The organism is Streptosporangium amethystogenes subsp. fukuiense, from assembly GCF_042665875.1.
GTDB classification, from domain to species: domain Bacteria; phylum Actinomycetota; class Actinomycetes; order Streptosporangiales; family Streptosporangiaceae; genus Streptosporangium; species Streptosporangium fukuiense.
Genome location: NZ_JBHTEE010000001.1, coordinates 4,639,054 through 4,752,815, shown reverse-complemented (window position 1 = coordinate 4,752,815; position 113,762 = coordinate 4,639,054). Strand labels below are relative to the sequence as shown.

Annotated in this window: 100 protein-coding genes, 2 tRNA genes and 1 riboswitch (1 of these 103 running past the window's edge); of the genes, 57 read left to right on the top strand and 45 right to left on the bottom strand. The window is 69.9% G+C overall.

Translation table 11 applies throughout. The features are described 5' to 3' along the window. The 6 genes in view from ACFQVD_RS20195 to ACFQVD_RS20170 are tightly spaced (each overlapping or abutting the next) and all read right to left on the bottom strand, a layout consistent with a single transcriptional unit that may run on beyond the window. Positions 1-746, bottom strand: the 5' end (the start) of a protein-coding gene (locus ACFQVD_RS20195; protein WP_343979912.1) for a fused response regulator/phosphatase. The gene continues 832 nt to the left of window position 1, outside the view; 746 of the gene's 1,578 nt are visible here — the first part of the coding sequence; it begins with the start codon at positions 744-746; its stop codon lies off the left edge, out of view. After that, positions 739-2,421: an ATP-binding response regulator gene (locus ACFQVD_RS20190; RefSeq protein WP_343979909.1), complete on the bottom strand. Its 1,683-nt coding sequence runs from the start codon at positions 2,419-2,421 to the stop codon at positions 739-741. Before ACFQVD_RS20190 ends, ACFQVD_RS20195 begins: the two co-directional genes overlap by 8 nt. Continuing rightward, on the bottom strand, positions 2,418-3,428 hold the full coding sequence (locus ACFQVD_RS20185; RefSeq protein ID WP_343979906.1) for an ATP-binding protein: 1,011 nt from the start codon (positions 3,426-3,428) through the stop codon (positions 2,418-2,420). The genes ACFQVD_RS20190 and ACFQVD_RS20185 overlap by 4 nt, the downstream gene beginning before the upstream one ends. Then, a complete protein-coding gene (locus ACFQVD_RS20180) occupies positions 3,416-3,817 on the bottom strand; it encodes an anti-sigma regulatory factor (RefSeq protein ID WP_343979903.1) in 402 nt (133 codons plus the stop codon). The genes ACFQVD_RS20185 and ACFQVD_RS20180 overlap by 13 nt, the downstream gene beginning before the upstream one ends. Continuing rightward, positions 3,814-4,194, bottom strand: coding sequence for an STAS domain-containing protein (locus ACFQVD_RS20175; RefSeq protein WP_343979899.1), 381 nt, complete (start codon positions 4,192-4,194; stop codon positions 3,814-3,816). The genes ACFQVD_RS20180 and ACFQVD_RS20175 overlap by 4 nt, the downstream gene beginning before the upstream one ends. Further along, complete coding sequence (locus tag ACFQVD_RS20170) at positions 4,194-5,057, bottom strand: STAS domain-containing protein (RefSeq protein WP_343979896.1); 864 nt, start codon at positions 5,055-5,057, stop codon at positions 4,194-4,196. Before ACFQVD_RS20170 ends, ACFQVD_RS20175 begins: the two co-directional genes overlap by 1 nt. A gap of 744 nt (positions 5,058-5,801) precedes the next feature. Here ACFQVD_RS20170 and hutI point away from each other — a divergent pair. From hutI to ACFQVD_RS20150, 4 genes are all read left to right on the top strand, one after another. Next, a complete protein-coding gene (gene hutI, locus ACFQVD_RS20165; protein WP_343979893.1) occupies positions 5,802-7,010 on the top strand; it encodes an imidazolonepropionase in 1,209 nt (402 codons plus the stop codon). 58 nt (positions 7,011-7,068) lie between these two features. Beyond that, positions 7,069-7,902, top strand: a complete 834-nt coding sequence (locus ACFQVD_RS20160; RefSeq protein ID WP_343979889.1) for a DegV family protein — start codon at positions 7,069-7,071, stop codon at positions 7,900-7,902. A 414-nt stretch (positions 7,903-8,316) separates the two neighbouring features. Next, entirely contained in the window at positions 8,317-8,988 is a 672-nt protein-coding gene (locus ACFQVD_RS20155) for a ComEA family DNA-binding protein (protein WP_343979886.1), read from the top strand. Between the two features lie 26 nt (positions 8,989-9,014). After that, the gene (locus ACFQVD_RS20150; protein ID WP_343979883.1) at positions 9,015-11,489 is read left to right on the top strand and encodes a ComEC/Rec2 family competence protein; all 2,475 of its coding nucleotides are present in this window, start codon (positions 9,015-9,017) and stop codon (positions 11,487-11,489) included. Here ACFQVD_RS20150 and ACFQVD_RS20145 read toward each other — a convergent pair. Then, positions 11,486-11,641 (bottom strand): hypothetical protein, encoded by a 156-nt coding sequence (locus ACFQVD_RS20145; RefSeq protein ID WP_343979879.1) that lies wholly within the window; start codon positions 11,639-11,641, stop codon positions 11,486-11,488. The genes ACFQVD_RS20150 and ACFQVD_RS20145 overlap by 4 nt on opposite strands. Positions 11,642-11,750: 109 nt before the next feature. On the opposite strand from ACFQVD_RS20145, the gene holA reads away from it, so the two are divergent. Continuing rightward, entirely contained in the window at positions 11,751-12,722 is a 972-nt protein-coding gene (gene holA, locus ACFQVD_RS20140) for a DNA polymerase III subunit delta (RefSeq protein WP_343979875.1), read from the top strand. Positions 12,723-12,812: 90 nt separating this feature from the next. Here holA and rpsT read toward each other — a convergent pair whose 3' ends face one another. Together rpsT and ACFQVD_RS20130 are read right to left on the bottom strand one after the other, a co-directional pair. Further along, positions 12,813-13,088, bottom strand: a complete 276-nt coding sequence (rpsT, locus tag ACFQVD_RS20135; protein WP_343979872.1) for a 30S ribosomal protein S20 — start codon at positions 13,086-13,088, stop codon at positions 12,813-12,815. A gap of 168 nt (positions 13,089-13,256) precedes the next feature. Next, on the bottom strand, positions 13,257-14,174 hold the full coding sequence (locus tag ACFQVD_RS20130) for a hypothetical protein (protein WP_343979869.1): 918 nt from the start codon (positions 14,172-14,174) through the stop codon (positions 13,257-13,259). Positions 14,175-14,332: 158 nt separating this feature from the next. Between ACFQVD_RS20130 and lepA the strand changes: the two genes are divergently transcribed. Then, positions 14,333-16,171, top strand: coding sequence for a translation elongation factor 4 (gene lepA / locus ACFQVD_RS20125; RefSeq protein WP_343980027.1), 1,839 nt, complete (start codon positions 14,333-14,335; stop codon positions 16,169-16,171). Positions 16,172-16,266: 95 nt separating this feature from the next. Continuing rightward, entirely contained in the window at positions 16,267-16,902 is a 636-nt protein-coding gene (locus ACFQVD_RS20120; protein WP_343979866.1) for an MOSC domain-containing protein, read from the top strand. Positions 16,903-16,978: 76 nt separating this feature from the next. On the opposite strand, the gene ACFQVD_RS20115 is transcribed toward ACFQVD_RS20120, so the two are convergent. Beyond that, the gene (locus ACFQVD_RS20115; RefSeq protein WP_343979863.1) at positions 16,979-18,256 is read right to left on the bottom strand and encodes a glycoside hydrolase family 18 protein; all 1,278 of its coding nucleotides are present in this window, start codon (positions 18,254-18,256) and stop codon (positions 16,979-16,981) included. A gap of 178 nt (positions 18,257-18,434) precedes the next feature. Here ACFQVD_RS20115 and hemW point away from each other — a divergent pair, with 178 nt between their 5' ends. Then, the gene (gene hemW / locus ACFQVD_RS20110) at positions 18,435-19,646 is read left to right on the top strand and encodes a radical SAM family heme chaperone HemW (RefSeq protein WP_343979861.1); all 1,212 of its coding nucleotides are present in this window, start codon (positions 18,435-18,437) and stop codon (positions 19,644-19,646) included. A gap of 13 nt (positions 19,647-19,659) precedes the next feature. Here hemW and ACFQVD_RS20105 read toward each other — a convergent pair whose 3' ends face one another. The 3 genes from ACFQVD_RS20105 to ACFQVD_RS20095 are packed head-to-tail and all read right to left on the bottom strand — an operon-like array spanning position 19,660 to position 21,898. Next, positions 19,660-20,259: a DUF4870 domain-containing protein gene (locus ACFQVD_RS20105; protein WP_343979858.1), complete on the bottom strand. Its 600-nt coding sequence runs from the start codon at positions 20,257-20,259 to the stop codon at positions 19,660-19,662. A 24-nt stretch (positions 20,260-20,283) separates the two neighbouring features. Next, on the bottom strand, positions 20,284-21,099 hold the full coding sequence (locus ACFQVD_RS20100; RefSeq protein ID WP_343979855.1) for a DUF3097 domain-containing protein: 816 nt from the start codon (positions 21,097-21,099) through the stop codon (positions 20,284-20,286). A 58-nt stretch (positions 21,100-21,157) separates the two neighbouring features. Next, positions 21,158-21,898, bottom strand: a complete 741-nt coding sequence (locus tag ACFQVD_RS20095; protein WP_343979851.1) for a hypothetical protein — start codon at positions 21,896-21,898, stop codon at positions 21,158-21,160. Positions 21,899-22,081: 183 nt separating this feature from the next. Here ACFQVD_RS20095 and hrcA point away from each other — a divergent pair, with 183 nt between their 5' ends. The 3 genes from hrcA (at position 22,082) to ACFQVD_RS20080 (ending at position 25,047) form a co-directional block, all read left to right on the top strand. Further along, positions 22,082-23,095 (top strand): heat-inducible transcriptional repressor HrcA, encoded by a 1,014-nt coding sequence (gene hrcA / locus ACFQVD_RS20090; protein WP_030903995.1) that lies wholly within the window; start codon positions 22,082-22,084, stop codon positions 23,093-23,095. Positions 23,096-23,109: 14 nt separating this feature from the next. Beyond that, complete coding sequence (gene dnaJ / locus ACFQVD_RS20085; RefSeq protein ID WP_343979848.1) at positions 23,110-24,249, top strand: molecular chaperone DnaJ; 1,140 nt, start codon at positions 23,110-23,112, stop codon at positions 24,247-24,249. A gap of 66 nt (positions 24,250-24,315) precedes the next feature. Next, positions 24,316-25,047 carry a 16S rRNA (uracil(1498)-N(3))-methyltransferase gene (locus ACFQVD_RS20080; protein ID WP_343979845.1) on the top strand — a complete coding sequence of 244 codons (732 nt, stop codon included), beginning with the start codon at positions 24,316-24,318 and terminating at the stop codon, positions 25,045-25,047. 131 nt (positions 25,048-25,178) lie between these two features. Here ACFQVD_RS20080 and ACFQVD_RS20075 read toward each other — a convergent pair whose 3' ends face one another. Beyond that, on the bottom strand, positions 25,179-25,874 hold the full coding sequence (locus ACFQVD_RS20075; protein ID WP_343979842.1) for a hypothetical protein: 696 nt from the start codon (positions 25,872-25,874) through the stop codon (positions 25,179-25,181). Next, a complete protein-coding gene (locus tag ACFQVD_RS20070; RefSeq protein ID WP_043655278.1) occupies positions 25,871-26,350 on the bottom strand; it encodes a SigE family RNA polymerase sigma factor in 480 nt (159 codons plus the stop codon). The genes ACFQVD_RS20075 and ACFQVD_RS20070 overlap by 4 nt, the downstream gene beginning before the upstream one ends. A 282-nt stretch (positions 26,351-26,632) precedes the next feature. Here ACFQVD_RS20070 and ACFQVD_RS20065 point away from each other — a divergent pair, with 282 nt between their 5' ends. From ACFQVD_RS20065 to era, 7 genes are all read left to right on the top strand, one after another. Beyond that, positions 26,633-26,983 carry a histidine triad nucleotide-binding protein gene (locus ACFQVD_RS20065; protein ID WP_343980021.1) on the top strand — a complete coding sequence of 117 codons (351 nt, stop codon included), beginning with the start codon at positions 26,633-26,635 and terminating at the stop codon, positions 26,981-26,983. A 92-nt stretch (positions 26,984-27,075) separates the two neighbouring features. Continuing rightward, positions 27,076-28,140 (top strand): PhoH family protein, encoded by a 1,065-nt coding sequence (locus ACFQVD_RS20060; protein WP_343979836.1) that lies wholly within the window; start codon positions 27,076-27,078, stop codon positions 28,138-28,140. Positions 28,141-28,207: 67 nt separating this feature from the next. Continuing rightward, positions 28,208-28,690 (top strand): rRNA maturation RNase YbeY, encoded by a 483-nt coding sequence (gene ybeY / locus ACFQVD_RS20055; RefSeq protein ID WP_343979833.1) that lies wholly within the window; start codon positions 28,208-28,210, stop codon positions 28,688-28,690. Further along, entirely contained in the window at positions 28,687-29,988 is a 1,302-nt protein-coding gene (locus ACFQVD_RS20050; protein WP_343979830.1) for a hemolysin family protein, read from the top strand. The genes ybeY and ACFQVD_RS20050 overlap by 4 nt, the downstream gene beginning before the upstream one ends. A 364-nt stretch (positions 29,989-30,352) precedes the next feature. After that, positions 30,353-30,979: a hypothetical protein gene (locus ACFQVD_RS20045; RefSeq protein WP_386271748.1), complete on the top strand. Its 627-nt coding sequence runs from the start codon at positions 30,353-30,355 to the stop codon at positions 30,977-30,979. Positions 30,980-31,060: 81 nt separating this feature from the next. After that, positions 31,061-31,393 (top strand): cytidine deaminase, encoded by a 333-nt coding sequence (locus tag ACFQVD_RS20040; protein ID WP_343979824.1) that lies wholly within the window; start codon positions 31,061-31,063, stop codon positions 31,391-31,393. 17 nt (positions 31,394-31,410) lie between these two features. Beyond that, positions 31,411-32,331, top strand: a complete 921-nt coding sequence (gene era, locus ACFQVD_RS20035; RefSeq protein ID WP_343979821.1) for a GTPase Era — start codon at positions 31,411-31,413, stop codon at positions 32,329-32,331. A 52-nt stretch (positions 32,332-32,383) separates the two neighbouring features. On the opposite strand, the gene ACFQVD_RS20030 is transcribed toward era, so the two are convergent. From ACFQVD_RS20030 to ACFQVD_RS20005, 6 genes are read right to left on the bottom strand one after another with little or no spacing between them, the layout of a single operon-like run. Then, positions 32,384-33,193: an urease accessory protein UreD gene (locus ACFQVD_RS20030; RefSeq protein WP_343979817.1), complete on the bottom strand. Its 810-nt coding sequence runs from the start codon at positions 33,191-33,193 to the stop codon at positions 32,384-32,386. A 3-nt stretch (positions 33,194-33,196) separates the two neighbouring features. Next, a complete protein-coding gene (ureG, locus tag ACFQVD_RS20025; protein WP_386368860.1) occupies positions 33,197-33,865 on the bottom strand; it encodes an urease accessory protein UreG in 669 nt (222 codons plus the stop codon). A 27-nt stretch (positions 33,866-33,892) separates the two neighbouring features. Continuing rightward, positions 33,893-34,606, bottom strand: coding sequence for an urease accessory protein UreF (locus tag ACFQVD_RS20020; RefSeq protein ID WP_386271745.1), 714 nt, complete (start codon positions 34,604-34,606; stop codon positions 33,893-33,895). A gap of 27 nt (positions 34,607-34,633) precedes the next feature. Further along, positions 34,634-36,349, bottom strand: coding sequence for an urease subunit alpha (locus ACFQVD_RS20015; protein ID WP_343978555.1), 1,716 nt, complete (start codon positions 36,347-36,349; stop codon positions 34,634-34,636). Beyond that, complete coding sequence (locus tag ACFQVD_RS20010) at positions 36,339-36,665, bottom strand: urease subunit beta (protein WP_030903960.1); 327 nt, start codon at positions 36,663-36,665, stop codon at positions 36,339-36,341. The genes ACFQVD_RS20015 and ACFQVD_RS20010 overlap by 11 nt, the downstream gene beginning before the upstream one ends. Before the next feature lie 22 nt (positions 36,666-36,687). Continuing rightward, positions 36,688-36,990, bottom strand: coding sequence for an urease subunit gamma (locus ACFQVD_RS20005; RefSeq protein ID WP_343978549.1), 303 nt, complete (start codon positions 36,988-36,990; stop codon positions 36,688-36,690). 330 nt (positions 36,991-37,320) lie between these two features. On the opposite strand from ACFQVD_RS20005, the gene urtA reads away from it, so the two are divergent. The 7 genes from urtA (at position 37,321) to ACFQVD_RS19970 (ending at position 44,589) form a co-directional block, all read left to right on the top strand. After that, positions 37,321-38,556 (top strand): urea ABC transporter substrate-binding protein, encoded by a 1,236-nt coding sequence (urtA, locus tag ACFQVD_RS20000; RefSeq protein ID WP_343978546.1) that lies wholly within the window; start codon positions 37,321-37,323, stop codon positions 38,554-38,556. Between the two features lie 117 nt (positions 38,557-38,673). After that, positions 38,674-39,540 (top strand): urea ABC transporter permease subunit UrtB, encoded by an 867-nt coding sequence (urtB, locus tag ACFQVD_RS19995; protein ID WP_343978543.1) that lies wholly within the window; start codon positions 38,674-38,676, stop codon positions 39,538-39,540. Next, the gene (urtC, locus tag ACFQVD_RS19990) at positions 39,537-40,646 is read left to right on the top strand and encodes an urea ABC transporter permease subunit UrtC (protein WP_343978540.1); all 1,110 of its coding nucleotides are present in this window, start codon (positions 39,537-39,539) and stop codon (positions 40,644-40,646) included. Before urtB ends, urtC begins: the two co-directional genes overlap by 4 nt. Continuing rightward, complete coding sequence (gene urtD, locus ACFQVD_RS19985; protein ID WP_343978537.1) at positions 40,643-41,401, top strand: urea ABC transporter ATP-binding protein UrtD; 759 nt, start codon at positions 40,643-40,645, stop codon at positions 41,399-41,401. The genes urtC and urtD overlap by 4 nt, the downstream gene beginning before the upstream one ends. Continuing rightward, positions 41,379-42,068: an urea ABC transporter ATP-binding subunit UrtE gene (gene urtE / locus ACFQVD_RS19980; protein WP_343978534.1), complete on the top strand. Its 690-nt coding sequence runs from the start codon at positions 41,379-41,381 to the stop codon at positions 42,066-42,068. The genes urtD and urtE overlap by 23 nt, the downstream gene beginning before the upstream one ends. 113 nt (positions 42,069-42,181) lie before the next feature. Beyond that, positions 42,182-43,534, top strand: a complete 1,353-nt coding sequence (locus tag ACFQVD_RS19975) for a transporter substrate-binding domain-containing protein (RefSeq protein WP_343978531.1) — start codon at positions 42,182-42,184, stop codon at positions 43,532-43,534. After that, positions 43,531-44,589, top strand: a complete 1,059-nt coding sequence (locus ACFQVD_RS19970; protein WP_343978527.1) for a hypothetical protein — start codon at positions 43,531-43,533, stop codon at positions 44,587-44,589. Before ACFQVD_RS19975 ends, ACFQVD_RS19970 begins: the two co-directional genes overlap by 4 nt. On the opposite strand, the gene ACFQVD_RS19965 is transcribed toward ACFQVD_RS19970, so the two are convergent. After that, entirely contained in the window at positions 44,583-44,828 is a 246-nt protein-coding gene (locus tag ACFQVD_RS19965; RefSeq protein WP_343978524.1) for a DUF2630 family protein, read from the bottom strand. The genes ACFQVD_RS19970 and ACFQVD_RS19965 overlap by 7 nt on opposite strands. A gap of 293 nt (positions 44,829-45,121) precedes the next feature. On the opposite strand from ACFQVD_RS19965, the gene leuA reads away from it, so the two are divergent. From leuA to ACFQVD_RS19940, 5 genes are all read left to right on the top strand, one after another. After that, positions 45,122-46,834 carry a 2-isopropylmalate synthase gene (gene leuA, locus ACFQVD_RS19960; RefSeq protein ID WP_343978521.1) on the top strand — a complete coding sequence of 571 codons (1,713 nt, stop codon included), beginning with the start codon at positions 45,122-45,124 and terminating at the stop codon, positions 46,832-46,834. 201 nt (positions 46,835-47,035) lie between these two features. Continuing rightward, a complete protein-coding gene (locus ACFQVD_RS19955; protein WP_343978518.1) occupies positions 47,036-48,691 on the top strand; it encodes an FUSC family protein in 1,656 nt (551 codons plus the stop codon). Between the two features lie 13 nt (positions 48,692-48,704). Further along, positions 48,705-49,208 (top strand): MarR family winged helix-turn-helix transcriptional regulator, encoded by a 504-nt coding sequence (locus ACFQVD_RS19950; RefSeq protein WP_343978515.1) that lies wholly within the window; start codon positions 48,705-48,707, stop codon positions 49,206-49,208. Positions 49,209-49,939: 731 nt separating this feature from the next. After that, the gene (locus ACFQVD_RS19945; protein ID WP_343978512.1) at positions 49,940-50,248 is read left to right on the top strand and encodes an SSI family serine proteinase inhibitor; all 309 of its coding nucleotides are present in this window, start codon (positions 49,940-49,942) and stop codon (positions 50,246-50,248) included. Positions 50,249-50,535: 287 nt separating this feature from the next. Next, the gene (locus ACFQVD_RS19940; protein WP_343978509.1) at positions 50,536-51,831 is read left to right on the top strand and encodes an FAD-binding protein; all 1,296 of its coding nucleotides are present in this window, start codon (positions 50,536-50,538) and stop codon (positions 51,829-51,831) included. A gap of 116 nt (positions 51,832-51,947) precedes the next feature. On the opposite strand, the gene ACFQVD_RS19935 is transcribed toward ACFQVD_RS19940, so the two are convergent. Continuing rightward, the gene (locus ACFQVD_RS19935; protein WP_343978506.1) at positions 51,948-54,128 is read right to left on the bottom strand and encodes a DUF262 domain-containing protein; all 2,181 of its coding nucleotides are present in this window, start codon (positions 54,126-54,128) and stop codon (positions 51,948-51,950) included. A gap of 204 nt (positions 54,129-54,332) precedes the next feature. Continuing rightward, positions 54,333-55,031, bottom strand: a complete 699-nt coding sequence (locus tag ACFQVD_RS19930; protein ID WP_343978503.1) for a TetR/AcrR family transcriptional regulator — start codon at positions 55,029-55,031, stop codon at positions 54,333-54,335. 113 nt (positions 55,032-55,144) lie between these two features. Between ACFQVD_RS19930 and ACFQVD_RS19925 the strand changes: the two genes are divergently transcribed. From ACFQVD_RS19925 to ACFQVD_RS19915, 3 genes are all read left to right on the top strand, one after another. Further along, positions 55,145-55,489, top strand: coding sequence for a YrdB family protein (locus ACFQVD_RS19925; protein WP_343978500.1), 345 nt, complete (start codon positions 55,145-55,147; stop codon positions 55,487-55,489). 13 nt (positions 55,490-55,502) lie between these two features. Beyond that, the gene (locus tag ACFQVD_RS19920) at positions 55,503-56,447 is read left to right on the top strand and encodes an NAD-dependent epimerase/dehydratase family protein (RefSeq protein ID WP_343978497.1); all 945 of its coding nucleotides are present in this window, start codon (positions 55,503-55,505) and stop codon (positions 56,445-56,447) included. Positions 56,448-56,520: 73 nt separating this feature from the next. Further along, positions 56,521-57,411: a Gfo/Idh/MocA family protein gene (locus tag ACFQVD_RS19915; RefSeq protein WP_343978494.1), complete on the top strand. Its 891-nt coding sequence runs from the start codon at positions 56,521-56,523 to the stop codon at positions 57,409-57,411. 25 nt (positions 57,412-57,436) lie between these two features. Here ACFQVD_RS19915 and ACFQVD_RS19910 read toward each other — a convergent pair whose 3' ends face one another. Continuing rightward, positions 57,437-58,720 carry a Glu/Leu/Phe/Val family dehydrogenase gene (locus ACFQVD_RS19910; RefSeq protein ID WP_343978491.1) on the bottom strand — a complete coding sequence of 428 codons (1,284 nt, stop codon included), beginning with the start codon at positions 58,718-58,720 and terminating at the stop codon, positions 57,437-57,439. A gap of 225 nt (positions 58,721-58,945) precedes the next feature. On the opposite strand from ACFQVD_RS19910, the gene ACFQVD_RS19905 reads away from it, so the two are divergent. Further along, the gene (locus ACFQVD_RS19905; RefSeq protein WP_449343696.1) at positions 58,946-60,511 is read left to right on the top strand and encodes an alkaline phosphatase D family protein; all 1,566 of its coding nucleotides are present in this window, start codon (positions 58,946-58,948) and stop codon (positions 60,509-60,511) included. A gap of 13 nt (positions 60,512-60,524) precedes the next feature. On the opposite strand, the gene rocD is transcribed toward ACFQVD_RS19905, so the two are convergent. From rocD to ACFQVD_RS19880, 5 genes are all read right to left on the bottom strand, one after another. Then, a complete protein-coding gene (gene rocD / locus ACFQVD_RS19900) occupies positions 60,525-61,736 on the bottom strand; it encodes an ornithine--oxo-acid transaminase (protein ID WP_343978485.1) in 1,212 nt (403 codons plus the stop codon). 43 nt (positions 61,737-61,779) lie between these two features. Beyond that, complete coding sequence (ddaH, locus tag ACFQVD_RS19895; RefSeq protein ID WP_343978482.1) at positions 61,780-62,574, bottom strand: dimethylargininase; 795 nt, start codon at positions 62,572-62,574, stop codon at positions 61,780-61,782. 125 nt (positions 62,575-62,699) lie between these two features. Continuing rightward, complete coding sequence (locus ACFQVD_RS19890; RefSeq protein WP_030903905.1) at positions 62,700-63,197, bottom strand: Lrp/AsnC family transcriptional regulator; 498 nt, start codon at positions 63,195-63,197, stop codon at positions 62,700-62,702. Between the two features lie 274 nt (positions 63,198-63,471). After that, positions 63,472-64,179 carry a DUF5941 domain-containing protein gene (locus ACFQVD_RS19885; RefSeq protein WP_343978477.1) on the bottom strand — a complete coding sequence of 236 codons (708 nt, stop codon included), beginning with the start codon at positions 64,177-64,179 and terminating at the stop codon, positions 63,472-63,474. Then, entirely contained in the window at positions 64,176-65,753 is a 1,578-nt protein-coding gene (locus ACFQVD_RS19880; RefSeq protein ID WP_343978474.1) for a CDP-alcohol phosphatidyltransferase family protein, read from the bottom strand. Before ACFQVD_RS19880 ends, ACFQVD_RS19885 begins: the two co-directional genes overlap by 4 nt. Before the next feature lie 188 nt (positions 65,754-65,941). Here ACFQVD_RS19880 and recO point away from each other — a divergent pair, with 188 nt between their 5' ends. Together recO and ACFQVD_RS19870 are read left to right on the top strand one after the other, a co-directional pair. Continuing rightward, on the top strand, positions 65,942-66,679 hold the full coding sequence (recO, locus tag ACFQVD_RS19875; RefSeq protein WP_343978471.1) for a DNA repair protein RecO: 738 nt from the start codon (positions 65,942-65,944) through the stop codon (positions 66,677-66,679). Beyond that, positions 66,676-67,455: an isoprenyl transferase gene (locus ACFQVD_RS19870; RefSeq protein WP_343978468.1), complete on the top strand. Its 780-nt coding sequence runs from the start codon at positions 66,676-66,678 to the stop codon at positions 67,453-67,455. Before recO ends, ACFQVD_RS19870 begins: the two co-directional genes overlap by 4 nt. Positions 67,456-67,517: 62 nt before the next feature. Here the strand turns inward: ACFQVD_RS19870 and ACFQVD_RS19865 are convergent, their stop codons facing one another. The 6 genes from ACFQVD_RS19865 to ACFQVD_RS19840 form a co-directional block, all read right to left on the bottom strand. Then, a complete protein-coding gene (locus ACFQVD_RS19865; protein WP_343978465.1) occupies positions 67,518-68,066 on the bottom strand; it encodes a CGNR zinc finger domain-containing protein in 549 nt (182 codons plus the stop codon). 258 nt (positions 68,067-68,324) lie between these two features. Next, entirely contained in the window at positions 68,325-68,732 is a 408-nt protein-coding gene (locus ACFQVD_RS19860) for a Fur family transcriptional regulator (RefSeq protein WP_386271733.1), read from the bottom strand. Further along, positions 68,729-69,562, bottom strand: a complete 834-nt coding sequence (locus tag ACFQVD_RS19855; protein WP_343976488.1) for a metal ABC transporter permease — start codon at positions 69,560-69,562, stop codon at positions 68,729-68,731. Before ACFQVD_RS19855 ends, ACFQVD_RS19860 begins: the two co-directional genes overlap by 4 nt. Next, positions 69,559-70,311 (bottom strand): metal ABC transporter ATP-binding protein, encoded by a 753-nt coding sequence (locus tag ACFQVD_RS19850; RefSeq protein ID WP_343976497.1) that lies wholly within the window; start codon positions 70,309-70,311, stop codon positions 69,559-69,561. Before ACFQVD_RS19850 ends, ACFQVD_RS19855 begins: the two co-directional genes overlap by 4 nt. Positions 70,312-70,347: 36 nt before the next feature. Continuing rightward, positions 70,348-71,331, bottom strand: coding sequence for a metal ABC transporter substrate-binding protein (locus ACFQVD_RS19845; RefSeq protein WP_343976485.1), 984 nt, complete (start codon positions 71,329-71,331; stop codon positions 70,348-70,350). Positions 71,332-71,524: 193 nt separating this feature from the next. Further along, positions 71,525-71,914: a DUF6703 family protein gene (locus ACFQVD_RS19840; RefSeq protein WP_343976482.1), complete on the bottom strand. Its 390-nt coding sequence runs from the start codon at positions 71,912-71,914 to the stop codon at positions 71,525-71,527. 116 nt (positions 71,915-72,030) lie between these two features. Here ACFQVD_RS19840 and ACFQVD_RS19835 point away from each other — a divergent pair, with 116 nt between their 5' ends. The 5 genes from ACFQVD_RS19835 to ACFQVD_RS19815 all read left to right on the top strand — a co-directional run bounded on the left by ACFQVD_RS19835 (position 72,031) and on the right by ACFQVD_RS19815 (position 78,990). Continuing rightward, entirely contained in the window at positions 72,031-72,309 is a 279-nt protein-coding gene (locus ACFQVD_RS19835) for an antibiotic biosynthesis monooxygenase family protein (protein ID WP_030903876.1), read from the top strand. A gap of 131 nt (positions 72,310-72,440) precedes the next feature. Then, on the top strand, positions 72,441-73,826 hold the full coding sequence (locus ACFQVD_RS19830; protein ID WP_343976475.1) for a glycine--tRNA ligase: 1,386 nt from the start codon (positions 72,441-72,443) through the stop codon (positions 73,824-73,826). Positions 73,827-73,920: 94 nt separating this feature from the next. Further along, the gene (locus ACFQVD_RS19825; protein WP_343976472.1) at positions 73,921-74,592 is read left to right on the top strand and encodes a response regulator transcription factor; all 672 of its coding nucleotides are present in this window, start codon (positions 73,921-73,923) and stop codon (positions 74,590-74,592) included. 314 nt (positions 74,593-74,906) lie between these two features. After that, positions 74,907-77,546, top strand: a complete 2,640-nt coding sequence (gene ppdK / locus ACFQVD_RS19820; protein ID WP_343976469.1) for a pyruvate, phosphate dikinase — start codon at positions 74,907-74,909, stop codon at positions 77,544-77,546. Positions 77,547-77,757: 211 nt separating this feature from the next. Beyond that, on the top strand, positions 77,758-78,990 hold the full coding sequence (locus tag ACFQVD_RS19815; RefSeq protein WP_343976466.1) for a deoxyguanosinetriphosphate triphosphohydrolase: 1,233 nt from the start codon (positions 77,758-77,760) through the stop codon (positions 78,988-78,990). Positions 78,991-79,003: 13 nt separating this feature from the next. On the opposite strand, the gene ACFQVD_RS19810 is transcribed toward ACFQVD_RS19815, so the two are convergent. Next, entirely contained in the window at positions 79,004-79,837 is an 834-nt protein-coding gene (locus ACFQVD_RS19810) for a M23 family metallopeptidase (protein ID WP_343976463.1), read from the bottom strand. Positions 79,838-80,061: 224 nt separating this feature from the next. On the opposite strand from ACFQVD_RS19810, the gene dnaG reads away from it, so the two are divergent. The 4 genes from dnaG to ACFQVD_RS19790 all read left to right on the top strand — a co-directional run bounded on the left by dnaG (position 80,062) and on the right by ACFQVD_RS19790 (position 85,159). Beyond that, complete coding sequence (dnaG, locus tag ACFQVD_RS19805) at positions 80,062-81,912, top strand: DNA primase (protein WP_343976460.1); 1,851 nt, start codon at positions 80,062-80,064, stop codon at positions 81,910-81,912. 185 nt (positions 81,913-82,097) lie between these two features. Next, positions 82,098-83,201 carry an RNA polymerase sigma factor RpoD gene (gene rpoD, locus ACFQVD_RS19800; protein WP_386271728.1) on the top strand — a complete coding sequence of 368 codons (1,104 nt, stop codon included), beginning with the start codon at positions 82,098-82,100 and terminating at the stop codon, positions 83,199-83,201. 123 nt (positions 83,202-83,324) lie between these two features. After that, positions 83,325-84,623: an MGH1-like glycoside hydrolase domain-containing protein gene (locus ACFQVD_RS19795; protein WP_343976457.1), complete on the top strand. Its 1,299-nt coding sequence runs from the start codon at positions 83,325-83,327 to the stop codon at positions 84,621-84,623. Positions 84,624-84,697: 74 nt separating this feature from the next. After that, on the top strand, positions 84,698-85,159 hold the full coding sequence (locus tag ACFQVD_RS19790; protein ID WP_343976454.1) for a hypothetical protein: 462 nt from the start codon (positions 84,698-84,700) through the stop codon (positions 85,157-85,159). A gap of 90 nt (positions 85,160-85,249) precedes the next feature. Here the strand turns inward: ACFQVD_RS19790 and ACFQVD_RS19785 are convergent, their stop codons facing one another. After that, positions 85,250-85,558, bottom strand: coding sequence for a YtxH domain-containing protein (locus ACFQVD_RS19785; RefSeq protein WP_343976451.1), 309 nt, complete (start codon positions 85,556-85,558; stop codon positions 85,250-85,252). Positions 85,559-85,730: 172 nt separating this feature from the next. Between ACFQVD_RS19785 and ACFQVD_RS19780 the strand changes: the two genes are divergently transcribed. From ACFQVD_RS19780 to ACFQVD_RS19770, 3 genes are all read left to right on the top strand, one after another. Beyond that, positions 85,731-85,803 (top strand) — tRNA-Asn (locus ACFQVD_RS19780). Positions 85,804-86,063: 260 nt separating this feature from the next. Continuing rightward, positions 86,064-87,269 carry a nitric oxide synthase oxygenase gene (locus tag ACFQVD_RS19775; RefSeq protein ID WP_343976449.1) on the top strand — a complete coding sequence of 402 codons (1,206 nt, stop codon included), beginning with the start codon at positions 86,064-86,066 and terminating at the stop codon, positions 87,267-87,269. Between the two features lie 208 nt (positions 87,270-87,477). After that, the gene (locus ACFQVD_RS19770) at positions 87,478-88,251 is read left to right on the top strand and encodes an enoyl-CoA hydratase-related protein (RefSeq protein WP_343976446.1); all 774 of its coding nucleotides are present in this window, start codon (positions 87,478-87,480) and stop codon (positions 88,249-88,251) included. 25 nt (positions 88,252-88,276) lie between these two features. Here the strand turns inward: ACFQVD_RS19770 and ACFQVD_RS19765 are convergent, their stop codons facing one another. Then, positions 88,277-88,798 carry a DUF402 domain-containing protein gene (locus ACFQVD_RS19765; protein WP_343976444.1) on the bottom strand — a complete coding sequence of 174 codons (522 nt, stop codon included), beginning with the start codon at positions 88,796-88,798 and terminating at the stop codon, positions 88,277-88,279. Between the two features lie 52 nt (positions 88,799-88,850). Next, positions 88,851-88,963: riboswitch (SAM riboswitch) on the top strand. A 125-nt stretch (positions 88,964-89,088) separates the two neighbouring features. Between ACFQVD_RS19765 and ACFQVD_RS19760 the strand changes: the two genes are divergently transcribed. Genes ACFQVD_RS19760 through ACFQVD_RS19740 form a run of 5 tightly spaced genes read left to right on the top strand, consistent with a single transcriptional unit; the run spans position 89,089 to position 96,052 of the window. Beyond that, complete coding sequence (locus ACFQVD_RS19760; RefSeq protein ID WP_343976441.1) at positions 89,089-90,846, top strand: FAD/NAD(P)-binding protein; 1,758 nt, start codon at positions 89,089-89,091, stop codon at positions 90,844-90,846. A gap of 26 nt (positions 90,847-90,872) precedes the next feature. After that, on the top strand, positions 90,873-92,498 hold the full coding sequence (locus tag ACFQVD_RS19755; RefSeq protein WP_343976438.1) for an ABC transporter substrate-binding protein: 1,626 nt from the start codon (positions 90,873-90,875) through the stop codon (positions 92,496-92,498). Next, positions 92,495-93,466, top strand: a complete 972-nt coding sequence (locus tag ACFQVD_RS19750; RefSeq protein WP_364149117.1) for an ABC transporter permease — start codon at positions 92,495-92,497, stop codon at positions 93,464-93,466. The genes ACFQVD_RS19755 and ACFQVD_RS19750 overlap by 4 nt, the downstream gene beginning before the upstream one ends. A gap of 46 nt (positions 93,467-93,512) precedes the next feature. After that, positions 93,513-94,382: an ABC transporter permease gene (locus ACFQVD_RS19745; protein ID WP_343976433.1), complete on the top strand. Its 870-nt coding sequence runs from the start codon at positions 93,513-93,515 to the stop codon at positions 94,380-94,382. Then, on the top strand, positions 94,379-96,052 hold the full coding sequence (locus ACFQVD_RS19740; protein WP_343976430.1) for an ABC transporter ATP-binding protein: 1,674 nt from the start codon (positions 94,379-94,381) through the stop codon (positions 96,050-96,052). Before ACFQVD_RS19745 ends, ACFQVD_RS19740 begins: the two co-directional genes overlap by 4 nt. Here the strand turns inward: ACFQVD_RS19740 and ACFQVD_RS19735 are convergent. Next, the gene (locus ACFQVD_RS19735) at positions 95,998-97,254 is read right to left on the bottom strand and encodes an MFS transporter (RefSeq protein WP_343976426.1); all 1,257 of its coding nucleotides are present in this window, start codon (positions 97,252-97,254) and stop codon (positions 95,998-96,000) included. The two genes, ACFQVD_RS19740 and ACFQVD_RS19735, sit on opposite strands and share 55 nt — an antisense overlap. Before the next feature lie 158 nt (positions 97,255-97,412). Here ACFQVD_RS19735 and ACFQVD_RS19730 point away from each other — a divergent pair, with 158 nt between their 5' ends. Then, positions 97,413-97,985 carry a MarR family winged helix-turn-helix transcriptional regulator gene (locus tag ACFQVD_RS19730; protein WP_343976423.1) on the top strand — a complete coding sequence of 191 codons (573 nt, stop codon included), beginning with the start codon at positions 97,413-97,415 and terminating at the stop codon, positions 97,983-97,985. Positions 97,986-98,100: 115 nt separating this feature from the next. Next, positions 98,101-99,684 (top strand): methionine--tRNA ligase, encoded by a 1,584-nt coding sequence (locus tag ACFQVD_RS19725; protein WP_343976419.1) that lies wholly within the window; start codon positions 98,101-98,103, stop codon positions 99,682-99,684. Between the two features lie 10 nt (positions 99,685-99,694). On the opposite strand, the gene galK is transcribed toward ACFQVD_RS19725, so the two are convergent. After that, complete coding sequence (gene galK / locus ACFQVD_RS19720) at positions 99,695-100,813, bottom strand: galactokinase (RefSeq protein WP_343976417.1); 1,119 nt, start codon at positions 100,811-100,813, stop codon at positions 99,695-99,697. Between the two features lie 150 nt (positions 100,814-100,963). Here galK and ACFQVD_RS19715 point away from each other — a divergent pair. Further along, positions 100,964-101,037, top strand: a tRNA-Ile gene (locus tag ACFQVD_RS19715). 256 nt (positions 101,038-101,293) lie between these two features. On the opposite strand, the gene ACFQVD_RS19710 is transcribed toward ACFQVD_RS19715, so the two are convergent. Further along, complete coding sequence (locus ACFQVD_RS19710; protein WP_386368596.1) at positions 101,294-108,094, bottom strand: PKD domain-containing protein; 6,801 nt, start codon at positions 108,092-108,094, stop codon at positions 101,294-101,296. A 1,090-nt stretch (positions 108,095-109,184) separates the two neighbouring features. On the opposite strand from ACFQVD_RS19710, the gene ACFQVD_RS19705 reads away from it, so the two are divergent. Then, the gene (locus ACFQVD_RS19705; protein ID WP_343976411.1) at positions 109,185-109,610 is read left to right on the top strand and encodes a cellulose binding domain-containing protein; all 426 of its coding nucleotides are present in this window, start codon (positions 109,185-109,187) and stop codon (positions 109,608-109,610) included. A 149-nt stretch (positions 109,611-109,759) separates the two neighbouring features. On the opposite strand, the gene ACFQVD_RS19700 is transcribed toward ACFQVD_RS19705, so the two are convergent. The 3 genes from ACFQVD_RS19700 to ACFQVD_RS19690 all read right to left on the bottom strand — a co-directional run bounded on the left by ACFQVD_RS19700 (position 109,760) and on the right by ACFQVD_RS19690 (position 113,632). Beyond that, complete coding sequence (locus ACFQVD_RS19700) at positions 109,760-112,489, bottom strand: outer membrane protein assembly factor BamB family protein (RefSeq protein ID WP_386368595.1); 2,730 nt, start codon at positions 112,487-112,489, stop codon at positions 109,760-109,762. Between the two features lie 2 nt (positions 112,490-112,491). Next, positions 112,492-113,238: a hypothetical protein gene (locus ACFQVD_RS19695; RefSeq protein ID WP_343976405.1), complete on the bottom strand. Its 747-nt coding sequence runs from the start codon at positions 113,236-113,238 to the stop codon at positions 112,492-112,494. Between the two features lie 199 nt (positions 113,239-113,437). Continuing rightward, complete coding sequence (locus ACFQVD_RS19690; protein ID WP_386274353.1) at positions 113,438-113,632, bottom strand: DNA alkylation repair protein; 195 nt, start codon at positions 113,630-113,632, stop codon at positions 113,438-113,440. Between the last annotated feature and the right edge of the window lie 130 nt (positions 113,633-113,762).

Sequence of the window (113,762 nt, the reverse complement as noted above, 5' to 3'; positions counted from 1 at the left end):
ACCACGACCGAGGCGTCGCCGCTGATCTTCGTGTCGGGCAGCATCCCCGTCCACTTGGCGGTGGGGACCGTGAAAACTTGGGTTCCCGCGGCATCGCCCAGGGACATCGCGCCCAGCCTGGTCAGCGTCTCCGGAGTCGCGATCTTGGCGACGGCGGCGTTCTCCAGAGGTACGACGGTGAACCTGCGGATCCGGCCATCGGGAAGCAGCGCGAGCGTGCTCCCCCGCCGCTCCAGGATTCGGGAGGCCCCCTCGACGGCCGTGCTGAGGAGCTCGTCGAAGGTCTCGGCGGAGTTCATCGAGAGCGTGACCTCGGTGAGAGCGGCAAGCCGCCGGGCCATCAGTTCGGCGCGCTGCCGGGCGCGGTAGTAGCGCAGCGTGGCCTCGACCGTCGCGGCGAACTCGTCAGGCTCGACCGGCTCGGCCAGGTAGGCGTCGGCTCCACGTTCGAGCCCCTGGGCGCGGTCGGCCGGGGTGATCGCCGCTCCGGAGATCTGGATGACCGGTATCGACGACGTCGCCGCATCGGCCTTGATCTGCTCGCAGACCTCGTAGCCGCTGATGTCGGGCAGTCGTACGTCGAGGACGACCAGGTCCGGCTGGAGCTCTCTGACCTTGGTGAGCGCCTCCAGGCCGCCGGTGGCCTGCACGACCTGGTGACCCGAGCGGCGCAGCCAGCTCGACAGGATGTACAGCTTGGTCGGGGTGTCGTCCACGACCAGCACCGTCGCTCCGCCGCTACCCATGGGCGTGTCCCAGAGCGCTTCCGATCGCCTCCAGCAGGGTGTCACGGCGGAGCCCCTGCTTGGAGATCACCATGTGTGCTCCTTCCGGGGCCTGCCGCGACGTGGCGACGGTCACGATGATCACCGGTATCCCGCGCAGCCGCTCGTCGTCGGCCATCCGCGACATCAGTGCGGTGCCGTCGAGACGGGGCATCAGCAGGTCCACCAACGCGAGGTCGGGCGGGTTCGCGGACATCGCCTCCAGCGCGCTCAGCCCGTCGGAGGCCTCGTCGATGTGTGTGGCGAAGCCGGTGAGCATCCGTCGTACCGTGGCGCGGAACTCCGTGTCGTCGTCCACGATCAGCAGCCGGTCGATCACCGGAGCCTCGTCGTTCCGGTAGGGCAGTCTCAAGGTGGCCGTGGTTCCGGATCCCACCGTGCTGGTCAGCTGCAGTCCGCCGCCCAGGGCCTCGGCCAGCCTGCGGGCGTACGGCAGGCCGAGGCCGGTCCCCTTGGTCCGCGCCTGGATCTTCCCCGGCACCTGGAAGAACTCCTCGAAGACGCGTTCCAGGTGCTCCTCGGGCACGCCTATCCCCGTGTCGGTCACGGTGAAGACCAGGTCGTGGGTGGCGGCGTCGATGCTCACCGCCAGCTTGACCTCGCCCCGCTCGGTGAACTTCAGCCCGTTGGAGAGCAGGTTCCGCAGGATCCGGGTGAGCATCACCTCGTCCACCATCATCTCCAGCGGTGTCTGCGGGATCTCCACCGTGAGCGTCACCTCGTCGTTGCCGCTGGTGGGGCGGAGCGTCAGGCGCAGTCGTTCCGCCAGCGCCACCAGGTCGACCATGGAGAGCTGCGGATCGAGCCGCCCGGCTTCGGCCTTCGCCATGTCGAGCAGCTCGCTCACCAGCGCCAGAAGCGTCTGCGCAGAGGAGCCGATGAGGTTCACCTGGTGGAGCTGCTCGGCGGCCAGGGGCTCCCCGCCGGGGCCCACCAGGAGGCGGACCAGGCCGATGATCGAGTTGAGCGGGGTGCGCAGCTCGTGGCTGACCGTGGCCCAGAACCTGTTCTTCGCGTCGCTCGCCGCCCGGAGCTGCGCGGACTTCTCATCCAGCTCGGCGTAGAGCGCCACGACGCCGCGGTTGGTCTCCTCCAGTTCCTCCGAGAGCTGGTTGTAGAGTGCCAGCACTCCCTGGTTGGTCTCCTGCAACTCGGTGTTGAGCTGCAGGACCTCCTCCAGGGTCTCGGCGAGCTCGCGGTTCTGCAGGCGCAACTCGTCGAGGGCGGTGGTGGGCGTCGCGGTGGCGAGTACGGCGCGTATCTCCTCTGCCGAGCGCCTCGGCTCGCGGCCCTGCGGGAGCCGTTTGACCATGCTTATTCTTCCCTCGGCGGGATCGAGCTCGATGAGGTCGACGAGACGCCCCGCCAGCATCACGCCGCCCGACGGGCTGAAACCGGTCTTCGCCGAGAAGTCAAAGGTGACGAGCAGGGCATCCCGCTCCAGCCGGAAGGCGACGGAGGCTTCGATCTCGGCGTCGAGAAGTTCTCTGCCGATCTCGCTCAGCGCGGTGGCCACCCGGATCTGGTCCTGGGCCTCCAACCCGACGCTCTCCGCCACCTCGCGGCCGAGCCTGCGCATGGCGAAGACGTCCTGGTCGCCCTGGACGTCGACCCTGATCAGCTCGTCCCCGGTCATGCGCCCGGCCTGACGGCGACCACGCAGGCGTCGTCCCTGCGGGTGCCGGCGTCGCGCAGCAGCGTGCCGGCGACGACGGAGGGGAGGCGCGTGACGAGCCCGGGGTAGGAGGTGATGTCCCAGCGCTCGGACAGTCCGTCGGAGTGGAGCAGGACGACGCTGTGCCGTGGCACGGTGTACTCGTACTGGCGCAGAGTTCTGGCCTTGTGGCCGGCGATGCCCGGCACCGAGATCATCCCCTGACGGCCGTCGCCGTGGGCGATCCACGCGGAGATGTTACCGAGGCCGGCGAAGCTCACCGTGCCCGCGGCACCGTCGATCCGGGCCACGGCGACGGCGCCGCCCCTGGTGTGGCTCAGGCCGGTGTGGATGCGCTCCAGGACGGTGACCGGTGCGAGGTCCGCGTGCCGCAGGAACAGGCGCACCGCCTCTCGGGAGGCGTGGGCGGCGGCGGGGCCGTGCCCGAGCCCGTCGCAGAGCATCACGGTCATCGCGGCGCCGGTCTCGGTGACCACGAAGGCGTCGCCGCAGACGGGTTCCTCACCGATCGGGCGGGTCAGGCCGCTCACCTGGGACCGAGGCAGCGGAGCGCCCTGCGCGACGAAGTACATGCCGAGCACGGTTCCCCGGCCGGGCACGGAGTGAACCTCGTATCCGCTGGCCATCCGGGCGATGCCCCCCAGCCCGATGCCGAGCGTGCCCGCCGTGGAGTAGCCGTCGCGCAGGGCGCGGGAGACATCGTGCATCCCCGGCCCCCGGTCGATCGCGAGGACCTCGACCGCCGAGTCCAGTTCGGGATGCGGCCGGATCAGCATGACCCCCTCGACCGCGTGCTTCACCAGGTTCGACGCGGCCTCGCTCACCGCCACGGCGACCCGCCCGGTGTCCTCCTCGCCGAATCCCCGGATCTCGGCGAGTGCCACGGCGGTACGGCGGAGCGCGCCGATCGCACTGGCGTCCTCGGCGCGCACCCAGACGTCGGGCTGCGAGCGGATCAGCGTGCCCATTTCGTCACCGTGATCAGCGTGCCCTCGCCAGGGGTCGATTCCAGGGCGAATTCGTCGACCAGACGGCGGGAGCCGCTGAGGCCGAGACCGAGGCCGTTACCCGTGGTCCACCCGTCGGTCAGCGCCTGCTCGATGTCCGGGATGCCGGGCCCGTTGTCGCTGAAGGTCATCCGCAGGCCCCGCCGTACACCCTTGTGCACGACCTCGACCCGCACCTGTCCTCCTCCGGCGTAGACCAGGGCGTTGCGGGCCAGCTCGCTGGCCGCGGTCACCACCTTGGTCTGGTCGACCAGGGACAGGCCCACGTTCACGGCGACGGTCCTGACGCGCTGGCGGACCAGCACGACGTCGCCGTTGACGTTGATGGGCAACTCCTCTGCGCTTGTCACCAGGCGGCCGCAGAGGTCTGGGAGCTTTCGATCTGGTTCAGCAGCGCGACGCCCTTCTCCAGATTGAGCGCCGTGCGCACGCCACCGAGGGAGAGGCCGAGCTCGACGAGGGTGATCGCCACCGCCGGGCGCATGCCGACGACGATCGTCTCGGCGTCGAGCATGCGGGAGATCGCCGCGATGGTGGCCAGCATCCGGCCGATGAAGGAGTCGACGATCTCCACGGCGGTGATGTCGATGATCACTCCTCGCGCGCCGGTCGCGACCACCTTCTCAGAGAGGTCCTCCTGGAGCGCGAGCACGCTCATGTCCTGCAGGTCGATCTGGATGGAGACGATCAGGATGTCGCCGAGTTTGAGGATGGGCACGCGTTCCATCAGGCCTCCACCGTCCGTACGGCGATACGGGACTGCCCGCCGTTGACGACCTTGACGCCGCTCGCCCGCAACGTGTGGGCCAGCGCGTCGGCGAGCGTGGCCTTGGTCACGATGTCGCCGAACTCGATGCCGAGGGTGACGATGGTGTGGGCGATCTGCGGGCGGATGCCGGAGATCACGCACTCGGCGCCCATCAGCCGGGCCGCCACCACGGTCTTGAGCAGGTGCTGCGCGACCTCGGTGTCCACGGCCGGCACCCCGGTGATGTCGATGACCGCGTGCTCGGAGCCGGTGTCGACGAGTGTCTGCAGCAGCTTCTCCATGACGACCTGTGTCCTGGCCGAGTCGAGCGTGCCGACCAGCGGCACCGCGACGATGCCTTCCCAGAGCTTGACCACCGGGGTGGACAGCTCCAGTAGCTGCTCCGCCTGGTCAATGATGATCTTCTCCCTGGCCGCCGCGTAGCTCTCCACGGTGAAGAGCCCGAGGTCGTCGATTACCCGGGAGAACCAGATGAAACCTCGCAGGGCATCGGGGGAGCCGTCCTCCTCGGCCATCTCGTAGAGCGCCTCCTTCAGGCCGAACACCACGATCGCGGTCTCAGTCGGGGTGAACCCTTGGCGGGCGCGGTCGCGGGACAGTTCGGCGAGGAGGCCGCGCAGGTCGCTGAGGTCGCCGGAGCCTTCGAACGACTGACGCAGCGCCTGGTAGAGATCACGTAGCTGGTCGGCCAACCCTCCGCGATCCACCTGGCTGCCGGTGGCGGAGAGGGCGATCTCAAGCCAGCGCTTGAGGATGCGGTCCTCGTGCTCCTGGAGAAGTGCTTCGATGCGACGCCGGCCGGCGTCCGCGGGGACAGACAAGGCAACTCCTATGCGTGTGACCTGGGGACAACTCGCAAGAAAGGCTACCCGGAGTGTCCTGCCCATGGCCTTTTCCGGGATTTGACGGGTGGATTACGGCCGGGAGCCGGGATGTCGAGCCGTCGCCCCCAGGCGCTCTCACGGTGACGCGACGGCCCGTCGCCGAGGTGGAGGCGGTCAAGGATCACGGTCCGAGCCTCCCGATTATCAGCCTAGGTTGATCGCGAATCGCGTTTCAACGACGGGGCTTGCGCTGGACGGCTCCCTGAGATGCACTGTGATTGCGAAAGCGTACAAAAGCCGCGAAAGCCGCAGTGGTCGGCCGGGGTTTAGATTGCTACCATAAGGCAAATCTAGCGAGATGTTATGACGCAAGTTGCTCTGGTGACTACTGTTACGGACGATGAAGAAGTAGTCTGAGCTGTGGAAAGGTGCTCAACGTCACGCGTGACCGCCGAGCCGGCGGGCGAGGTGCGGTCGCGGTGAGGCGGCGTTCTTCCCAATTAGCCTGTACAGCGGGCTGACTTGTGAAATAACGTAACTGAACTGAAATCGCCCGATCATGATCTCGGCGATACTGTCGCCGCACAACAGATACGCGGATGAGAGCAGGAGACCCCCGATGCCGTCCGGAGTCACAGCGGGCTTGAAGGGCACGGTGCCCGGCAGTGTCAGGGGCGACTCGTCCCGTCCGGGTGTGGTCCTCCTCCAAGCGTCTTCCCCTGAACACAAGGCGGTGATGCGATGACGGTCCGCCTTCTGACCAACATCGGCCGGCTCTGGACCGGAAACGATGTGTTCAGCAACGCGGCGATCCTCGTTCACAACGACAGGATCGCCTGGGTCGGCCGAGCCGCGGACCTGCCGCAGAGCGTGCCCGGCGTCGTCGACGACATCGTCGACGTCGACCACGTCGAGAACCTGGGCGGCGCGCTGGTCACCCCCGGCCTGATCGACGCGCACACCCACCCGGTCTACGCGGGCAACCGCTACGCCGAGATGGCGATGCGCTCCGGCGGTTCCACCCCCTCCGCGATCACCGCGGCGGGCGGCGGCATCGGTTCCACCGTGACGGTCACCCGGGGCACCGATCCCTGGACGCTCTGCAACGGTGTCCGTGAGCGGCTCCGGGACTGGCTGCTCAGCGGCACCACCACCATCGAGGCCAAGACCGGCTACCACCTCACCCGCGACGGCGAACTCGCCGACGTGCGGCTCCTGCGCGAGCTGGAGAAGGAGCCGATGATGCCGCGGGTGCACGTGACCTTCATGGCCGCGCACGTCGTCCCGCCCGAATACTTCGGCCGCCAGCGTGACTACGTCGAGGCCGTGGGCTCCTGGTGCGCCGACGCCGCGGCGGCGGGGGCCGACAGCGTCGACGTCTACTGCGACGAGGGGCACTTCACCGCGGAGGAGGCCCGCTGGGTCCTGGCCTCCGGGCGCAACGTCGGCCTGCAGCCCCGCGTGCACGCCGGCGCGTACACCCGCAGGGGCGCCGTCCAGCTCGCCGCCGAACTCGGCTGCGCCTCCGCCGACCTGCTTCACCACACCACCGACGAGGACATCGCGATCCTGGCCCGCTACGGAGTCCCCGCCGTGGTCTGCCCCGGAACCGCCCTCCAGCGTGGCAGCCTGCCTCCCGTCCGCCGGATGCTCGCCCAGGGGGTCACCGTGGCCCTCGGCAGCGATCACAACCCGGGCCACTGCGGCATCACCTCGATGTCACTGGTCATCAGCCTCGCGGTGGCGGCCTTCGGCATGAGCGTCGGCGACGCTCTTCGCGCCGCCACCCTCGGCGGTGCCACGGTCCTGGGGGCTTCCGACCGCGGTGTTCTCGCCCCGGGTCGCCTCGCCGACATCGTCCAGTGGGACGCTGACCACGAGGGTGCCTTCGCCTGGGCCTTCGGCCTCAAGCCCCGCCGGGTCTGGCGTGGAGGCACTCCGGTCCAGTAGGTCCGATGTCCGTGACTCCGGCCTTCTTCGTCTGATCTTCTCCGAGTAACCTCTGGACATGTCGCCATCGGTCGCCGTCGTCACCGACTCCACCGCCTACCTTCCGGGAGAGCGGGTCTCCCGCCTGGGCATCATCGTGGTACCGCTCCAGGTGGTCGTGGGAGGCAGGTCGCTCGACGACAGGGCGCTGGACGAGGTGCCCGGGGAGCGGGCTCCGGTGACGACCTCCAGGCCCACCCCGCGGCGTTTCGCGGATGCCTACGACCAGGCGGCGGCCCGGGGTGCGACCGGCATCGTCTCCGTCCACCTGTCGGCGGAGATGTCCGGCACGTTCGAGGCCGCCCGCGCGGGAGCCGAGGATTCACCGGTTCCGGTCGACGTCATCGACAGCAGGTCCATCGGCATGGGCCTGGGATTCCCGGTCCTCGCCGCCGCGGGTGCCGCCGCCGCGGGCGCGACCCGGACGGAGGTGGCGGATGCCGCCCGCCGCCGCGCGGAGTCGATCCGCAGCTTCTTCTATGTCGACACCCTGGAGTACCTGCGCAGGGGAGGCCGGATCGGTGCGGCTGCGACCCTCCTCGGCTCGGCATTGATGATCAAACCGATCCTGCACATTCGTGACGGCGCGATCGTTCCTCTGGAGAAGGTCCGTACGGCGAGCCGGGCCATCGCCCGTCTCGAGGATCTCGCGGTCGAGGCCGCGGGCACCGCCCCGGTGGAGGTCGCCGTCCAGCATCTCGGAGCCACGGCCCGTGCCGAGGCGCTGGCGGCGCGCCTGCCCCGGCGCATCCCCGCACTCGTCGAGGTCACAGTCGTCGAGGTCGGTTCGGTCATCGGCGCCCACGTCGGCCCCGGGATGCTCGGTATCACCGTCTCCTTCCCGCCCTCCTGACACCCGTGGCCGGGTCGCCGTCCACAACCTGACCGCGCGGCCGGCCGGATATCCACAGAACGGTGTTCGGCGAGGATGTTCCCGGTGCCGCCCCGTAGCGTCCTGCGGGTGCGGACCACAGGCCAGAACATCGAGCGGTTCCGGGCCGAGTCGCGGCTGCGGATCCTGACAGGGCGTGGATCACCTGCCGCCGTGCCCCTCCCGCGCGGGTCGGCCGACCTGCTCGCCCTGCCGCGGCCCAACGATCGGCTCTCACCGTTCCGGCCGGCAAGCCCTGCCGATCCGGGAGATCCGCTCCCTCACGGGGAGGACGAGGCCGCTCCGCCCTGTTCGGCGGGGGATGCGTGGGCCGGTGGGCGGGGTCGGCCGCAGGATGTCGCCTCCCTCGACGGTCCCGCCGCGCGTGTGCGTTCCATGCCGTCTCCCCCGGCCTTCGAGGCGCTGCGCAAGGTCGTGGCCGCACAGGGACAGGATCTCGGTCCGGGCAGGCCGGGGTTGCGCCTCCTGCTGCTCGTCGCCCTGACGGCCGCCGTCGCCGGCGGTGTGTACGCCTGGAGATCCCAGCCGGAGCCCGAGCCGCTGGCCCCGCCGGCGCCGATCTCCGGGACTCCGCTGCCGGAGCCTGGCAATGCCGCACGGCCCCGGCCCGTGCCGGCCACCGAGCTGACGGTTCACGTGACCGGAAAGGTCCGCCGCCCCGGGGTGATCACGTTGCCCGGAGGTTCCCGGGTCGCCGACGCGGTCCGGGCCGCCGGGGGCGTTCGGGGGGCGGCCGCCACGGGGTCTCTCAACCTGGCGCGCAGGCTCGTCGACGGCGAGCAGATCGTCGTCGGCTCGGCCGGCCCCGCCGTCGCGGTGGCACCCGCCCCGGTGGATCCGGCGGACCCCGCCACCGCCGTCGTCGACCTCAACACGGCCACGATCGAGCAGCTCGAAGGGCTGCCGGGCGTGGGTGAGGTGCTCGCCCGGCGCATCACCGAGTACCGCGCCGCCCATGGCGGCTTCCGCGCCGTTGAGCAACTCCGCGACGTGAGCGGCATAGGCGACCGTAAGTACGCCGAGATGCGCGACAGGGTCCGGGTGTGATCCGCAGGTCGGGGAGGGCGGTCGGGATGCGAGCCGGCTCGGTCGTCGAGGCCGGGCGCGCCGGGGCCACCGAGAGCCCTGATGGTTCCGGTGCTCCCGGGAAGGCCGGTGGTGTCAGGGATTCCGGAAAGGGGCGGGGCGCGCATGCCGCGCATCTGCTCCTGCCCGCGGCGGCATCGTGGGTGATCGCCCTGGTCCTGCTGGGCTGTCCGGCGGCGACGGGTGCCGTGGTGGCCGGTCTCACGGCCGTGGGTGCCCTGGCCGTGGCTGTTCTGGTCCGGGCGGGGAGGACGGCGGGCCGGCGTAACGCGGTGATCGCGGTCCTGGGGTGCGCGGCCGCGGTGGCCGGGTCGGTGGCCTTCCGGGTGCACGCGGCCGGTACGGGACCGGTCGCCGAGCTGGCCGGAAGGCATGCCTCGGCGGTTGCGGAGGCGGTGGTGACCGACGACCCCCGGGAGGTGGCCCGGCGTGGCGGGCCGTTCCGGCGGGAGAGCTTCGTGGTGCCCGCCCGGGTCGAATCGGTCGGGACGGGAGCGGACAGGGTGAGGCTGCGGGCTCCGGTGCTGCTTTTCGTCTCCGGCGCGGAGTGGCGTTCGCTGCTGCCCAGCCAGCGGGTCGAGGTCAGCGGGCGCTTCGGCCCGGCGGACCCCGGTGAGCTGCTCGCGGCGGTGGTGCTGGTCAGAGGGGCGCCGCGCGTCCTGAGCGGACCCTCCTGGGAGCAACGCGCGGCCGGAGCGCTCAGATCGGGGCTGAGGAAGGCGGCCGAGGTGTTGCCACCGGCGCAGCGCGGGCTGCTGCCCGGCCTGGTGGTCGGTGACGTGTCCCGGATGGACGACCAGGTCAGAGCCGATTTCAAGGCGGCCGGCCTCAGCCACCTGCTCGCCGTCTCCGGGGCCAACCTCGCCGTCGTGGCCGGTGCGGCGGTCGCGATGGCCAGGACGGCCGGTCTGCCACTCGCGGCGCGGGCGGTGCTGGCGATCTCGGCCATGGTCGCCTTCTCGATCGTCGCCCGTCCCTCGCCCAGTGTGCTCAGGGCTCTCCTGATGGGCGGGGTCGCCGCCGTGGCACTCGGTACGGGCCGCTCGCGCGACGGCGTCGCGGCTCTGTCTGCGACGGTTCTGGGACTGATCTTCTTTGTCCCCGACCTCGCCCGCTCCTACGGCTTCGCCCTGTCGGTCTTCGCCACCGCGGGCATTCTGGTCCTCGCACCGCGCTGGCGCGACCGGCTCTCGGCCCGGATGCCCCGATGGGCCGCGGAGGCGATCGCCGTGGCCGCCGCCGCCCAGGCCGCCGTCACCCCCGTCCTGGTCCTCATGTCCGGGCAGCTCGCACCGGTGGCGATCCCGGCCAACCTGCTCGCGGGCCCGGCCGTGGCCCCGGCCACCCTGCTCGGCTTCGTGGTGGCGCTGGTCGCCCCCCTGCACCTGGGGCTCGCTCAGCTGCTGGTCCGGCCGGCGGGTCTGGCCACCGGATGGATCATCGAGGTGGCCGGGCACACCGCCGGGCTCCCGTTGGGCGTGCTCCCGTGGCCGGGCGGCGTCACCGGGCTGCTCCTGCTGGCCGCTGCCGTCCCGCTCGCCGTGCTGGTGCTGCGGCACCGGAGGATACGCCTGATCGCCCTGGCGGCCGTCGCCGGCCTGGTTCTCGCCGTGACGGTGGCCGCGCCGATCGTGGCTCGCTGGCCGCCTCGCGGATGGTTGCTGGTGGCCTGCGATGTCGGCCAGGGAGACGCGCTGCTGGTCGCGGCAGGGCCCGGGCGAGCCGTGGTGGTGGACGCGGGGCCCGATCCTGTCCGGGTGGACCGCTGTCTGCGTTCCATGGGAGTCGGGGAGGTGCCGCTGGTCATCCTCACCCATCCGCACCTCGACCATGTGGGAGGGCTCGACGGTGTCTTCCGTGGGCGGGCGGTGGGAGCGGTGCTGGTGACCCCGCGCGGCACCGGAGACGACGCCGGGGAGCATGAGGGGGTGAGGCTGAGCGAGGATCTCGCCCGCCGCCGTGTGGTCGAGTGGGCGGCGAGTCCGGGGGCGAGCTGGCGGTTCGGGCCCTCCGAGCTGACGGTCATCGGCCCGGTGACCGAGGTGTCCCCGACCGGCGCGGGGAAGGGGGCGGCCGTCAACAACGCCAGCGTCGTGGTGCATGTTCGCTGGGCCGCGGGGTCGGCTCTGCTCAGCGGCGACATCGAGACCGAGGCCCAGGCGGAGCTGCTCCGCAGGGGCCTGCCGCGCGCCGAGATCCTCAAGGTTCCGCATCACGGATCCGGCAGGTACGACCCGGCCTTCTTCGCCGCGATGGGTGCTCGTGCCGCCCTCATCAGTGTGGGGGCGGACAACGACTACGGCCATCCCGCGCCGTCGACCCTGGCCACGCTGTACCGGCTCGGTGTGCGCGTCCACCGGACGGACCTGTCGGGAGACCTCGCCGTGGTGGACAGCGGGGGAGCCCTGTCCGTCATTCCCCGAAGGAGCGCCCCGGCCGGAGGGGCTCCGGTACGGGACTAGGACGTGACCTTGGCCGGGCGGCGGAACTCGGTGTCCACGTCGGCGGCGTAGACCGACCGGCTGCAGCGCGCGCAGCGGTACATGATCGGGCCCTCGTCGAGGGACGTTCCGCAGCGCGGGCAGGCGTGGCGGCGAATGGTGGAGTTCGTCATGGTTTTCACCTCCTGTGAGGTTCCCAGGGTGCCTCATGGCACCTGCATTCCGATTGCGAACGACTTGCCGATGCTCCTCCCGTCACCGGGACGTGGCATGCTGCTCGGCATGGCGGCAACCGATCCGGCACCTGTGATCCTGATACTCGGCGACGAGGAACTGCTGGCCGACCGCGCGGTGAGTGAGGTGACCTCGGCGGCCAGGGCGGCCGACCCGACCGCCGAGGTGCACGATCTCCCCGGCGCGAAGATGGAGCCCGGGGAGCTCACCCGTATGACGTCGCCCTCGCTGTTCGGCGACAGGTCCGTGGTGGTCGTCCGCTCGGCCCAGGACCTCGGCAAGGACGTCATCGCCGAAGTCGTCTCCTATGCGGCTCATCCGGCCGAGGAGACCGTGCTGATCCTCGTCCATCCGGGGGGCGTCAAGGGGAAGGCGCTGGTCGACGGGGTCAAGAAAGCCGGGGCGCAGGTGGTCTCGGTCACCAAAATGACCAAACCGGCCGAGCGGCTGGCGTTCGTCAAGGCAGAGCTGAAACGAGCCGGGCGCACCATCGGGGCGGACGCCGCCGCCGCGCTCCTCGACGCCGTGGGCAACGACCTGCGCGAGCTCGCCGCCGCCTGCAGCCAGCTCGCCTTCGACACCCCCGGCAAGGCGATCGACGAGGCCGCAGTGGCGCGCTACCACCGGGGCAGGGCGGAGGTCAGCGGGTTCACCGTGGCCGACTCGGCAGTCGAGGGGCGCCTGGGCGAAGCCCTGGAACAACTGCGCTGGGCCCTGGCGACCGGTACGGCACCGGTCCTGCTGGTGAGCGCGCTCGCCGGGGGCCTGCGCTCGCTGGCGAAGGTGGGCGGTGCGCCCCGCAACCTGAGGGGCGGTCAACTCGCCGGCCGGCTCGGCATGCCGCCCTGGAAGATCGAACGGGTTCAGCGGCAGCTGAACGGCTGGGGGCCCGACGGCCTCGCCCGCGCGATCCAGGCCGTCGCCACCGCCGACGCTCAGGTGAAGGGCGGCGGCGCCGACCCCGCGTACGCGCTGGAGCACATGGTCCAGACCGTGGTCGCCAGCCGCACCGGACGCTAGCTCGGCATCACGGTTGTCCCCAGCGGCACGTGCGGTTGAAACGCAAGAACGCCGCACCCCGTGCGGGGGCGGCGTCCGCGAAACCTGGAACTACTTGGCGACCGTCGACAGGGCGGCGGCGCGCTGGGCGATCGCCGACTTGCGGTTGGCGGCCTGGTTCTTGTGGATGACGCCCTTGCTGGCAGCCTTGTCCAGCTGACGGGCGGCGGCGCGCTGGAGCACAGCGGCCTGCTCGACGTCACCCTGGTCGGCGGCCTCGCGGAACTTGCGGATGGCCGTCTTCAGGGAAGACTTGACAGCCTTGTTACGCAGCCGGGCCTTCTCGTTCTGCCGGTTGCGCTTGATCTGGGACTTGATGTTCGCCACGAAGAAGCCTCGGTGAATGTCGTTGGATGGGGCGCGCGGGCAGAGAGGGCGCGCCACACGCAGTTGACTAGGCTACCAACTGCCGAGGTCGTCACTCAAATCGACAGGCCGGGCAGAGGGATGCCCGATCAGTTTAGCGTGTGATTTTGATCGCTCGGACCGTAATCCTCATGGCTTGAACCAGAACTTGTCGTACTCGGCCCAGTCCTCCTTGGTGGCGGCGAAGTCGACGTAGATCGCCAGCCCGAACCGCTCACGGCGCTTGCCGTACGAGGTCAGCGCCAGCCGGGCACCCCTGGCCGCGTTCTCGACGCTCTCGGCCTCGTCGGCCCAGGGGGCGGCGTGGTCGTGATAGGCCGGGGCGCCGATCAGCACCGTCTTCTCCTCGGGGACGAGTTCCAGCGCCAGCGTGCTCTGCCGCACGACGTGGCCGCCGTAGACGGCGGGGAAGGGGAGGTAGGAGTCGTAGGTCATGATCGCTACCTGGTCGGTAAGGTTCGCCACCTGGCGGAAGTAGTCGGACGACCAGTATTTGTCGTGACCGAGGGCGGCGCGTGCGGCCGGGCGGACGAGCGGGAACGGCTCGATCTGCGGGGTCGACGTGGAGAGCAGGCCGTCGCCCACGATCACGCGGGTCCGGGTCAGCAGGTCGAGGAACTCGGTGTCGCCGTCGCCGATCGGCTCGAAGTTGTAGTGCACGCCGTCGAAGCCGAGCGCCATGATCGCGCGTGCGCCGTCCAGCACACACTGCCTGGAGGCCGCGTCGTCGAGGTCGAGGGTGCCGTCGACCTTCTGGCCGAGCCAGGCCGAGATCCTGACCTTCGGCAACTCCTCGCGCCACCACTTCAGAAGATCGACAGCCCGGGGATATCTCTCGATGGGCAACGTCCCGTCGCGGTCGAACGGTCCCGAGTGGAGGTAGACGTCCTTGATGCCGGTCTTGCGGAGCCTGGCGGCGAGCGTCCGCACGTCGTCGTGGGTCTTCCTGCCGTCCACCCACGCGTGGCCGAGCCACAGGGCGTCGTGGCCGGTCGTCTTCGCCCACGGGGCGGGTGTCCCGGTAAACTGCAGGGTGAGGGTGGCCACGGCCAACCCTGGAAGCGCAAGGAGCAGGGCCGCCACCGCAGCGAGAAAACGCAGGCCGAGTCGTGTTCTGGTCCGGGCAATCACCCGGACATGTCACCATGGAAGGCGGCTGGCATGCCAGCCGTGTGATCGTCATCAATCTGTTGAAACGGACCCCGGTGCGCATTCAGCCTGGCCAGACCGACCCCGCGGTGCTCCGCAACTTCTGCATCATCGCGCATATCGACCATGGCAAGTCGACGTTGGCCGACCGCATGCTGCAGATCACCGGAGTGGTCGACGACCGTTCCATGCGCGCTCAGTATCTCGATCGGATGGACATCGAGCGCGAGCGCGGCATCACGATCAAGTCGCAGGCGGTCAGACTGCCGTGGCGGGTCGGCGAGACCGACTACGTCCTCAACATGATCGACACTCCCGGGCACGTCGACTTCACCTATGAGGTCTCCCGGTCGCTCCAGGCGTGTGAGGGCGCGATCCTGCTGGTCGACGCCGCGCAGGGGATCGAGGCGCAGACCCTGGCCAACCTCTACCTGGCCATGAACAACGACATGACGATCATCCCGGTGCTCAACAAGATCGACCTGCCCGCCGCCCAGCCGGAGAAGTACGCCGCGGAGATCGCCCACCTCATCGGCTGTGACCCGGAGGACGTGCTGAGGGTCTCCGGCAAGACCGGTGTGGGCGTTCGCGAGCTCCTGGACCACGTGGTCGAGAACATCCCGGCCCCGGTCGGCGACGCCGACGCGCCCGCCCGCGCGCTGATCTTCGACTCGGTCTACGACACCTACCGAGGTGTGATCACCTACGTCCGGGTCATGGACGGGCACCTGGGCAAGCGTGAGCGCATCCTGATGATGTCCACCGGCGCGGCCCACGAGACGCTGGAGATCGGCGTCATCTCGCCCGAGCCGAAGATCGCCGACCAGGGGCTGGGCGTCGGCGAGGTGGGCTATCTGATCACCGGTGTGAAGGACGTCCGCCAGTCGCGGGTCGGTGACACGGTGACCTCCGTGTCGAGGCCGGCCGCCGAGGCGCTCAGCGGATACCAGCACCCCAAGCCCATGGTCTTCTCGGGCCTGTACCCCATCGACGGTGACGACTACCCCGAGCTCCGCGAGGCGTTGGACAAGCTCCAGCTCAACGACGCGGCCCTGGTCTACGAGCCGGAGACCTCCGCCGCCCTGGGCTTCGGCTTCCGCTGCGGCTTCCTCGGCCTGCTCCACATGGAGATCGTCCGCGAGCGGCTGGAGCGCGAGTTCAACCTCTCGCTCATCTCCACCGCGCCCAACGTGGTCTATCGAGTGATCATGGAGGACGGCAAGGAGGTCGTCGTCACCAACCCCTCGGAGTTCCCCACCGGTAAGGTGGACAAGGTCTTCGAACCGATGGTGAAGTCGACGGTGCTCGTTCCGTCGGAGTTCATCGGCGCCATCATGGAGCTCTGCCAGAACCGCCGGGGCAACCTGCAGGGCATGGACTACCTGTCCGAGGACCGCGTCGAGATCCGCTACACGATGCCGCTCGGCGAGATCATCTTCGACTTCTTCGACCAGCTCAAGTCCCGTACGCGCGGCTACGCCTCGCTGGACTACGAGCCCTCGGGCGAGCAGGAGTCCGACCTGGTCAAGGTCGACATCCTGCTCCAGGGCGAGGCCGTGGACGCCTTCAGCGCCATCGTTCACCGGGAGAAGTCCTACGCCTACGGCGTCGAGATGGCCAAGAAACTGCGCGAGCTGATCCCCAGGCAGCAGTTCGAGGTGCCGATCCAGGCGGCCATCGGCGCCCGGGTCATCGCCCGTGAGAACATCCGTGCCATCCGCAAGGACGTCCTCGCCAAGTGCTACGGCGGCGACATCTCCCGCAAGCGCAAGCTGCTGGAGAAGCAGAAGGAGGGCAAGAAGCGGATGAAGATGGTCGGCCGCGTCGAGGTGCCCCAGGAGGCGTTCGTCGCCGCGCTGTCCACCGAGTCCTCCGCGGACAAGTCCAAGAAGTAGAGGACGTCGAGGGCCCGGCCAGGCTTGGCACCGGGTAGGAAGAATCGGTGGATATCGGTTCGCCTTCCGGTTGAGGGCTCCGATACCGTCCGGTCATGCAGATTGCCTCGGTGAACGTGGGCCGTGCCGTCGACGCGGAGTGGGCCGGTCGTCTCAAGCGCACCGCGATAGACAAGACCCCCGCGGACGGCCGGGTCAGGGCCTCGGAGAGCGGTCTGGCCGGGGACGAGAGGGCAGATCTGGAGCACCACGGCTCTTCCGATCAGGCGCTCTACGCCTATGCGCGGGAGGACTACGACTGGTGGCGGGCCGAGCTGGGCCGGGAGCTGCGCGACGGCATGTTCGGGGAGAACCTCACGACGGTGGGGCTCGACGTCAACGGGGCCAAGATCGGGGAGCGCTGGCGGATGGGCACGGTGCTGGCCGAGGTGACCGGCCCGAGGGTGCCGTGCTCGGTGTTCCGCGGTTGGATCGGGGAGCCGGGCTGGCTCAAGACCTTCACCCGGGCCGGGCGGGTCGGCGCCTACCTGCGGGTGGTCGAGCCGGGCGAGCTGGGCCGGGGCGACGCCGTCGAGATCGTCTCGCGTCCCGAAGGCAGCGTCACGGTCACCGAGTCCTTCCGTGCCTACCACGGTGACAGAGACCTGCTGCGCCGCCTGCTCGCCCATCCGGGGCACCCCGAGGAGTGGGACAGGGTCGCTGAGCGGGTGCTGGGCCGCGTGCGCGGTTAGGCGTCCGGGGACGAACGCGCGGGCGGGGCCGCAGATGACCCAGATCCTGCGGCCCCGACCGGTATGAGAGGGTCGCTCAGCGCAGGATCCTGTAGAGCGCCGAGGTGAGCGACGCCGAGGTGTCGTCCTGGTCGATGGACCACATCATCGAGCCGCCGAGGCCCTTCAGGCGGATGTAGGCCGCCTTCTGGGCCAGCGTGGCCGGGTCGTCGTAGGACCAGAACTCGTTGCCGTCGTAGAGCCACACGGTTCCGGTCAGCAGGTCGCGGTAGCGCTTGCCCGGCTTGTTCACCAGGATCTTGTAGTCCTCGCTTCCGGCGGCGAAGGTGCCCGGCGCGGGACCGGTGGCGGTGCCGTACAGGCCGTTCCTGCCCCCGGTGACGCCGGTCCAGCCCTGACCGTACGCGGGCACGCCCACCACGATCTTCTTGGCCGGGGCGCCGCGCGTCAGGTAGTCGCGGACCGTCTGGTCCACGCTGTACTTCACCGGGTTGGGGTCGCGCCGGTCGTTGAACAGGTTGCCGTTGTGGCCGGTGACGTTCTCCCACGAGCCGTGCAGGTCATAGCCCTGGATCGTGGCGAAGGTGAGCTGCTTGAAGACGTCGCGGACCTCGAAGCCCGCGTCGATCTTCGCGGCGGCGGCGGGCAGGAAGGCGGTCAGCTCGGTGCGCCGGTCGAACTCGTTCATCTGGCGGCGCAGTTCGGCGACGAACAGGGTGAAGTTCCGCTTGTCCTCGGGACGGATGATGTTGCCCTCGTTGCCGGAGGAGCCCGGCCACTCCCAGTCGAGGTCGATGCCGTCGAACACGCCCGCTCCGGTGCCGGGGGCGGTGCCGGGCAGGTTGCCCCTGAGCCACAGGTCGATGCAGGAGGAGGCCAGTCTGGCGCGCCCGGAGGGGGTCAGCACCGCGTCGGAGAAGTATTTCGAGCCGGTCCAGCCGCCCAGGGAGATCAACGTCTTGAGGCCGGGGTGCTTGGCCTTGAGCTTCTTCAGCTGGTTCAGGTTGCCGTTCAGCGCCTGGCCCTCGGCGTCGCCGACGCCGTCCACGCTCTGCTCGGCGGCCACCGGGCGCTGCCAGTCGGCCCACGGGTCGGCGGAGTAGCAGTCGCCCTCGGCGTTGACGAAGCCGAAGGCGTAGTTGATGTGGGTCAGCTTGGCGGCGGCGCCGCTGCTCTCCATGTCCTTGACGTGGTAGTCGCGGCCGTAGACGCCCCACTGGATGAAGTAGGCGACCCGCTTGAAGCGGTCACCGTTCCCTGAGGGGGCCTGGGCCTGGGCCGGGGCCGGTAAGGCCACCGCCGCGAGACCCGCGGCGAGGGCTGCCGCGATCATGTTCCGGAGGAGTCTCTGCACGGGCTTCTCCACTGCTCGGAATAGTAACTTATAGGAAACTTTCCTTTAAGTTTTCCCGGATCGTAGACCTGTGCGATCTGTCCGTCAACGGTACGCGGCGGTTTGACCGGTGAGCGGCCGGCCTTCCACAGCCGGGGCGACGTCCCGGGCATCGCGTGGGGAGCGGCAGACTTGGGGCGTGCCATCCACACTTCCCGACGGGGATCCCGTACCCGCCTCGGGCGAACTCCCCGAGAGCGCGCTCGCCGGACTCGGCGAGCGGCCCTTCGGCTTCTACGTCCACGTGCCCTTCTGCGTGACCCGGTGCGGTTACTGCGATTTCAACACCTACACGGCCTCGGAACTCGGTCCCGGCGCCGCGCAGCGGGACTACGCGGACACCGCCGTCGACGAGGTGCGGCGGGCGCGGGCCAACCTCGGCGCCGCGCGCCTCCCGGTCGAGACCGTGTTCTTCGGCGGGGGCACCCCGACCCTGCTACCGGCCGGAGACCTGGTACGGATCCTGGGGGCGATCGAGGAGGAGTTCGGGCTCGCTCCCGGCGCCGAGGTGACCACCGAGGCCAACCCCGAGTCGGTGGACCCCGCCTACCTGGCGGAGCTTCGCGAGGGTGGGTTCAACCGGATGAGCTTCGGGATGCAGAGTGCCCGCGAGCACGTGCTCGCGGTGCTGGACCGTCGCCACACTCCCGGACGCCCGGCGCGGGCCGTACGGGAGGCGAGGCAGGCGGGGTTCGAGCACGTCAACCTTGACCTGATCTACAGCACGCCAGGGGAGAGCGACGACGACTGGCGTGCTTCGCTGGCCGCGGCGATCGAGGCGGGACCCGACCATGTCTCCGCGTACTCGCTGATCGTCGAGGACGGGACGAAGCTGGCCGCCAGGATCAGGCGGGGCGAGCTCCCGATGCCCGACGACGACGTGGCCGCCGACCGTTACCTGATCGCCGACACCATGCTGGCCGAGGCGGGGTTCGAGTGGTACGAGGTGTCCAACTGGGCGACCTCCGAGGCCGGGCGATGCCGGCACAACCTGCTCTACTGGACCGGCGGAGACTGGTGGGGCGTCGGTCCGGGGGCGCACAGCCACGTCGGCGGTACCCGCTGGTGGAACGTCAAGCACCCCGCCGCCTACGCCCGGCGACTGGCCGCGGGCACCTCGCCCGCCCAGGCGCGAGAGGTGCTGGGGTCCGGGGACAGGGCGGTGGAGCGGCTGATGCTGGAGCTGCGGCTCGCCCAGGGGTTCCCGCTCGGGGAGCTCGACCGCCCCCGGGTGGTCGCCCGCGCGCTGGCCGACGGACTGCTGGAGACGGAACCGTTCAAGGCGGGCCGGGCTGTGCTCACCCTGCGCGGCCGCCTGCTGGCCGACGCACTGGTCCGCGACCTCACCTGAGTTCCGGCCCGGGTCAGCTGACGAAGCGGATGCTCATCGGATAGCGGTGGTTCTCCCCCCGGTTGGCCGCCACCGCGGCGATGACCATCATGATGATCGACCCGATCCAGAGGAGGAGCATCAGCACGAAGCCGATGAGCACCAACGCCAGGATCATGCAGACGAAGTAGGCGATCAACACCGTGAGCTGGAAGTTGAGGGCCTCGGCGGCCTGGTCCCGCACGTAGGGTGACTCGTCCTTCTTGGCGAGGTAGAGCACCAGCGGGCCGACGAAGCTGGTCAGCAGACCCAGCAGGTGGGCGAGCATCGCCATGGTGGTGTCGTCGCTGCCGGGCCGCGGGCCGTAGGTCCCCGGCGGCGCCTGGTAGCCGTACCCCACCGGGCCGTACCCGCCGTACCGGGCGTAACCATCCTGGTAGCCGCTCTGGTAGCGGTAACCGCTCGGGTCGTACGGGGGAGTGGGATGGCCCTGGCCCGACTGCCGGTAGCCCTGGCCGGGCGGCGGGGCGCTCTGGCCGGGCATGGTGTGGCCGGGCGTCGTGTGGCCGGGCGGAGGATCGCCGATGCGCTCCGTCCGGTCTTCGCCCGGTGAATCCCCAAGGTTCTCGCTCATGGCCCCTCCTGATGGGTTGACGGCCTAGCCATCCTCGCCGGGAACCGTGACGAAGTCGATCAGCTCTTCGACCGGACCGAGCAGCTCGGGCTCCAGGTCGGCATATGTCGTGACCGATCCGAGGATGCGGCGCCACGCGTCGCCGGGTTCCGTCTTCCAGCCCAGCGCGGCGATGACGCCCTCCTTCCAGGGCACGCCGCGCGGCACCGACGGCCAGGAGGAGATCTTGAGCGTGTGCGGCTTGACCGCCTGCCAGACGTCCACGAACGGGTGCCCGACGATCAGCACGTGCGGAGAGGAGATCCGCGCGGCGATCCGGCTCTCCTTGGAACCGGGGACCAGGTGGTCGACGAGCACACCCAGGCGGCGGCCGGGGCCCGGGCCGAACTCCTCGACGATGGCGGGCAGGTGATCGACCCCCTCCAGGTACTCCACCACCACACCCTCGACCCTCAGGTCGTGGCCCCAGACCTTCTCCACGAGCGCGGCGTCGTGCACACCCTCGACGTATATCCGGCTCTCCCTGGCCACCTGGGCCCGCAGGCCCTCCACCGCGATGGAGCCCGACGCGCTCCGCCTGGGGCCACGTGGCGCGGCGGCCGGGCGCACGAGCGTCACCGTCCTGCCCTCCAGGAGGAACGCGGCGGGCTCCAGCGGGAATACCCGCCGACGGCCGAAGCGGTCCTCCAGGGTGACGGCCTCCTTGTCGCAGGCCACCACGGCACCGCAGAAGCCGCCGTCGGCGTCCTCGACGACCAGGTCGAGCTCGGCGGGAATCCGGGGGATCTCCCCTCTGCGGGGGCGCCGCCAGTCTCCCGCCAGAACGTCACGCTCGTACATCACCGACCGCCCACCGTCTCTCGCAAGGGATCACGTGGGACGCTAGCAAACGCCGCGGTCACCTGCCGTAGGGCCCCGGTGCTCCCCACTGCCCCGCCGAGGCGGCGGCCCGGCGCTTGCGGGCGTTGCTCCGCTTCACCAGTACGACGATCGTCACGACGATGGCCAGCAGGATCCCGATGCCGGGCACCGCGAACAGGGCGATCACCCCGCCGACCAGTGATCCGGCGGCGAGTTCCCGGCCCACGCCGAACGTGGTGCCCTCCGCCGGGTCGGCGGTGCAGTTGACCTGGTAGTCGCCCGCCTGCTCCACGCCGATCTGCAGGCCCATCTCCCAGACGACGCCGTCGGAACCCGACACGGTCTGCTGGACGAGCGGCTTCTGCAGGCTGGGCGTGCCGGTGCCGCCGGTCAGCGTGCACTCGAAATTGGTGGGTCCACTGGTGGAGACATAGATGGCGGGCTTGTCGGCCGGGTCGAGCGTGACCGTCGTGTTTTCGCCGGGGGCGAACGTCTTCGTCGGCGCCGCGCTGGTGACCGCGCCCAGCACGCCACCTGCGAAGCCGCCGATGCCGACGATGATGCTGACCAGGGCGAGCAGCCACACCCCGACGATCCATCCGATACCGGGCTTGATCTTCCCGCTGGGGGGCGGGCTCTGCGGGGCGCCGTAGCCGGGAGGTGCGTAACCGTAGGAGGGACCGTTCTGGTGGGGCTGCTGACCATACGGCTGCTGGGGGGAGCCGTAACCGGGGCCGCGGGAGGCGTCGCCCGGAAAAGAACCAAAATCATTGGACATGTACGAATTGTGGCGGTAACCGGTTGAAACGCGATAGCAGTTGACTTGCCAATGGCTTGGCGTCATCATCCGCACCTCTTGCTTATCGCGCCTTCCGTACGGGGGCCGTACACTTGGCACTCGGGAACACAGAGTGCCAGACCTCGTGTTTCCCATCTGAACGCAGGCAGGGAGGTGACCACGTTGGTCGACGACCGGAAGCTCGCCGTGCTTCGCGCCATCGTCGAGGACTACGTGTCCACCAACGAGCCGGTGGGTTCGAAGGCTCTCGCGGATCGGCACAGTCTGGGAGTGTCCCCGGCGACGATCCGTAACGACATGGCGGTGCTGGAGGAGCAGGGCTACATCGCCCAGCCTCACACCAGCGCCGGTCGGGTGCCCACGGACAAGGGCTACCGGCTCTTCGTTGATCGGCTCTCGCAGGTGAAACCCCTGTCGAGCGCGGAGCGCAAGGCCATCGAGAGCTTTCTCGCGGGTGCGGTGGACATCGACGACGTCGTCATGCGGACGGTGCGGCTGCTTGCCCAGCTCACCCGGCAGGTCGCCGTGGTGCAGTATCCGACACTGACCAACTCGACGGTCCGGCACGTCGAGCTGGTGCCGCTGAGCGAGCGCCGGCTGATGTTCGTGCTCATCACCAACACCGGCCGGGTGGAGCAGCGTGTGGTCGAGCTGCCCGACGTCGTGGACGAGCAGCGGGTGGCCCATCTGCGAGCGATGCTCAACACCTCCCTTGACGGGTGCGGGCTCACCAGCGTTCCCGACAAGGTCGCCGACCTGCCGGAGCGGCTGCCCGCCGAGGATCGGCCGCTCGCGGCCACGATCCTGTCCGTGCTGCTGGAGTCCCTGGTGGACAGGCACGATGAGAAGATCGTTTTTGCCGGGGCCGCCAACCTCGCGGGAGCCGACTTCACGGTCGGGCTCCGCGATGTGCTGGAGGCACTGGAAGAGCAGGTCGTGCTCATGCGACTGCTCGGTGAGACCTCCGACCTGTCGGCGCTGACCGTGCGGATCGGCTCGGAGAACCCCTACACCGGACTCCAGGGCACGTCGATCGTCGCCGCCGGATACGGTTCTGGGGACAAGCAACTGGCCCGGCTAGGTGTGCTGGGCCCGACGCGGATGGACTACCCGGTCACGATGGGCGCGGTGCGCGCGGTGGCACGCTACGTCAGCCAGATCCTGGCTGCATCATAAGAGGTCAACGAAAAGTGGCTAAGAGCGACTACTACGGCACCCTCGGGGTGCGCCGTGACGCCAGTGCGGAAGAGATCAAGAAGGCGTACCGACGTCTGGCGCGCGAACTGCATCCTGACGTCAACCCCGACCCCGAGACTCAGGAGCGCTTCAAGGAGATCACACAGGCCTACGAGGTCCTGTCCGACTCCAGCAAGCGGCAGATGTACGACATGGGGGCCGACCCGTTCGCCTCGGGCGGCGCGGGGGCCGGTGGCTTCGGTGCCGGCTTCCCGTTCAGCGACATCATGGACGCCTTCTTCGGCGCGGCCGGTGGCGGCGGCGGGCGTGGACCCCGCTCGCGTGCCCGTCGCGGACGCAACGCCACCATCCGGGTCGAGCTCGACCTGCGCGAGTCGGGCTTCGGCACGACCCGCGAGCTGGTCGTCGACACCGCGGTGGTCTGCGAGGTCTGCACGGGGTCGGGCGCCGCCGCAGGCACCCACCCCGACACCTGTGACATGTGTCATGGCCGGGGTGAGGTATCCCAGGTCACCCGCTCCTTCCTCGGTCAGGTCATGACCTCACGGCCCTGCCCGCAGTGTGGCGGCTTCGGGTCGATCATCCGCAACCCCTGCCAGGAGTGCTCCGGTGACGGCAGGGTCCGTACCCGGCGGACCATCAAGGTCCGCATCCCCGCCGGGGTGGAGGACGGCACTCACATCCAGCTCGCCGGAGAGGGCGAGATCGGTCCAGGCGGCGGCCCGCCCGGCGACCTGTTCCTGGAGATCGTCGAGCGCCCCCACGAGATCTTCGAGCGGCGCGGCGACGACCTGCACTGCACGGTGCAGATCCCGATGACCGCGGCCGCGCTCGGCACCATCCTGACCATGGAGACGCTCGACGGAGCCGAGGAGCTGGACATCCGTCCCGGTACGCAGTCGGGGCAGACGATCCCGCTCTACGGCCGCGGTGTGCAGCGCCTGAACGAGACCGGCCGTGGCGATCTGCTGATCCACGTGAACGTGGAGACCCCCTCCCGTCTCGACGCGACACAGGAGGAGCTGCTGAGGGAGCTCGCCAAGCTCCGCGGCGAGGAGCGCCCGCCCGGCAAGTTCGCCCCCGGGCAGCAGAGTTTCTTCTCCCGGCTGCGGGACGCCTTCAATGGCCGCTGACCCGGACCGTCCCCGCGCACGTCGCGGCGGCAGGGGCCGTTCCGGGGCGGCCCGCTCCGACGGCTCATGACCGTTCCGGTCTTCCTGGCCGAACCCGCCGACCTGGCCAGGCCGGAGTTCGTCTTCGGCGGCCCCGAAGGGCGCCACGCGGCGGCCGTACGGCGGCTGCGGGCCGGGGAGCGGCTCGACCTGACGGACGGGGCGGGCTCCGTCGCCGAGTGCGTGGTGATCGAGGCGGGCAGGGATTCGCTCCGGGTCCAGGTACTGCGCCGTCACGAGGTGCCCGTGCCGTCTCCGCGTCTGGTCGTGGTCCAGGGGCTGCCCAAGGGCGACCGGGGCGAGCTGGCCGTGGAGATGATGACCGAGGCGGGGGTGGACGTGATCGTTCCCTGGGCCGCGGCCAGGTGTGTCACCCAGTGGAAGGGCGAGCGGGCGGCCAAGGCGCTGGCCCGCTGGCGCTCCACGGCGCGTGAGGCGGGCAAGCAGTCACGTCGCTTCCGCCTGCCCGAGGTGACCGGGCTCGCGTCCACCGCCGGGGTCGCCGCCCTGCTGTCGGCGGCGGCGCTCGGCGTCGTGCTGCACGAGGAGGCCGCCTCCCCGCTGTCCGGTCTGCCGCTCCCGGCGGGCGGCGACATCGTCGTGGTGGTCGGCCCGGAGGGCGGGGTGTCGCAGGAGGAGATCGCCGTTTTCCGCGAGGCCAAGGCGGTACCGGCGCTGCTCGGGCCGACGGTGCTGCGCACCTCGACGGCCGGGGTCGTCGCGGCGGCGGTGCTCCAGACACGCAGCGGCCGCTGGTGACCCCTGGCCGGCGGCCCTGAGCCCTGTGCCCTCCGTCTGCCGGGCCGGCGCCGGCACGTCGCGGCTCCTCCTCCTCGGGAGGGGCCGTCCGGCCGATCCTCGGCACGCCGGGGTCGGCCGGACAGGAGGGTCTAGCCGCTGACCGGGGTCGGCGCGGGGATGCTCGCCTCCGTCGGCATCGGGGGCGACGCGTCATCCGACGGCCCGCACTCGTCGGCCGAGCACGGGCTCTCCGAGGGAGCCGACGGTCTCGTCTTCGTCGGCGTGGGGGTCGCCTCGGCCTCCTCGCACTGCTTGGAGATCCCGCTGGGGTCGACCGGCGGGTCGTCGAGGGGGGTGGGGCAGGTGGGCGTCGGCGTCGGCCTGTGAGTCGACGGTGCCGGGGTCGCCCTGGAGGTCGGCCTCGTGCTGGGCGTGGTGCTCCTGGACGGAGTGGGCGTCGGCGGGAGCGTGGGGCTGCCCGCCTCCGACCTGCCGACGGCGGGGAGCTGGGCGGGGCCGGACGACGGTTGGGGCGGAGCCGGGGGCCTTGAGGTGGCTGATCCGTCCGGAGGGGGAGTGGACTCGGTGAAGTTGACCGTGCCGGTGCTCACCTGGGGGATCACCTGTTCGCGGAACTGGGGGACCACCATGACGATGGTCGCCGCGACCAGGAGCGCACCGGCGACGGAGGCCCCGGTCCGCCACCACGTCAGCCAGCGGAACCCGCGTCGCTCGATGCGGGCACGAATTATCTCCAGCCCGTCGGGGGAGGGAACGACCGAGTTCGCCTCCGCGCTGAGCGCACGGCGGAGCAGCTCGCCGTACTCATCCGGGGAGTCGGTCATGACAGTTGCTCCAGTGAGGTTCGTAGGGCGGCCATGCCGCGAGCGGTGTGGCTCTTGACCGCGCCTTTGCTGATGCCCATCGCGTGGGCGATCTGCGCCTCGGACAGGTCTCCGTAGTAGCGCAGGACCAGGGCCTCCCGCTGGCGCGCGGGCAGCCCGCGGAGCGCCTCGATGACGGCGGACCGCTCGAACTCGCCGATCGCCCCGTTCTCGGCGCTCGGCGCGTCGGGCATGCCCTTGGGCGCGTACTTCTCGACGACCGCCCGGTGCCGAAGCACCGAACGTGATCGGTTCACGACCGACTGCCGCAGGTAGGCCAGTGCCTTGTCGGTGTCGCGCAGGCGGCGCCAGGCGCCGTGGATGGCGACGAACGCGTCCTGCACGACCTCCTCCGCGGTCGCCATGTCGCGAACGAGCAGTACGGCGAGACGGACAAGAGACCGATAGTGCGCGCTGTAGAGCGCGGTAACGGCCATGTCGGCATCCCATCCGACGGGCGCCGCCCCGAGCGATCTGTCTGCCACGAGGGTCTCGGTGGTCACATCAGTGGGACGCTCGGCCTTCCCAGAGGGTTTACGCTCTTCCGGTTCATTAAGGGGCATGACCCAGTCGTGTCCTCGCCAGGCGGCCGTATGGTGCTGTGCGCAAAGGCTGTCTTGGTTGAAGTTTTGCACAACCACCATATCCGGGCGGATCTTTGTTTGCTGGCGGGAACCATCACCGATTCGCAACGTCCTCGGCGGTAAGGTGCCTGCATGGTGAGTGAAGCCGACTGCCTGTTCTGCAAGATCGTGGCCGGGGAGATCCCCGCGGAGATCGTCTATGAGACCGATCGCACGCTGGCCTTCCGCGACGTCAACCCCCAGGCGCCGACCCATGTGCTGGTGGTCCCCAGGGAGCACCATCGGGACGCCGCGGCGCTGGCGGCCGCCGACCAGGGGCTGGCCGACGAGGTGCTCAAGGCCGCGCACGCGGTCGCCAGTCAGGAGGGAGTCGCGGAATCGGGTTACCGGCTGGTGTTCAACACCGGACCCGAGGCCGGTCAGACCGTCTTCCACGTGCACGGACACGTGATCGGAGGGCGGGGCCTGAAGTGGCCGCCCGGCTGAAAACCGGCAAGCGCGATCCTGGCGATCACGGATACGATGGCGTTGAAGTTCCACGCCTATATCTGGAGGCGAACAGGCCGTAAGGCCAGCTCATGTCCGAGACAAACGATTCCAGCAGAACGTCGCCGAGATCCAGGGGTTCCAGCCGGACTCAGGCGAAGGTGGTGATTCCGGACGATCAGTCGATGGTCAGCCTGCTGGGCTCGCGCGATGAGCTGTTGCGCGTCATCGAGGGCGCCTTCCGCGCCGACATCCACGTCCGGGGCAACGAGATCACCGTCACCGGCAGCCCGGAGGAGAGCAGCACCGTGGTGCGACTCTTCGAGGAGATGTCCGAACTCGTCCGCGGAGGCGCGCAGCTCACGGTCGACGCGGTCGAGCGCAGCATCGCCATGTTGCGGATGACCTCCGATCGTCCCGCCGAGGTGCTCTCGCTGGACATCATCTCCTCGCGGGGCCGGACCATCCGCCCGAAGACCGTGAACCAGAAGCGGTACGTCGACGCGATCGACAAGTTCACCGTCGTCTTCGGCATCGGCCCGGCCGGCACGGGCAAGACCTACCTCGCGATGGCGAAGGCCGTGAAGGCCCTCCAGGAGAAGAAGGTCAACCGGATCATCCTCACCCGCCCCGCGGTCGAGGCGGGCGAGCGGCTGGGCTTCCTGCCGGGCACGCTCTACGAGAAGATCGATCCTTACCTGCGCCCGCTCTACGACGCGCTGCACGACATGCTCGATCCTGAGTCGATCCCCCGGCTGATGGCCGCGGGCACGATCGAGGTGGCCCCTCTCGCCTACATGCGGGGCCGCACCCTCAACGACGCCTACATCATCCTGGACGAGGCGCAGAACACCTCGCCGGAGCAGATGAAGATGTTCCTGACGCGGCTGGGGTTCAACTCGAAGATCGTCGTCACCGGTGACGTCACCCAGGTCGACCTGCCGAACGGCACGCAGAGCGGTCTGCGGGTCGTCCAGGACATCCTCGAAGGCATCTCTGACATCCACTTCAGCCGTCTGACCAGCGCCGACGTGGTGCGCCACAAGCTGGTGGGCGACATCGTGGACGCGTACGGGCGCTATGACGAGACGCAGCGCCAGAGCGCGCCGCAGCAGATCAAGGGCATGGTCAAGCAACGTCCCCGGGAGAGGACATGAGCGCGGGACGACTCCGGCGCGGGGCGCGGGCCGGGTCGCTCGGCACGTGGGAGACAGGGGGGGAGCTGTGAGCGTCGAGGTCAACAACGAGTCCGGTGTCGAGATCGACGAGGGACTCATCGTCTCGCTGGCCGGGCATGTGCTGGAGCGGATGGGCATCAACCCGCTCGCCGAGCTGTCGATCCTGGTCGTCGACGAGGAGACCATGTCGGTTCTGCACGAACGGTGGATGGGGGAGCCGGGTCCCACGGACGTGCTCGCCTTCCCGATGGACGAGCTGCGGCCGGGTCCGGGCGCGGGGGCGCGGCAGGAGGGTGACTCACCCACCGACCCGGCGCTCCTCGGTGACGTGGTGCTCTGCCCGCAGGTGGCCGCCAAGCAGGGGGCCGAGGCCGGGCACGGCACCGAGGCCGAGCTGGAGTTGCTGTGCACGCACGGCATCCTCCACCTGCTCGGCTACGACCACGCGGAGCCCGAGGAGCACAAGGAGATGTTCGGCCTTCAGGGCGAGCTTCTGGAGTCGTGGCAGGAGGTGCGCCCCCAGCGGTGAACCTCGCCAACGGGTGGTTGTTCTCCGCCGTCGTCCTCGTCGTGGTCGGCGGGTTGATCGCCAGCGCGGAGACGGCTCTGACCCGCATCTCAAGGGTTCGCGCGGAGGAGTTCGTCCGTGACGGCCGCCGGGGCGCGGTGCGTCTGCAGGCCATCGTCGCCGACCCGCCGCGCTACCTGAACCTCCTGCTCCTGCTCCGGCTGAGCTGCGAGCTGATCGCCACGGTGATCGGTACGCTGCTCTTCATCGACTGGCTCGGTGACCAGGGCTGGGCCTACGCCGCGGCGGCGGCGGTCATGATCGTCATCAGCTACGTGATCGTCGGAGTCTCCCCGCGCACGCTGGGCCGCCAGCACGCCGAGCCCATCGCGCTCGCCAGCGCCCCCGTGGTGTACGGCCTGACCCGGATCTTCGGCCCCCTGCCCAAGCTGCTCATCCTGCTCGGCAACGCGGTGACGCCGGGCAAGGGCTTTCGCGAGGGCCCCTTCACCTCCGAGGCCGAGCTGCGGGACCTGGTCGATCTGGCCGAGGAGCGCCGGGTCATCGAGCCCGACGAGCGGGAGATGATCCATTCGGTCTTCGAGCTCGGCGACACCCTGGTCCGCGAGGTCATGGTGCCCCGCACCGACATGGTGTTCATCGAGCGCGGCAAGACGCTGAGCCAGGCCATGTCCCTCGCGCTGCGCAGCGGTTTCTCCAGAATTCCGGTGGTCGGCGAGAACGAGGACGACGTCATCGGCATCGCCTACCTCAAGGACATCGCGCGCCGGGTGCAGGACACCGGTGACGACGGGCGCGTCGAGCCGGTGGAGTCCATCATGCGCCCGGCCACCTACGTGCCGGAGAGCAAGCCGATCGACCAGCTGCTGCGTGAGATGCAGGCCCGCCAGATCCACCAGGCCATCGTCATCGACGAGTACGGTGGCACGGCCGGTCTGGTCACCATCGAGGACATCCTGGAGGAGATCGTCGGTGAGATCACCGACGAGTACGACCAGGAGGTCCCCAGGGTGGAGCCGCTTGAGGGCGGCGCGGTGCGGGTGACCGCCAGGCTCCCGGTGGACGATCTGGAAGACCTGTTCGGCATCGAGCTGGAGGTCGACGACGTCGAGACCGTCGGAGGGCTGCTGGCGCACGCGCTGGGCCGGGTGCCGATCGCCGGTTCCCAGGCGGTGGTGGAGGGTCTCAGCCTGACGGCCGAGAGCCTCGCCGGGCGTCGCAACCGGATCGGCACGGTCCTCGTCACCAGGATCGCCCCCGCGGAGCCCGACTCGGTTCCGGCCTTCCCCGACCAGTGACGGGCCGGGGCGGTGGATTCGCCCCAAGTCGTCCGCAAGTGCTCTGCAAGCGGTACGGGCGATGCTTCTCGTACGGCACCTGGTCGCGCGGGAGCCGGTGGGAGATCTCCGCGTCCGGAGGGGTTCGCGGCGCGAGGGTCGGCCCACGGGGGAGAAGAGTTCACGCGGGCTTCGTGGCTGTCCTGCGTCACTCGCTTAGGGGTGTTCTCGACCGTGAAATACGGTTGAGGGCACCCTTAGGCGTTTCTTAATGATTGCCGCTTTTGCCGACGGGGAAGAAAGCGAGTCGGCGGGGACGAGACGCCTCGCACATGACATCGGGGGGATGCTCATGACGCGGGGGATGAATATTGTCGTTTTTGCGGTGTTATGTGGATTTATCGCGGGCGGCGCAGCCGGATGCGGTGGCGGAGCGGGGCCCGGCGACGCGATGGACGGCGCCGCGGAGCTGAACCGGCTGCGGGGAGTGCTCGACGAGGCGCGAGCGCTGCCCGACGGGTTCTCGGCCCGTCCGCGTGACGGCTGGCGCGCCCCGTTCCAGCCGGTGAACGAGGACTGCCGGCTCGTTCTCGACACCGCGGGAGGCAGGCCGCCGCAGCGGGCACTGGGGGCGCGGGCGGCCGTGACCTACCAGGGTGACGGGGTCGGGGAGCTGGCCGGGTTCGGTCTGGCCTCCTACCGCGGTGACGACGCCGAACTTCACTTCAACGAGCTCACGCAGGCACTGAGCGGCTGCCCGGTCGCACGCGCCCAGGTGGCGGGCCGCGGCACCGCTCTTCGGGTATCCCCCCTGAACCTGACAGGGGTCGGCGACGAGGTGCAGGCCAGGCGGCTGAACGGCAGGCTGAACGGGTATCCGTACGAGATGCACCTGGTGTTCGCCCTCAGCGGCCACACCCTGATCTCACTGGTGCACGCCGGTGTCAGGGACGTCGACGTCGAGCGCACCCGGGAGCTCGCCCGCCTGCTGGTCGACGAGGTCGCAGCCTGAGCGGGGCCGCACCGGTGTCGTTTTGGTGCCGGGGCCGCACCGGTGTCGTCCTTGGCACCGGAAGCTGAATACCCTTGTGCTGTGAGTGACGCGACCCTCGATCCCGAGGACAAGAAGATCATCGTGCTGGCCCGGTCCACCCGTGCACGCAACGGAGCCGCCGAGGGCGCGGCCGTACGGGACGAGACGGGCCGGACCTACTCGGCGACCAATGTGGCGCTGCCGTCGCTGACCCTGTCGGCGATCCAGGTCGCCGTGGCGATGGCGGTGTCCGGTGGAGCGGAGTCGCTGGAGGCGGCCGCGCTGGTCACCGCGGGTGCGGGGCCCTCCGACGACGACCGGCGGGCGGTCCGCGACCTGGGTGCCGAGACCCTGCTGGTGGCCGGTCCTGACGGGACACCGCGTCAGAGCTGAGTCCGGTATCGGCGACAATGGTTGACGTGAGTTCCTCAGCTGCTGATTTCCATGCCGGTTTCGCCTGCTTCGTCGGCCGGCCCAACGTCGGCAAGTCCACGCTGATGAACGCGTTGGTCGGCACGAAGGTGGCGATCACCTCCTCCAAGCCCCAGACGACCCGCCGGGCCATCCGTGGCATCGTGCACCGCCCCGACTCCCAGCTCGTCATCGTCGACACGCCGGGCCTGCACCGGCCCCGCACGCTCCTGGGTGAGCGGCTGGACAGCCTGGTGCTCTCCACCCTCACCGAGGTCGACGTGATCGGCTTCTGCGTGCCCGCCAACGAGCCCATCGGCAAGGGTGACCGGTTCATCGCCGAGAAGCTCGCGGGCGTCAAGAAGACCCCGGTGGTCGCCGTGGTGACCAAGTGCGACCTGGCGGCCCGCGAGCAGATCGCCGCGCAGCTGCTCGCGGTCTCCCAGCTCGCCGAGTTCGATGACATCGTGCCGGTCTCCGCGCAGTCGGGTGAGCAGCTCGACGTGCTGGCCGACGTGCTGGTCCAGCGCCTGCCGCAGAGCCCGCCGCTGTACGAGGGAGGACAGCTCACCGACGAGCCCGAGCAGGTGCTGGTCGGCGAGCTGATCCGGGAGGCGGCCCTGGAGGGGGTGCGTGACGAGTTGCCACACTCGATCGCGGTGGTCGTCGACGAGATGCTGCCCAGACAGGGGCGTGACGACCTTCTCGACATCTACGCTCACATGTTCGTCGAGCGTCCGTCCCAGAAGGCCATCGTGATCGGGCACAGGGGCTCCCGGCTGAAGGACGTCGGCAGCCGCGCCCGCCGGCAGATCGAGGCGCTCCTCGGCACTCGCGTCTACCTCGACCTGCGCATCAGCGTCGCCAAGGACTGGCAGCGCGACCCCAAGCAGCTCCGCCGCCTGGGTTTCTACGACTGACGGGTCCCGGCGGGGGCGTGCGGCCGGGCTCCGGCAACCGCGGCCGTGCTTCTCAGCGGCGGCCGGTGACGGCTTCCTCCCCGTGCCCGAGCCGTCGCCGCAGTTCGACGGCGTCCCGGCCGAGCGCGGAGACCAGGGTGGCCGGCCCGGCCAGGGGCAGGACGGCCCAGCCCTGGCCGACCACCGTCTCCGGTGCCCGGCCGGTGACCAGGACGCTGCCCACGCAACGGGCGTCGCCGTAGACCGCGGGACTGTCGTCGATCTCCGCGTCGCCCACCACGAACTCCTGCCGGAGCAGCGGTCCCCCTCCGAGAACGGCGTCGAAGCGCGAGTGGCAGCGTCCGGGGCGCTCGCCGTACCGGCCGAAGACGATCTCCTCGCGCCAGCGCACCCGTGCGTCCTCGGCCAGGTCGAGCCGGACGACCATGCGATGCAGGCAGCCAGCCGCGAGCACCGTCGGTTCCGGCGCGAATCTGAGCGAGGCGCCCGCGCCGACCCGGGCCGTGATCGTCATCAGTGACTCGGCCCCGGCGGGGCCGGGCAGCACCAGGGTGCTCGCGACCGACCGCACCTCCAGTTCGGTTCCCGGCGCCACCTCGATGTCGAGGGCCAGGTCGTCACCGCCCAGCGGAGCCGCCGCGGTGGACACCAGGTGCACCCGGCCGGGCGCGGTCGCCCGCAGCGTGAGCGGTGGGCCGGAACGCATCGTGGCGAGGACGGTCCGGCCGGCCGCGTCCCGCCGGGTGGCGATCGCCGCCCGCGCCCTCATCGCCCGCCGACCTGCCCGCTCCGGCCGTGGTACGGACTCCGCCGGCGCCGGAGCGGGCAGGACGGGCGCGGGGACCGGGTTGGTGAGGGACATGACTCAGGCGTGGGAGTGCTCGTGGGTCCAGGACTCGACGAGCCCGGTGACCCATTCGGAGACCGCGTACGCTCGTGGATCCTCCCTGATCGAGGTGAAAAGCACGGGTTTGCCGTCCCGGACGGCCGCCGCGTCGCGTGACATGACCGTGAGGTCCGCGCCGACCATCGTGGCCAGATCGGTCTTGTCGATCACGAGCAGGTCGGCCGTCGTCACGCCGGGGCCGCCCTTGCGCGGGACCTTGTCGCCGCCGGACACGTCCAGTACGAAGATCTGCCGATCGGCCAGGCCCCTGCTGAAGGTGGCGGTGAGGTTGTCCCCGCCGCTCTCCACGATCACCAGGTCGAGCGGGCCGAACCGCTCCTCCAGGGTCTCCACCGCGTCGAGGTTGGCCGCGATGTCGTCCCGGATGGCGGTGTGCGGGCAGCACCCGGTCTGCACGGCGACGATCCGCTCCGGGTCGAGCACGCCCGCTCTGCGCAGGAAGTCGGCGTCCTCGGTGGTGTAGATGTCGTTGGTGACCACGCCCAGGTGCATGAACGGGCCGAGCGTCCGGCACAGCGCCGCGGTCAGCGCGGTCTTGCCGCTGCCGACGGGGCCTCCGATGCCCAGGCGTAACGCCCGGCCGCCAGGGTCGGCCGCGTGGTGGTGGTCGTCGTGGTTGGCGCCCATGTGGGTCACCGTCCTTCCAGGTGGTCGTCAGGAGACGAAAAGCCGCATATCTGCACGAATATGGTGTTCGGCGAGCAGGTCGAGCGCGGGGGAGGCGTGCGCGGGCAGTGCCTCCCAGCAGGCCTCCCAGCGGGCCTCCCCGCGGGCCTCCCAGCCGGTGGGGACGGTGGCCGCGGCCCTTTCCACGGCCGGGGCGAGATCGGCGAGCAGTCGGTGGACGGCGACGGGGTCGAGGCCGAGCAGCCGTACCGCCGCCGTGGCGGGTCCGGTGACGGAGGTGTAGGCCGCCGCCAGGGCGGCCTCGGCGGGGGAGCATCCCGCCACGGCCGCCACCGCGCCGAGCGCGAGGGGGTGGTGGGCGCCCTGGGGCAGGGCCCCGGCCAGCGTGTCGAGCACCGGGGAGGGCCAGATCCTCCGCGAGGTCCGTAGCAGCAGCCTGCCCTGGGTGCGGCTCGCCTCCCGCTGGGCGGGCGAGGAGATCCTGGCGTCCGCCTCCGCGTCCAGCCGCGTCCACTCCGAGCGGCCGGTCGCCGCGGCGGGAGACGCGCCGAGATCGCAGGCCGCGGCGGCGAGGGCGGCCGTCACCAGGCCCGCGGTGGCCAGTCGGCCCCGCAGAAAGGCGGCGAGGCCGGCAAGGTCGCGGATCGCGCCGATCCTGACCGCCTCCTCGGCGCCACCGGAGTGGCCGTGCCCCCCCGCGGGCAGCCGGGAGTCGGCCAGTAGCAGCAGCGCGGCGTTCAACTGGGGCTCCCTTCGGCCGGGCGGGGGTCAGAACAGGAAGTAGCGCTGGGTCATGGGCAGGGTCTCGGCGGGGGCGGGTTCGATCAGGTCGCCGTCGACGCTGACCGCGAAGGTGTCGGGGTCGACGTCGATCCTGGGCATGGCGTCGTTCAGCGGCATGCTCTCCTTGCCCCTGCGGCGGACGTCGGCCACCGGCAGCAGGCGCCTGCGGACGGCCAGCCGGTCGGCGAGGCCGTCCTCGATCGCCTGCGGGGCGACGAAGTGGACGGACGTGGCTGCGGCGGTGACCGGGGCGGCACCGAACATCGGGCGCGGCATGACCGGCTGCGGGGTCGGGATGGAGGCGTTCGCGTCGCCCATCTGGGCGTAGGCGATGACACCGCCCTTGACCACCAGGTTCGGTTTGATACCGAAGAAGGCCGGGTCCCACAGGACCAGGTCGGCCAGCTTGCCGGTCTCCACCGAGCCGACCTCGCCGTCCAAACCGTGGGCCACGGCCGGGCAGATCGTGTACTTGGCGACGTAGCGTCGGGCCCGGTGGTTGTCGGCGGGGCCGTCACCCGGCAGAGCCCCCCGGCGGCGCTTCATCACGTGCGCGGTCTGCCAGGTCCGGATGATCGTCTCGCCCACCCGGCCCATCGCCTGAGAGTCCGAGCCGATCATCGAGATCGCGCCCATGTCGTGCAGGATGTCCTCGGCCGCCATCGTGGACGGCCGGATCCGGGACTCGGCGAACGCCAGGTCCTCGGGGATGGACGGGTTGAGGTGGTGGCAGACCATCAGCATGTCGAGGTGCTCGTCGAGCGTGTTGACGGTGTGCGGGCGGGTCGGGTTGGTCGAGGACGGCAGGATGTTGCCGTAGGAGGCGACCCGGATGATGTCGGGTGCGTGCCCGCCGCCGGCTCCCTCGGTGTGGTAGGCGTGGATCATCCGGTCGCCGATCGCCGCCAGCGTCGACTCCACGAACCCGGCCTCGTTGAGGGTGTCGGTGTGGATCGTGACCTGGGTGCCGGTGGCATCGGCCACCGACAGGCAGGCGTCGATGGCGGCCGGGGTGGTGCCCCAGTCCTCGTGCAGCTTGAAACCTGAGGCCCCGGCGCGGAGTTGTTCCAGCAGCCCCTCGCGGCTGACCGTGTTGCCCTTGCCGAGCAGCGCGACGTTGATCGGGTAGGAGTCGAGAGACTCCAGCATCCGGGCGAGGTACCAGGTGCCGGTGACGGTGGTGGCCTTGGTGCCCTCGGCGGGTCCGGTGCCGCCGCCCACGATGGTCGTCACCCCGGCGGCGAGGGCCTCGTCGAGGATCTGCGGGCAGATCAGATGGACATGGGAGTCGATCGCCCCGGCGGTCAGGATCTTCCCGTTGCCCGCCAGGATCTCGGTCGAGGGGCCGATCACCAGGTCCGGATGGACTCCGTCCATGGTGTCGGGGTTTCCGGCCTTGCCGATCGCCACGATGCGGCCGTCCCTGACGCCGATGTCCGCCTTGACCACGCCCCAGTGGTCGAGGATCACCGCACCGGTGATCACCAGGTCGGGCGCACCCTCGGCCCTGGTGGTCCTGGCCTGGCCCATCGACTCCCTGATGACCTTGCCACCGCCGAAGACCGCCTCGTCGCCCGCTCCAGCGGGGCCCGTCGACAGGTCCTCGGTGACCTCGATGAGCAGGTCGGTGTCCGCCAGCCTGATCCGATCCCCGACGGTGGGGCCGTAGAGCGCGGCGTAGCGGGATCGTTCAATGAACACCGGGACTCCCGTCGAGAGGTCCGGCCCATTCGGGACGGAGACCGGGGACGATCCGCAGCCCGCCGATCGGCACGAGGGTCACGTCGCGCTCCACACCGGGTTCGAACCGCACCGCCGTACCCGCGGGGACGTCGAGCCGGGTGCCCCAGGCCGCCTGGCGGTCGAACTCCAGGCCGGGGTTGCACGCGGAGAAGTGGTAGTGCGAGCCGACCTGGATCGGCCGGTCCGCGGTGTTGACGACGCGGACGGTGACGCGCTCGCGGCCCGGGTTGAGCGGGATGGGCGTGTCGCCGTACAGGATCTCGCCGGGTGTCATCGGCGCTCACCGCTCCTTGTGGTCACGGGATCGGCTGGTGGACGGTGACGAGCTTGGTGCCGTCGGGGAAGGTGGCCTCGATCTGCACGGACGACAGCATCTCGGGCACCCCCTCCATGACGTCGTCGCGGGAGAGCACCTTGCGCCCCGCCTCCATCAGCTCGGCGACGGTCCGCCCGTCCCTGGCCCCCTCCATGAGGAAGGACGCGATGATCGCGGTGGCCTCGGGGTGGTTGAGCCGGAGGCCACGTGACCTGCGGTCGCGGGCGAGACCGGCGGCGACGTGGATGAGCAGGCGTTCCTGCTCGTGTGGTGTGAGCCGCATGCCCGGACCATAGGAACCGGCGGTTTCGGTGACGTTGCGCGTCGATGTCATGCCTGTTTCCAGAGGACGTGAGCTGCGCGAAAGAGGAGGAACCGTCCATCGGCGCTCCTTCCTTGCGGGCCCGCCGAGGCGTTCTGAAGTTAATATCACGAAATTTGTTGATTTATCGGGACAAATATTCGGGGGTTATTCGCGGCGCCGCGTCCTGTCACGGCGGTGATATCCCGGTAAGGCGCAATTAACAACCGCGAACTAGGCGGGAAACCTCACTCAGTCACCTTGGCGGCAGATAGATCGGTGCGGGGGCCGTACCGGCAAGGAGGAAAGTCATTGAGGAAGACAGCATGGTGCTCCGCGGTGGCCGTCGCGGCACTGGTCGCGACGCTGACCGCCTGCGGCGGTGAAGCCCCTGCGAACAAGGACGCGGCCGCCGCGAGCGGCGGTGAGGGAGACATCAAGGTCGGCATCCTGCACTCGCTGAGCGGCACCATGGCCATCAGCGAGGTGACCGTCAGGGACGCGGAACTGCTCGCCATCGAGGAGATCAACGCCGCCGGGGGAGTGCTCGGCAAGAAGCTGGTCCCGGTGGTGGAGGACGGCGCGTCCGACTGGCCCACCTTCGCGGAGAAGGCCACCAAGCTCATCCGCCAGGACAAGGTCGCCACCACCTTCGGTGGGTGGACCTCCGCCAGCCGCAAGGCGATGCTGCCGGTCTTCGAGCGGAGCAAGGCCCTGCTGTGGTACCCGGTGCAGTACGAGGGCCTGGAGAGCTCGCCGTACATCTTCTACACCGGCGCCACCACCAACCAGCAGATCATCCCCGGCCTCGACTATCTCAAGGAACAGGGCAAGAAGAAGATCTTCCTGGTCGGCAGCGACTACGTCTTCCCCCGGACCGCCAACAAGATCATCAAGGCGTACGCGGCGGCGAACGACATGGAGATCCTCGGCGAGGAGTACACCCCGCTCGGCCACACCGAGTACAGCACGCTGACCAACAAGGTCCTCCAGGCCAAGCCGGACGCCGTCTTCAACACCCTCAACGGTGACAGCAACGTCGCCTTCTTCAAGCAGCTCAACAGCGCCGGGGTCACCGCGGAGAAGATGCCCGTGCTGTCGGTGAGCGTCGCCGAGGAGGAGGTCAAGGGCATCGGTGTCGACAACATCGCCGGCCACCCCGTCGCCTGGAACTACTACCAGACCACCGACAACGCGGCCAACGAGAAGTTCGTCGCCGCGTTCAAGGCCAAGTACGGCGCGGACAAGGTGACCTCCGACCCGATGGAGGCCGGGTACAACGCCGTCTACCTCTGGGCCGAGGCGGTCAAGAAGGCCGGCAGCGTCGAGGTCGAGGCGGTCAGGAAGGCGGCGGGCGGCATCGCGCTGGACCGTCCCGAGGGCCTCGTCACCATCGACGGTGAGAACCAGCACATGTACAAGACGGCCAGGATCGGGGTGATCCAGCCCGACGGTCTCATCAAGGAGGTCTGGAACTCCGGTGAGCCGATCAAGCCCGACCCCTACCTCAAGGGCTACCCCTGGGCGAGTGGCCTGGCCACCGGCTGACCCCCCAAGACCGGCTCCGGACCGGGCCGTGACCAGATCACGGAAAGTACCGTGGCGCGCCCACGACGCGGCGTGGCCCGGCTCCGGAGCCACACACTCGTAGGAAGGGGACCTTCGGTGGAGGCCTTTCTCAACCAGCTCCCGATCGGCCTGTCCATCGGGGCCGTGCTGCTTCTCATCGCCCTCGGGCTGACGTTCACGTTCGGCCAGATGGGCGTGATCAACATGGCCCACGGCGAGTTCATCATGGCCGGGGCGTACACCGCCTACCTGCTCCAGGACCTCACCGGCCGGATGGCGGTGATCGTGGCCCTGCCCGTCGCCTTCCTGGTCGCCGGGCTGATAGGGCTCATCCTGGAACGGGCCGCGATCCGGCACTTCTACGGCCGCCCGCTCGACACCCTGCTGCTCACCTGGGGCGTCAGCCTCGTGCTCCAGCAACTCGCCCGCGACCTGTTCGGGGCGCCCAACGTGCAGGTCCAGGCACCCACCTGGCTACAGGGCGGCATCGCGTCCCTGCCGTACAACCGGCTGTTCATCTTCGGCCTGGCCGTCGCCACGGTCATCGGCATCTGGGCCTACATGAACCGCACCGGCGCCGGCCGCCGGATGCAGGCCGTGATGCAGAACCGGCAGCTGGCCGCGGTCAGCGGCATCAACACCGCCCGCGTGGACCAGCGCACCTTCTTCATCGGCTCAGGGCTGGCCGGGGTCGCCGGGGTGGCCCTCACCCTCATCGGCCCCGTCGGACCCGCACTCGGCACCTACTACATCGTCGACGCCTTCCTGGTGGTCGTCGCCGGAGGCCTCGGCCAGCTGCGCGGCGCCGTCATCGCCGCCGCGGGCCTCGGCCTGCTCAACTCCTACGCCGAGTTCTGGAGCGACGCCAGCCTGGCGAAGGTCATCGTGTTCGCCGCGATCATCGCCTTCCTTCAGTTCCGCCCGCAGGGCCTGTTCGTACTCCGATCGAGGGCGCTAACGTGAATCTCACCCGCCTCAAGGGGCCGGGGCTCTTCGCGGCGGTGGCCGTGCTCGCCCTGGTCGTCGCACCGCTGGTGCTGGAACCCTTCCGCCTCGGCCTGCTGGCCAAGTACCTCTGCTTCGCGATCATCGCCCTGGGCATCGGCCTGGCCTGGGGGCAGGGCGGCATGCTCGTCCTCGGCCAGGGCGTGTTCTTCGGGCTCGGCGGCTACGCGATGGGCATGCACCTGAAGCTGGTGGACGCCCAGGGAGACCTGCCCGACTTCATGATCTGGAGTGGGGTCGAGCAGTTGCCCGCGCTCTGGAAACCGTTCGCCAACCCGGTGTTCGCGCTGGCCATGGTGGTACTCGGGCCGATGCTGATCGCCACCGTGCTGGGCCTGCTGGTGTTCCGCCAGCGGGTGCGCGGCGCGTACTTCGCGATCCTCACCCAGGCGCTCGCCGCCGCGTTCGTCATCCTGCTCGTCGGCCGGCAGGGCCTGACCGGCGGCACCAACGGGCTGACCAACTTCTTCGACCTGTTCGGCCAGGACCTGGCCGCGGACTCCACCCAGCGCGGGCTCTACTTCGTGGTCGCGGTCGTCACCGGGCTGCTCTACCTCGGTGCCCGCCAGCTGGTGGGCAGCCGCTTCGGGCGGCTGCTCGTCGCGATCAGGGACGGCGAGGACCGCGTCAGGTTCCTCGGCTACGACCCGGCCAGGGTGAAGACCGTCGTCTTCGCGATCTCAGCGGGCATGGCCGGGCTGGCGGGTGCCCTGTTCGTGCCGGTGGTCGGCATCATCTCGCCCGCGCTGCTGGGGGTGGTCCCCTCGCTCGAACTGGTCGTCGCGGTCGCGGTGGGCGGCAGGTTCGCCCTCGCCGGGGCCGTCCTCGGCGCGGTCGTCATGGGGTACGCCAAGACCTCCTTCAGCGAGCAGTTCGCCGACGGCTGGCTCTACCTGCAGGGCGCGCTGTTCATCCTCGTGATGACCCTGGCCCCCAAGGGGATCCTCGGCCTGGCGGCGTCGGCCCGCGACGCCCTGGCCCGGCGGTCGAAGCGCCCCACGACCCCGGAATCCCCGCCCACGGACGACGCCCCCGGCAGGAGAGTCATGGAGGAGGTCGGATGAGCCCGATCATCGAGGTACGCGGGCTGTCGGTGGTCTTCGACGGCTTCCGCGCCATCGACGGCATCGACCTGACCGTCGAGGAGGGGGAACTGCGCTTCCTGATCGGCCCCAACGGGGCGGGGAAGACCACGCTCATCGACGTCATCACCGGCCTCACCCGCCCCACCGCCGGCGAGATCGTCTTCGCCGGCCGCAGCCTGGCTGGCCTGCGCGAGCACAGCATCGTCAGGCTCGGTGTCGGGCGCACCTTCCAGACCTCGGTGGTCTTCGAGGAGCTCACGGTCCTGGAGAACCTCGACCTGGCGGCCTCCTTCCGGCGCCCGCTCTGGTCGCTGGCCCGGCGCAGGCGCGGGATCTCCGAGGCCGTCGCCGACGCACTGGAGACCACGGGGCTGCGGGAGCTGGCCGACCGGCCCGCGGGGGTGCTCTCCCATGGGCAGCGGCAGTGGCTGGAGATCGGCATGCTGCTCACCCAGAGCCCCAAGCTGCTCCTGCTGGACGAGCCGGTGGCCGGGATGTCGAAGGACGAGCGGGAACGGACCGGTGAGCTGCTGACGTCCGTGGCCGACGACCACACGGTGATCGTGATCGAACATGACATGGAGTTCCTGCGCAGGTACGCCTCGCAGGTCACCGTCCTGCACGAGGGCAAGGTGCTGATCGAGGGCTCGGTGGACCAGGTCCGCGACGACCCGCGCGTGCAGGAGGTCTATCTCGGAAGGAAGCGCGGCGATGCTGTCAGTACAGGATCTTGACGCCGGGTACGGCAGGGCCCGGGTGCTGTTCGGGGTCTCCCTGCGGGTGGAGCCAGGGCAGCTGGTGTGCGTGATGGGCCGCAACGGGGTGGGCAAGACCACCCTGCTCAACACCGTGATGGGCGTGCTGCCCGCCACCGCGGGTTCGGTCACCTTCGAGGGCCGGGACGTGACGCGCCTGCCGCCGCACGAGCGGGTACGGCTCGGCATGGCGTACGTCCCCCAGGGGCACGAGACCTTCCCTCAGCTCAGCGTGCTCGGCAACCTTCAGGTCACGCTGGAGGCCTCCGGCGGCCCGCAGGAGGCGCTGGAGGAGGCGCTGGAGACCTTCCCCCGCCTGAAGCCGCTGCTCAAGCGGCGTGCCGGATTCCTGTCCGGCGGACAGCAGCAGCAGCTCGCGATCGCCCGCGCGCTCGTCACCCGACCCAGGCTGCTCATCCTGGACGAGCCCACCGAGGGCATCCAGCCCTCGATCATCATCGAGATCGAGGAGGCGATCGAGCGGCTGCACGCCTCCGGCCTGTCGCTCCTGCTGGTCGAACAGTATCTGGACCTGGCGCTCCGTCTCGCCGACCGTTTTCTCATCCTCGACGCCGGGCACGTCGCCCATTCGGGAGCGGTGGAGGAATTACACGGAGAGGAAATTCACCGCCTTCTTGCCGTGTGAGCCGCACTATTCCATATCAAGAAGGTGGTATTTGATCTCTTCTTGATGAAGAACCTCCCGCTGCGGGCGATGGCGACATAACCTACCCAGCAAAAAGGGAGTCCGGGGGTGTCATGACGGAGGAACCTGCGGACGGGGGGACGCGAGCGGAGGGGGCGCCGGGCCCTTCCGGGAATCACGGTCGCTCCGACCGGCGACCCGGCCGCGAGGCCGGCAGGCCGGCCGACGACGAGCGCGAGGGACGATCCGGCGGCGAGACCGGCGGATCGCCCGGTGACGAGCGTGACCGGTGGTCCGACGATCGACATGACCGTGAGCGGCGCCTCGACGGCCGGCAGGAGCGGTACGGTCATGAGCGCCGGTTCGACGAGCGGTACGAGCATGACCGGTGGGACGACGACAGGTACGGCCGTGACCCGCGGCCCGAGGATGCGCGGCCTTTCGAGGACGCCTACCCCGGGGCGCGGATCGATCCGCCGGGGACGCCCGCCAGGCGTGGGTTCCGCCGGTTCCGGCTGACGGCCTGGATCGCGCTGGTCGTCGCCGCGGTCGTGGTCGGGGTGTCCGTCGCGTGGGTGAACGGGCCGCCCACCGAGGCCGAGCTACGGGAGAAGGCGGGACTCCTCAGCAAGGACAGGCTCCGGATCGGCGTGAAGGACGACACCCCGGGCATCGCCCTGAGGTCGAAGGACGGGAGCGGCTTCGAGGGCTTCGACATCGACATCGCCTACATGATCGCGGCGGATCTGGGCTTCCGGCGCGACCAGGTCGAGTTCATGTCCATCGAGACCGAGGACAGGGCGCGCATGCAGGCCCGGAACGGGAACGGGGAATTCGTCAGGGTCGACCTCGTGGTGGCGACCTTCAGCGTGACGCCCGACCGCAGGGCGGACCCCTCCGTCGGCTTCTCCACGCCCTACCTCTTCACCGAGCAGTCGGTGGTGACCAGATCCGACTACGAGGACGAACACGTCGCCTCCCTGGGGCAGCTTGAGGGCAAGAAGGTCTGCTCACTCGGGACCTCGACCTCCCTGGTCGAGTTGAGCAAGGCGATAAAGGGCAACCCCATCGCCGAGGGCCTGATCAGCAAATGCGTGGAGCGTCTCCGGAGGGGCGACATCGACGCGGTGACCACCGACGCGGCACTCCTGGCCGGGTTCGTCACGCAGGACAGGAACCTGCGCCACCACGACATCGCGCTGGAGAAGACGGAGATGTGGGCTGTCAACGCGGGGCGCAACGCCGCGCTGCGCACCCTGGTCGACCTCGCGCTCTACCGTTCCTACGCCGATCCGCAGAACCAGCGCTGGGAGGAGGCGTACAAGACCCACATCGAGCCGCTGCTGAGGACCAACCCGGGAGTGAACGTGGCCCAGGCGGAGCAGCCGTGCGCGCTTCCCCCGCCGGTGCGCCGCTGGCCGTGGGAGCGGACCCTCCCCCTCCAGGATTGTCCCTCCGCGCCTTGAAGACCGACAGGCGGGTCAGGGACGCGCCGAGAAACCAGGAGTGGTTCCTCACACTGCTGCCGGTGTTCCCGATCGTCCTGCTGGTGATGCGGCTGTGGTACGCCAGCAGGCAGGACACCCAGACGCTGCTCCTGCTCGTGCAGACCATCAGCCCGCTGGGCATGCTGAGCGCGATCCTGCTGACCACGGTGTGGGTGCTGCCTGTCGTCGTCGTCGGCGGCCGGCTCCTCGGCACCCTCTACTGGATCAGCACGGGCCGTTCATCATGGCTGGTGCGGGCGGCCCGGCGGCTGCCCGGCTGGGTCGCGGGCCTGGCCGTCGTGGTGGGCGTGGGCACCTGGCAGCTGCGCTTCCTGCCCACGCTGATGATGCTGTCGCTCGCGCTGGCGGGCCTGACCGTGCGCGAGCGGTACCCGGCCCACGAGGAGTTGCGGACCACGTTCTGCTACGCGCTGCCGCTGATCGCCGCGGTGCTGTCGTACGTGCTGCTATGGCCTGCCGTCGTCACCGCGTTCGCCGAGCGGGACGTGGCGACCGCGATCCTGCTGACGCTCCCCCCGGTGTGTGTGCCGCTGCTGACCGGCCCGGTGCCCGCGGCGTCGGCCAGGGTGCTGACCCACGGCATCGCGATCGCGATGGCGGTGTTCACCCCGTTCCTGGTCGGCGCGGTCGTGATGAGGGCGCCGATCCTCCCGCTGATCGCCCTGGAGATCACCGAGGAGGACTCCTCCAAGGTGCTCGTGGGCTACATGGTCGCCAGTGACGACCTGATGACCACGGTCCTGCACCGCGACGGTGCGGTGAGCTTCATCTCCAACGAGCGGCTGCGGTCGAAGGTGCTCTGCCCCGACCCCGGCGAGGTGCCCAGGACATGGGCGAACCTGCACGGCTGGTACGTCGAACAGAGTGTGATCTCCTGGCTCGCCCCGGTCTCGCGGCGGACCCCGGCCGATTCACGCTGCGAGGGCCGCCCGGCCGCGGAGCCCGCTCCCGTCTCTCCGTCCCCGTCCCCGTCCCCGACTCCGGCAGGGACTTTGGGAGCGGGCGGTCACTGACGGTAGTCCTCGACCTCGTCGATCGGGCGGGGCGCGGCGGAGTCGGGGTCCTCACCGAACTCGCGGCGTGCCCGGCGCTGCCTGAGCAGGTCCCATGCCTGGTCGAGAGCCTCCTCCAGCTGCTGGATCCGGTTGTTCTCCTCATGCGAGGAGATCGAGTGCGAAGTCAGTCTCTTTCGGAGCTCGCGCTCCTCGGCGATGAGCTCGTTGATGTGGGCGAGGATGTCGATGTCCTTCATGGCGGTTCCCCCCGTCAGAGTTCTCCTCTGGTGACCGTACCGTCGGAAGCCGAGCCGGTGGCGCCGGTGTGGTTCGCGTCGCGCGCCTTCCTCGGACGGCGTCCCGGAGATCTTCGAGTTCCGCCATGTGAGACCTGGGCTCGGGCATTCGAAGCCGTCTGGTAGCGTGCAATGCATGCTGCGCGGGCTGCTTCTTAGCTGCCGCGACGAGGGCCTGTAAAGGCCGGCTCCCTCGTCGCGGAGCGAGCCATGCGTGTCGGCCACGATTGTTTTCCCAGTCGAGGAGCCCTTGCATGTATCCGCAGCAGCAGCCCAGCCCCATGCCGTTCAAGCGCTACGAGTCCTTCGAGCCGATCCGGCTGACCGACCGGACCTGGCCGGACAAGGTCATCGAGCGGGCACCCCGGTGGTGTGCCGTCGACCTGCGTGACGGCAACCAGGCGCTGATCGACCCCATGGACCCCCACCGCAAGCTCAAGATGTTCGAGCTGCTGGTGAAGATGGGCTACAAGGAGATCGAGGTGGGCTTCCCCGCCGCCTCCCAAACCGACTTCGACTTCGTACGGCAGATCATCGAAGAGGGGCTGATCCCCGACGACGTGGTCATCCAGGTCCTGACCCAGGCCAGGCCCGAGCTGATCGAGCGGACCTTCGAGTCGGTGCGCGGGGCCAAGCAGGCGATCATCCACCTGTACAACTCCACCTCCACCCTCCAGCGCAGGGTCGTCTTCGGTCAGGACCGCGAGGGCATCACCGCGATCGCGGTCGAGGGCGCCAAGCTCTGCAAGAAGCTGGCCGCCGAGATGGACGACACGGAGATCTACTTCCAGTACTCCCCGGAGTCCTTCACCGGCACCGAGCTGGAGTACGCGGTGGAGGTCTGCGACGCCGTCAACGACGTGTGGCAGCCCACCCCCGACCGCAAGGTCATCGTCAACCTGCCCGCCACCGTCGAGATGTCCACGCCCAACATCTACGCCGACCAGATCGAGTGGATGCACCGCAACCTGGCCTATCGCGACTCGATCGTGCTCTCCCTGCACCCCCACAATGACCGGGGCACCGCCGTCGCCGCCGCCGAACTGGGCTACCTGGCCGGGGCGGACCGGATCGAAGGCTGCCTGTTCGGCAACGGCGAGCGCACCGGCAACGTCTGCCTGGTCACGCTGGGCATGAACCTGTTCTCGCAGGGCATCGACCCGGAGGTCGACATCTCCGACATCGATGAGATCCGCCGGATCACCGAGTACTGCACCCAGCTGCCCGTCCACCCGCGCCACCCGTGGGGCGGCGAGCTGGTCTACACCGCCTTCTCCGGATCTCACCAGGACGCCATCAAGAAGGGCTTCGAGCACCTGGAGCGCGACGCGGCCGCCGCGGGCGTCCCGGTCGGGGAGTTCACCTGGGCGGTCCCCTACCTGCCGATCGACCCCAAGGACATCGGCCGCACGTACGAGGCGGTCATCAGGGTCAACAGCCAGTCGGGCAAGGGCGGGGTCGCCTACATCATGAAGGCCGACCACCAGCTGGACCTGCCGCGCCGCCTGCAGATCGAGTTCTCCCGCGTCGTCCAGAGCCGTACCGACGCCCTCGGCGGCGAGGTGAGCCCGGCCCAGATGTTCGAGATCTTCACCGACGAGTACCTGCCGAACGAGGCCGGCCGGTGGGGACGGCTGGGCCTGCTGGCCCACCGCACCGTCTCCCAGGGCGACGAGAAGGACGCGATCAGCGCCGACCTGCGGATCGACGGGGAGATCCGGGAGATCGAGGGTGTCGGCAACGGCCCCATCTCCGCCTTCTGCGAGGCCCTGGCCAGGGTCGGCGTCGAGGTTCGCGTCCTGGACTACGCCGAGCACGCCATGAGCGCCGGCACCGACGCCAAGGCCGCCTCCTACATCGAGTGCGAGATCGCCGGTCAGGCCCTGTGGGGTGTCGGCATCGACGCCAACACCACCGCCGCCGCGCTCAAGGCCGTCATCTCCGCGGTCAACCGCGCCAACCGCTAGCCCCCGGCACGACCCGCCGGGGCGACGCGCCCGACAACGACCCACAAGGTCACCTGTCGTCCACTCGACCGCGCCTCCCGCGTGACCCGCGGACGCGCGGTCGAGTCGTCTCGGCGGGTGGCCGAGGCCGTGGGGAGACCGGTCGTCCTGGCACTATATGCTTTACAAGTAAAACACTTGCTAACCACATGAACGGGGATCATGAAGGAACGGCCGGGGCGGCGACTGCCGCTGAGGGGGGTGTTCCGGCTCGGCCGGTTCGGCGACATCTGGCACAAGCACGCGCTCAGCGCGGTCATCGCGCTGGCGATCCCCGACCTGATCCTTCTCGCCGTGGGCCGGCTGGATCTGGCGGTCTACACCTCCGCCGGAGCGATGTGCGCCCTGTACGGGCACGGCCTGCCGTACGCGGCGCGGGCGCGCGGCCTGATCTGGGTGGCGCTGGGCATGATCGGCGGAGTGGGGGTGGCGCTCGTCGCGTCCGGCCTCACCCGGTCCACCACGATCCTGATCATCGTGTCCGCGGTGCTGGCCGCCCTGCACAAGGTGGTCTGCGACGCCACCCGGATCGGCCCGCCCGGGAATCTGATCTTCACCTTCATGGCTGCGACCTGCGCCTTCATCCCCCAGCGGCTCACTGAGGTGCCCTTCCACCTGGCGCTCGCCGCACTGGGCGCCATCCTTGCCGCTCTGGTCTGCATGGCCCCGGCGCTCGTCCGGCCCGAGGGGCCCCAGCGGATCGCCGTCGCCCGCGCGCTGGAGGCGGTCGCGCGACTCCCGCACGCGGCCTCCACCGGCGGCACCCCGACCCCCCGGGTCCGCCACGACGCCGCCGCGGCGGTGAACGCCGCCTGGCGCACTCTCCTGCCGGTGCCCGCGAGCCCGAACCGCGGCGCGCTGGAGCGCCTGCTGGTACACGCCGAGGAGACCCTCGCGACAGGTTTCACCACCGAGGCCGCCCGGCTGACGGGCTGGGCCACCGACCTGCGCCGGAACCGGCCGCTGCCCCGCACGAGCCTCACCGAGGACGAGGCCGCCGAGCTGACCGGCATCGCGATGGAACGGGCCGTCCGGAGCCGCGAGCCGAGCGTGCTGCGGGCGTTCCATCCGGCCTCCGCGCTGTTCCCGATCGGGGTCAGGGTCGCCGTCGGCTCCGCGCTGGCCGGGTTGACCTCGATGGCACTGGGGGTCGGTCACCCCTACTGGGCGGTCGTGATGGCCGCCTCCGTCTTCCAGGCCAACGCCATGCTGTCCTGGCAACGGGCGCTGCAGCGCGCCCTCGGCAGCGTGTTCGGACTTCTCGTCTTCACCCTGCTGCTGCCGATCAGCCGCACCGGGCAGCTCGCGCTGGTGTTGCTGGTGCTGTTCCTCCAGTTCTGCACCGAGGCGTTGATCACCCGTAACTACTGGCTCGGCACGGTGTGCGTGACCCCGATGGCCCTCCTGCTGACCGAGTTCTCCGGATACCAGCCCGCCGGGCAGCTGATCGCCGACCGCTGGCTGGACACCTGCGTGGGCGTCGCGGCGGGACTGCTCGGCTGCCTGCTGGTGACCAACCGCCGTACCGCCGGCCGGATCGACGCCGCCCTGCACCGGGTGGCCGTCACCCGGGCCGGGGCGGGACATCTGCTGGCGAGCGGCTCGGCGGGGCCCGGCGACATCTCCCGGGCCCGAGGTCTGCTCGTCGCCGCCCTGGTGGAACTCCGGGAGGCCGCCGAGGTCGCGGCCGGCGAGTGGTGGCAACGTGTGCTGCCGGCGGAACGGATCGCCCACGCCGAGCAGGAGGGCCACCGTACGCTCACGCGCCTGAGGGGACCCGTCCGGGATAGAGTCGCCTCAAAGTCGATCAACGGGTGAGGGAAGCGGGGGCGTGGAGGACATCGTCGCGCAGGTGATGCGCCAGTGGCGCGGTGTCCACCCGGGACTGGACACCGCGCCGATGGCCGTGATCGGCCGCCTCAACCGCTGTTCCCTGTTGATCCAGCAGGCCGCCGACGCGCCGCTGCGCGAGCACGGCCTGACCCGGTCGGAGTTCGACATCCTCGGCGCGCTGCGGCGGCTGGATCGGGAGCTCACCCCCAGCCAGATCGCCAGGGAGACCTTCGCCTCCGGCGCCGCCGTCACCAAGCGGTTGCGGTTCCTGGAGGAGCGCGGACTGGTGGCCCGCCGCCCCGACGACCGGGACGGGCGGGTGTCCCACCTCTCACTCACCGGGCAGGGCCGCACGCTCATCGACCGGATGCTCCCCGAGCAGGTCGACTACGACGCGTCGCTGCTGGCCGGCCTGGCCGTGGAGCGGCAGCGGGAGCTGGCGGAACTCCTCGGCGAGCTGCTCCTCCTGCTGGAGGGACGGCCGGGCGTCCGGTCGCTTTGAACGCGCGCCGGTGTGGGCGCCGGCATCTGGCATCCTGCTTCCGCAGTGGCGACCGGCGGTACGAAGCGGGTTCGGCCGAGGCCTTTCCAAACTGGTGAATTCATGGCATTCCACGGCGAGTCGTTCCGAGGTGCCCCATCGTTAGCGACATAGCATCTTTCCAGCTCAGGGCGTAATTCGCTCCCCCCGAACACACCGAAAGCGACATTTTCGGCTATGTACGAAATTCGTATTTATCGGGGGAATTCATGCGATGTATCTTCGGCCTGGCCACCGCCGGGCTCGTCCTTCTCAGCGGCACGACGGCTGCCGCGGACGCGCTGCCGCAGCCGCCGGGCCGCGGGCCCGATCCGGCCGTGGGCCGGCCGATCGCCGATCCGCCTCCGTGGCCGCCGCGACCGATGCCTCCGGGACCCGGATCTATCATGCTGCCCCCGCGACCGCCGATGCCTCCGGGACCGATGCCTCCGGGGCCTGGGCCGCTGCCTCCGGGGCCCGGGTCGATGATCCCACCCCCACGACCTCCGTTCCCGCCGCGGCCTCCGCTCCCGTGGCCACCCGGCACCTGGGGCCAGCCGATCCCACCTCGCCCGACCCCGATTCCGCCGTGGCCGACTCCGTGGCCGCCGCGCCCGTTCCCGCCAAGGCCGACCGGATGGCCGCTTCCGCCGTGGCCGACTCCGTGGCCGACTCCGTGGCCGCCGCGCCCGGTTCCGCAGTGGCCCGTGACGGTGGGCGTACCACTGGGCAGGGATCTCTCACTGACCGTCGCGGGCAGGGCGGGCACCCGTAGCGTCCAGCTCAGCTGCTCGCCGGTCTTCGGGACGCACCCGCGCGCGGCGGACGCGTGCGCGGCGCTCTACCCGGCGCAGGGCGACCCGGCCCGGGTCAGCCCGACATGGATGGGGTGCGCGCGGGTGTACGACCCCACGACGGCGAGTGCGACCGGCACCTGGGACGGCCAGTACATCCAGTACCGGCGGACCTTCAGTAACGCGTGCGACATGCACGCCGCGACAGGTGCGGTCTTCGATTTCTAGGTCCTGACCCTCGCGAGGCCGGGGGCGGTGAGCGTCCCCCGTCGGCGCCCGTCATGAAACGGCGGCCTGATCGCCGGTGAGGGTGCTCACCGCCCCCCCCGGCACATCGGCTCCTGCGGTGGCGGGGCATTCCGCCACCGCAGGAGTCTGAAATACCCTTGGGGCGGCGATGCCGTCGTCGCGTCCTCGCGGGGCCGCCGGCCGTGGACCGTGCCCCCGCCCGGCCACCCGTGTGCGGCGCGCATCCGCCGCGTACGGCCTGGCGCGAGGCGTAGAGAGGGCACGACTTGACCGGACGGCTGCTGAACTGGGCGGGCAACATCACCTACGGCGCCGCGCGGTTCCACCGCCCCGGCAGCATGGAGCAGCTCCAGGAACTGGTCGCCGGTAGCGACGCCGTCCGGGCACTCGGCACCCGGCACTCCTTCAACGAGATCGCCGACCGCCCCGGCGGTGATCTCGTCTCGCTGGAGGATCTGCCGGGCGGGCCCGAACTCGACCCGGCACGCGGCACGGTCACGGTCGGCGCCGGGGTGCGTTACGGCGAGCTGAGCCGCCATCTGCACGGTGCGGGCTACGCGCTGCACAATCTCGGCTCGCTGCCGCACATCTCGGTCGCCGGTGCCTGCGCCACGGCCACGCACGGCTCGGGCGACGCCAACGGCAACCTGGCGACCGCGGTCTCCGGCCTCGAACTGGTCACCGCCGACGGTGAGGTCACCTTCCTCAGCCGGGATCGGGACGGCGACCGCTTCGCGGGGGCGGTCGTCGCGCTCGGCGCGCTGGGTGTCGTCACCAGGGTCGTCCTCGACGTCGTCCCGGCCTTCGAGATGCGGCAGCACGTCTACGAGAACCTGCCCTGGGCGCGCCTTGAGGAGCACTTCGAGGAGATCACCTCGGCCGGGTACAGCGTGAGCATGTTCACCGGATGGAACGGCCCGGTGATCGACCAGGTGTGGGTGAAGCGGCGCGACGGCGAGCCCGGCCCGTGGGAGCCGGCGGCGCGCTGGCTGGACGCCACGGCCGCCCCGGCCGACCGGCACCCGCTGCCGGGGCTGTCCGCCGTCAACTGCACCGCGCAGCTGGGGGTGCCCGGCCCCTGGTACGACCGGCTGCCGCACTTTCGCCTGGACTTCACCCCGAGCAGCGGGGAGGAGCTCCAGTCGGAGTATCTGTTCCCGCGCCGCCACGCCCTGGCCGTGCTCCGCGCGCTGGACGGGGTCAGGGACGTCGTGTCCCCCGTCCTGCAGGTGTCGGAGATCCGCACCGTCGCGGCGGACGAGTTGTGGCTGAGTCCCTCCTACCGCCAGGACGTCGTCGCGGTCCACTTCACCTGGAAGAAGGACTGGCCCGCGGTACGCCGGGTGCTCACCGTGATCGAGGACCTGCTGGAGCCCTTCGAGGCCCGCCCCCACTGGGGCAAACTCTTCCTGATGGGCCCTGAGCGCCTGGCGTCCCGGTACGATCGGCTACCGGACTTCCGGCGGCTGGCCGCCGACCTCGACCCCACGGGCAAGTTCCGCAACCCGTTCGTCAACGATCGTCTCTTCGCGGACGGTGCCACCTCATCGGTGTCGAGGTGACGGTCTGTCCGCCGGCCGGTCGCCTCGCCGAACGGGGCACGCCGGCGCTGCCCCTGCTCTGCGGCGCTGCCGGGTAGCGCCGACGTCGGACTGCGCCTCGCCCCCTGACCGGTTCGTCACTTCCTGGAGACGAGGCCGCGGGTGATGGCCTCCTCGCGGAGGCGTTTCAGCGGGATCGCTGTGCCGTTGCGGTCGATGCGCCAGACGTCCCAGCCGGCGCACGCCTTGCTCCCCGCGGCCGCCGCCCCGGCGGCGGACAGGGAGTGGTACGCCTGGTCCGTCGCCGCCAGCCTGATCCTGCCGTCCTCCTCGATCGTGGCGTGGTGGACCTCGCCTCTGACCGTACGGAAGATCTTGGTGTTCGCCGCTATCAGTCCGTGATCGATCAGGTCGATGACCTCGACGCCGTAGTGGCGGCGGCCGGAGAGCGGCTCGGGGGGAGGCGGGAGGGGGATCACCGGGAGACGGAAACCGAGTCTGGCCGGGTTCCAGATCTCCTCGCAGAGCAGCCGGTAGAGGTGCTGGCGTTCCTCGATCTCCCGCACACCGAATTCGGGGCAGGGCCGGAACGCCTTGTCGAGCCCCGAGTCCTTGAGGTAGTGGGTGAACGGGGTGTTGCGCACGCGGCTCTTGGGATGCAGGGAGGCGGCGAGTCGGTTCTCCGCGTAGTAGTGCTCGATCTTCTTGGCGTAGGGGTCGTCACGGAAGCTCGCGTTGACCGACTTGGGCAGGAGCAACAGGGCGCCGAGGCGGTTGCGCCGGATGTAGAACTCCGCGGTGGTCTTGACGGCGTCCCGGTACCGTTCGAAGCGGTTGGCCCAGATGTGCTCGATCTCGTAGTCGCGCCGTCCCCGCAGGAAGTCGTACTCGTGCTGTCCGCCCTCGCAGGCGCGCTGGACGTGGGCGGTCATCCGGGAGAGCAGGTAGCGGACCACGCGGCGGTTGTTGGCCCGCAGCCCGAAGGAGGCCAGTTCGCGGAAGTCGTGGTCGAGCAGGGAGGTCTCCCGGCCGAGGACCGTGGCGACGTCATCGACGGTCCGGCAGATCCGCAGGACGGGAATCAACCGGTGGATGATCTCGTCGAGGTCGCGGCGCTGCACGGGAAGGTTGTTGACGCACCTGCGCACGTAGAGGAGGTCGAGGAAGGACGCGACCATCGAGGTCTTCCGGGTGAACGTCTCGTCGGAGTCGTCGGAGTCGTCGGGGGAGACGACGGAGAGCAGGAGGGTGAACTGGCTGTCGATGCCGTTGTAGCCGTTGAAGTAGACGGCGGCCAGGGCGGGGCTGAACTCCCGGCAGGCGCGGAGCAGTTCGCAGTAGCGTTTCGACACGTCCGTGAGCCTCCGCACGAACTTTTCGGCCTCTGCCGGGCGGCCGAGGCCCAGCTGGACGTCGTTGCGCAGGATCCACTCGTGGACGGCCCGCCCGATCTCGACGGCGTCCTCGGAGTCCTTGTCGAGGTGCGCGTACTGCGCCAGCAGGAACGAGCGGACGTACGCGCTGGGTGTGTTGGCCTCGGGGGAATCGGTCTCGGCGGTGGTGAGCCGGGCCAGCATGTCGGCCCACTCCCTGCCCAGGCCCTCGCGTGCCTGCTCGCCGATCCGCCGGAAGAGGTGGCCCTTGAGCAGGTCCACGTGGCTCAGCCGGAGCCCCCGGTCGTTCATCGACACGAAGATCTCGCGGCCGTTCTCCTGGTCGAGGGCCCGGATGCCGACCAGGCAGACCCGGTCCAGCAGCCACCGGACGAAGGGCACCAGGGCCTCGCCGCGCAACTTCTCGGGGAACTCCCCGTCGATCTCCCTGCTCCGGTCGTGCAGGTTGCGCACCGAGACGTGCGCGTCGTCGGGCAGGGTGAACCCCTTGAGACCGTTCCAATCGGTGACCAGGGAGTTGAGCAACTGTGCGCGGGACAGTTCCTCGGAGCTGCCGACCTTGAAGCTCCGCCTGCCGTGCCGCGCCGTGTAGGTGAGCCCTTCCAGCTCGTCGACGTTGATCAACATCTCCTGGTCGAGCAGCAGTTGCCGGAGATAGATCAGTACGAGGTGGAGGGTGGTGACGCGCTGCTGGCCGTCGACGAGGAAGGTGCGGCCGTCGCTCTCGTGGTAGACGTAGGGGCCCAGGAAGTACGGGGCGTAGCGGCCGGCCTCCTCCTGGTCGTGCAGGGGGTTCCACTGGCTGAGGAAGCGCTGACTGAGGTCGTCGATCAGCGTGCTGACCTCGTGCCGGGTCCAGGTGTACTCCCGCTGGTAGTAGTCCAGTGCGAAGGAGTTCCGCTCGAAGAGGGCACGAACCGTCACGCCCTCGCCGTGAATGGGACTTTCCACCATGAAGTCGGCAGCGCCTCTCGCTGGGGGCGACTCACTCAAGAGCCGATTATTCTCATTTATCACTTTGAACCGGCGAGCGTTACCGACCGCCGCGAAGTCGTGACCTGGATCTCCGAAAGGGGCGGGCCCGAAGGGGCCTCGCGCTGTGACGGCCGCCCCTTCGGAGGCCGAGTGTCAGGCGGGTAGGCCGAGCATGGCCGCGTGGCAGCGCATGGTGTGGTCGAAGGCCGGGGTGCGGTCCATGATCGTGTTGTTGAACTGGCCGAACAACTCGAAGCTGATCCAGCCGAACAGGCCGGTCCAGGCGATCAGGCCGCGGACGATCACGTCGTCGGGAACGTCGGGCATCAGCTCGCGCACGCGTGCGGCGTCCTCGCGGAAGGACGGCGGGACGGGCGGGTGGTCGCCGGGCGGCTTCAGGGCTCCGGCCCGGTGGGCGTCGGAGACGATCCGGCCGTAGACGACGGTGTCGCGGATCGCGGCGGGGACGGTGTCCTGCGGGGCCTGGTAGCCGGGGACGGGGGAGCCGTACAGCAGGGCGTACTCGTGCGGGTGGACCAGCGCCCAGTCCCGTACGGCGTGGCAGACCGCCATCCACCTGCCCGCGTGGTCGGTGTGCGGGACGGCCGCCTCGGCGTTCTCCACGGCCTCGCCGAGGGCGTTGTAGCCGTCGATGATCAGGGCCGTGAGCAGGTCGTCCTTGGAGGGGAAGTAGCGGTAGATCGCGGAGGAGGCCATGCCCAGCTCGCGGGCGACCGCGCGCAGGGACAGGCCGCTCGCGCCGTCGACGGCCAGCTGCCGGCGGGCGACGTCGGTGATCTCGCGGGTCAGCTCGGCCCTGACCCTCTCGCGTGCGGTGCGGCTCGAACTCATGCCGCGACCATATCAGAGCACTGAAAAGAAACGAGAGCACTGCTCTTGACGAGCGGCGCTCTTTAGCGAGAGCATTGCTCTCAGAACGGAACGGCAATCTCTGAGGAGCCTCCATGATCCCCCTGGCCAGGAACGCCAACCTGCTCGTCACGTTCCTGCTGGAGCTGGGCGTGCTGGCCTCGGTCGGCTACTGGGGTTTCGTCACCGGCTCGAACTGGCCGGTGAGGCTGCTCCTCGGCCTCGGTGGCCCGGCGCTGTTCATCGTGGCCTGGGCGATCTTCGGCGCGCCCAACGGCGCGATGATCCCGCTCACCGGTCTCGCCCGCGCCGTCCTGGAGGTGCTCTGGTTCGGCGGCGGCGCCGCGGCGCTGGTCATGGCCGGCCGCGTCGTACCCGGGATCGCCTTCGCCGCCGTCTTCGTCGTCAACGCCGCGCTGCGGCTCATCTGGAACCAGTGAAGGAAGAACCATCATGGCCAAGCACGTCATCGCGGGAGCCGGTCAGGTCGGCTCCGAGGTCGCCCGGTTGCTGGCCGGGCAGGGACACGAGGTGGTCCTGGTCAGCCGTTCGGGTTCGGGGCCCGAACTGCCGGGCATCCGCAGGGTCGCCGCCGACGCGGGCGACCGCGCGGGACTGACCGCCCTGACCGAGGGCGCCGCCGTCCTCTACAACTGCGTCAATCCGCCCTACCACCGGTGGGCGCGCGACTGGCCGCCGCTCGCCGCGTCGCTGCTGGGCGCCGCCGAGGACACCGGCGCCGGATACGTCATCCTCGGCAACCTCTACGTCTACGCCGCGCCCACCAGGCCGATGCGGGAGAGTGACCCGCTGACCCCGCCCAGCGCCAAGGGCGAGGTGCGGGTCCGGATGTGGCAGGAGGCCCTGGCCGCGCACCGGGCGGGCCGGGTCAGGGTGACCGAGGTGCGCGGGTCCGACTACTTCGGCCCCGGCTGCCTGGACCAGTCGCACCTGGGAGAGAGGCTCGTCCCCAGACTGCTGGCGGGCCGGACCGTCCGCGTCATCGGTGACCCCGCGCAGCCGCACAGCTGGACGTATGTGCCCGATGTCGCGCGGGCCCTGATCGCGGCGGGCGAGGGCGACCGGGCCTGGGGCCGCGCCTGGCACGTCCCGACGAACGAGCCGATGGCGGTGCGCGAGGTCGCCACGCGGCTGTGCGCGCTCGCCGGGATCCCCGACCCGGGGGTCAAGGCCATGCCCCACTGGCTGGTACGCGCCGCCGGGACCTTCTCCCCGATGCTCGGCGAGCTGGAGGAACTGCGCTACCAGTTCGTCCGGCCCTTTGTCCTGGACTCGGATGACTTCCAGGCGGCCTTCGGCATCGCGCCGACCCCGATGGACGAGGCACTGACCGCGACGATCGCATGGTGGCGCGACCGCCTGGCCGCGGCGGCGTAGCGACACGGGTCGCATGCCGTACGGCGCGGGGTGCGACGTACGCGCCGGAAAGCACGCGCCGTAGGCTCTCGGCATGAAGATCGCTGTCATCGGCCTCGGGGACATCGCGCAGAAGGCGTACCTGCCCGTCCTCGGCGCGACCCCCGGCCTCGACCTGCACCTGTGCACTCGCGACCGGGCCACACTCGACCGGCTGGGCGACGCCTACCGGGTCGAACGCCGGCTCTCCTCGGTGGACGAGGTGCTCGGCGCGGGGGTCGAGGCGGCCTTCGTGCATGTCGCGACGGAGGCGCACAGAGGGGTCGTCGAGCCGCTGCTGCGAGCCGGCGTCCACGTCTACCTGGACAAGCCGATCGCCTACACCCTCGCCGAGGCCGAGCGCCTGGTGCGGCTCGCGCGGGAGAGCGAGCGGTCGCTGCTCGTCGGTTTCAACCGCCGCAGGGCGCCGTCCTACGCCGCTCTGCGCGATCTTCCCCGCGACCTGGTGGTGATGCAGAAGCACCGTGCGCGCCTTCCGGACAACCCGCGGACCGTCGTCTACGACGATTTCATTCACGTCGTGGACACGCTCAGGTTCCTGGTGCCGGGCGAGGTCGAGCACACCGTCGTCCGCACCCGGGTCAGGGAGGGGCTGCTGGAGCACGTGACGCTGGAGCTCTCCGGGGACGGCTTCACCGCCTTCGGGATCATGAACAGGGTGGGCGGCCTGGCGGAGGAGAGCGTGGAGGTCATGGGCGGCGGGGCCAAGCGCCGGGTGGTCAACATGGCCGATGTGACCGACCACACCGGCGCCGAGACCCTGACCAGGCGGGGCGACTGGACCCCGGTCTCCCGGCAGCGGGGCATCGAGCAGGTCTGCCTGGAGTTCCTCGACGCGGTCCGCTCCGGCGGCGTCCTCGACGCCGGCGACGCCCTGGCCACCCATGCGATCTGCGAGGACATCGTCACCGCCGCGGCCCGGTAGCGTGCGACGGGACGCGACCTCGGGATCAGAGCCCGCGCGAGCGGTGCGCCTCGGCGACCCGGCCGACGCCGATCACATGGGCGGCCTGGCGCAGGGTGATCCCGCACTCGGCCGAGACCGCCGCGACCGTGTCGAACGCGTTCTCCACGAGGCCGCGGAGCCTGGCGTCCACCTCGCGAGCGCTCCAGGAGCGAGCCTGTGCCTCCTGCAGCCACTCCAGGTAGGAGACGATCACACCGCCCGCGTTGGCCAGGATGTCGGGGACCACCGTGACGCCCGCGTCGGCGAGGATCCGGTCCGCCTCGGGCGTGGTGGGGCAGCTGGCGCCCTCCACGATCAGGCCGGCTCTGATCCGGGGGGCGTTCTCCTCGGTGATCGCTCCCTCCAGAGCCGCGGGAACGAGCACGTCCACGTCGAGTTCCAGCAGGTCGTCGTGGGACAGCGGGTCCGCCTCGGGGTATCCGCGCACCCCACCGGTCTCCTTCGACCACGCCCGCAGACCGTCGACGTCCAGGCCCGAACGGTTGACCACGGCCCCGGTGCTGTCGGAGACCGCGACCACGAGAGCGCCCGCGTCGGCGAGGTGGCGCGCGGCGGGGGCGCCGACCTTGCCGAAGCCCTGGACCGCGACGGTACGGCCCCCGGGGGAGCCGCGCATCGCCCTGAGCGCGGCGAACCGCACGCCGCGTGAGGTGGCCTCCGCCCGCTCCGGCGCGCCGCCGCAGGCCGCCGATCCGCCGGTCATCACGCCGGGCACCGGGTAGCCCGCGTTCACCGAGTAGGTGTCCATGATCCAGGCCATGGTCCGCCTGTCGGTGCCGACCTCGGGGGCCGGGACGTCCCGCTCGGGGCCGACGATCGGCAGCACCTCGTTGACGTAGCGGCGGGTGACCCGCTCCAGCTCCCGGGCGCTCAGCGAGGCGGGGTCCACCGAGACGCCGCCCTGGGCGCCTCCGTACGGGATGCCGGCCAGCGCGCACTTCCACGTCATCCCCATGGCCAGCGCGGTGACCTCGTGTACGTCGGTGCGAGGGTGGAAACGGATGCCGCCCTTCGCCGGGCCACGGGTGATGTTGTGCTGCACCCGGAAACCCTGTACGACGTCCATCCGGCCGTCCTCACGGCGGACCGGGACCGACACGGTGAGCGAGCGGCGGGGAGTGGCGAGCACGGCGCGCAGGCTGTCGTCCAGGTTCAGCCGGTCGGCCGCCTGGTCGAGCTGGAAGAGCGCGGAGTCGAGGGCCTGCCGGCCTGGGCTGACGGGAGCGGTGGTGGCCGGCGTCGTCGACGGCACCGTGAGCGTCCTCAAGGGAAACCTCCGTACGGAGCACATGGTCACGATCAGAGTAGGTGTGGTTTTTTGCCTGCGGGGACGGGCAGTGTTTCGTTCTCGTGACCGCTCCGAGGCCCGGTCGCGTCACCGCGACCGGATGGTGCGTTGTTATCTGCCCGCGTCTCTGGGCAATCTGGGGGGAAGGTAAGGATCTGGTGGGCTTCCAGTAAGGATTCCTGCCGTCGTGCGGTGACTGAGGGGATGAAGGTGCCGGAACTTGTAGTCGGACCGATGCTGCGTTACGTCGACGAGACGAGCGCGTCGGTATGGCTGGAGACGAGCGAGCCGTGCGAGGTGACGGTCGAGGTCGATGGCGTGAGCTCGCAGGCCAGGACGTTCACGGTGCACGGTCACCACTACGCGATCGTTGACGTGGCGGGTGGCGGGACCTACCGGGTACGCCTGGGTGCCGAGACCGTGTGGCCGTTGCCCGGCCAGCCGCCCAGCCGTATCCGCCTGCTCGGCCCCGACGGGCCGGACCGGGTGATGTTCGGCTCCTGCCGGACCAGCGTGCCGCACGACACCCTGCACACGATCTCCCACGGGGTGGACATGCTGCGCGCGTACGGCTGCACCCTGATGGAGACGCCCGAGGATCGCTGGCCCGACCTGCTGCTGCTCCTCGGCGACCAGGTCTACGCCGACGAGCCCTCCGCCGAGATGCTGGAGTTCATCGGAAACCGCAGGGACAGCGAGCCGAAGAAGGAGATCGCCGACTTCGAGGAGTACGCCGAGCTGTACCGCCTGGCGTGGACCGACCCGGAGATCCGCTGGATCCTCTCCACGGTGCCGACCGCGATGATCTTTGACGACCACGACCTGCGCGACGATTTCAACACCTCCAGCACCTGGCGCGAGCAGATGGAGCACGTCCCGTGGTGGCGGCACCGGGTGATCTCCGGAATCGGCGCCTACTGGGTCTACCAGCACCTGGGCAACATGTCGCCGGCGGAGCGCGCCGCCGACGAGCTGCTCAGCAAGGTCTGCGCGGCCGAGGCCGACGGCGCGGAGGTCCTCGACGCCTTCGCCGACCACGCCTACGACGTACCCGCCGACAGCCGGTGGAGCTACGCCCGCGACCTCGGCGACACCCGTCTGATCATGCTCGACTCCCGCTGTTCCCGCCAGCTCACCCCCGGCGACCGGCGCATGATCGACCCGGTGGAGTGGGAGTGGCTCACCGAGCAGCTCCGCAGGGACGGCGCGAAGCGCTACGTGATCGGCTCCTCGGTGCCGTTCCTGCTCCCCGCGGGCATCCATCACATCCAGAACTGGAACGAGGCGCTGGCGCAGGGGGCCTGGGGCGCCAGGGTGGCCCGCTGGTCGGAGGCGTTGCGCCAGGGGCTGGACCTGGAGCACTGGGCGGCCTTCCGGCGCTCCTTCGAGGACCTGTCCAGGCTGCTGGCCGGGCTGGGCAGGCCGGTGATCGTACTCTCCGGAGACGTGCACTACTCCTACGTCTCGAAGGCGCGCGGGCTCCCCATCTACCAGTTGGTCTGCTCGCCGATCCGCAACCCGCTGAGTCGCACACTCCGCCTGGCCAACATCGTCGCCCAGTTCGGCGTCGCCAGCCTGATCGGACGCTCCCTGTCCCGCCTGGCCAAGATCCCCAAGGCGCCCTTCAAGTGGCGGATCACCAACGGCCCGTGGTTCTCCAACGCGGTGGCGGTGCTCTCCCTGGACACCGCCCCGACGTCCGTCCGCTGGGAGACCGCCACCGGAACCGACATCTCGGAGATCGCCACGGTGGAGCTGGAGGGGATCTAAACAGGTCGGCGGCTCACTCCGCCAGCTCGGCGAGGACGGCGCCGAGCTGGTCGATCGCCCAGACGAGGTCCTCCTCGGAGATGACGATCGGCGGGGCGAGACGGACCGTCGAGCCGTGAGTGTCCTTGGCCAGGACGCCATGGGCCATCAGCGCCTTGGAGACCTCACGCCCGCTGGCCAGGGACGGGTCGATGTCGACGCCCGCCCACAGGCCGCGGCCGCGGACGGTGACCACGCCCTGGCCGATCAGGCCGCGCAGCCTCTCGTGCATGACCTCGCCGAGCTCCCTGGCCCGCGCCTGGTACTCGCCGGTGCCGAGCATCTCGATGACCGCGTTCGCGACCGCGCAGGCGAGGGGGTTGCCGCCGAAGGTGGAGCCGTGCTGCCCCGGCCTGATCACACCGAGCACATCCTCGTTCGCGGTGATCGCCGAGACCGGGACGACGCCGCCGCCCAGGGCCTTGCCCAGCACGTAGATGTCGGGGACGACGCCCTCGTGGTCGCAGGCGAAGGTGTGGCCGGTGCGGCCCAGACCCGACTGGATCTCGTCGGCGATCATCAGGATGTTCTCCGCGGTGCACAGCTCGCGGACCTCGGTGAGGTACCCGTCCGGCGGGACCAGCACGCCGGCCTCGCCCTGGATGGGCTCCAGCAGCACCGCGACGGTGTTGGCGTCGATGACCTCGTGGATCGCCTCGACGGAGCCGTACTTCACGACCTTGAAGCCGGGGGTGTACGGGCCGAAGCCGTCGTGGGCGTCGGGGTCGGTGGAGAAGCTGACGATCGTGGTGGTGCGGCCGTGGAAGTTGTCCTCCATCACGATGATGTTGGCCTGCTCGGCGGCCACCCCCTTGACCTCGTAGCCCCACTTGCGGGCCACCTTGATCGCGGTCTCCACGGCCTCGGCGCCGGTGTTCATCGGCAGGACCATGTCCTTGCCGGTGAGGTCGCCCAGCCCGGCGGCGAAGGTGGCGAACTGGTCGTGGAAGAAGGCCCGGCTGGTCAGGGTGAGCCTGGACAGCTGCTCCTGGGCCGCTGCGATGATCTTCGGATTGCCGTGCCCGAAGTTCAGCGAGGAGTAGCCGGACAGGCAGTCCAGGAAGCGCCTGCCCTCCACGTCGACCACCCAGGCACCCTGCGCCTCGGATATCACGACGGGCAGGGGATGGTAGTTGTGAGCGCTGCGGCGCTCGCTCAGCTCGATGAAGTCGTCCGTGCTGGTCATTCGGTATCCGCCCCTCCTAGGTCCGTGGCCGTTTCGCCCGGCACTATCCCCTGATCTCCAGCGTGCAGCACTTCGGACCGCCCCCGGCCTTGCGGAGCTCCGACAGGTCCACGGGGATGACCTCGAAGCCCCGGCGCTTGAGCTCCAGCTGGAGGTCGGCGGCCTCGATGTTGATCACCACGTTGGTGCCGTCGCTGACCGCGTTGAGGCCCAGCACGGAGGCGTCGCCCTCACTCGCGATGATGGCGTCGGGGAAGAGGGCGCGGAGCACCTCCTGGCTTCCAGGAGAGAAAGCCCCTGGGAAGTATGCCACGTTATGTCCGTTCAGCGGGAAGAGGGCGGTGTCCAGGTGGTAGAACCGCGGATCCACCAGCTGCAGGGTGACCACCGGCCGGCCGAGGAACTCCTGGGCCTCCTTGTGGGCGAAGATGTCGGTGCGGAAGCCGGTGCCGGCCAGCACCAGGTGGTCGAGGGTGAGGAAGTCCCCCTCGCCCTCGTTGGTGAAGGTCGCCTCCTGGGCCCGCTCGTAGCCGTTGTCGACGAACCAATCCAGGTAGGCGGGTCCCTCGGCCGCCCGCTGCGGATGGGTGAACCGCGCGCCGTACACGCGGCCGCCGACCACCAGCGCCCCGTTGGCGGCGAAGACCATGTCCGGCAGGCCCTCCACCGGGTCGATGAGGCTGACGCGGTGGCCGAGCTCCTGGTAGGCGCTCCTGAGCGTCTCCCACTGGCTGATCGCCACCTCGCGGTCGGCACCGGCCTCGGGGTGCATCCACGGGTTGATCGCGTACTCAACCGCGAAGTGGTCAGGCCGACACATGAGGTAGTGCCTCGTCATGAATAACCCCGTATCGAAGGTCGTGGTGAAATGCCGGCCCAGTGGCGGCGACATCAGCCTAGGAAACGGTGTTCTCGCAGGCCAAGAGCTTGCCCTTGCGTTCTGGCGCAGGTTTCTTGCGCGCTTCAGGCGATGAACGGTGATTCGTTGTGCGGGGCGATGAACGGTTCGCCGCGCGAGGTCATCAGCGGCGCCTCGATCAGCCGGGAGAGCACGATGGAGCTCTTGGTCCGCACCACGAACGGCTCCGAGGCGATGCGCTCGATCACCCTCTCCACGTGCCGCACATCGGTGGCCCTGATGTGCAGCAGCGCGTCGGCCTCGCCGGTGATGGTGCACGCCGAGACCACCTCGGGATGGCGGCCGATGGCCACTCCGATCTCCGACGGTGAGGTCTTTCCCGCGCAGAACAGCTCCACGTAGGCCTCGGTGGTCCAGCCGAGCGCCGCGGGCTCCACCCTGGCGGTGAACCCGGTGATGGCGCCGGTCTCGCGCAGCCGGTCCACCCGGCGTTTCACCGCCGACGCCGACAGGCCCACCCGCTGTCCTATCTCCGCGTAGGTGGCTCGGGCGTCCTCGACGAGCGCCCCGATGATGTCGCGATCCAGCCTGTCCAGTTCCACGCTGACCTGTATATCGCTTCGGGTCCGTCCGGGTTCACGGCGAGCGGTCCGTCCGCGCTCGCGGTCGGCGGTCCGCCCGCGCTCGCGGCGGCCGGGGGCGCCCCCGACGTCCCCCCGGCGCCCCAGGTGCCCTCGCGGCGGCACGTGGCGGCACATGGGCGCCCAGTGGTGAATCCGTGTCGTCGTGCGCCCGGTCGTCTGTCCGGTCATGTCAACGAAATGCCGCCGGACGGCTGAGCTGTCCGGCGGCATCCGCGATGGGGGAGATCTCGGGTCAGGTCTGCTCGGCCTCGCCGGTGGCCTGCTCCTGGGCCTCCTCGGGAGAGGCCTCCAGGTCGTCGCCCGCCTGAGCGAGCGCCGTCTGCTTGTCCAGGCCGACCCAGCTCGTCACGCTCTCGACGGCGAACAGCACACCGAGGTAGAGGGTGAGCGCGGCCAGCACCCAGGTCAGCACGCCCAGCGCGGCGCCGGCGCCGATCAGCAGCAGCCTGAGCTCCCAGCCCAGGCCGGCGCGGAAGACCCAGGGGGCCGGCCAGATGCTCTGCCGCGTCCGGTACACCGTGTCGTAGGTGTGGTAGCCGATCACGTAGATCAGCACGTACAGCAGCCACTTGGGCGCGTCGGCCGCCAGGCCGATCAGGATGATCGTGAGGAACTCGGCACCGCGGATCAGCGGCGGCGCCAGCCAGTCGAGCTTGCCGAGATGGTCACGAGCCGCGGTGGGCAGCACCAGGACGATCATGATCAGCACCGGGACGAGCAGGATCGGCCCGTCCACCAGCATCCCGGTCACCGCCATCGCGATGATCGCCAGCAGTGCGGCGATTGTGGCGGGCACCGGGGGCAGCCCGGGGCCGACCTTGTCACGCAGCAGCGTCACCAGCGGGCCGTCGTCGCGGTAGGCGAGCAGCCGCGCGGTCTGGACGCGCAGCCGCTCCTCGTACGGGTCCGGAGCGGGGATGGTCTGTGGCTGGGTGATCATGCGAAAGACCTCATCAGGCGTCCGGTGAGCGAGTAGGCGGCGCCGATGCCACCCCAGATGATCAGTGTCAGGAAGGTGATCCTGGCGTCGAACAGGGCGCCGACGATCGCGATGACGGCGAAGCGCTCACCGATGGGGAACACGATCATCTTGCGGGCCCAGTGCACGGCCCGGAACCTACCGGCCCTGCCCCACATCTTCAGCAGGTTGCGGATCCCACCGGTCTTGGCCGCCCTGCGCTCCTCCAGCGCCTGGCGAAGGCCGGTGTCCGCGCTGACCGACAGCGGCACCGAGGGCAGCGGCGACGGGGGCTTGCGCCGGTTCGCCGCGCCGTAGGAGAAGTCGAGCAGGTGCCTGATGGACTGCACGCCGAGCGCGATCAGCGCCAGCGTCCACACGTCGCCGACACCCGAGACCGCCGCGCCGACCGCCAGACCGGCGAAGACCACGTACTCCTTGAACCGGTCGAAGGTCGCGTCCAGCCATGCCCCGAGCACGCCGAACTTGCGGGCGTACCGCGCCACCTGGCCGTCCACGCAGTCGAACACGAACGCGAAGTAGATCAGCACACCGCCCGCGACCATCCCGGCCCGCTCGCCGGTGGCGAAGCACAGCGCCGCGGCCACGCCCAGCGCGATCGAGATCAGCGTGACCTGGTTGGGGGTCAGCCCCCGCCTGGCCGCCCAGCGGGCGATGAACCGGGAGTAGGTGCTGACGAAGTAGGTGGTGAAGAAACCGTCGGCGCCCTTCACCGCGTTGTTCAGCCTGGCCCGGTCCTCGTTGAAGGTGGCCATCTCGGCCAGCGCCTCGGTGGCCTGCCCGGCGGTGGACACCCGGCGGTAGAACAGGTCCCGGCGGCCGCGGACGCCGACCGAGACGCCCTTGCGGACCAGGCCCAGGACCAGCAACTGGACCAGGTCGTCGTCGGGACCCAGCAGGTGGGCCAGGTCGGCCAGTTCGCGGGCGGCCTCGGCGAGGACGGGCGCGTGCTTGTGGTGCAGGTGCAGCGGGCCGAGCAGGACCGCGTTGGGCCTGGTCACCCCGTGGAAGGCCGAGCCCACCGAGATCACGCGGGACTTGCGGGCACGTACCCGGACGGGCAGGCCCTCCAGCGTCCGGTCGCCGATCTCCGGCAGCGCCTCCTCGATCGGGACGTCGGGGACGACGGCGTCGCCGTTCTCGTCCTCCTCCCGGGGCTCCCTGACGATCAGCGCGAGCGCTCCGCGCTTCGACTTGGTGATCTGGTAGATCAGCTCGTCGTGGATCAGCGAGTTGGCGGGCAGGATGAGCAGGTTCTCGGTGGCGTCCTCGACCGCGTCGGCCAGGGCGCGCAGATCGCCGGCCAGGTCGGAGGTCTCGACGAGCCTGCCGGGGAAACCGCGGTAGGCGGCGGCCTCGCTCGATCGGGCGATCGTCACCGGCTCGGAGTCGAGCGAGGCGAGCTGGCCGTGCAGCTTACCGATCACCGTGGGGCAGCCGGCGAGCGCGGGCAGGGTCAACGCGGCGGGCGGCGTCGCCTGGCCGGTAGCGGCATCGGGGCCGGGCGATGAGCCCAGCAGGACCACGCGGGGCATGGCACCCTTTCGTGCGGAGACGGGTGTGAGGCGGTGTAGCGGAGGATACGTTGCGTCGGAGGCCAAAGTTTAGTGAGTTTTGGGTGAACAACACGCACCAGTGATCTATCCGTGTCGTTTGATCATGGTTGCACCTCTGCCAAGTGAACCGTCCCACGCCCCCACCACACTGTCACTACACTGTGCGGGTGAGTCTGTACCGTGATGACGGCATCGTGCTGCGCACCCACAAGCTGGGCGAGGCCGATCGCATCGTCACGGTCCTGACCCGGCGGATGGGCAAGATCCGGGGGGTCGCCAAAGGCGTCCGGCGCACCACATCACGATTTGGCAGCCGGCTCGAACCGTTCACCCATGTCGATCTCCAGCTGCACACCGGCCGCACCCTCGACGTGATCACCCAGGCCGAGACCATCCAGCCGTACGGCCGGCCGCTCGTCGCGGACTATCCGCGCTACACGGCGGGAACCGCGATGCTGGAGACCGCCGACCGTCTGATCATGGGAGAGAAGGAACCGGCCCTCCGCCAGTTCCTGCTGCTGGTCGGCGGCCTGCGCACGCTCGGTTCCGGCGCCCACGAGGCCAGGCTCGTGCTGGACGCCTACTTCCTGCGCTCTCTGGCGGTCGCCGGTTACGCCCCCGCCCTGGAGGCCTGCGCCCGCTGCAAGGCGGTCTCGGTGCGGGCCTTCGCCATCGTGGCCGGCGGCGTGGTGTGCGGGGCCTGCCGTCCCGCGGGCGCGGCGGTCCCCGAGGGGGAGACCCTGGCCCTGATGGTCGCGCTCCTCAAGGGGGACTGGCCCACCGCCGACGCCTCGGGGGCCAGGCACCGGGCCGAGTGCAGCGGCCTGGTCGCCGCGTACCTCCAGTGGCACCTCGAACACGGCATACGCTCTCTTCGACACGTAGAAAGGGAGCTCGCCACGTGAACGTCCGTCCGCCCGTCCCGCACCCCTCCGGCGCAACCCCGCCCGCGATCCCGCGCGACCTCGTGCCGCGGCACGTGGCGATCGTGATGGACGGCAACGGCCGGTGGGCCAAGCAGCGTGGCCTGCCCCGTACCGAGGGGCACAAGGCGGGCGAGGCGTCGCTCTTCGACGTGATCGAGGGCGCGATCGAGCTCGGCATCCCCTACCTGTCCGCCTACGCCTTCTCCACGGAGAACTGGAAGCGATCCCCCGACGAGGTCCGCTTCCTGATGGGTTTCAACCGCGACGTGATCCGCCGCCGCAGGGATCAGCTCCACGCGATGGGCGTGCGGGTCCGCTGGGCGGGCCGCCCCGGACGGCTGTGGCGGAGCGTCATCCAGGAGTTGCGCGACGCCGAGCTGATGACCGAGGGCAACTCCACGCTGACCCTGCAGTTCTGTGTCAACTACGGCGGTCGTGCCGAGATCGTGGACGCCGCGCTGCGCCTGGCGCAGGACATCGCCGAGGGGAAGGTCAAGCCGGGCCGGGTGAAGGAGGAGACCTTCGCCCGCTACCTGGACGAGCCGCAGATCCCCGACGTCGACCTGTTCGTGCGCTCCTCCGGCGAGCAGCGCATCTCCAACTTCCTGATCTGGCAGACGGCGTACGCCGAGATGGTCTTCCTCAACCGCCTCTGGCCCGACTTCGATCGCCGTGATCTGTGGGAGGCCTGCGAGACGTACGCCAAGCGCGACAGGAGGTACGGCGGAGCCGTGCCGAACGTGGTCGCGGAATAACGCGTGCCCCGGGCGCCCTCGACGTGCCGGGAGGCGCGCCCGGCCGAACGCGGAGAGTGACGTCAGGCCCGGCGCCGTGCGCGGTAGGCGGCCACGTGCATCCGGTTCCCGCAGGTGCGGCTGTCACAGTAGACCCGCGAGCGGTTGCGGGACTCGTCCACGAAGACGTGGTCGCAGTCCGGCGCCGAGCAGGTGCGCAGGCGCTCCCACTCGTCCTCGACGAGCAGGTGGGCCAGGGCGACCCCGATGTCGGCCGCCAGGTGCTCGTGGAGTGAGGCGTCCGGCGCGAAGTAGTGGACGTGCAGGGGGTGGCCGTCGTGCTCCGCCAGGCGCGGGGTGATGCGGGTCCCGCTCAGCAGGGTGTTCAGCCGGATGACCGCGGTGGGCTGGTCCGGGGCGGTGAAGACCTTGTGGAAGGCCTCGCGCAGGGCGCGCACCTGGGCCAGGTCGGCGGCGTCCAGTTCGCCGATCCCGCTGACCTCCCAGCGTGCCACGAAGTCGCCGAGTTCCCGCAGGTCGGTGAGAGTGTCCTCGCCTCCGGTGGAGGGGGAGGTGTTGACCAGGTCGACCGCGGTGGCGAGTGAGTGCACCATGTCATGTCCGAATGGCATGTTGACTCCTGTAGAAAGCGGTTACCGCGTGGGCTCGCGGTGGCTTGCCGTGTCGGAAGCGTATCTCTCCGGTGGGCCTTCGTGTCTTCTCTCTCGTGCTCACATCGCGATGGCGCGCCATGTGAGCGCCCGGCGGGCGTGCTCTTCGGCGGCGGTGCGTCCGCCGGGCGCCTCGCCGCGTCCGCCGTGCCGCCCGGTGCGGGGCCCCGCGCGCGGATCGGCCGTCCGGGACCCGGCCCGCCGGGGATCCCGGCGGGCTCAGGCGCGACTCGGCGTACGGACCGGTTTGGCGGCTGTGGAGCAGGCGGCGCAGGTTCCGAAGATCTCCAGGGTGTGGGTGATCTCGGTGAACCCGTGCTCGGAGCCGATGGCCTCGGCCCAGCGCTCCACCGCGGGTCCGGCCACCTCCACCGTACGGCCGCAGGTGCGGCAGACCAGGTGGTGATGGTGGTCGCCGCTGGCGCACGCCCGGTAGACCGACTCGCCGTCGTCGGTTCTCAGCACGTCGACGTGACCGGTGTCGGCGAGCGCCTGGAGCGCCCGGTAGACGGTGGTCAGTCCGATCTTGGCGCCTTCCGCGCGCATCTCCGCGTAGACGTCCTGCGCACTGCGGAAACCCTCGCTCTGACGGAGGACCGCGTGGACGGCATCACGCCTGTTGCTCATGGGGTGGACTCCTGAGGTCGACTTCGGCGTATGAATCTACCGAGCCCGAGGGCGAGGACGAACCCCGTGAGAGCAACGATCACGATGACCGCGCCCGGCGGGACCTCGACGTAGAAGGATGAGGTCAGGCCGCCGACCGTGGAGATCATCCCGAAAAGCATGGAAAGCAGCATCGTGCTCGTGAAACCCCGGGTGAGCTGCTGGCTGGTCGCCACCGGCACCACCATCAGCGCGCTGACCAGAAGCAGTCCCACCACGCGCATGGCGATGACCACGGTCAGCGCGGCGGTCACGGCGATCAGCAGGCTGAGGAAGCGGACCGGCAGACCGCTGGCCCTGGCGACCTCCTCGTCCTGGCAGAGCACGTAGAGCTCCCGCCCGAAGACGACCAGCACGCCGAGGACCGCCGTCGCCAGCAGACCGATCACCCACACGTCCTCGACGGGGACGCTGCTGATCGAGCCGAACAGGTAGGACGTCAAGGTGGCGTTGCTGCCGCCCGGGGCCAGCGAGATGAGCAGCACGCCCCCGGCGATGCCGCCGTAGAACAGCAGCGCGAGCGCCACGTCACCGCTGGTCCTGCCGCGCGCGCGGACCAGTTCGATGGCCACGGCGCCGAGCACGGAGACCAGCACGGCGGTCAGCACCGGGGCGGTCCCGGTCAGGAAGCCCAGGGCCACGCCGGTCAGCGCGACGTGCCCGATGCCGTCACCCAGCAGGGCCAGGCGGCGCTGGACCATGAACGTGCCGATGGCGGGCGCGACCAGGCCGACCAGGAGGGCGGCGATCAGCGCCCGCCGCATGAAGTCGAACTGCAGAAGCTCGATCACGACGTGGGTCTCCAGTCGAGCGGGCTCACCGGCTCCTCCTCGGCGTGCGGGTGCACATGGTCGTGGCCGGGCAGCGCGTGGGTGCCGACGGCGTGGGGCGGCGGGCCGTCGTGGCAGACGTATCCGTCCCGCAGGACCACCGCTCGGGTGATCAGAGGTTCCAGCGGGCCGAGCTCGTGCGCGACCAGCAGGACCGTCTTGCCCTGCTCCACGAGCACGGACAGGGTCTCGGCGAGGAGCCGCTGGCTCCCGGAGTCGACGCCGGCGGTGGGTTCGTCCATGACGAAGGTGTCGGGTTCCCCGGCGAGGGCGCGGGCGATCAGCACCCGCTGCTGCTGGCCGCCGGACAGGGCCTGCACCGGGTCGAGGGCGCGGTGGGCCAGGCCGACGGCGGCCAGCGCCCGGCCTGTCGCCTCCCGGTCGGCCGCGCTGGTCGGCCGCAGGCGCCGCTGCCTGGCGATCCGCCCCGAGGCGACGACCTCGCGGATCGTGGTCGGCACCCCGCCGCCCACCGAGAGCCGCTGGGGTACGTAGCCGATCCGCCACCACTCGCGGAACCGGGCGGGGGGCCTGCCGTACAGCAGGGTCTCGCCGCCGGACAGGGGGATGAGGCCGAGCAGGGCGCGGACGAGGGTGGACTTCCCCGACCCGTTCGCGCCGAGCACGGCCACCGCCTCACCGGGCTCGACGGACAGGTCGATCCCGCGGAGCACCGGGCGGTGGTCCAGGTTGACCCGGCCGCCGCTCATGGTGAAAACCGTTTTGCTGGATGTCACGTGTGGGCCTTACGAGCAGCTGAGCGCAGATTGGAGGACCTCAAGGTTCCGGCGCATGGCAGACGGGTAGTCGCCGTTCGCCGGCTGGCTTTCGACCGGGTCGAGGACCGCGGTCTTCGCGCCGACCTCCTGGGCGAGAACCTCGGCGACCTTGGGGCTGACGAGGGTCTCGGTGAAAATCGTAGTCACTTTCTCCTGCTTGGCCACTTTTGCCACTTCAGCGAGGCGGGCAGGAGAGGGCTCGGCCTCGGGATCGATTCCGCTGATGCCGATCTGGTGGAGCCCGTAGCGGTTGGCGAGATAGCCGAACGCGGCGTGGCTGGTGACGATCGCGCGTGAGGAGCAGGTGGCCAGGCCCTTGGCCAGCTCGCCGTCCAGGGCGGTGAGGCCGGCCGCGGCTTCGGCGGCCCGCTCCCGGTAGCCCTGCGCGTGCGCGGGGTCGGCGGTGGCGAGCCTCTCGCCGAGCCGGGTGGCGACCGTCGCGAAGCGGGCCGGGTCGAGCCAGAGGTGGGGGTCGTAGTCGATCTCCTCGTGGCCGTGCTCCTCCTCGCCTTCGTGGCCCTCCTCCCCGGCCGCGGGCAGGGTCGGGACCGAGGAGGCCACCTCGAAGCCCCGGTCGGCGGCGTGCTGTTCGACCGCCTCGTCCACGGCGGGCTGGATGCCCTTGATGTAGACGACGAGCTTCGTCTCCTGCAGCCCGGCCACCTGGAGCGGGGACAGCTCCAGGTCGTGTGGCTCGACGCCGGGCTTGGTCAGGCCGGTGACCGTCACGTCGGGGCCGCCGACCTGCTCGGCGAGCCACTGCAGGGGATACATGGCCGCGGTGACGACGGGCTTCCCCGCCGCGGAGACGCCTGACGCCCCCCCGGGCGATTCGCCGGCCGAGCTGGTTTCGGCGCCGCAGGCGGCGGTGGCGGCCGTGGTGAGAAGGGCGGCGGCCGCGACCAGGCTCGCGTTACGTATACGGATACGTCGGGAGGACTCGGACATCATGTCATCCAGTATGCGCGCAAATGAAAATGGTTGTCAAAGTCGCCCGCGGGCTCGATGATCGCCGGCCCGGCGGACGGGGGCTCCGTGTCAGCCTGGCCGTCCCCGGCGCGGCGGCTTCACGCGCCGGGTGCCCGCGACGTACGGGCACCGCGAAGCCGGGGAGCGCGGTGCGTGTGGCGAGGGCCGGGCGGCGTCAGAAGGCGCCGAAGCGGTCGGCGGCGAGCAGGATCAGGAAGGTGAGCAGCGCGACGCGCAGCAGGCGGCCCCCGGTCCCCAGGGACGGCCACGACATGTAGGCGAGCCAGCCGACGAACCCGATCACCGGAAGCACGGCGACGCCACCCCAGAAGGAGGACACCGCGAAGCCGGTCATCAGGAGGATCACCAGCACCACCGGGGCGATCCAGCGGGGGAGCTGGAACAGGAAGACGAGCGGGGCCGCGCTGCGCCGCTCGGCCTTGCGCCGCAGCCCGGTCGCCCCCGGCGTGAAGAACTGCTCGCCCGCGGGCAGCGGACGCCCGCCTCGCGGGCGCCGGGGCTGTGCCAGCGGATGTGCGGGGCGTTTCCCGTGCTTGTCGGCCACAGGCCGAGCCTAACGCCACAGCCCCCGCCGCGACACGCCCCGATGCCCGGTACGGACACCGCGGCTCGCGCCCCGGCCGGTACGGGGCCGGAGGCGGGCTCTGGCATGCTGGGCGGATGCTCGCTCTCATCCGTTATTCGGTGCCGCCCGGCCAGACCGAGGAGTTCCTGGCCCGGGCCCACGAGATCGTCGACACGCTGGCCGGGCAGCCCGGTTACCTGCGCGGCAGGGTGTCGAGATCGGTGGACGAGCCGGAGCTGTGGGCGCTGGTCAGCGAGTGGGAGGGCGCCGGGTTCTACCGCAGGGCGCTGGGCGCGGCGCGGATGGCGATGTATCCGCTGATGACGCTCATGATCAACGAGCCGAGCGCGTTCGAGGACGTCGACCGTCCCTGAGATTCCGCGGAAGCTTTGCCGGTGTGAGGCGGGCGTCATGGTTTATCCGCACGTCCCGCGGGTCCGTCTCCCCTAAGCTGGATGTTCAATCAATTCCTCGCCGACCTCCAGCCGGATGGAGATTTTCCCTTATGGCACGCCGTACGGACATCATGGACACCATCGTCAGCCTCGCCAAGCGGCGCGGTCTTGTGTATCCCTCCAGCGAGATCTACGGCGGCCTGCGCGCGTCGTGGGACTACGGTCCACTGGGCGTGGAGCTCAAGAACAACGTGAAGCGGCAGTGGTGGAAGACCGTGGTGCAGGGCCGTGACGACGTGGTCGGTCTCGACTCCTGTGTGATTCTGGCCCGCGAGGTGTGGCAGGCCAGCGGCCACGTGGACACCTTCACCGACCCGCTGACCGAGTGCCAGGCGTGTCACAAGCGCTACCGCGCCGACCACCTCGAAGAGGCGTACACCGAAAAACACGGGAAGGAGCCCGTCAACGGCCTGGCCGACATCACCTGCCCCAACTGCGGCAACAAGGGCTCCTTCACCCAGCCCAAGCAGTTCAGCGGCCTGCTGAAGACCTACCTCGGCGCGGTCGAGGACGAGTCGGGCCTGGCCTACCTGCGGCCGGAGACCGCCCAGGGCATCTTCATCAACTACCTCAACGTGCAGCAGTCGGCGCGCAGGAAGATCCCGTTCGGTATCGGCCAGATCGGCAAGTCGTTCCGCAACGAGATCACCCCGGGCAACTTCATCTTCCGTACCCGTGAGTTCGAGCAGATGGAGATGGAGTTCTTCGTCAAGCCGGGCAGCGACGAGGAGTGGCACCAGTACTGGATCGACGAGCGTTTCCGCTGGTACACCGACCTGGGCATCAACCCGGAGAACCTGCGCGTCTACGAGCACCCGCAGGAGAAGCTGTCGCACTACTCCAAGCGGACCGTCGACATCGAGTACCGCTTCAACTTCACCGGCAGTGAGTGGGGCGAGCTGGAGGGCATCGCCAACCGTACGGACTTCGACCTGACCGCGCACGGCAAGGCCTCCGGCACCGACCTCAGCTTCTTCGAGCAGGACACCGGCGAGCGCTACGTCCCGTACGTGATCGAGCCGGCCGCCGGTGTCGACCGCGCCACGCTCACCTTCCTGATCGACGCCTACACCGAGGACGAGGCGCCCAACGCCAAGGGCGTCATGGAGAAGCGCACGGTCATGCGGCTCGACCACCGGCTCGCGCCGGTCAAGGTCGCGGTGCTCCCGCTGTCGCGCAACGCCGACCTGTCGCCCAAGGCCAAGGACCTGGCCGCCCAGCTCCGCCGCCGGTGGAACGTCGAGTTCGACGACGCGGGCGCGATCGGCCGCCGCTACCGCCGCCAGGACGAGATCGGCACGCCGTTCTGCATCACCGTCGACTTCGACACTCTCGACGACCAGGCGGTGACCATCCGCGAGCGTGACTCGATGGCCCAGAAGCGGGTGGCCCTCGACCAGGTCGAGTCCTACCTCCGCCAGCACCTCAACGACTGAGGAAAGGCCCGCCCCGCGACGACACGGGAGCGCCGGGGGGCGGGGACGGCGGTGGCAGCCGGGTTTCGGGCCGTGCACGATCTAGGTTCGTACCATGCGACTGCTGGTTGTCGAGGATGAGAGAGACCTGGTCGAAGCCCTGCGGGTGGGGTTCGTCCGGGCTGGTTACGCGGTCTGCGTCGCCCGGGACACGACGCAGGCCGCCGAGAGGCTGCAGGCCGACCCGTACGACGTGGTCCTGCTCGACCTCGACCTGTCCGGCCGTGACGGCTTCGAGCTGTGCCGAGCGTTGCGGAGGACCGCCCACGGCCGGACCGCGCGGATCATCATGGTGACCGCGCGGGACCGGCTGGACGACCGGCTTCTCGGGCTGGCCGAGGGGCCCGACGACTATCTGGTCAAACCGTTCGCCTTCCCCGAACTGCTGGCCAGGGTGCGCGCGCTGCCGCACCGGGAGCAGGGCGACGACACCGCGATCCTGCAGGTGGGGGACCTGCGGCTGGACATCTCCAGGGCCGAGGCCCGGGCGCGGGGACGGGAGCTGGGGCTCACCCCGAAGGAGTTCGGCGTGCTGCGCCACCTGATGGCCCGTTGCGGGCAGGTGGTCTCGGCGGAGGAACTGCTCGAGCACGTCTGGGGCGAGCACGCCGACCCCTTCACCAACACCGTGCGGGTGACGGTGGGCAATCTGCGGCGCAAGCTCGGCGCCGAGGGCGTGATCGAGACCGTGATCAGTAGGGGGTACCGGCTGCGGGAGGGCTCCTGAGGCCGTTCCCCGCGGCCGGCGAAAAGCCCGAGCCGTATCCTGCCGTGCGATGTCCGGCCGGTCGTCGAGCCCGCCGTGAACGGCGTTGAATACCAGGAAGATTGGTTACCTGAATTGGTATAAACCAATTCCCAAAGTGATCAATAACCTTGCGTATTTGGCCCAGATTTGAATTGGATTAGACCGGTTCACCCGCCTTGAGCTGGGAAAATGCAGTGTTGCCTGATGGGTGCCGTTTCATCGCCTTGTTCGTCGGTAGAGTCCGCAGGGAGGCGGAACCAGACGCCGGTTTTGAAGTCGAAGAAGGAGCAACCGTGCCCAAGTACGTTTACGACTTCACCGAGGGCAACAAAGATCTCAAAGGTCTGCTCGGAGGTAAGGGGGCAAACCTCGCCGAGATGACCAATCTCGGACTGCCGGTTCCCCCCGGCTTCACCATCACCACCGAGGCCTGCCAGAACTTCCTGCGGGACGGGGTCGTTCCCGAGGGAATGCGGGAGGAGGTCTCCGCGCACCTGGCCGCGCTGGAGGCCAGGATGGGGCGCCGGCTGGGCCAGGCCGATGACCCGCTCCTGGTGAGCGTGCGCTCGGGGGCCGCGTTCTCCATGCCCGGCATGATGGAGACCGTTCTCAACATCGGTCTGAACGACGAATCGGTCCACGGGCTGGCCAAGCAGGCGAGTGGCAACGAGCGTTTCGCCTGGGACTCCTACCGGCGCCTCATCCAGATGTTCGGCAAGACCGTCCAGGGCATCGACGGCGAGCTTTTCGACGAGGCTCTGGAGGAGCTCAAGGACGGCCGCCACGACCTGGAACTGGAGGCGGCCGACTTCCGGCGCCTGGTCGCGACCTACAAGGACATCGTCCGTGCCCAGACCGGCGAGGACTTCCCCGCGGACCCCCACCGGCAGATGAGCATGGCGGTGGAGGCCGTGTTCAAGTCGTGGAACGCCCCGCGAGCCGTCCTCTACCGCCGTCAGGAACGTATCCCCGCCGACCTGGGCACGGCGGTCAGCGTCTGTTCGATGGTCTTCGGCAACTGCGGCATGGACTCCGGGACCGGGGTGGCCTTCACCCGCGACCCCGGCTCGGGGCAGCAGGGCGTCTACGGCGACTACCTGCAGAACGCCCAGGGCGAGGACGTGGTCGCGGGCATCCGCAACACCATGCCGCTGCAGGAGTTGGAGAGCCTCGACAAGGCCGTCTACGACGAGCTCATGCGGATCATGGAGACGCTGGAGAACCACTACCGGGACCTGTGCGACATCGAGTTCACCGTCGAGCGCGGCAAGCTCTGGATGCTCCAGACCCGGGTGGGCAAGCGGACCGCGGGCGCGGCCTTCCGCATCGCCGTGCAGCTCGCCGACCAGGGGTTGATCAGCCTCGACGAGGCCGTGACCAGGGTGACCGGTGACCAGCTCGCCCAGCTCATGTTCCCCCGCTTCGCCGACTCCGGCGGCGAGGTGATCGCCAAGGGGATGAACGCCTCGCCGGGCGCGGCCGTCGGCAAGGCCGTCTTCTCCACCGAGCGGGCCGTCGAGCTCGCCGCGCGGGGAGAGGCGGTCATCCTGGTCCGCAGGGAGACCAACCCCGACGACCTGGCCGGGATGATCGCCGCCCAGGGCGTCCTGACAAGCCGCGGCGGCAAGACCTCGCACGCCGCCGTGGTCGCCAGGGGCATGGGCAAGACCTGTGTCTGCGGGGCCGAGGAACTGGATGTCTCGGTCAAGGAGCGCAGGTTCACCACGCCTTCCGGCGTCGTGGTCTCCGAGGGTGACGTCATCTCCATCGACGGCACCAGCGGGACCGTCTACCTCGGTGAGGTGCCCGTGGTCCCCTCCCCGGTCGTGGAGTACTTCGAGGGTACGGGCGAGGCGGACGACGAGCTCGTCGGCGCCGTGCACCGGATCATGTCCCACGCCGACGAGGTACGCCGGATGGCCGTGCGCGCCAACGCCGACAACGCCGAGGACTCCGCCAGGGCGCGCAGGTTCGGTGCCCAGGGCATCGGGCTCTGCCGTACCGAGCACATGTTCCTCGGCGAGCGCCGCTGCCTGGTCGAGGACCTGGTGCTGGCCACCTCCGACGAGGAGCGTGAGCGGGCGCTGGCCGCGCTGGAGCCGCTGCAGAGGGCGGACTTCACGGGGATCTTCCAGGCGATGGAGGGGCTGCCCGTCACGATCCGCCTGATCGACCCGCCGCTCCACGAGTTCCTGCCCGACTTCACCGAGCTTTCGGTGAAGGTCGCCCTCGCGGGCGACGGGGCGGAGAAGAAGGACCGCGAGCTGCTGGCCGCGCTCAAGCGGCTCCACGAGCAGAACCCGATGCTGGGCCTGCGCGGTGTCCGGCTCGGCCTGGTCATCCCCGGCGTGTTCGCCATGCAGGTCCGGGCGATCGCGGCGGCGGCCAAGGCCGTGCCCGGCAGCCGCGCGGAGATCATGATTCCGCTCGTGGCCGCGGTCCAGGAGTTGGAGCACGTCAGGGACGAGGCACGGCAGATCCTTGCCGAGGCCGGGGTCGAGGCACTGATCGGCACGATGATCGAGGTGCCGCGCGCGGCGCTGACCGCCGGCCAGATCGCCGAGGCCGCCCAGTTCTTCTCCTTCGGTACCAACGACCTGACCCAGATGACCTGGGGTTTCTCCCGTGACGACGTCGAGGCCGCGTTCTTCTCCAAGTACCTCGAACTTGGCATCTTCGGTGTCTCCCCGTTCGAGACCCTGGACCGTGACGGCGTCGGCAGGCTCGTCACCATCGCCGCGGAGCAGGGCCGCAAGGCCAGGCCCGACCTGAAGCTGGGGATCTGCGGCGAGCACGGCGGAGACCCTGACTCGATCCACTTCTGCCACCAGGTGGGTCTGGACTACGTGTCCTGCTCGCCGTTCCGTGTCCCGGTCGCCCGGCTGGAGGCCGCTCGCGCCACCCTGGCGGGCGCCGGATCCGACACCCGCTGACCTTCGGTTCTCATCCGGACTTCGCGGGTGTGCCGCCTCCGGTACCGCGGGAGGCGACACCCGCGGAACCGGGCTCCGTGGCCGTCCCACCTCACCGGGGCGGCCGCGGGGGCCGGTAGGAGCCGGGGCGAAGGTCACGGACCCCGGTAACCAGGTGTTTTCTCGCCGTTCCGCATAGTGCGCTCCTTTCGCGGATAAAATCACTGCACTTATGCATGGCTATGACGAACACGACCAGGTCAGGTGGGTGCCGGAACCGCCCGGCAACCCCGGTAGGAACCCGTTCGGGCGTGATCGGGCGCGCGTGCTGCACAGCGCCGGGCTGCGGCGGCTCGCCGCCAAGACCCAGGTCGTCGGCCCGGGAGAGACCTTCGGCAGCGGCCAGCACATCCCCCGCACCCGCCTGACCCACTCCCTGGAGTGCGCGCAGATCGGCCGGGAGATGGGCGAGGCGCTGGGCCGGAACCCCGACCTGGTGGAGACCGCCTGCCTGGCCCATGACCTCGGCCACCCGCCGTTCGGCCACAACGGGGAGACGGCGCTCAACGAACTCGCCGCCGGGTGCGGCGGCTTCGAGGGCAACGCGCAGAGCCTGCGCCTGCTGACCAGGCTGGAGGCCAAGGTGGTCACCGAGGACGGTCGTAGCGCGGGCCTCAACCTCACCCGCGCCGCTCTGGACGCGGCGATCAAATACCCCTGGACCAGGGAGAGGGGTGCCAAGTACTGCGTCTACGACGATGACCTGCCGGTCTTCGAGTGGATCAGGGAGGGCGCACCCGAGGGACAGGTCAGCTTCGAAGCCCAGATCATGGACTGGGCCGACGACGTCGCCTACTCCGTGCACGACCTGGAGGACGCCCTCCACTCGGGCAACGTGGTGCCGGCGGCGATGCGCGACCCGGCGGAGCGCCGTGAGGTCTGCGCGACCACCCGCGAGTGGTACGCCCCCGACGCGGAGACCGGCGAACTGGAGGACCTCTTCGGGCGCCTGATCGCCCAGCCGCTCTGGCCCCGCCACTTCGACCGCTCGCTCACCGACCTCGCCGCGATCAAGGGGCTCACCAGCTCGCTCATCGGCCACTTCTGCAGGTCCGCCGAGGTGGCCACCCGCGAGGCGTACGGCCCGGCCGCCGGGCGCTACAGCGCCGACCTGATCGTGCCCAGGGCCACCCGGCTGGAGTGCGCATTGCTGAAGGGGGTCACCGCCCACTATGTGATGGCCAGCGACGCGCACAACGCCAACCAGGCCAGGCAGCGCGAGCTGATCCACGACCTGGCCCACCAGATCATGCTGGGTGCCCCCGGCACCCTGGAACCGGCTTTCAGGCCCGCCTTCACCAGGGCGGCGGGGAACGCCGATCGGCTCCGCGTGGTCATCGACCAGATCGCCTCGCTCACCGACACCTCAGCGGTCGCCTGGCACCGCCACCTGGCGGGCCGCTGACCCGCTGTCGCGCTCAGCCGCCGCCCAGCGTGATCTGCTCCTGCTCCTCGGGCTTTTCCGGCTTCTTGGTGGGCTTCTTCGTCGGCACCGGCTTCGACGCGCAGAGGGTGACGCACCTGGGAGCCGCCCCGGTCCGGTTCATCACGGCCCGCATCTCGTCGGCCGGAGAGAGCGTGGGGTTGCCCTTCAGCCAGGCGTTCAGATAGTCCCACGGCTCGACCATGCCCCGGCGGACCCACCACAGCGAGGGATCGGTCTTCCAGGAGATCGCGAAATAGAGGTTGCTGGCCGTGGAGCGGGCATTGCCCGAGTTGCCGATCTGGCCCAGGACCTGGCCGGCGCTGACGCGCAGCCCCGGCCTGACCTCCAGGGCGACCTTGTCCAGGTGGCCGCCCAGGTAGCGCACGCCGTCGTCGCCGATGACCGTGACGAAGCGCCCCTCCCGGTCGGCGCCGCGATCGGTGGACGGCTTCCAGCGGTTCTTGACGTTGACCTCGTCGACCACGCCGTTCACCGGCGAGACGAAGGAGCAGCCCTTGGCCGCCCAGATGGTGGTCTTGGGCAGCACCAGAAGCCTGCTCTGGTAGTTGGTCGAGCAGCCCTTCACCGGGAAGACATAGGTGTGTTTGGAAACCTTCGGCGGCGGAACCCGCACCGGGGGGTCGGCCTTGGGACGGTCGACCGCCGTCTGCGGGGCGGGGGTCGGCGTGGCCTCGGGCATGGTCGCGGTGGCCGAGGCCGGTGCCCCGGCGACGGCCTCGGACTCGAAACTCGGAGCCGCCGTGCCGATGCCCGCCACCCCACCCGGCGACGCGCAGGCTCCGGTGACGAGCACCGCACCTGCCACAGCGGCCAATCGTGCTATATGCCCCGATCGCATGATCTCCACCCGCGTACATTATCGAGAATCCGCCTTTACCTTTGTAACCGACGTCATGGTTGGTCACGACCGCTTCGGGAAAGTCATCGTTCCTCCTGTCCCTCCCGCCCCGGCGGCACCGCCGCCACCTGTCCGGAGGCGGACCGGACCGACCGCTCCGACCTGTCGGGGGGCCGGACTAGACTCGCGGCGTGGCAGGCCGGATCAGTGACGAGGACATCGCGCTCGTACGGGAGCGCTCACCGATCGCCGACATCGTGGGCGAGCACATCCAGCTCCGCAACGCGGGCGGCGGCAACCTGAAAGGGCTCTGCCCCTTTCACGAGGAGAAGAGCCCGTCGTTCAACGTGACCCCCACCCGGGGTTACTGGTACTGCTTCGGCTGCGCCGAGGGCGGTGACGTCATCACCTTCGTCCGGCGCCTGGAGCACCTGTCGTTCGGCGAGGCGGTCGAGCGGCTGGCCGGCCGGGCGGGCATCCAGCTCCGCTACGAGCAGGGCGGATACGTCCCGGGACGCGAGCAGGGCGAGCGCACCCGCCTGATCGAGGCCCATCGGGCGGCGGCCGAGTTCTACGCCTCGAAGCTGGCCGCACCCGACGCCGCGATCGGGCGCAGGTTCCTGTCGGAGCGCGGGTTCGAGCGGGTCGACGCCGAGCGTTTCGGTGTCGGGTACGCCCCGGCCGAGTGGGAGGCGCTCTCTCGGCACCTGATGGCCAGAGGGTTCACCAGCGCGGAGCTGATCAAGGGAGGGCTGGCCAAGGAGGGGCGGCGCGGCCCGATCGACCGCTTCCGGGGACGGCTGGTCTGGCCCATCCGCGACATAACCGGGGACGTCATTGGTTTCGGCGCGCGGAAGCTGAACGACGCCGAAGACGGGCCGAAGTATTTGAACACCCCAGAAAGCCCTCTCTACAAGAAGAGTGAGGTTCTCTACGGTGTCGACCTGGCCAAGCGCGAGATCTCCAAGCGCTCCCAGGCCGTGATCGTCGAGGGCTACACCGACGTGATGGCCTGCCACCTGTCGGGCGTGCCGACGGCGGTGGCCACCTGCGGCACCGCGTTCGGCGAGGAGCACATCAAGGTGCTCCGGCGGCTGCTGCTCGACCACACGGGCTCCCAGGGCGAGGTGGTCTTCACCTTCGACGGCGACTCCGCCGGGCAGAAGGCGGCGCTGCGCGCCTTCGCCGACGAGCAGAAGTTCGCCACCCAGACCTTCGTGGCGGTGCAGGCGGACGGGCTCGACCCGTGTGACCTGCGCATCAGGCACGGCGAGGCGGCCGTGCGCGACCTGATCGCCAGCAGGGAGCCGCTGTTCGCCTTCGCCATTCGCAGCGCGATCTCCCGCTACGACGCGAGCACCAACGAGGGGCGGCTCGCCGGGCTCGACGCCGCGGCGCCCATCGTGGCCCGGATCAAGGACCAGGGGCTGCGCAAGCTGTACGCGGTGAGCCTGGACCGCTGGCTCGGTTTCAACGACGAGAGCTTCGTGCTGGACCGGATCATGGAGGTGTCCCTGCGGGCACAGCCGGGCCCCCGTCAGAAGGCCAGGCCGAGGAAGGTCGCGGACCTGACCGATCCCACGGTCAGGACCGAGGCCGAGATTCTCAAACTGGCGGTGCAGCGTCCCGCGCTGCTCGGCCCGGAGTTCGACGTGATGGGCGGAGAGGCGTTCACCCTTCCCGAGCATCTCGCCCTCTACAGGCTCATCGCCGACGCGGGCGGCACGGCGGCGGCCGGAGCCGGCGGGCGAGAGTGGGTGGACCGGTTGCTGAACGGCGTGAGCGACTCGCTGAGAGGGCTCCTGACCCGTTTCGCGGTCGAGGAGATCCGCGCCGACCTGACGAGCGAGGAGCGGTACGCGGTGGGGCTGCTGGTGGCACTCGAACTGACCACCGTCACCCGCGTGCTCGATCAGCTCAAATCACGCATGGAGCGGACCAATCCCGTCGAGGAGCCGGAGGAGTACAAGCGGCTCTACGCGGAACTGGTCGCGCTCGAACAGCAGCGACGCGTGCTGAGGGAACGCGCCGCCGCGAGCTGATCGCGTAATTGGCTTTAATATCCGCGAGGCGATTCCACCAAACCCGAATAAGGTCTCAATTCGATAATGATCGCGGCCTTACCTTCGGTGACAAAAATAGGTCTGCCATTTAGGGGACCCAATACAGCAGACTGTCTCCCGTGGGTGCATCGGTGCTGCCAAGTGGGCCGCCATCGGTAGACCAGGTGGCCGACCTCGTCACGAAGGGAAGGGAGCGCGGAAGCGTCACGGTCGATGACGTGGCCGCCGCTCTCGACAAGTCCGAGCTGCCGTCCGACGCGCTTGAACGCGTCGTCCGCATGCTCGCCGAGCACGGAGTGGAGGTCCTCGAGCCTCAGAGCGACGAGGAACCCGCCCGGTCCGATGAGGAGGATATCGGGAAAAGGGCTCCTACCAGCGATCTCGTCCGGATCTACCTGCGGGAGATCGGCCGGGTGCCCCTGCTCACGGCCGAGGAGGAGGTGGAGCTCGCCAAGTCCATCGAGGCGGGCCTGTTCGCCGAGGACAAGCTGACCAGCGTCGTCTCACGTCTGGTCTTCCCGGAGTTCAAGGAGCTCGCCTGGCAGGGCACACGGGCCAAGCAGCGGCTGATCGAGGCCAATCTGCGGCTGGTCGTGTCAATCGCCAAAAGATATGTGGGGCGCGGCATGCTGTTCCTGGATCTCATCCAGGAGGGCAACCTCGGGCTCATCCGGGCGGTCGAGAAATTCGACTACACCAAGGGTTACAAGTTCTCCACATATGCCACCTGGTGGATTCGACAGGCGATCACCAGGGCCATCGCGGACCAGGCGCGCACCATTCGGATTCCGGTGCACATGGTCGAGACGATCAACAAGCTGGTGCGTGTCCAGCGTCAGCTCCACCAGGACCTCGGCCGCGAGCCCGCGCCCGAGGAGATCGCCCTGGAGATGGACCTGCCGATCGACAGGGTGATCGAGATCCAGCGGATCGCCCAGGAGCCGGTCTCGCTCCAGTCGCCGATCGGTGAGGAGGACTCCGACCTCGGTGACTTCATCGAGGACGCGGACGCGGTGGTCCCGATGGAGGCGGCGGCCTTCATCATGTTGCAGGACCAGCTCGACGACATCCTCGCGACGCTCTCGGACCGTGAACAGCGCATCATCCAGCTGCGCTTCGGGCTCGCGGACGGCCACCCCCGGACGCTGGAGGAGGTCGGCAGGGAGTTCGGCGTGACGCGCGAGCGCATCCGTCAGATCGAGTCGAAGACCCTCGCCAAGCTACGCCACCCGACGAGGGCGCAGATGCTCCGCGACTACCTCGACTGAGGAGCCGTACGGCGCGGGCCCCGGGAAGCTGGCTTCCCGGGGCCCGCGCCGTTTCACGGCCCTTTTTCCCGCGTCCGGAAAGGCGGGCTGTTCTCCCGGCCGATACAGGCGCAGACTGGGCGGATGGAGTCGCGAGCGGCGGTCGACGATGCCGCGCTCGGGCGCGAGGCGTGGTCCGTGCTCGACGCGAACTCGACGGGTGCCGCGACCGTGCCCGCGCCGGGCCTCTATCCGCACCAGTGGAACTGGGACTCCACCTTCGTCGCGATCGGCCTGGCCCGCTGGGACACCCGCAGGGCCGGAACCGAACTGCTCAGCCTGCTGGCGGGGCAGTGGCACACCGGGATGGTGCCGCACATCGTCTTCCAGCCCGCCCACGAGGAGGTCTACTTCCCCGGCCCGGCCATCTGGCGCTCGACGGAGCACCGGGCCGCTCCCCACGGCGTGTGCACCTCCGGGCTGACCCAGCCGCCGCTGCAGGCGCTGGCCCTGTGGTGGGTGTGGCGGCACGCGGCCGACCGCGACACGGCCGCGGCCCTCGTACGGCGGATCTACCCGATGCTGGTCGCCCAGCACGGCTACCTCACCACGTCCAGGGACCTGGGCGGGGGAGGGCTGGCTGCGATCGTGCATCCATGGGAGTCGGGGATGGACGACAGCCCCGTCTGGGACGCCCCGCTGGAGGCGCTGCCCCCGGTCCGCCGCGCCTACCGGCGCGAGGAGCCCTCCCAGTGGCAACCCGACAGCCACCACGACCGCTACATGGCGCTGGTCCTGGGCTACCGGGACTCCGGCTACGACCCGGTCTACCTGAGAGACGAGCACCCGTTCGCGGTCGAGGACCCGATGTTCAACGGGATCTGGCTCGCCTCCTGCCAGGCGCTCGCCGAGCTGGCGCCGGTGGCCGGCGCGGACGCGGGTCCGCACCGGGAGGCGGCGGAGCGGATCCGCGCCGCGCTGCTGGACCGGCTCTGGGCCGACGGCGCCTTCCGCGTCCGTGACCTGCGCGCGGGGCGGCTCAGTTCCATTCGTACGGTCGGCTCCTTCGGGCCGATGCTCGACGCGGGGCTGCCGGCCGACAGGGTCGCGGAGCTGGTGGTGACGTTGGAGTCGGCGAGCTTCATGGGAGCCGCGGGATACCCGGTGCCGAGTTGTGAGATCCGCGCTCCGCAGTTCGACCGGTCCTGCTACTGGCGCGGGCCGTCCTGGGTGAACACCAACTGGCTGCTGCGGCGGGCGGCGGCGGTGCACGGCCTGGCGGGGTTGGTGCGGGTGCTGGGCTCGCAGACCCTGCGCCTCGTACGGCAGGCGGGTTTCCGCGAGTGCTTCGACCCCTTCGACGGCAGCGGACGAGGCAGCCGGGACTTCTCCTGGTCGGCCGCGCTCACCCTCGACCTGCTCGCGGATACCGTGGAGTGTTGAGGTACGGCCATCGCCGGACACGACACCGAACCATGCGGGGCCGCGCCGCGCCTGTCCACGCCGTGAGGATTCACATGAAGCTCTTCCGCCGCCTGCCCGCCGAGGTCCGCGAGGCCATCGATCCCGGTGACCGGGTGCTCACCTATGCCGAGGGCCCGGACGGTTACGTGATCGCCGCGGACAGGGCACTTTACCTGGGCGGCGAGCGCCTGCCCTGGTTCTGTGTGGACCGCGGCGCCTGGGACGAGGAGGGTCTGACCGTCGTCACCACCGGCGGGCGGTCGTACCGGGCGCTGCTGCCCGAGCCCGGCCGGATCCCCGAGGCCGTGCGGGAGCGGGTGACCGCCTCGATCGTGGTCAACCACTATGTCCCGCTGGACGCGCGAGGGGGAGTGCGGCTGGTGGCGAGGAAGGCCGACGCAGACCGGCTGGTCTGGGAGTTCGTCTTCGACGCGGGTCTTGACCCGGACGACGCCGGGCTGCGCGCCCTCGCGGAGCAGGCGCTTGAGGAGACCCGCAGGAGTTTCGGCGTCTGAGCCGCGGCCCGAGGGGGCCGGACACGCGAAAGGCCCCTGAAGGGGCCTCTCGCGGGATTCTCGGGTGCCGACAGGGCGGCACCCGCGAGATCAGTAGGGCGTGTCGGTCCGCTGTTTCTCCGGCCAGCCGGTGCCCGTGTCGTCGTGCTCGTCGTGCCAGCCGTTCGCCGACTGCAGGAAGGGCAGCCGGTTTCTGGCCGCGTCGCTCACCTTGGTCCTCGCCACGCCGGTGGCCTTGGAGACCTTTGCGCCCATCAGGCCGGCCGTCTCCTGCACGGTGGGGTTGTCGATGACCCGCTGGGCCATCCTCTTGATCTGCTCGTAACGCTCCCGACCGGCGCGGCTCCCCAGGATGTAGCCGGCCGCGAAGCCGATCCCGAACATCAACCGATAACGCATGTCCACCTCCACAAGCATGTTCCGCAGGTCCCTGTCCTGTGATCACCTGCGGATAGCCATTCGTCTCGCACCTACCCCGGACTATCGATGCGACACACACCCATGGAGTGCGCTAATCTATTCCTGCGCCGCAAGGAACGGGGACACCCGATCCGACCAGCGCAAAGCGCAATCCCGTGTAGCTCAATCGGCAGAGCAGCCGGCTGTTAACCGGCAGGTTATAGGTTCGAGTCCTATCGCGGGAGCCGAAACCGGAGCCCCGGAAGCCCAGCTTCCGGGGCTTTTGGCATCTCATACCCCGGTTTGGTGGCCTGTTCATGCCCCGATTCAGCGGACAAACCACGGTGAATCACAGAAAATGAGTGAGGCCCTGCCCGGTGTCGCCGCGATCGCGGTGATGAGCCGGCGCGCGGTCGCCGCGGACCAACAGTGATCGCAGCGGGGAAGGGCCGCCGCGTTCAGGGCACCACGCCGCCCGGAACGGCAGTCGTGCCCGTGAGCCACAATGGGTGGTTTTTCTGTGCTGACCTGGCGAAGGTCCCGGCGTGCGCCGGATCCGTTCCACGAGGCCCCCAAGGTCCCCGAGGTGCCTCCAGCCGACGTGATGGCGGCGGCCGAGGACTACCTGAGGCTGTTTCACGCGGAGAATCCCGGCGCGGGGGTCCTGCGGGAGCGCCTGCGCGAGATCCGGCAGGAGATCGCCGACACGGGAACGTACACGCACACCAGCGGTGAGCTGGTCTTCGGCGCCAGGGTGGCCTGGCGCAACAGCGGCAGATGCATCGGGCGGCTGTACTGGCGCTCGCTGCGGGTGCGCGACCGGCGGCATGTCACCACGGCCGAGGGCGTCGCCGTCGAGTGTGTGAACCACCTGCGGGACGCGGCGCCCGGCCGCCGGATCCGCCCGACGATCACCGTCTTCCCCCAGGACCGGCCGGGGGCGCCGGGACCGCGGATCTGGAACGAGCAGCTCATCCGGTACGCCGGGTACGCGACGGCGGACGGTTCGGTCGTCGGGGATCCCCGCTACGTCGGCTTCACCGCGATGCTGCGCGAGCTGGGCTGGTCCGGCGGTCCCGGAAGCCCCTTCGACGTCCTCCCACTGGCGGTCTCGGTCGGGAGCGGGCCGCCGCTGCTGTCCACGATTCCCGGCGACGCCGTGCTGGAGGTCGCGCTTTCGCACCCCCGTCACCCGTGGTTCGAGCAGCTGGGGCTGCGCTGGCACGCGGTACCGGTCATCTCGAACATGTGCCTGGAGATCGGCGGCGTCTGCTATCGGGCGGCGCCGTTCAACGGCTGGTACATGGGCACCGAGATCGGCGCCCGCAACCTGGCCGACGCCGACCGCTACGACCTGATGCCGTTGATCGCCCGGCGTCTGGGCCTGAACACCGGCACCGACCGCTCGCTCTGGCGGGACCGGGCGCTGGTGGAGTTGAACGTGGCGGTCCTGCACTCCTTCGAGCGGGCGGGGGTGACGATGACGGACCACCACACCGAGGCCAGGCACTTCCTGATCCACCTGGAGCGCGAGGAGCGGGCAGGACGGGTCTGCCCCGCGGACTGGACCTGGATCGTGCCGCCCATGTCGGCCTCGGCCACGCCGGTCTTCCACCGCTACTACGAGGACAGGCGGCTGTCGCCGAACTTCGTCCACCACGCCGACTCCCTGGAGCGTGCGCTCGGCCACCGGACCGCGACGGGAGGTTGACTCGGGGAAGACGTACCGGCGCCGCACCCGCGGTGACCCGCCGCGTGGTGGGGCGCGGCCCGGCCCGCTCCCGCGGGCCTCCCTCTCTCCGGTCCGCTCGCACCTGCTGACACCGGGAAGGGAAAAGGTGTAGAACGATATTCTGTAGCTCTCCGGGTGGGGAGCTCCTGTGCGGGAGCGCCCCGGGGGCTTCCGGGAGGGAGATGCGATGGTCGACCTGGTGCTGCCGTCGATCGAGCGGGGCGTGCTGACGCTGACGTTCAACCGGCCGGACCGGCTCAACGCCTGGACCGACGAGATGGGCCGCCGCTACTTCGACCAGCTGGCCGAGGCGGAGAAGAACCCCGAGGTCCGGGTGATCGTGGTCACCGGTGCGGGAAAGGGCTTCTGCGCCGGGGCGGACTTCCGGACGCTCACCGCCATCCAGGACGGCTCGTACGCGGGGGAGCCCGACCGGCGCCCCAACACCTTCCCGACCACGATCCGCAAGCCGATCATCGCCGCGGTCAACGGCGCCTGCGCCGGGCTCGGCATGGTCCACGCCCTGGTCTGCGACCTGGTCTTCACCGCCGCCGAGGCCAAGTGGACCACCGCCTTCGCCCGGCGCGGCCTGGTCGCGGAGTACGGCCTGTCGTGGATCCTGCCCCGCCTGGCCGGGCAGGCCAGGGCCATGGACCTGCTGCTCTCCGGGCGCACCTTCACCGGAGCCGAAGCCTGCGAGCTGGGCCTGGCCAACCGGGCGGTGCCGGGAGAGCGGTTGATCGAGGAGACCCTGGCCTACGCCCGCGAGCTGGCGACGTACAGCTCTCCGGCCTCGATGGCCGTGATCAAGCGTCAGATCTGGGGCGACTGGCAGCAGACCCTGGAGGCGTCGGAGTCGGCCGCGGCACGCCTGATGGTCGACTCCTTCACCCGGCCGGACTTCGCCGAGGGGGTCGCCAGCTTCGTCGAGCGCCGCGCCCCCGGCTTCCCGCCGCTGTAGTCACGCCGTAGTCGCTCCGGCGCTCTCAGCTGACCAGGGCGAGCCAGCGCGGAGCGGTGTCGAAGGGGGCCGTGCGGGCGGTGACGGCCTCCATCAGCCAGGCGGCCGAGGCGCGGGCGCTCCGGACGACCTCGGGCGGGTAGGCGTACCTGACCCGGTGCTCCTCGAACTCGTCCTCGTCGTCCAGGAAGACCCGGCAGGCGCGGCCCTTAGCCGGGTTGCGGCGCGTCCGGATCACGTCGAGGTCCAGGTCGACCATGGTGACCTCGCCGTCGCTCCACCGTGGCACGGTGGAGATGTCGCAGTAGATCTCGTGTTTGTGCGGGGCGGAGTTGAAGGCGGCGGTCCACCAGGCGTCGCGGGGGAAGAGCATCACGAAGGCATGCGGGGAGGCCACCTCGGGTCCGTGGCCCTTGCGGCCGACGGAGTTGGCCGCGCAGCCGGTCCACACCCCGTGCTCGTCCTCGCCGAGCAGGAGACCGCTGTGGTGCCAGTGCAGTGACCCGTCGTATTTGCGGTAGACCACCTTCACCGTCTCATAGGACATTCCCCAACATTAAGCCTTGACAGAGATCTATGTATTTCCTACCTTCTAAATAGGTTAAGAGTGTCAGTGCGAAGCCCCGGCTGGCTGACCGGCAACCCTCGCACCGCGGCGGGGTGCCCCCGGGGGAGACCTGGCGGCACGGTCGGCGTGCCGCAAGCGCGGACCCCCTCACCGGGGTCACCGAGACATGTCCGGGAGTGCCACATGTCGAAGACCAGCACACTGAACTGCGCGAGCCCCGTCGACCCCGACACCCACGGCCACTACCGGCCGCACCGCAGAGCCGCCGCATGAGCGCCTCGATCGCCGTCGTCGGTGCCGGCCCGACGGGCACCTGCCTGGTGGAACGCATCTGCGCCAACGCCGCCGACCTGCTCGGCTGGCCCTCGCTCGACGTTCACGTGATCGACCCCCACCCGCCGGGCGGCGGCCGCGTCTGGCGCCGTGACCAGCCCGAGCTGCTCTGGATGAACTCCGCGGCCGCCGACGTGACGCTCTTCACCGACGAGTCGGTGCGCTGTGAGGGGCCGATCCGTCCAGGCCCCACGCTGGCCGAGTGGCTCGGCGGGGACCCGGGCACCTTCGCCTCCCGCCCGGCGCAGAACGGCTACCTCTCCCACGTCTTCAGGCACGCGGTGGAGACCGCCCCGCGCGGGGTCAGGGTGCACGTGCATCCGGCCCGCGCCGTCGACCTCGCCGACATCCCCGACGGCCAGGCGGTACGGCTGGAGGACGGCCGGACGATCGAGGTCGACGCGGTGATCCTGGCCCAGGGGCACGGCGACGTGACCCCGAACGGGGAGGAACGGGCGCTGGCCGACCTGGCCGTGCGCGGCGGGCTGCGCTACCTGCCCACCGGATACGCGGCCGACCTCGACCTGGACGGCATCCCCGCCGGAGAGCCGGTGATCGTGCGGGGGATGGGGCTGGCCTTCGTCGACCTGATGGTGCTGCTCACCTCGGGCCGGGGCGGCCGGTTCGTCCGCGAGTACGACGGGGAACTGGTCTACCTGCCCGGCGGGCGGGAGCCCCTGCTGCACGTGGGATCACGGCGCGGCGTGCCGTACCACTCCAAGACCGGCTACCCCTTCGGGGGCGCACGCCCGCCGGTGCCGCGCTTCCTCACCCGCGAGGCGCTGGGCGAGGGCCCGTGGAACTTCCGCCGGGACGTGTGGCCGCTGGTCGCCAAGGAGCTCGCCTTCGCGTACTACCACGAGCTCCTCACCGCCCACCCCGAGCGCGCCAGGCTGGACTGGGCGGCGTTCGCGGAGGCGTTCGCCGACGAGGAGTGGCGCAGCCCGGGCATCCGCAAGCTGATCCGTACGGCCGTGCCCCGGCACCTGGACCGGCTCGACCTCGACCGGCTCGACCGGCCGCTGGCGGGCATCAGGTTCGGCGACCGGGCGGGGCTGCAGAAGTGGATGCACGGCTACCTCGCGGCCGACCTGGAGCGGCGCGCCGACCCGGCGCACAGCGCCGACCACGCCCTGATCCTCGGGCTGATCTCCGTCTACGGCGTCCTGGCCGAGCTGGGCGTCTCCGACCCGTGGTTCCACGGGTTCTTCAGCTACATCGCCAGCGGCCCGCCCGGCCCCCGTCTTGAGGAGTTGCGCGCCCTGGCCAGGGCGGGGGTGGTCACCTTCCTCGGCGCCGACCTCAAGGTCGACCACCACGACGGGCGCTGGCGGGCGCAGAGCCCCACCGTGCCCGGCGGCGTGACGGCCACGACCCTCGTCGAGGCCAGGCTGCCCGCGCCCAGCGTGAGCCGGGCCACCGACCCGCTCATCGGCGCGCTCCGCGACCGGGGCGAGCTCGACGAGAAGTCGGGGCTGGTGAACGTGCGGGCCGCGGACCGCCGCCTGGTCGACAGGTCCGGCACCCCGCACTCGCGCAGGTTCGCCTTCGGTCCCTGGGTCGTCGGCGGCCAGGCCACCGGCGGCTTCGCCAGACCCCGCCTCAACGCCCCGCTCTTCCGCCACGCCGACGCCCTCGCCCGGATCGTCCTGTCCGAGGCGGTCGGCACCCAGATAAGAAGGCACGTCGCATGAACCGCCAGGTCTCGAAGGAGAAGAGAGTGAAGTTGCGATGGGGCGCCCTGACCCTCGCCGGGGTGCTGGCGCTGGCGGCGTGCGGAGCCGAGAGCGGGGCCCCGGCCGTGGCGGCCGGCGGCGACGGAGGGTCGCTCGTCTGGGCCGTCGAGACGCAGCCGATCACCTTCAACCCGCACCAGTGGGGCCAGAACAAGGCGCGCCTGCTGGTCCACAACCAGTTCGACGCGTTGATCGCCCGAGGCGCGAACGGCGATTTCCTGCCGTGGCTGGCCACCTCCTGGCAGGTCTCCAAGGACGGCCTGACCTACACCTTCGAGCTCCGCGACGACGTGACCTTTCACGACGGTGAGAGGTTCGACGCCGCCTCGGTGAAGGCCAACCTCGACCAGCTCGTCTCGCCCGGCTACAACGCGGCGGTCAGCGCCATCCAGCTGCGCAACTTCGACCACGCCGAGGTGAGCGCCCCGTACACCCTGAAGGTCACGCTGAAGGCCCCGGACGGACTGTTCCTGGACTTCCTCTCCTCCCCGCTCGCCGGCCAGGTCTCCCCGAAGTCGCTGAAGAACGCCAAGGACCTCAAGGCGGGCGGGGTCGACGTGGTCGGCACCGGGCCGTTCATCCTCGACCGGTTCACTCCCGGCCAGGAGGTCCACTACCGGCGCAACCCGAACTACGACTGGCCGCCCGCCGGCGCCGCCCACCAGGGGCCGGCACACCTGGCCGAGGTCACCTACCGCTTCCTGCCCGAGGCGGCGGTGCGGGTCGGCGCGCTCACCTCCGGGCAGGTACAGGTGATCGAGGGCGTGCCCGCCACCGAGATCGGCCTCATCAAGGGCGACCCGGAGCTGACGCTGGAGACCAGCCTCAACTCCGGCAGCGCGTTCTCCTACTACTTCAACGTCTCCCGCCCCCCGTTCGACGACAAGCGGGTCCGTGAGGCGTTCCGCGACGCCGTCGACGTGGACGCCGTGCTCGACTCCGTCTACCGGGGCACCGCCAAGCGAGCCTGGAGCGTCATCGGCCAGGGCAGCCCGCGGTTCTACGACCCCTCGCTGGAGAACACCTTCGGCAACGACCCGGCGCGGGCCAACAGGCTGCTCGACGAGGCCGGCTGGAACGGACGTGACGCCGAGGGCTACCGGGTCAAGGACGGCAGGCGGCTGACGGTCCGCACGGTCAGCGCCGCGCCGTTCGTCCGCGACCGCCGTGACGTCCTCGCCCAGGCCGTCCAGGCGGCGGTCAAGCGACACGCGGGCATCGACTTCCAGATCAAGCTCGTGGACCAGGGCACCGCGCAGCAGGCCGCCGACGAGAACGAGTACGAGATCTTCGAGAACTCGCGCGGCGACACCGACGTCGGGGCGGCGCTCAACCTGATCCTGCCGAAGGGCGCGGCGATCAACCGTACGAGGTACGAGAGCGCGGAGCTGGACAGGCTGCTCACCGACGCGTCGGCGACCTCCGACCTCGCCGAGCGCAAGGAGCTCTACGCCAAGGTGCAGAAGATCGTGGTCACGGACGAGGCACTGCTGCTCCCGCTGTACGTGCCCGCCGACCAGATCGCCTACGGCGCGGGTGTCACCGGCATCACCTTCGAGCCGGTCTCCGGCACCCCCAACAGTGCCTACGACGTCCGGATCGGGACATGAGCACCCTCACACTCACCCGGCGGCGGGGGCTGGCCGCCGCCGGGTGGCTCGGCCCGGTGGCCAGGCGGCTCGGAGCGGGCGTCGCCGTGCTCTGGGCCGCCGCCACCGCGGCCTACCTCGCGCTGATGCTCGCCCCCGGAGACACGATCGACGTGCTGATCGGCGACGGCCTCGACACCCCCGAGCGGCGGGCGCAGATCATCGCCGAGTGGGGACTGGACCGCTCACCGCTCCAGCAGTACGGCGACTACCTGCTCCGCCTCCTCCAGGGCGACCTGGGCCACTCCTACGTCCTGCAGCGCGGTGTGGGGGAGATCCTGGCCTCCCAGATCTGGCCGACGGTCCAGCTGGCGCTCACCGCCGCGGCCTTCGGGGTGCTGCTCGCCCTGGTGCTCGCCCTGGCCACCGCCGGGCGCCGGTCCTGGCTCGGCGGTCTGGTCGGGCTCTCCGAACTGGCCGTCGTCTCGGTGCCGCCGTTCCTCGTCGGCATCCTGCTGCTCGCCGTCTTCTCCTTCACCCTCGGCTGGTTCCCCGTCTCCGGGGACCGGGGGTTCGTCTCGCTCGTACTGCCGGGACTGGCGCTCGGCCTGCAGATCGCGGGGGTGCTCGGGCAGGTGCTCCGCGAGGGCCTGGAACGCGCGCTGGAGGAGCCGTTCGCGGTGACCGCGCGCTCGCGCGGCATCACCGAGTGGCGGCTCGTCGCCGGGCACGCTCTGCGGCACGCGCTGCTCCCCGCCGTCACCCTCACCGGCTGGTTCACCGGCGCCCTGCTCGGCGGCGCGATCATCGTGGAGGCCGTGTTCGGCCGCCCCGGGCTCGGCCAGGTCACCGTCGGCGCGGTGAACAGCAAGGACCTGCCCCTGGTGATGGCGGTCGTGCTGATCTCCGCCCTCGTCTACGTGACGGCCAGCACGATCGTCGACCTCGCCTACCTCGCGATCGACCCCCGCCTGAGGAGGAGCAGATGAAGATGCCGATGGTGCCCCGGCCGCCGTACCGTCCGGGGAGGAGCCGATGACGACGGTCGCCGAGATTCCCGGTGTCGTGACCGCGGCCCCCGTTCCGGTGCGGCGCAGGTACGCCTTCAGGGTGCCGTCGGCGGTGCCGCTGCTGTTCCTGGCGGTGGCCGCGGTCGCCGCCGTCGCGCCCGGCCTGTTGACCGGCGTCGACCCGCTGGCCGCCGACCCGCTGCACGCGCTCGCCGGGCCGAGCGCCGAGCACTGGTTCGGCACCGACCACCTCGGCCGTGACGTGCTGTCGCGCGTCGTCCACGGCGCCGGGCACTCGTTGAGCATCGGCGCCGCGGCCATCGGCCTCGCAGCCGGGGCGGGGGCCCTGCTGGGTGTCCTGGCCGGGCTGTCCCCCCGCTACCTCGACGAGCTGCTCGGCCGCCTGTTCGACGTGGTGGCCACCTTTCCGGAACTGCTGCTCGCCCTGCTGGTCATCGCCGTCACCGGTCCGGGAACCGGCAACGTGATCCTCGCGATCGGCATCGCGCAGATCCCCAACTACGCCCGGGTGATCCGTGCCCAGACGTTCGTGGTGCGCCGCTCCGGCTACGTGGAGCAGGCGGTCACCTTCGGCCTGGCCAGGCCGGTGCTGGTCGCGCGCCATGTGCTGCCCAACGTGCTGGGTCCGCTGCCGGTGCTCGCCACGATCGGCATGGGCACCGCCATCATCGCCACCTCCGGTCTCAGTTTCCTCGGCATGGGGCCGCAGCCGCCCAGCCCCGAGTGGGGCTCGATGCTGTCGGAGGCCCGTGACTACCTGCGCGTCGCCTGGTGGACCGTGCTCTTCCCCGGGCTCTCCGTCACCCTGACCGTCATCAGCCTGACGCTCGTCGGGCGCCGCCTGCAGCGCCGTTTCGAAGGGAGAGACCGATGAGCCTCATCGACATCGAGGACCTGCGGGTCGGCTTCCCCGGGGCCGGGGTGGAGGCCGTACGGGGGGTGAGCCTGTCGATCGAGGCCGGCGAGTGCGTGGCGATCGTCGGGGAGTCGGGTTCGGGCAAGAGCGTCACGGCCAGGACACTGGTCGGGCTGACCGGCCCCGGCGCCTCGGTCACCGCCTCCCGGTTCACGGTCGACGGCCGGGACGCGCTCGGGTTCGGCGCCCGGGACTGGCGGCGGCTGCGCGGCCGGTTCGCCGGGTTGGTGCTCCAGGACGCGCTGACCTCGCTGGACCCGCTCCGCACCGTCGGCGACGAGATCGCCGAGGTGCTCGCCACCCACGATGTCGTACCTCGCGCGGCCAGGAGGGAAAGGGTGATCGAGCTGCTGGACGCGGTCGGGGTGCCGGAACCGGAGGTGCGCGCCCGGCAGTACGCCCACCAGCTGTCCGGGGGGCTGCGCCAGCGGGCCCTGATCGCCTCCGCCATCGCCGCCGACCCACCACTGATCATCGCCGACGAGCCGACGACGGCGCTCGACGTCACCGTACAGGCCCAGATCCTGCGCCTGCTCGCCGCCCGCAAGGCCACCGGGACCGCACTGCTCATGATCAGTCACGACCTCGCCGTGGTCTCCGCCATCGCCGACCGGGTACTGGTCATGAAGGACGGGGTGATCGTCGAGGAGGGGGAGACGGGGCGGGTGCTGGCGCTGCCCCGGCACGACTACACCAGGCTGCTGCTCGCGGCCGTACCCTCCGCGATCTCGCGTGGCACCCGGCTGTCCGCCATCGCCGCCGGGGGCGTCGCGCTGCGCACCCCGCTGCCGGAGCGGACCGTGGACCACGCCGCGCCGATTCTGGAGGCCTCGGGGCTCTCCGCCGCGTACGGCTCGCGCACCGTGGTCGACGACGTGTCCTTCGAGGTCTTTCCCGGCGAGACGCTCGGCATCGTGGGGGAGTCCGGTTCCGGCAAGACCACGGTGGCCCGGCTCGTCCTCGGCCTGCTCGAACCCACCTCGGGAGAGGTGCTGCTGGGAGGTGAGCCCTGGTCGGGCATCCCCGAGCGCGGACGACGCACCCGCAGGTCCCGGATCCAGGTGATCTCCCAGAACCCGCTCGGGTCGTTCGACCCCCGCTACACGGTGGGCCGCCTGGTCGCCGAACCGCTCCGCGGCGCCTCCTCCGGGAGCGGATCCCACCGCGGGGCCTCTTTCGGGAGCGGTTCCCGTCGCGGGGCCCCGGCCTCGTGGCGGAAGGACCGGGTGGCCGAGTTGCTCGACCGGGTCGGGCTACCGGCCGATGTCGCGGGACACCATCCCCGGCGCCTGTCGGGCGGCCAGCGCCAGCGGGTGGCCATCGCCAGGGCGCTGGCCACCCGCCCCGACGTGCTCGTCTGCGACGAACCGGTCTCCGCGCTGGACGTGTCGATCCAGGCACAGGTCCTCGATCTGCTCGCGGAGATCCAGGCGGCGGACGGGACCGCGATGATCTTCATCTCGCACGACCTGGGGGTGGTCCACCACGTCGCGGACCGGGTGCTGGTCATGCGCGCCGGGTGGGTCGTGGAGGAGGGGTACGTGGACGAGGTGTTCTTCCTGCCCCAGCACGACTACACCCGCGAGTTGCTCGGCGCGGTGCCCAAGCTGGTCTCCGCCGGACCCTGACCAAGGCCGCGGACGTCGGGCAGGAGCAGCACGCCCAGGCAGGAGACGGCCAGCAGCGCCGCCGCCCCGTAGAGGGTGGTCGCCGCGCCCGTCACGCCGGCCAACGGTCCGGCCAGGGCCATGCCGAGCGGCGTCAGCCCGAGGGAGAGCAGCCAGTCGTACGCGGACACCCGGGAGATCGCCTCGGTGGGGATGTGTTCCTGCACGGCCGTCTCCCAGAGCGGGGACATGAACGCCAGGCCACCGGTCGCCAGCCCGTAGGCCACCGCGACGGCGAGCGCGGGCGCGCCGGCGGCGAGCAGGACCAGAGGGAGTGCGCCGAGCGCGAGCGCGATGTTGGCCACCACCAGGGGGCGCCGGGGCCTCGCCCGGAGTGCCAGCAGTGCGCCGCAGAGGGCGCCGACCGTGCCGCCCTGCACGATCGTGCCCCAGGCGAGTTCGCCGCCGAGGCCCGTGACGGCGATCACCGGCCCGATCGTGATCAGGGCGCAGCGGGCCAGGTTCCACAGTGAGTGGCCGATGAGGTTCGTCCAGTACCACCGGTGGCCGCGCAGCAGCGCCCAGCCCTCGGCGAGCTGCCTGGCGAACCGCTCGTGCGGCACCGGCGGGATCGGCCCGAGCCGGAGGCGGCCGAGCAGCACCGCGCTGGCGGCGAAGGTCGCGGCGTCCAGCAGCAACGCCCAGCCGGGTCCGGCGGTCAGCGCGAGGGCGGTGGCGATTCCGGGGCCGAGCAGTATGGACCCGCGCTGGGCGATCGCCATGAGCGCGTTGGCCCCTGGGAGGTGCTCGGCCGCCACGGTGGCGGGCACCAGACCGGTCGTGGCGGGCCGGAAGAACGCGGAACCGGCACCGGAGATCGCGGCCAGCACCGCCAGGTGGACGATGTCGACGGTGCCGGTGACCAGCTCGACGCCCATGGCGGCGTGGGCGAGGCCGCAGACCACGTCCGCGCCGATCATCACGCGACGGCGTGGCAGCCGGTCGGCCCAGACGCCGCCGGGCAGCATCAGCGTCACCATGGCGATCGACTGGGCGGCCAGCACCACCCCGAGGTCGGTGACCGAGCCGGTCGCGGTGACGATCGCCAGCGCGAGGGCCACCGAGGTGACGGAGTCGCCGAGGCTCGACAGGGTCTGGCCGGCCCACAGCAGGCGGAAGCGGGGGTCCCGTAAGGGGGCCCAGGAGTCTCGCAGGGGGGTCATGGGGGCGAAATTACTACGAAACCAAAATATATGCATCCGTATAAATGAAGGACCGGCGGAGCGCCGCGTGATGCCGGGGAGGCATCGGTGCACCGGCCCGCCAGGGCCGCCGGGGCCGAGCCCGGTCGCCGCGGCGAGGACCGCGTTACCCTGTGGGCATGTCAGAGCCTGACTCCGTCGATCGGCACATCACGCACTGGTCCAGGGAGCTGTCCGACCTCGACCCGCAGATCGAGGGGATCTTCACCCGGATGCAGATGATCGTGCGGCTGCTCAGGCGCAACAAGGACAGGTGGCTGGCCGCCGGAGGACTCAAGCACTGGGAGTTCCAGGTCCTGCACCACCTGGTCGCGGCCGGGCCGCCCTACCGGGCGACTCCGTCGCTGCTGGCCGAGTGGCTCGACACCCACCCGGCCACGATGACCAACCGGCTCGACCGGCTGGAGCAGGCCGGATACGTCGACCGCGTGCACGACCCCGGCGACCGCCGCCGCCTGCTCGTCGCGCTGACCCCGGCCGGGCGCGCGATCTGGCAGGAGCGGATGGACGACGGCGGCCTGGAGGAGCAGGCCCTGCTCGCCCCGCTCGACCCCGGCGACCGTGAGCTCCTCGACGACCTGCTGCGCCGGATGGTCCGCGCGGCGGAGGCGGACGGACCGCCGCTCATGCCCGACTGGCCGTCAGGCCCGGACGCGGAAAACCGCATGTCGAAACGGGGAACGGGTGGTTAGCATGAGAGCATGACCTTCCTGGTGATGCTCTTCCCCGCAGCCGGGGTCACCTGACGTCTTCTTGAGGCCCTGAAACGGGGCCTCGATCTGTTTTCGGGCTCCAGCGGAGGTTCCGATGTCCCGAATCCTGCTCACCACGACCATCCCGTACGTCAACGCCCGTCCCCACCTGGGCTTCGCCCTGGAGCTCGTTCAGGTGGACGTGCTCGCCAGGCACCACCGCCTGCTCGGCGACGAGGTCAGGTTCCAGACGGGCACCGACGACAACTCGCTCAAGAACGTGCGGGCCGCCGAGGCCGAGGGGATCGCCGTACGGGATCTCGTCGACCGCAACGCCGCCGAGTTCGCCCGGCTGGCGGGACCGCTCTCGCTCTCCTACGACGACTTCATCCGGACCAGCGCCGACCCCCGGCACCGGCCCGGCGTCGAGCGGTTCTGGCGGGCCTGCTCCGCCGACCTGTACCGCAGGCACTACGAGGGCCTCTACTGCGTCGGCTGCGAGCAGTTCTACCCGTCCGACGAGCAGTGCCCCGAGCACGACGCCCCGCTCCAGCGGGTGTCCGAGGAGAACTGGTTCTTCCGCCTGTCCCGCTACCGCGACGAGCTGTACGGCCTGATCGACAGCGGCCGCATTCGCGTCGAGCCCGCCGAGCGCCGCAACGAGATCCTGGCCTTCATCGCCGCGGGGTTGTCCGACTTCAGCGTCTCCCGTTCCCAGGCGCGGGCGCGCGGCTGGGGCATCCCGGTGCCGGGCGATCCCGGACAGGTGATCTACGTGTGGTGGGACGCGCTCGGCAACTACCTGACCGCGCTGGACTACGCGAAAGGAGAGCACGACGACTGGTGGTCCGGCGCCGACCGGCGGATCCACGTGCTCGGCAAGGGCGTCCTGCGCTTCCACGCGGTCTACTGGCCGGCGATGCTGCTCTCGGCGGGGGAGGTGCCGCCGACGGACATCCTGGTCCACGACTACCTGACCGTGGACGGCCGGAAGATCAGCAAATCGGCCCTCTCCGGCGGTCCCGGCCACTCCGGTGACGGCCCTACGGGAACAGAGCTCTCGGCCGTCGACCCGATCGGGCTCGTCGAGGCCTACGGCGTGGACGCGGTCAGGTGGTGGCTGCTGCGCGAGGTGCCCAGGGTCGGCGACGTCGACTTCACCGCGAGGCGGCTCATCGCCCGCCACGACGGCGAGCTGGCCGACGGGCTGGGCAACCTCGTCAACCGGGTGGTCAGCATGGTCCACCGCTACCGGGGCGGGATCGTGCCCGAGGAGCGTGAGACGGCTCTGGACGAGGTCAGAGGCAAGGCCCGAGGCGCGGTGCACGAGGCCCTGGAGGCGTTCGACTTCCGCGCGGCCACCGCCGCCGTCTACGCGGTCGCCGAGGAGGCCAACCGGTACGTCAACCGCACCGAGCCGTGGCGCCTCGCCCGCGAGGGCTCGCCCCGGCTCGACGCGGTCCTCGGCACCCTGGTCGCCACCTGCCGGGAACTGGCGGACCTGCTGGCCCCCTTCCTCCCGGACGCCTCGGCGCGGATCGCCGGCCAGTGCCGGGGAGAGCGGCTCGCCGACCCGGTCCCGCTCTTCCCGCACCACCGCCCCCGGGGCCCCGCCCCGGCCCGCGTGGAACAGCGGCTGACGTCATCCGTACCCTCGCCGCACTCGGACACCGTTCCCGCGAGGAGGTCCGGCGGGTGAGGCGGGTCGCTCAGATCAGTCGCCGGGCTCCCGCCGCCGGGGGCGCCGGATAGATCTCCGGTGCGGCCCAGCCGTGTTCGGCGTAGGCACGGGTGACGGCCTCCCGCACGGACTCCACCCGCTCGTCGGTGACCAGTGCGATCGCCGAGCCGCCGAACCCGCCGCCGGTCATCCGGGCCCCCCGGGCACCGCCCCTGACCGCCGACTCCACGGCCACGTCCAGCTCGGCGCAGGACACCTCGAACTGATCGCGCAGCGACAGGTGGGAGGCGTTCAGCAGGGCGCCGATCTCCCGTACCGCCCCGGCCCGCAACAGCCCGATCACCGCCTCGACCCGGTGGTTCTCCGTCACCACGTGCTGGGTGCGCCTGCGCTCGTCGCCGCTCAGCCTGGCGAGGGCGCCACCCAGGTCGGTGATGTCGCGCAGCGCGTCCAGGCCCAGGTGCTTCGCGGCGTTCTCGCAGTCACGGCGGCGGCGGGCGTACTGCCCGTCGGGGAGCTCGTGGCGCACCCCGGTGTTGATGATGAGCAACTGGAGGCCGTGGCTCGCCAGGTCGAACGGGATGTTCCTGGTGCTGAGGCTCCGGCAGTCCATGAACAGGGCCTTTCCCTCCTCCGCGAGGGCCGAGGCCGCCTGGTCCATGATCCCGCACGGCATGCCCACGAAGTCGTTCTCGGCCTTCTGCGCGGCCAGTGCGACCTCCATCTTGGTGAGGCCGAGCTCGTACAGCTCGTTCAGCGCGATACCGACGACCACCTCAAGCGCCGCGCTCGACGACAGCCCCGCCCCCTGGGGCACGTCCCCGTCGATCACCACATCCGCGCCTCCGACCTGGTGCCCGGCCCCGCGGAGCACCCAGAACATCCCGGCCACGTAGCGGGTCCAGCCCTCGGCCTGGTCGGGCGTCGCGAGCGTGACCGGCTCGTCCACCTGCAACGACCGCAGCCGGATCACCCCGTCCTCGCGCGGCGAGACCGCCGCGGTCACCCCCCACGGCACCGCGAACGGCAGCACGAATCCGTCGTTGTAGTCGGTATGCTCCCCGATCAGGTTGACCCGCCCCGGCGCGTGCCACACCCCGGCGGGCTCCGTTCCGTACGACTCCCGGAAAGCTTCAACAACGCGCATGATCCAACACTCCTCAACAGGGTTCACCGTCAGGGTAGCGAGTCCCCCGGAGCCGGGTTCCGCCAAAGGTCACATCTTGAACCCGTCCCGCCCGGCAAGTGTGCGAACAGCGCCCACGTTTGGTTGAATGCCGCAGTACGGTGTGCACGAGGGGCGGTAGCTCAGCCGGTTAGAGCAGGGGACTCATAATCCCTGGGTCGCGGGTTCGAGTCCCGCCCGCCCTACCCCTGGTGATCACCCGAAAAGCGCCCCTGACCTGCGTGTTCGCGGTCGAGGGCGCTTTTGTCATGTCCGGCTGTCCATGGCTGTCACCGATCGTTCGCGGCTGGCCGCGCCGAATACGTGCCGACCGCGCGGCCCCGGTGTACGCGGTGGAAACCGTGGACGATCACGGCCTGCCTGCTCGCGGCGACGGCCGGGCCGAAACCGGTGTGGGCCGGCCGGATGACCGGCCGGCCCACACGTTCTGTGGTTAACGGGTCAGCCGCTGATACGGATGACGCCGTTCACCGGTGATGGCTTGCCGCTGTTGTCGTAGATCAGTTCACCCTTCTTCTTCCATACCTTGATCGTCAACTGGTCGGTGCGGTCGGCCGGTTTGCCGGAGTCGACCGCGGTGATCTCATAGGTCACCTCGATGGTGCCGTTGACCTTCCCGTTTCCGCGCAGGACAGCGGTACTGCCGTCGGCGACCAGCGCTGTGGCCGAGGTGCCGCGCATCTTGAATCCGGGGGCGTTGAAGGTCAGGCCGGTGGTGGGCTTGGTGGCCTTGCCCGGATAGCGGGCCGAGAGGGTGAAGGTGGCGCTGCCCTCCTTGCCGCAGACACCCTCCAGCCGACAGGAACCGGCGGGCACCTCGATGCTGCCGTCACCGGCCACGGCCGTGGCCGGGTCGTAGACCTCGATGTAGACCTGCTCCCCGTCGACCGTGTCGGCAGTGGCACGGCCACCGTGGTTGTCGGTCACGGTCAGCGAGATCGGGTAACGGCCGGGCTTGGTGAACACGTGCGACCCGGTGACCATGCCCGTGCTCTTACTTGCCTTCTTGCCCGCGTTCTTGCCCGTGCTCTTGGCGGGGCCGGCCAGGGCCGCGGGCACCGGCGTGCCGCCGACGCTCCAGACAGCGGTGTGGACATCGGCGCCACCCGGATCGGTGAAGGTGGCGTTCAGCTTGACCTCGGCCCCCACTGCCACGGCCGTGACCGGCTGCTCGAAGGTCACCTCGGGGACGGCGTTGGTGACGTTCACGGTGACCTGGGCGCTGCCCGCGGCGCCCTTGTCGTCGGTGACCGTCAGCACGACCGTGTACTCCCCGGCCGACTGATACACGTGCTGGAGCTTGATCTGCCCCGCGGTCAGAGTCAGCGGCTGCGGCCCCGCCCCGTCCCCGTAGTCCACCATGTAGGTCCAGGCGGTGGAGTCGGGATCGGTGAACGAGCCCGGCGTGCTCCAGACGCTGCCCGCCTCGACGGGGTACGTCGTCTCATCCACCGTGACCCGGGGAGCCTGGTTTGGCGTCGACTCGGTGACCACGGTGGCGGTGAACGTCGCCGTGGACGAAAGGCCGCCGTCGTCACGGACCGTCACCGTGACCGGGTAGGTCCCGGTGGCGCCCCAGGTGTGCTCCAGCGCGATCTCCTGACCGGTGACGGTCACCGGCGTGACGCCCGAACCGTCGCCGTAGTCGACGGTCGCCGTCCACGAGGTGGAACCGGGGTCGGAGAACGATACGACGCGCTGGAACTTCTTCCCGGTCGCGATCTCGACGTCCGGCCCGGCCGTCACCACCGGCGCCGTGTTCGGCGCCTCCTCCTCGATGACATACGGCACGCCGGCCGCCCCGAGGGCGCCACCGCTGTCGTAGACCATCACCATCGCGGTGCCGGTGCGCGGGGCGGTGAACGTGCGGGTCACTTCGACGGTGCCGCCACCGGGCCGCTGGGTCACCACGGCCTCCACCGGGGGCCCGTCTCCCCACGCCACCTTCGCGGTGTGGGTGTCCTCGGCGTCGGCGTCGGTGAAGGGGATCTTCAGGGTGAACGGCTTGCCCACCGTGGCCTTCAACGGCTCCGCGGGGACCTCGACGACCGGTTCGGCGTTGGTCTTGAGGACGCCGCGACCGGCCAATGTCATCGTGTAGACGACCTCGGTGCCCTCCTCCTCGGGGGCCTCCTCGGTTCCCGAGGTTTCCCCGGTGCCCGAGGCGCCTGCGCCGGGCAGGGGGAAGGGGTCTTCGGGATATCCGGTGTCGGGACGGTCGGAGTCACCGGGCATGGTGACGGTGGTGAAGGTCAGCTTCCCAGCCGCGTCCCCTTCCTTGTCCGGGGTGAAGGTCACATCAACAGAGCACTTGGCGCCCACCGCCAGCTCGACCGGGCAGTGCTCGCCCCGCCCGAACGGGCCCTCGGCCGTGATCGTCTTGATCTGCATCGGCTCGCTGCCCCGGTTGGTCAGCGTCGCCTTGATCGGCTGGCTGGTCGATCCGACCTGTACCGGATCCGTCCAGAGGATCCCGGCCTTGTCCAGCCAGGGCCGGACCGTCGCCGTCGCCGTCGCGCTGTTGTCGTCCGGCTTGGGGTCGGTCACCTCCAGGCTGTAGCCGTGGGCACCGGCCTGGAGTTCGGTCCCGTCGGCGGCATCCGCCGGCACCGTGGCACTCACCTTCACCGTGGCCGACCAGCCAGGCTCCAACACCTTGACCGTGTTACGGTGCCCACCCTTGATCGGCGTGCACAGACCCCGGTAGGTCTCACACGTGCTAGCACCGGCAGTGTTGGGGACGGCCACATCCAGCCGCACATCGGTCGCGGCATCCGGCCCCTTGTTGGTCACGGTGGCCGTCCAGGTCACCGTCGACCCCGGCCCCGGCTCGGCCGGCGACACGCTGTGCGTGACCTCCAGATCCGCCCGGGCGGGACTGGGAGTCAGCAGCAACGACCGCTCCTGCTGGACGAACCCGTCCCCGTCCGGCGAGCGGTCACGCACAAACCCCTGTACCAGGATCTGCCCCGAGGAATTGACATTCCGTACGTTCCACATGCCCGCACACGGCGAGGTCGTCTTCAAGGCGTCCTCCGGGCACCACGGCCGAGACAGCTTGTCCGTCAGCGGATACCGCGTGCCGTCCACCCACATCACCAGCGACCGGTTCGAGTCGAGGAACTTGCCCGGCTCGAAACCGACGATCACCCCGTTGTCATTGACCGCGTTCGCCTCACCCGAACCCAGATCGACCGGCTTGCCGTCCTTCCACACCATGGCGCGCTTGATCGTCTTGTTCTCGGAGCTGCCGCACCGCAACGTGCCGACCACCAGACCGGTGTTGTTCAGATCGCTCGCCTTGCCACCGGTCACGGCGCATCCCTCGACCGTGCCCGGGAGCCTGGTCAGCACACCGTCGGCGTAGACCGCCGGCGCCGTGTCCCTGGGAAGACCGTTGGTATCCCGGCTGAGCGTGTACGCACCCGCGATCGCACCAGCGGCGTTGATATGCGGGGTAGAGTCCTGCATGGTCTCGGGTATGTAGCCGACGCCTGTATCGAACTCGGCAGGCAGCGCGACCGCGGCCCCCCCGTACCACGTCACGTAATCGAGCAGACCGGCATTGCCGAACACCTCGCCGTTGTCGTTCAACGCGATGGCGACGGCGTTCGATCTCGACGAGCTGTAGCCCGGTTGCAGATCGGTGATGGAACCGTCGTCGGACCAGACCACGGCGTGCCGGGTGTTGCGGCCGTTCACCGAGGCCACGGCCGAGCCGGACACATCCCCGGCCTCGTTGATGCCCAAGGCGCCGGTCTCGCACCTGACCGCGTCGTCGCTACAGGCCAGGCCGCTCAGCTCGGTGGCCTTGCCGTCCTGCCAGCGCACCGCGCGCCACTTGCCATCCTTGCCGTACACCCTGCCCGCGACCTGGCCGCGGTCGTTGAGCCCCCACGCCTCGGTCCTGGAGGGATCCTGGCCGGGCAGCGTGCCGAGCTCGGTCACCTTGAAGGTGCCGAACCGCGCCGTCACGGTGTGCGCCCGGTCCATCGTCAGTGTCAGCGCACCCGGACCCCGCACCTCACCATCGACCTCCCAACCGATCGGGACACGCCCGGCCTCGGGAGTCGCGGTCACCTTCACCTTGCTCCCGGCCCGGTAGGTCGCCTGGTCCGGCGACGCCGACACCGAACCACCGGGCTCGGCCGACAGCGACAGCTCGAACTCGCGCAGGTCCGGCTTCTTCACCTCGACCAGCGACTGCGCGGTGCGCGGCCCCTTGGCGGTGTCGGCCTTCACCACGATGGAGTACACATCATCGGGAAGCGCATCGGACCTGGCGCCGTACACACCGTCACCGGCCGCACCGTCATCGCTGTCGCCGTCGTCCTTCAACGCCAGCTCGTGACGCGCACCGTCCTTACCGATCGCGACGGCCCGCACCGGCACACCGGTGACCGGGTGACTCTCGTCGGTCACCTCGGCGACCACCCGCACCCGGCCGTCATCAGAGGCGTCGGCCTTGACCACCGACACCTGGACCGGGTTCTCGGCGACCCAGGCACCCAGATCGGCCGTCACCGGCTCAGCCGCCGTGTTCGTGACCTCCAGCTTCCACGCGCCCGCCTGCGGGGCGCCCACACGCAACCCCTGGATCGGCTGCTTGGCCTCATCACTGCCCGCCGCGTACTGCGCCACCGCCTTGCCGGACGGATCCCGCAGCAGCAACCCGGTCGTCGACGGCAGGACAGCCGTGACACCGAACGCCGAACCCTGCGGCACCTCCAGCGGCACGGCCACCGTCTTCCCCGGCTCCACCGAGGTCGACGGCGTGGCGAACAGCGAAACCGGGTCCGTGCCGCCATCGGCGGAGGCCCCGGCCTTCAGGGTCGTCTTGGCGTCCGATTCGGTAGCCGCCTCCTTCTGCAGCTCAAGGAGATCCTCGTCCTCGGGCGAACCCGGCTCCGTTGCCAGCCGCGGCTTGACATAGGAATCGAAGTCCGACTGGGACCCGGTCATCAACGTGTGAATCGTGCCGGTTGTCGGCATGTCGTTGTAGTACCGCGCGCTCCACTGCGGCACGATCATGTCACCGTCGGGGAACGTCGTGGAGCCTGTGACGCTGGGCAGGGTGCAGGGCACGGGCCGGCCCACACCCACCAGGTTCGAGGGCGCCACGTCCTTGAGATTGACATACATCTCGTTCAAGACGTCTTGCACGTATGGTGTGGTGTTCTCTCGCGTGGCCGGCCAGTAAGGAACCCCCAGGGGGCTCCACGCGTACAGCGAAACGATCACGTCCGCGCACGGGGTCCCCCTGTTCGGGGTGCCCATCTGCATCATCCGGTTGATCACCGGTCTCTTGTCCGGCGTTTTCGGCATGCCGTCCTGGATGTATCCCCGGGTGATCAGCCCGCCCATCGAATGCGCGATGACATCGACGCGAAACGCGCCGGTTTCCGTGCGCACGTTTTCGACGTACTTTGCCAGTTCGGCGACGTTCTCGGAGAAATCCTTGGTGCGCTTGTACGGCTCCGGCAGATTACCGGTGCTAAGAGTGCCGCCGTCGCTGCCGAATGCGCCGTCACCGACCGCGTACACCTTCAGCTTGGTGTGCATCCCGGTCAGAATCGACTTGGTGGAGTCCCATGAACTCTTCGCGTCGGACTTCCAGCCATGCACCAGGACAACGGGCTTCGGCAGGACATTGAAGCTTTTCTCCTGAAAACTCTGGGTAGATCTGTCGACCTTCAGGGACGCCTTCAGATAGCGTTCTATTTTTGGTGCCTTTTTTTCCCAGGCAATCCCCGAGGTCGACCAGTGGTAGGAGACGGTGGCCGTTTCCTTCGGGGCGAGCTTAATCTCGATCGCCTTACCGATCGGCGTGGTGGCGCTCTCGCCGCTCTCAACCCCATGGCCGAAGCTGAGCTTCGCATCCAAGGAGAAAGAGCTGGGGTTGCTCACCTTTGCCGTGATGCGCACCTGATTGCCGTCGGTCACGCTATCGGCCGGGACCCACTCATTGGACGGGTACTTCTGCGTCTCAAGAGTGAGCGATTCGATGGCGGGGTTCCCGCCCAGATCGAGCAGGTAGAGGTGGTAGTTAACCCCCGGATCCTCTGACCCGGCATAGCCGACCAGGACGACCTGGTTATGGTCGTTGATGGCGACGGCATACTTGAAGTGTGTCTCCTCCGACAGGAAGCTCAGGTCGATGGACGCACCGTTGTAAAAGAGAGCCGCCTGACTCTGGTCGTTTTCGTTGAACAGCACCCCGACGCCGACGCCGCTGTTGTTGATCGCGAACATTCTGCCCCCGGCGGAGGCGTACTGCACATGGGGTTTGCCTTGCGCGTCCCAGATGACGGGGAGAGCGCTACGGGGAATGCCGTCCTCTATCTTTGTCGCCCAGCCGGCTACCTCGCCTCTGTCGTTGACATCGTAGGCCGTGGTAGGCCAATCCTGGTAATACAGCATGTCCCGCTCGAGATTTACGGGTTCACCAGGCTTGGTCCGGAAGGCGTTCGCCGACCATATGTCAGCTTTTTTGTTGAGGTAACCGACGACCGAACCCTTGTTGTTCATCCCCTCTGCCTGGAATATCGGCAGGTCAGGTGGTTCCAGTCTGAGCTTCGAGCCATCGGAGTCTACTATCGATTCCGCATGCAGAATCTGCTCCTTATTGTTTACCGCCACCACGCCATAAAGGCGTTTGTCTCCTTTCTTGACCGTACCGTCTTTGTAAGAGAATTCGAGGTTGGGAGAGTCTCCCCGCCTCTCCTTCTTGTACCAGCCGAGCACCTTGCCGTCGCTGTTCACGGCCTCGGCGTAGCTGGGGAGATCCTTGTTGCCGAGGAGCGTGCTGACGTCGGTTCTCGTCCCGTCAGGTGAGATGACGATGGCCTTCTGACTGATGCCAAGCCCGGAAGGCGAACCAAGGTTCGCGACGACCCGGCCAGAGTTGTCGATTCCTGCGACACTCCAGCGCCAGCTGCCCCAGTGGGCGTCGAGGCTGCCCAGATCGGTGATCTTGAATGACTCATCCGCAATCGCCGTCTTCGGGTCCGGAGTCGGCGCCGAGGCCAGCGCGGGCAAGGGCATGGCGAGAGCGCCGCCGACCAGTGCGGCGATCACAGGGAGCGCTATCCGCCGAACGGAAGCGGGATTGAATAACTTGAGCAAAGATAGCTCCGAAACTATGGCCGTACCCGACAGGTATGGCCAGGGGGGTGTTGAGTACACGACGCGTAGCGAATCGAATACTCGATAACGACATGATCGCGGCCGGTGCCGGAGCACTCAGCCGTCTTGACAGGAAAAACGGTTTCCCTAACCGCGTACAGGTTCAACCGGACTCGGCCCGCCGGCTTGTGTCGCTCTGCTTTGCGCACCCGAGACGACAAAGACCAGACGGACGGTTCCAGCTCTACGTGCGCCCTCGGCGCGAACACGGTTCGGAACTTCGTGACAGGTGTTCTCCTGATATAGGGACAGGTTGATTCAACGCTGATCATGAGCGGCCGGACTTGTGAGTGACATGTGAAACCTTGTGGCCCGTGGACACCGCCGCACATCGCACATGACCAGGCCCGGGGCGGGCCAGGCCCGGTCCGAGGACCTACCCGGTGGTTGTCCGAGCTTTCGGCGATTCCAGGCCGGGTGTTCGCGGGCCTCGTCGTCGTTTTCGAGGCTCGTGGGGGTCCAGCTCAGCCGTTGACGTAGAGGACGCCGGTCATCGGCGCGGGTTCACCGCTGTTGTCGTAGATCCGCACCTTGACCATCGGGTGGTCGATGCGGTCGGCTGCTCTGCCCGCGTCCACCGCGATGATCTCGTACGTGTCCTGGACGGTGCCGTTGACCTTCCCGTGCCCGCGCAGGCCCGCGTGTGCCCGCCTTCCGCAGGTGCTGTCCGGTAGGTCCAGGAAAGTGAGTCGGGGGAATCGAGGTGGGTGAAGTCGGGGTGCTGGGTGAAGGGGCTCACACCGACGACCGCGCTTCACGGGTCCGTGGTTCCGCACATCCGAAGCGGATGATGTCCGGGATCCACCTACGGCGAAAGATACGCCGACGACTTGTGAACAACTTGCGATGACTTGCCGGAGCATCACCAGCCCCCGGAGGGGCAATGGGAACCGCGCCCGGCCGGAGATCCGGGCGGTACGAAACCCCTCGACCGTATTGCTGGATCCTCCCCGCCGGAGCAGGCCACGGGGAGGTCCGTGCTGTCCCGCGAAGGTGGTCGCGGGGGCTCCGGCCTGGGAGATCGGCTCTGTGATCAACTCTTGGTAAAGAAGTCGAGGGGAGTGTGAGCAGGCCAACACCCCTCTTGACCAAAACTATAAGGATTCTGTAGAAAACTCGGTAAACCTGGTTGGGGAGGAGCTCGAACATGCGACATCGACGGATCGGCGCCCTGGCCGCGGCGGTTCTGGTGCCGGTGATCATCGCGATCCCGGGGACCGCGACCGCCGAGGCGGTCGGGGCCTCCGCGTGCGAGGCGACGTACCGGGAGGTCAACTCCTGGTCCTACCGGGAGGACGGGGCCTGGGTGACCGACAACATGGTCGAGATATCGATCAAGAACACCGGCGCCTCGACCATCGACGAGTGGCGACTGAACTGGACGTGGCCGGGCAACCAGAAGGTCACCGTCTATCTGGCCGGCCGGATAGACCAGTCAGGGGCCGATGTCACCGTGCACAGCAACGGGTCATGGAATCCCGTGAAGCCGAACGCCGAGGTCCGGCAGACCTTCATCCAACGGGGAGCTTCCGCCGTCCCTGCCCCGGTCGTGACCTGCACCCCCGTCCAGTAGCACCTCGGGTACGGACGGACCTCGATGGGAAGAGAGCCGTCCGCCACCTCACCTTCCCCCGTGGAGACGGACGGCATCGTCCCCCAAGACGGGCCGGCGGGGTCAGGCGACCTTCGCGGCGGGAGCCTTCCAAGATCTTCAGCGCACTTCTATCCGCCTGCCGCGGGCAACGCGTACACGTTGCCGTTCGCGCTGCCGACGTACACGAGGCCACCTGTCACCACAGGTCTGGTTTCGATGGTGCCGCCGGTTTGGAAGCCCCATCGCACCGTGCCGGTGATGGCGTCGAGCGCGTGAAGCGTTCCCCCGTTGTGCCCGACGTGAACGGTCCCGCCTGCCGCCACGGGGCCGGAGGTGAGACCCCTGCCCAACGGGAAGCTCCATCGCGCCGCGCCGGTGGTGGCGTCGAGCGCGTACAGCCTGCTGTCGGCGCCGCCGGTGTACACGAGTCCCCGGGCCACCGCGACGGCCCACGTGAAGCCGGGCTTGTCGCCCTCGGCCTGGAAACTCCACCGCCGAGTGCCGGAGCCGGCGTCCAATGCGTAGGTTGTGCCGTTCTTGTCGCCGAGGTACACGGCCCCGCCGGCCACCACCGGACGGAAATGGACCGGACCGTCGACCCTTGAACTCCATCGGACTTTCCCGGAGGAGCCTTCCAGCGCGTGCACCTCGCCATCGGTGCTCGCGGCATAGACGACCGCGCCGGCTCGCACCAGATGAGTGTGGTCTTGTCCTCCGCCGGCCCGGAAACGCCACTTCTCTGCTCCCGAGGTGGCGTCCAGCGCGTACACCGTGCCATGGTCGCTGCCGACCTGGACGACTTCGCCGACCAGCACGGGATCGGGGTTGAGGACGTCGCCCACCGGCTGGAAGCTCCACAGCCTCCTGCCGGAGGCACCGTTCAGCGCGAGGACCTCGGCGTTCATCGAAAAGGGGGACTTCCTGGTCCAGACGTAGAGGCGGCCGCCCGCGACCACGAGGTCGCCGATCACATCGATCCTGCGGCTCCACCTCATGCGGCCGGTGGCGGCGTCCAGCGCGACCAGCCTGCCGGAGGTGTTCGCCGCGAACACGGTGCCATCCGCCACCACATGATCGAACAGCAGGGAACCGCCCGTCTGGAAGCGCCACCGCATCGCGCCGGTGGCGGCCTCCAGCGCGTACACCGTGCCATCGCCGCTGGTGGCGTAGACGACACCGTCGACCACCACCGGCTCGGCATGGACGACCGCGTCGGTCGGATAATTCCAGCCGCTCTCACGCGCGGGGCCGGGAGGGCGGACGCCTGGCCGATAACGTGCGAGCAGGTTGCCGTGCAGCGATGGGGAGATGAGCCGCACCGCCTGTCGGGAGAGCGAGCTCAGCCGGACGATGACGGGGCCCACGTTGATGATCGTCGCGCCGTAGAACCCGTTCGTCTCGGCCACGGTATAGGAGAGGAAGCCTGGGCTCTCCGTGGTGGGATCGAAGGCGTTGGCCTCTTTGATGGCGCCGACCTCGGCGGTGAAGAGCTTTCGCGCGCCGGCGTTCGACGAGGACACCCAATCGACGGAGAGCGAGACGACGGTGCCGTCGTCAGTGGGCGGTATCCAGTCGCATCTCCCCGGCTTCGGCGGTGCCGTTCCCGCAGGATCGTCCGCTCTGGGAACCGCGCGGTAGCCGTCAGCGAGGACGGACAGATCATGGCCGGTAAGCAAGGCGCAGGCATCCGGCCAGGCGCTCGCCGGGACACCGCCGAAGCGGGTGGGCTCGCGGGAAAGCCCGTAGCTCAGCTTGTACGCGGTGATCCGGCCGTCATCGGGGACATCGCTGTGCACGAAGGCCATGCCCCGGATCGACCCGACAAGGGACACACGATGGTAAGGCAGGTCGAGCGGCAATCCGCCGAGCCGTCCGGTGCCGGGGTCGACGGAGAACAGGTAGGCGGGCAACGGCCATCCGTTATCCGGGAGGGCCCCGCGGTGGCCGGCCGCCGCGGAGTACGAGCCGGCGAGCAAGGGCGGGCTCCAGCGGCTCGGGTTCGTGACCCCGGTAGCTTCCGGGCCGGTGGACAGCAGGCGGCCGTCCGCCCCATAGAAGAAATCATCGTTCCCCACCGAGGCGCGAACGTACCCCTGCGCATTGGCCGTAGCGCGAATCGGGGTGTTTTCGCCCGGCGGTGAGGAGAACGGTGACAGCAGGCGCGTCCAATCGTGCCGCAGTGTGCGCGGATCCATCGAGGTGAGCCGCAGCGTGTTTCCCGCGCAGGAGCTGAGCAGCGCCACCGATCGGGCGGTTGCCGCACCCCACAGGCGGCAGCCTCGCGGATACGTCACCCGCGCCGTGGTCGCCCCGGTCCGGAGATCAAGGGCCCGGATGTCGAGAGGTTCGGCCGACCGCTCCAACACCACGATGCCGCGCTCGGTCACCATGATTCGCGGGCCCCGGTACGCGCCGACGCCTTCCGTCCGGGGCTGATGAGCGGAGACGGCGATCGTGCGCCGCCACAGCGCGGCGCCGGTGGTCAGGTCATGGCCGTCCAAGGCGTGGTCGATGATGTCCGGTGTCCCTCTCGACACGACCAGCGTGTCCGCCGCGATCCACACGCCGGTGATGGGCGCGGTGAGAGCCGGGTCGGCGGGGACGGTACGCCGGAGCTCACCGGTGCGCGGATCGTGGATCCGCACGGTGCCCTGGCGCGTCGCCACGGCGACCGCGTGGTCGGACACGGCGTAGCGCGGAGTCTCGAAGGACGACTCGCCGGTGTCGGTGTCCGTAGGCACCGACCACGCCGCACGCCACTCGACAGGCACGAGCGGGAGGCGCGGAGCGGACGCAGCCGGGCAGGCCACCAGGACCACCGCGAGCAGGACCACTGCCGTGCGGCGACGCCCGCGCACGGTCAGCATCCCTTGGTCTTTTGGATCTTCCGCTCGATCACGCATGCCTGGCCACGAGGGATCGGCTGCCAGACACGGAGCGGGGAGAGGGTGTAGTAGGCGCGGTAGGCGTCGGCAGTGCCGGTCACCCGGAACGGGTTCTTGTCCGGCCCCTCGATCGTGATCTGCTCGGTTCGGTCCTCCGCGAGCACGGTGACCAGGAGATCGAACTCGTAGTACGCCGCCGTGCCCTTGATCGACATGGAGAGCGTGACCCGCTCGTCCCGTTTCAGGTCTATCTGCTTCTTCCTGAAGTACGAGGTGTCCGGGTCCTTGGCGGTGGCAAAGCGGGGAGCCGGCTCATCGAGATCGGCGGAGAGTTCGATGGTGTCGACCTCTCCGCCGGAGGTGTAGAGCAGCACCGCGCCGTCCGAGACCGGCTTGCGGTCGAGGACGCGCGGCTTGATGTCGACGATGCGCAGGCTGCTGCGGTTCCCGATGAGGACGACGGTGACGTCCGCCTTTTCGAGGGGGGCCCGGTGATGGCGCGCCATGACGGCGTCATGGCGCGAGCCGGACGCGCTGCTCAGCAGAACCGCTCGCTCTCCGGGATCGGTCACCGGCTCCCTCAGGGCGGTGTCCTGCGTGGAGTAGTCGACGGCCACGTGGCCGACCTTGATCGGAGGCTCCCCGCTGATCCGGTCGACCGCGTCGGGTCCGCGTGCGTTGAACCAGGCGGTGAACACGACACCGATCACCGCGATGATCACAGCGCTGAGGATTCCCGCCAGCCACGTCCGCGTGGCTTTCCATCGCCCGGACCCGGCCGGCTCAGCCTCCTCGGCCCGAGGGGCGGGAGCCGCATTGGCTCGGCCGGATTTGGCACGCCTGTTCTGGCGCGCTTTGACCATGGGACGTCCCCTATCAACAGCGAACGGCAGCTGGCTCCCCCTCGCTATAGCTATACACTCATGCGGCTGCGCGATGTTGAGCTATTTGGGAATCTCTCCTGCGAGAGGCATGGTTCTGGAGGGCCTCGCGACGGCTCAGGCTCGCAACGCCATTTGCCTTTATGTGCCGGACGACCTCGCCGGGATTGGTCTTGGCGTATTCATGCAAAGCCCGCCCGATCGCCTCGTGGGCGAAAAGGTCTTTGTTCGACAGGCGTCGGCTCGATGTACGCCTTCAGGCCAGAGAGACGAGTTCACTCTCAGCGCTCTTGAGTTCCTGCCGGGCAGGGTAGAGCAGGTTGGGATCGGCCGGGGAAACCGCCTTCTCGAAACAGGGCACGAAC

Excerpts from the sequence above, each read along its gene's own strand:
- ACFQVD_RS20190 (WP_343979909.1), bottom strand. The coding sequence starts at position 2,421 with ATGACCGGGGACGAGCTGATCAGGGTCGACGTCCAGGGCGACCAGGAC.
- ACFQVD_RS20185 (WP_343979906.1), bottom strand. The coding sequence starts at position 3,428 with ATGGGCACGCTGATCCGCTCGCAGCCCGACGTCTGGGTGCGCGCCGAG.
- ACFQVD_RS20175 (WP_343979899.1), bottom strand. The coding sequence starts at position 4,194 with ATGGAACGCGTGCCCATCCTCAAACTCGGCGACATCCTGATCGTCTCC.
- hutI (WP_343979893.1), top strand. The coding sequence starts at position 5,802 with ATGACGGTCCGCCTTCTGACCAACATCGGCCGGCTCTGGACCGGAAAC.
- ACFQVD_RS20160 (WP_343979889.1), top strand. The coding sequence starts at position 7,069 with ATGTCGCCATCGGTCGCCGTCGTCACCGACTCCACCGCCTACCTTCCG.
- ACFQVD_RS20155 (WP_343979886.1), top strand. The coding sequence starts at position 8,317 with ATGCCGTCTCCCCCGGCCTTCGAGGCGCTGCGCAAGGTCGTGGCCGCA.
- ACFQVD_RS20150 (WP_343979883.1), top strand. The coding sequence starts at position 9,015 with ATGCGAGCCGGCTCGGTCGTCGAGGCCGGGCGCGCCGGGGCCACCGAG.
- ACFQVD_RS20145 (WP_343979879.1), bottom strand. The coding sequence starts at position 11,641 with ATGACGAACTCCACCATTCGCCGCCACGCCTGCCCGCGCTGCGGAACG.
- holA (WP_343979875.1), top strand. The coding sequence starts at position 11,751 with ATGGCGGCAACCGATCCGGCACCTGTGATCCTGATACTCGGCGACGAG.
- ACFQVD_RS20120 (WP_343979866.1), top strand. The coding sequence starts at position 16,267 with ATGCAGATTGCCTCGGTGAACGTGGGCCGTGCCGTCGACGCGGAGTGG.
- ACFQVD_RS20105 (WP_343979858.1), bottom strand. The coding sequence starts at position 20,259 with ATGAGCGAGAACCTTGGGGATTCACCGGGCGAAGACCGGACGGAGCGC.
- ACFQVD_RS20100 (WP_343979855.1), bottom strand. The coding sequence starts at position 21,099 with ATGTACGAGCGTGACGTTCTGGCGGGAGACTGGCGGCGCCCCCGCAGA.
- ACFQVD_RS20095 (WP_343979851.1), bottom strand. The coding sequence starts at position 21,898 with ATGTCCAATGATTTTGGTTCTTTTCCGGGCGACGCCTCCCGCGGCCCC.
- ACFQVD_RS20080 (WP_343979845.1), top strand. The coding sequence starts at position 24,316 with ATGACCGTTCCGGTCTTCCTGGCCGAACCCGCCGACCTGGCCAGGCCG.
- ACFQVD_RS20075 (WP_343979842.1), bottom strand. The coding sequence starts at position 25,874 with ATGACCGACTCCCCGGATGAGTACGGCGAGCTGCTCCGCCGTGCGCTC.
- ACFQVD_RS20070 (WP_043655278.1), bottom strand. The coding sequence starts at position 26,350 with ATGGCCGTTACCGCGCTCTACAGCGCGCACTATCGGTCTCTTGTCCGT.
- ACFQVD_RS20060 (WP_343979836.1), top strand. The coding sequence starts at position 27,076 with ATGTCCGAGACAAACGATTCCAGCAGAACGTCGCCGAGATCCAGGGGT.
- era (WP_343979821.1), top strand. The coding sequence starts at position 31,411 with ATGGTTGACGTGAGTTCCTCAGCTGCTGATTTCCATGCCGGTTTCGCC.
- ACFQVD_RS20030 (WP_343979817.1), bottom strand. The coding sequence starts at position 33,193 with ATGTCCCTCACCAACCCGGTCCCCGCGCCCGTCCTGCCCGCTCCGGCG.
- ureG (WP_386368860.1), bottom strand. The coding sequence starts at position 33,865 with ATGGGCGCCAACCACGACGACCACCACCACGCGGCCGACCCTGGCGGC.
- ACFQVD_RS20010 (WP_030903960.1), bottom strand. The coding sequence starts at position 36,665 with ATGACACCCGGCGAGATCCTGTACGGCGACACGCCCATCCCGCTCAAC.
- ACFQVD_RS20005 (WP_343978549.1), bottom strand. The coding sequence starts at position 36,990 with ATGCGGCTCACACCACACGAGCAGGAACGCCTGCTCATCCACGTCGCC.
- urtD (WP_343978537.1), top strand. The coding sequence starts at position 40,643 with ATGAGCCCGATCATCGAGGTACGCGGGCTGTCGGTGGTCTTCGACGGC.
- urtE (WP_343978534.1), top strand. The coding sequence starts at position 41,379 with ATGCTGTCAGTACAGGATCTTGACGCCGGGTACGGCAGGGCCCGGGTG.
- ACFQVD_RS19975 (WP_343978531.1), top strand. The coding sequence starts at position 42,182 with ATGACGGAGGAACCTGCGGACGGGGGGACGCGAGCGGAGGGGGCGCCG.
- ACFQVD_RS19965 (WP_343978524.1), bottom strand. The coding sequence starts at position 44,828 with ATGAAGGACATCGACATCCTCGCCCACATCAACGAGCTCATCGCCGAG.
- leuA (WP_343978521.1), top strand. The coding sequence starts at position 45,122 with ATGTATCCGCAGCAGCAGCCCAGCCCCATGCCGTTCAAGCGCTACGAG.
- ACFQVD_RS19955 (WP_343978518.1), top strand. The coding sequence starts at position 47,036 with ATGAAGGAACGGCCGGGGCGGCGACTGCCGCTGAGGGGGGTGTTCCGG.
- ACFQVD_RS19930 (WP_343978503.1), bottom strand. The coding sequence starts at position 55,031 with ATGAGTTCGAGCCGCACCGCACGCGAGAGGGTCAGGGCCGAGCTGACC.
- ACFQVD_RS19925 (WP_343978500.1), top strand. The coding sequence starts at position 55,145 with ATGATCCCCCTGGCCAGGAACGCCAACCTGCTCGTCACGTTCCTGCTG.
- ACFQVD_RS19920 (WP_343978497.1), top strand. The coding sequence starts at position 55,503 with ATGGCCAAGCACGTCATCGCGGGAGCCGGTCAGGTCGGCTCCGAGGTC.
- ACFQVD_RS19915 (WP_343978494.1), top strand. The coding sequence starts at position 56,521 with ATGAAGATCGCTGTCATCGGCCTCGGGGACATCGCGCAGAAGGCGTAC.
- ACFQVD_RS19905 (WP_449343696.1), top strand. The coding sequence starts at position 58,946 with ATGAAGGTGCCGGAACTTGTAGTCGGACCGATGCTGCGTTACGTCGAC.
- rocD (WP_343978485.1), bottom strand. The coding sequence starts at position 61,736 with ATGACCAGCACGGACGACTTCATCGAGCTGAGCGAGCGCCGCAGCGCT.
- ddaH (WP_343978482.1), bottom strand. The coding sequence starts at position 62,574 with ATGACGAGGCACTACCTCATGTGTCGGCCTGACCACTTCGCGGTTGAG.
- ACFQVD_RS19885 (WP_343978477.1), bottom strand. The coding sequence starts at position 64,179 with ATGATCACCCAGCCACAGACCATCCCCGCTCCGGACCCGTACGAGGAG.
- ACFQVD_RS19880 (WP_343978474.1), bottom strand. The coding sequence starts at position 65,753 with ATGCCCCGCGTGGTCCTGCTGGGCTCATCGCCCGGCCCCGATGCCGCT.
- ACFQVD_RS19865 (WP_343978465.1), bottom strand. The coding sequence starts at position 68,066 with ATGCCATTCGGACATGACATGGTGCACTCACTCGCCACCGCGGTCGAC.
- ACFQVD_RS19860 (WP_386271733.1), bottom strand. The coding sequence starts at position 68,732 with ATGAGCAACAGGCGTGATGCCGTCCACGCGGTCCTCCGTCAGAGCGAG.
- ACFQVD_RS19850 (WP_343976497.1), bottom strand. The coding sequence starts at position 70,311 with ATGAGCGGCGGCCGGGTCAACCTGGACCACCGCCCGGTGCTCCGCGGG.
- ACFQVD_RS19845 (WP_343976485.1), bottom strand. The coding sequence starts at position 71,331 with ATGATGTCCGAGTCCTCCCGACGTATCCGTATACGTAACGCGAGCCTG.
- ACFQVD_RS19835 (WP_030903876.1), top strand. The coding sequence starts at position 72,031 with ATGCTCGCTCTCATCCGTTATTCGGTGCCGCCCGGCCAGACCGAGGAG.
- ACFQVD_RS19830 (WP_343976475.1), top strand. The coding sequence starts at position 72,441 with ATGGCACGCCGTACGGACATCATGGACACCATCGTCAGCCTCGCCAAG.
- ACFQVD_RS19825 (WP_343976472.1), top strand. The coding sequence starts at position 73,921 with ATGCGACTGCTGGTTGTCGAGGATGAGAGAGACCTGGTCGAAGCCCTG.
- ACFQVD_RS19815 (WP_343976466.1), top strand. The coding sequence starts at position 77,758 with ATGCATGGCTATGACGAACACGACCAGGTCAGGTGGGTGCCGGAACCG.
- ACFQVD_RS19795 (WP_343976457.1), top strand. The coding sequence starts at position 83,325 with ATGGAGTCGCGAGCGGCGGTCGACGATGCCGCGCTCGGGCGCGAGGCG.
- ACFQVD_RS19790 (WP_343976454.1), top strand. The coding sequence starts at position 84,698 with ATGAAGCTCTTCCGCCGCCTGCCCGCCGAGGTCCGCGAGGCCATCGAT.
- ACFQVD_RS19785 (WP_343976451.1), bottom strand. The coding sequence starts at position 85,558 with ATGCGTTATCGGTTGATGTTCGGGATCGGCTTCGCGGCCGGCTACATC.
- ACFQVD_RS19775 (WP_343976449.1), top strand. The coding sequence starts at position 86,064 with ATGGGTGGTTTTTCTGTGCTGACCTGGCGAAGGTCCCGGCGTGCGCCG.
- ACFQVD_RS19770 (WP_343976446.1), top strand. The coding sequence starts at position 87,478 with ATGGTCGACCTGGTGCTGCCGTCGATCGAGCGGGGCGTGCTGACGCTG.
- ACFQVD_RS19765 (WP_343976444.1), bottom strand. The coding sequence starts at position 88,798 with ATGTCCTATGAGACGGTGAAGGTGGTCTACCGCAAATACGACGGGTCA.
- ACFQVD_RS19760 (WP_343976441.1), top strand. The coding sequence starts at position 89,089 with ATGAGCGCCTCGATCGCCGTCGTCGGTGCCGGCCCGACGGGCACCTGC.
- ACFQVD_RS19750 (WP_364149117.1), top strand. The coding sequence starts at position 92,495 with ATGAGCACCCTCACACTCACCCGGCGGCGGGGGCTGGCCGCCGCCGGG.
- ACFQVD_RS19745 (WP_343976433.1), top strand. The coding sequence starts at position 93,513 with ATGACGACGGTCGCCGAGATTCCCGGTGTCGTGACCGCGGCCCCCGTT.
- ACFQVD_RS19740 (WP_343976430.1), top strand. The coding sequence starts at position 94,379 with ATGAGCCTCATCGACATCGAGGACCTGCGGGTCGGCTTCCCCGGGGCC.
- ACFQVD_RS19735 (WP_343976426.1), bottom strand. The coding sequence starts at position 97,254 with ATGACCCCCCTGCGAGACTCCTGGGCCCCCTTACGGGACCCCCGCTTC.
- ACFQVD_RS19730 (WP_343976423.1), top strand. The coding sequence starts at position 97,413 with ATGTCAGAGCCTGACTCCGTCGATCGGCACATCACGCACTGGTCCAGG.
- ACFQVD_RS19725 (WP_343976419.1), top strand. The coding sequence starts at position 98,101 with ATGTCCCGAATCCTGCTCACCACGACCATCCCGTACGTCAACGCCCGT.
- galK (WP_343976417.1), bottom strand. The coding sequence starts at position 100,813 with ATGCGCGTTGTTGAAGCTTTCCGGGAGTCGTACGGAACGGAGCCCGCC.
- ACFQVD_RS19705 (WP_343976411.1), top strand. The coding sequence starts at position 109,185 with ATGCGACATCGACGGATCGGCGCCCTGGCCGCGGCGGTTCTGGTGCCG.